This window comes from Bacteroides intestinalis (assembly GCF_003464595.1).
In the GTDB taxonomy this organism is placed as follows: Bacteria; Bacteroidota; Bacteroidia; order Bacteroidales; family Bacteroidaceae; genus Bacteroides; species Bacteroides intestinalis_A.
Map to the genome: position 1 here is coordinate 1 of NZ_QRZF01000003.1, position 115,343 is coordinate 115,343.

A 115,343-nucleotide genomic window follows, 5' to 3' on the forward strand; every position below is an offset into this window, starting at 1 on the left:
ACTGTCGCTTTTTAATTATTAATTTTTAATTATTAATTTGCGCAGTCACAATACTTTTACAATGAAGAGTTTGATCCTGGCTCAGGATGAACGCTAGCTACAGGCTTAACACATGCAAGTCGAGGGGCAGCATGACCTAGCAATAGGTTGATGGCGACCGGCGCACGGGTGAGTAACACGTATCCAACCTGCCGATTATTCCGGGATAGCCTTTCGAAAGAAAGATTAATACTGGATAGCATAACGAAAAGGCATCTTTTTGTTATTAAAGAATTTCGATAATCGATGGGGATGCGTTCCATTAGCTTGTTGGCGGGGTAACGGCCCACCAAGGCATCGATGGATAGGGGTTCTGAGAGGAAGGTCCCCCACATTGGAACTGAGACACGGTCCAAACTCCTACGGGAGGCAGCAGTGAGGAATATTGGTCAATGGACGAGAGTCTGAACCAGCCAAGTAGCGTGAAGGATGACTGCCCTATGGGTTGTAAACTTCTTTTATATGGGAATAAAGTGAGCCACGTGTGGCTTTTTGTATGTACCATACGAATAAGGATCGGCTAACTCCGTGCCAGCAGCCGCGGTAATACGGAGGATCCAAGCGTTATCCGGATTTATTGGGTTTAAAGGGAGCGTAGGCGGAAGCTTAAGTCAGTTGTGAAAGTTTGCGGCTCAACCGTAAAATTGCAGTTGATACTGGGTTTCTTGAGTGCAGTAGAGGTAGGCGGAATTCGTGGTGTAGCGGTGAAATGCTTAGATATCACGAAGAACTCCGATTGCGAAGGCAGCTTACTGGACTGTAACTGACGCTGATGCTCGAAAGTGTGGGTATCAAACAGGATTAGATACCCTGGTAGTCCACACAGTAAACGATGAATACTCGCTGTTTGCGATATACAGCAAGCGGCCAAGCGAAAGCATTAAGTATTCCACCTGGGGAGTACGCCGGCAACGGTGAAACTCAAAGGAATTGACGGGGGCCCGCACAAGCGGAGGAACATGTGGTTTAATTCGATGATACGCGAGGAACCTTACCCGGGCTTAAATTGCATTTGAATATAGTTGAAAGATTATAGCCGTAAGGCAAATGTGAAGGTGCTGCATGGTTGTCGTCAGCTCGTGCCGTGAGGTGTCGGCTTAAGTGCCATAACGAGCGCAACCCTTATCTTTAGTTACTAACAGGTGATGCTGAGGACTCTAGAGAGACTGCCGTCGTAAGATGTGAGGAAGGTGGGGATGACGTCAAATCAGCACGGCCCTTACGTCCGGGGCTACACACGTGTTACAATGGGGGGTACAGAAGGCAGCTACACAGCGATGTGATGCTAATCCCAAAAGCCTCTCTCAGTTCGGATTGGAGTCTGCAACCCGACTCCATGAAGCTGGATTCGCTAGTAATCGCGCATCAGCCACGGCGCGGTGAATACGTTCCCGGGCCTTGTACACACCGCCCGTCAAGCCATGAAAGCCGGGGGTACCTGAAGTACGTAACCGCAAGGAGCGTCCTAGGGTAAAACTGGTAATTGGGGCTAAGTCGTAACAAGGTAGCCGTACCGGAAGGTGCGGCTGGAACACCTCCTTTCTGGAGCGACGCTCGATTCAAAATCGGAGATTTTGAAATTAATAATTAAAAATTAATAATTAAAAACTCTCTGCAATAACAAATTAAAGGTTGGTTCTTTTTGCATGCTACATCAGAACCTCTTGGACTACGCGTAATTGTTTATTAAAATATAAGAGAAAGTAGAAGCCGAGCCGCAAGGCTAGGGTTTGACTGACAGTCCTATAGCTCAGTTGGTTAGAGCGCTACACTGATAATGTAGAGGTCGGCAGTTCAACTCTGCCTGGGACTACTTCTTAAATTAGAAATTAAAAATTAAAAATTAAATTTACGACATCGCATTTTAATTTATAATTTATAATTTTTAATTAATGAAGGGGGATTAGCTCAGCTGGCTAGAGCACCTGCCTTGCACGCAGGGGGTCAACGGTTCGAATCCGTTATTCTCCACTCTGATGACAAATTTAATTTTTAATTTTTAATTATTAATTTGTTTATCAACCGTTCTTTGACATGATGTACAAAAAAAAGTAAAGTTATAACAAGCTGAAAGTATATATCGAGCCATACGGCTAGGTAAGACTAAAAGTAAGAAAGGGCGCATGGCGGATGCCTTGGCTCTCGGAGGCGATGAAGGACGTGATAAGCTGCGATAAGCTATGGGGAGGTGCAAATGACCTTTGATCCATGGATTTCCGAATGGGACAACCCAATATCTTGAAGAGATATTATCCATCTTTTGATGGAGGCAAACGCAGGGAACTGAAACATCTTAGTACCTGTAGGAATAGAAAATAAATAATGATTCCCCTAGTAGTGGCGAGCGAACGGGGAATAGCCCAAACCATATGTGTTACGGCATGTATGGGGTTGTAGGACCACGTCGTGGGACGAAAGTTAGTGAGTAGAATGATCTGGAAAGTTCAGTCATAGACGGTGATAACCCGGTATACGAAGCTAATTGAACCCTAGTGGTATCCTGAGTAGCGCGGGACACGAGGAATCTTGCGTGAATCTGCCGGGACCATCCGGTAAGGCTAAATACTCCCGAGAGACCGATAGCGAACCAGTACTGTGAAGGAAAGGTGAAAAGCACTTCGAATAGAAGAGTGAAATAGTCCCTGAAACCATGCGCCTACAAGCGGTCGGAGCAGCTTTTAGCTGTGACGGCGTGCCTTTTGCATAATGAACCTACGAGTTACTTTTTCCGGCAAGGTTAAGGATCTTGAGATCTGCAGCCGAAGCGAAAGCGAGTCTGAACAGGGCGGATAGTCGGAAGGAGTAGACGCGAAACCAAGTGATCTACCCTTGGCCAGGTTGAAGGACAGGTAACACTGTCTGGAGGACCGAACCGATAAGCGTTGAAAAGCTTCCGGATGAGCTGAGGGTGGGGGTGAAAGGCTAATCAAACTTGGAGATAGCTCGTACTCCCCGAAATGCATTTAGGTGCAGCCTTGATTTATACTAATATGAGGTAGAGCGACTGATAAGATGCGAGGGCTTCGCCGCCTATCAAGTCTTGACAAACTCCGAATGCGTATTAGTTCTATATCAGGAGTGAGGGCATGGGTGCTAAGGTCCATGTCCTAAAGGAGAACAATCCGGACCATCAGCTAAGGTCCCCAAATAACCACTAAGTTGATCTAACGAAGTCAGATTGCTAAGACAGCTAGGATGTTGGCTTGGAAGCAGCCATTCATTTAAAGAGTGCGTAACAGCTCACTAGTCGAGGAGTTTGGCGTGGATAATAATCGGGCATAAGTGGTTTACCGAAGCTATGGGATGTTTAAACATCGGTAGGGGAGCATTCTACTCTGCGTCGAAGGTGAAGCGTAAGCTTTGCTGGAGCGTGTAGAAAAGCAAATGTAGGTATAAGTAACGATAAAGGGGGTGAGAAACCCCCTCGCCGAAAGACTAAGGTTTCCTGATCAACGCTAATCGGATCAGGGTTAGTCGGGTCCTAAGGCTCAGCCGAACGGTGAGGCCGATGGCAGAACAGGTTAATATTCCTGTACTACCTTTAAGAGTGACGTGGAGACGGAGGCGTGACAGTGCCGCGAACTGACGGAATAGTTCGTTGAAGGGTGTAGATGTTGATCAAGGTAGGCAAATCCGCCTTGAGAGTCGAACCTGATAGTATGGAGCGTTCTTCGGAACAATCCAATAGTGCATGTAAACATACTCCCAAGAAAATCCGCTAAACATAATCTTTCAGGTACCCGTACCGTAAACGGACACACGTAGTCGGGTTGAATATACTAAGGCGCTTGAGTGATTCACGGTTAAGGAACTAGGCAAATTGACCCTGTAACTTCGGGATAAAGGGTCCCCACTGCGAGGTGGGGCGCAGAGAATCGGTCCAGGCAACTGTTTAACAAAAACACAGGGCTATGCCAAATTGAAAGATGAAGTATATAGCCTGACACCTGCCCGGTGCTGGAAGGTTAAGAGGAGATGTCATCGCAAGAGAAGCATTGAATTGAAGCCCCAGTAAACGGCGGCCGTAACTATAACGGTCCTAAGGTAGCGAAATTCCTTGTCGGGTAAGTTCCGACCTGCACGAATGGTGTAATGATCTGGACACTGTCTCAACCGTGAGCTCAGTGAAATTGTAGTATCGGTGAAGATGCCGATTACCCGCGATGGGACGAAAAGACCCCGTGAACCTTTACTATAGCTTAACATTGAATTTGGGTAATTGATGTGTAGGATAGGCCGGAGGCTTTGAAGCAGGTACGCCAGTATTTGTGGAGCCGCTGTTGAAATACGGCCCTTTGGTTATTTGAGTTCTAACTCGTTGTTTCGAGGACACTGTTTGGTGGGTAGTTTGACTGGGGTGGTCGCCTCCAAAAATGTAACGGAGGCTTCTAAAGGTGCCCTCACGCCGATTGGTAACCGGCGGCAGAGTGTAATGGCATAAGGGCGCTTGACTGGGAGACTTACAAGTCGATCAGGTAGGAAACTAGAGCATAGTGATCCGGTGTTTCTGTATGGAAAGGACATCGCTCAAAGGATAAAAGGTACTCCGGGGATAACAGGCTGATCCCTCCCAAGAGCTCATATCGACGGAGGGGTTTGGCACCTCGATGTCGGCTCGTCACATCCTGGGGCTGGAGAAGGTCCCAAGGGTTGGGCTGTTCGCCCATTAAAGTGGCACGCGAGCTGGGTTCAGAACGTCGTGAGACAGTTCGGTCTCTATCTATCGTGGGCGTATGAAATTTGCGTGGCTCTGACACTAGTACGAGAGGACCGTGTTGGACTGACCTCTGGTTTACCAGTTGTGCCGCCAGGTGCATTGCTGGGTATCTAAGTCGGGATTGGATAAGTGCTGAAAGCATCTAAGTACGAAGCCAGCCACAAGATTAGATTTCTTAGGGTCGTTGAAGACTACAACGTTGATAGGATGCAGGTGTACAGGTGGTAACATCATAGCCGAGCATTACTAATTGCCCGTTCACTTTTGGTCTTTGCCTTGTATGGCGGATATATACGTTCAGTTTTTATCTTTACTTTTTACATCGTGTCTAACTTATTTAGGTGACTATAGCATCAGGGTTCCACCTCTTCCCATTCCGAACAGAGAAGTTAAGCCTGATCACGCCGATGGTACTGCGTCAAGTGGGAGAGTAGGTAGTTGCCGTTTTTTAGAGGAAAGCCTCCATATCTAACGATATGGGGGCTTTTTGTATTTATACCCTCTACTGTTCCGTTCAATTCTCCTCCTCATGGAGGAAGAGTACTTGCAGGAAGATGTGGTAGGTAAACAATATTACCTATTAATAATAAGAATAGGGAACCTTTTTCTCACTTACTCCCCTGGCTTTTATTTGCTGATAGAAAGGGTATTTAAATACTGAAACTGCATTTAAATTGCATACTTATAATAGAATGTGCATTGTTGTATTATCTATGTAATAGCACCTGATGATAGTTCGAAATCAATGATTAAAACTACTTAAAATCAAGAAATTATATCTTATCTTCGCTTTCGTATTTGGTGTTTTATTCGTACCTTTACTTCGTCTTAAAAGGTACTATAAATCCTTTATTTACTGAACATTATTTTTTTTATTAAAAGAAAATTCGATTTTAATAAAACAAAAAACAGTCATTAGCTGTTGTTACTAATAGAATTGAAAGCGACATGAGAACAACTGTAAAGACATTTTTGGTATTTGTGCTACTTATGGTGACCTATAGTCTCAGTAGCAGAGCCGTCAACTTTACGGGGATGGTTGATAAAGCAGCATCTACATGTGAGGTGAGTGCTTCTTCATCATCATTAAAGAACGCTTCTTCAGATAATGTCGCTAATAATACACGAAGCTTATTTACTAATTCCAAGTTTATGTGGACTACGGATGCAGAACTTGGAAACAAACCTATCTCTGAAAGATATTCTTTTAATCCCTATCGTTTTCGCAGAGCTGTTGAAACTGCATCTTTTATGAAGGGGATTCTGCTAATTTCATCTCACCACAACTTGTTGGTACACGATCAGTCTAAATTATACTATTCAGATAAAGATCCGCATTACACTTCTTTTAGTAGTGAATACTACATCTATACTTTGCGACGGATTGTGATTTAAACTTCCTTTTATTAGTTTTTCCTTTTTCCCTTTACTCCTTTCCCTAAATATGGCTGAAAGTAGGTGACCTTTTAGAACCCTATGTCTTAGGGTTAGGTTATACGGGTGTTAGCGGCGTGTTCATGCTGTGAAGGGGAGAACTATATCCATGCGCATAATTTTAAAAAATCAATTTTAATACAAACCCATTTAAATTTTTCATCATGGAAACTATTCAAAAGAAATCTGCCTCTTTTAAAGGCATCAAATCCGCCGGTTGGGTAATCGTAATTTGCTTTATCATTGCCGTGCTTATTTTTCACTTTGTGTTGGGAAGTCCCTCTAACTTTATGAACAATGACCCGAACAATCATCCGCTGCCAGGGAATTTCCTCGGTACTATCTATAAAGGTGGATTCATCGTTCCGGTTATTCAGACTCTCTTGTTGACTGTTATTGCACTGAGTATTGAACGTTACATTGCAATTGGTGCTGCTTTCGGTAAAGGTTCATTGGCTAAATTCGTAGCTAACATTAAAGCTGCTCTGGCTGCTGGCGATATGAAGAAGGCTCAGGAACTTTGCGACAATCAACGTGGTTCTGTTGCTAATGTAGTAAATGCTACTCTGAAGAAGTATGCTGAAATGGAAAATGATACGACTCTTGCCAAAGACCAGAAGTTGCTTGCTATCCAGAAAGAGCTGGAAGAAGCTACTGCGCTGGAATTGCCAATGATGGAGCAGAATTTACCTATTATCGGTACTATCACTACTCTGGGTACATTGATGGGATTGCTTGGTACGGTTATCGGTATGATCCGTTCGTTTGCCGCTTTGGCTGCCGGAGGTTCTGCTGACTCAATGGCATTGTCACAAGGTATTTCCGAGGCTTTGATTAATACTGCTTTCGGTATCTTGACTGGTGCACTGGCTGTTATCTCCTATAACTATTATACCAATAAGATTGATAAGTTAACTTACAGCCTTGACGAGGTTGGTTTCTCTATCGTGCAGACATTTGCAGCTACGCATAAATAAATCGGTCGAACCCTTTTAAAATACTACAATTATGGGTAGAGCGAAAATAAAAAAGAAAAGTACGTTCATCGACATGACGGCGATGAGTGACGTAACTGTATTGCTGCTGACATTCTTCATGCTGACGTCTACGTTCGTGAAGAAAGAGCCGGTACAAGTTACCACTCCGGCCTCCGTATCCGAGATTAAGATCCCGGAAACGAATATCCTGCAGATATTGGTCGATCCGGACGGAAAAGTGTTTATGAGTCTGGACAAACAGTCTGACTTGCGCGAGGTGCTGGAAGCAATGGGGCAAGAATATGGGGTGACTTTCACTCCGGAGGAAACTAAGAAATTCTCACTGGCATCTACTTTCGGAGTGCCGATGAAGAGTATGAAGAAGTACCTTGATTTGCCACAGGATCAGCAAGACGCTGTGTTAAAGAATGAGGGGATACCTACCGACAGTATCGATAATCAGTTTAAAGCTTGGGTACGTAATGCCCGTGCTACGAACAAAGATTTACGTATCGCCATCAAGGCGGATGCCAATACTCCTTATTCCGTAATCAAGAATGTGATGAACTCACTTCAGGACCTCAGAGAGAACCGGTATAACCTGATTACTTCTCTGAAGACTACTTCTGAAGACTAACAGAAAGGAAATATTATGGCTGAAATACAAGAAAGCGGCAATAAGAAAAAAGGCGGAAAAAATAAGCAAAAGAAAATGACCGTCAGGGTGGACTTTACACCGATGGTGGACATGAATATGTTGCTGATTACCTTCTTTATGCTTTGTACTTCACTGAGTAAACCTCAGACTATGGAGATAAGCATGCCGAGTAATGATAAGAACGTCACAGAAGAACAGCAGTCGAAAGTGAAGGCTTCACAAGCTATCACATTACTGTTGGGAGGTGACAATAAATTGTATTATTACGATGGAGAGCCCAACTATAAGGACTACAGTTCGCTGAAGGAAACAACCTATCAAGCAGACGGTTTGAGAGCAATGCTTTTGCAACGTAATAGAGCTGCTGTAAATGAAGTGAATGAACTGAAACAGCAGAAACTGGATCTTAAGATATCAGAGGAAGAATTTGCGAAGAAACTGGGTGAAATTAAGAGCGGAAAGGATACCCCGACCGTAATTATCAAAGCCACCGATGATGCTTCGTATATGAATCTGATTGATGCACTCGATGAAATGCAGATATGTAATATAGGTAAGTATGTGATTACGGATATCGCCGAAGCCGATGAGTTCCTGATAAAGAACTATGATAGCAAGGGAGAATTGTCGCAGAACATTGCCGAATAATGTGTAACACCTAAAAAAGTAAGAATATGGCTAAAGTAGATTTAAGTTCTTCGGAGTGGTGTGACCTGATATTCAATGGCAAGAATAAGGCTTATGGTGCTTATCAGTTAAGAGAGAAATCTCCGAAGCGTCATAACATTGCTGTGATACTGGTGATTGTCATCGCATTGGTAGGATTCAGTATCCCTACCTTGATTAAGATGGCTACGCCGAAACAGAAAGAAGTGATGACTGAGGTGACTACCTTATCTCAATTGGAAGAACCGGAAATTAAGCAGGAAGAAATGAAAAGAGTGGAGCCGGTTGCTCCCCCGCCTCCTGCACTGAAGAGTTCTATCAAATTTACCGCTCCTGTCATCAAGAAAGATGAAGAAGTGAGAGATGAGGATGAAATTAAGAGTCAGCAAGAATTGACAGAAACAAAGGTAGCTATCTCTATTGCTGACGTGAAAGGTAACGACGAGGCAAACGGTAAGGATATTGCCGACTTGAAGCAAGTGGTAACACAGGCTGAACCAGAACCTGAAAAGGTTTTCGATATGGTAGAGCAAATGCCTCAGTTCCCCGGTGGTCAGACAGAGATGATGCAGTTCATCAGCAAGAACATGAAGTATCCGACTATCGCTCAGGAAAACGGAACACAAGGCCGTGTAACTTGCCAGTTTGTGGTAGGTGCCGACGGACGTGTACGTGATGTGAATGTACTGAGAGGTGTAGACCCTTATCTGGACAAAGAAGCTGTCCGCGTGATCATGTCTATGCCGAAGTGGATTCCCGGTAAGCAGAATGGTAAAGCTGTGTCGGTGAAATATACGATACCTGTTGTGTTCAAGCTACAATAATGTGTGTGTTATGAAAACGGTGAAACAACTTCAACTTTTAGGTTTGGCGGTGATACTGGTTTTGGTGTCTGCCTGCCAAAGTAAGCCTAAGGACGGACTGACGGATACGTACACTTCCGGCGTGATAGCAATTGCTGCGGACGAAAGTTTCCAGCCTATCGTGCAGGAAGAAGTGGATGTATTTGAAGGTGTATTTCCTTTGGCAGGAATTGTGCCCCGTTATGTGACGGAAGTAGAAGCCGTCAATCTATTGCTCAAGGACAGTCTGCGGTTGGCAATCACCAGCCGCAGGCTGACACCGGAGGAGATGAACTCTTTCAACAGCCGGAAGTTCTTCCCGCAGGAGATAAAGATTGCTACGGATGGGTTAGCGTTGATTACCAATAAAGATAATCCTGATACGCTGATTACCGTGAATGATATTCGCGACATCCTGACGGGAAAGACCACACAATGGAGAGAAATTTATCCGGCATCCCAGCTGAAGGATATTCGTCTGGTATTTGATAATAAGAATTCCAGTACCGTTCGTTTTGCTGTAGATTCCATTTGTAAGGGTGCTCCATTGTCAGATCAGATAAAGGCGTTGAAGACCAATAGAGAGGTCATCGACTTTGTGTCAAAGACTCCTGATGCTATCGGTATTATCGGCGTGAATTGGCTGAGCGACCGCAATGACAGTACTGGACTCTCCTTCAGCAAAGAAGTACGGGTGATGTCCGTCAGCGCTGCCGACAAGGCAACGCCGGAAAACAGTTTCAAACCCTATCAGGCATATTTGTTTTACGGTGATTATCCGTTGACACGCAGCATCTATGCCCTGTTGAACGATCCTCGGAGTGCACTTCCGTGGGGATTTGCTTCTTTCCTCGCATCCGACCGGGGACAGCGGATTATTTTAAAGTCGGGGTTAGTACCCGCTACCCAACCGGTACGGGTGGTGAATATAAAAGATAAATAACTAAAATGAATGCTATTATGAAAACGATGTTAGTTCTTAGTATGGGAGCGTTGCTGTTGGCCGGCACACTTTCCGCACAAACGCCTGTACCTGAATGGCAGGCTGGGGTAGATAAAATGAAAAGCCTGATTCAGACAAATCCTGCACAAGCTTCTGAAGAAGTAGGGGAATTGCTGAAAGGGAAAAACAAAAAGAATGTGGATCTTGTAACTTCCGTAGCCCATGTTTATCTGGATGCCGGAAAGCTTACCGAAGCTCAGGAATACCTGGCAATGGCGAAGAAAGCCAATAATAAAGATCCCAAGGTATCTGTGTTGGAGGGTGATATTGCTCTTGCACAAAAAAATATAGGGCAAGCTTGCCAGCTTTATGAGCAAGCCATCTATTTTGATCCGAATTGTAAGGAGGCTTATCTGAAGTATGCACAGGCTTATAAGTCTGCCAGTCCTGCACTGGCTATTGAGAAGTTGGAACAACTCAAAGCTGTAGATCCGAATTGCCTGGAAGCCGATAGGGAACTGGCGGAGGTATACTATTCCAGCAATCGTTTCGGCAAGGCTGCTGAAATGTATGCTAAGTTCATCGATACGCCTCTTGCTACGGAAGATGATATGCTGAAATATGCTTTTGCACTGTTCCTGAATCATGATTTTGAGAAGTCATTACAGGTTGCTCAGAAAGGCTTGCAGAAGAATGCCCGTCACGCTGCTTTCAACCGTCTTGTCATGTATAACAATACGGATCTGAAACGCTATGAAGATGCGGAGAAGGCTGCTCATGCTTTCTTTAATGCTTCGGACCATGCAGATTACTCTTACTTGGATTACCGTTATTATGGTGCTCTGCTGAGTGCATTGAAGAAATACGATGAAGCTATTATAGAATATGGTAAGGCATTAGAGAAAGATGGTACGCAAGTAGACTTGTGGCGTGAAATCTCCGATGCCCATGAAATGAATAATAATTATGCAGAGGCTATTGCTGCGTACCATAAATACTACGATGCATTAGCCAAAGACAAGAAGACTCCTGAAACATTATTCCAGTTAGGACGTCTTTATTACGGACAGGGCACGTCTTCGGACTCGCTCGCCGTGCAGCCTGCCGACCGTAAACTGGCATTGCAGTCTGCTGACTCTGTGTTCACCCTTGTTTCCGAACAAGCTCCCGACAGTTATCTGGGAGAAATGTGGCGTGCCCGGACCAATTCTGCCATGGACCCCGAAACTACTGACGGGCTGGCGAAACCTTATTACGAAAAGGTAATGGACATGCTGCTGAGTAAAAATGAACCGAAGTATAACTCTGCGTTGATAGAGTGCTACAGTTATCTGGGCTACTACTATCTGTTAAAGAGCGACTATCCTACTTCGAAAGAGTTCTGGAATAAAATTTTGGCTATAGACCCCACCAATGCTACTGCCAAAAAGGCGTTGGAAGGCATCAAATAGCAACAATTTTAGTTGTTTGTCGTGTCGGGAGGAGTGGAGAGTGATTCTTAGCTCCTCCTTTTTTTATGTTTTTTTCTGTAAATGTTTGGATTATTAAAAAGATTGTCTACCTTTGCGGTGTACTAATAAACTAATACACTAATATTGAAATTAACAAGGTATCAGATACCAGTTGACAAGGCCTTCTCCTTGTATCTTGTTTCCTTGCCACCTATAAAAACATATAAGTATGCTACAGGTAGAAAACATTTCGTTCAGTTATCGTCGGGGCAAAAAAGAAGTCCTGCACGATTTTTCGCTCTCGTTAGAGAGAGGTAGGGTATACGGGTTACTGGGAAAGAACGGTGCCGGCAAATCTACACTGCTTTATCTGATGAGCGGTTTGCTTACTCCTAAGAGTGGGAAAATAATGTATCATGATACCGATGTACGCCGTCGGTTGCCTATCACACTACAGGATATGTTCCTGGTTCCCGAAGAATTTGAATTACCTTCTATATCTTTAGTCAGTTACGTGGAGCTGAATAGTCAGTTCTATCCCCGTTTCAGTAAGGAAGACATGGTGAAATACCTGCATTACTTCGAAATGGAGCAGGATATTGATTTGGGAGCCTTGTCTATGGGGCAGAAGAAGAAAGTCTTTATGAGCTTTGCATTAGCTACCCACACCTCACTGCTGATTATGGATGAACCGACCAATGGTCTTGATATTCCGGGTAAGAGCCAGTTCCGTAAGTTTATTGCTTCGGGCATGTCGGACGACAGAACTATTATTATCTCTACCCACCAGGTGCGGGATATTGATAAGATACTGGATCATGTGGTGATTATGGATAACAGTCATGTTTTGCTCGACGCATCCACTGCTAATATCTGTAGTAAGTTTCTTTTCGTTGAAAGCGATGACCGCGAATTGGCAGAAGCAGCAATTTACACACTTCCTTCCATACAGGGTAATTTCCTGATGTTGCCGAATACGGATGATGAAGAGTCGGAGATCAATCTTGAATTGCTATTCGGTGCTGCGCTTACCGACCCTGAGAAGATAAAAGGAATGTTTCACCCTAAACAGAATGAACAATGATACGCGATACCTTTTTTAGTGCACCCCGTTTTGTGAACTTATGTCGCAAAGAAATGGTGGAGAGTTGGAAGGCAAATTTGCTACGCTTCGTAATGATGTACGGTATAATGGCGATTGCTTTCGTATGGAACGGATATTTCCAGTACAATCATCTACAGGCAAATGGGAGAGTGAGCCAAGATCCTATCTGGAATTTCGAGTTAGGAGCTTTCGTCTGGGCACTTGTTATCATGGGGCTTTTGAGTGCTTCGTTTATAATGGAGCGTATGAAGACTAAAACGAATCGGATAGCTATGTTGATGATTCCTGCCACAATGTTCGAAAAGTTTTTCTCACGTTGGCTGGTATTCACTTTCGGTTTCCTTATCGTATTTCTAATAGCTTTCAAACTGGCGGACTGGACACGTGTAACAGTTTATATGATTAGTTATCCCGAGTTGAAAGGCATAATTGCTTCTACTCCACTTTCCCATCTGGTGGGAAGAGAACAATTCTGGACGGTTTTCGATGATTGCAATTATTTCATGTTGGGAGTAAGTGCTTATTTCTTTGCACAGTCCCTGTTTGTTTTGGGTAGCTCCATTTGGCCAAAGAATTCATTTGTGAAGACTTTTTCAGCTATTGTTGTGATTGCTATAGTTTATATAGCGATAGGCTCAGTATTAGCGAAAATGCTATTTGAAGGCCGTAGCGGTGGAGTAAATCAGACCGTATCGGATGAAACGATGACACTCTCATCTACGGTAATCTTTTTCGTAATAGCCGTCTTCAACTGGGTAGTTGCCTATTTCCGTTTTAAAGAATCTGAAATCATTAGCCGCTGGTAAGTATGAATTTTAAAGAAAGTAAAGCCATCTATCTTCAAATAGCAGATCGCATTTGTGACGAGGTGCTTCTTGGGCAATACCAGGAAGATGAACGCATACCATCCGTCAGAGAATATGCAGCTGTGGTAGAGGTGAACGCCAATACGGTGATGCGTTCGTATGATTATCTGCAATCGCAGGAGGTTATCTATAACAAACGTGGTATCGGTTATTTCGTCGCTTCCGGTGCTCGCGCGTTAATCCTTTCATTGCGCAAAGAGTATTTTCTTAAAGAAGAAGTAGATTATTTCTTCAAGCAGATGTATACCCTCGGTATTTCAGCAGAAGACATGTCAGCTATGTACCGGGAATTTAGTAAGAAACAAAAATAAAGAAGAAGATTATGAAACGAACTACTTATATAATATTTGGAATGTTGCTTGCCGGATTGGTTGTGGTGTGCGGTAGCATATTCTATGCCTCTATGCAAGTTACGGATTGGAATAATATATTCCTGGATGTTAAAGGAGAAAAGAAGACAGTTCAACTGCCAGAGTGCAAAGTTATACAGATGGTGGCGATTAGAAATATCATCACTACGAGTGAGGGTGAAGAAAAAGGAATAAGAATGCCGACATTTGGAGAGCTCCCTTTGAAGATTACTCCTGCCGAAGCTGGACAGGGAACTTTCACTTATGCTTCCGGTATGGATGAATTCATGACGATGAATTCAGTAGGAGATACATTACGTATCGTATTTGATTTTCCTAATGATAAGCTTGAACAGAAATACCAGGACCTGTATTGGCTTAATTTGCGCTCTGAGGAGATGAATATAGCTTTACCAGATCATGTTCAGTGCTTGCAGACCAGTCTTGAAGCCCAGAAAATGACTGTTGAAGGTTTGACCCGCGATTCATTATCTCTGGTGGTGCAAGATTATGCTACCATAAATGATTGCAACTTTAAAGCTTTGACCATTCAAAATGGTGCATGGCTATTTAATACAGGCAAAGCAGACAACCTGCATCTGCACCTGAACGGGATACGCAGTTGGAATGTGAATGCAAGTTCGTTCCACGTTGATACGGAATATCTATATGCTCATGGCAATCAAAAATGTACTTTGGAGAAAGGCGAATGTCGACAGGTAGTTTGGATGCCTCAGTCGGAAGGTGCCTCATTGAATATAAAACTGAAAGAAGCAGCGACAGTAGTTGTGAAATAACGATAGGTATTGTCAGGATACGAAAAAAGACCGTTGAAAAACGGTCTTTTTTATTTAGTTGCGGAGATCCGACTCGAACGAATGACCTTTGGGTTATGAGCCCAACGAGCTACCAACTGCTCCACTCCGCGATGTTTAACGGGTGCAAAGGTACGGCTTTTTGTGGAATAAACAAATAAAATCCATCTTATTTTTGCTAAAAGATGTAATGTATAGCCTAACTGATTGATAAGTAGCCCTCTAGTAAATAGACTTTTTTTATCCTCTTCCTGTGACCGAATGTTAATAAAATCTGCGTTTTCTTGTGTGGTATACAGAAAAGTTTTACTTTTGCTCAAATTATTAAGCAATGTGCAATTATTAATATATGGCCGTATCGAAGACAAAAGCTAAATTAGTGGATGTAGCCCGTCAGCTATTTGCAAAGATGGGTGTTGAGAATACCACGATGAACGATATCGCCCTTGCTTCAAAGAAAGGTAGAAGAACGCTCTATACCTATTTTAAAAGTAAGGAAGAGATCTATATGGCTGTTGTCGAATCGGAGCTGGACATCCTTTCGGATATAATGAAGCGGGTGGTAGAGAAAGACATCTCGCCCGATCAGAAGATAATCGAAATGATTTATACCCGCCTGGATGCCGTGAAAGAGGTGGTGTACCGGAATGGAACACTCCGTGCTACCTTTTTCCGTGATATATGGCGGGTAGAGAAGGTGCGAAAACGTTTTGATGCCAAAGAAATACAGCTTTTCAAGGATGTTCTCCGTGAGGGCGTGGAGAAAGGGGTGTTTCAGGTTGACGATATCGACATGACTGCCGAATTGGTGCATTACAGTGTGAAAGGTATTGAAGTGCCTTACATACGTGGGCATATAGGTGCTAAACTGACCGATGAAACACGTGGACAATACGTTGAGAACATCGTGTTCGGGGCACTGCATAGAAAAGAATAACTTTAATCAATAATTAAAAAAGTATGGGATTATTAGATGGAAAAACAGCCATTGTAACTGGTGCTGCACGCGGTATCGGTAAGGCTATCGCATTAAAGTTCGCTTCTGAAGGAGCAAATATCGCATTCACTGACCTGGTGATTGATGAAAATGCAGAGAATACGGCAAAGGAAATTGAAGCAATGGGCGTGAAAGCTAAAGGTTATGCTTCAAACGCTGCTAATTTTGAAGATACTGCCAAGGTGGTAGAAGCTATTCATGCAGACTTTGGCCGCATCGATATTTTGGTAAACAATGCAGGTATCACCCGTGACGGTCTGATGATGCGTATGAGCGAGCAACAATGGGATATGGTTATCAACGTTAACCTGAAATCTGCTTTCAATTTCGTTCATGCTTGTACTCCGATTATGATGCGCCAGAAAGCTGGTAGCATTATCAATATGGCTTCTGTAGTAGGTGTTCACGGTAATGCCGGACAAGCCAACTATGCAGCTTCCAAAGCAGGTATGATTGCCCTGGCTAAATCTATCGCACAGGAATTAGGTTCTCGCGGTATCCGTGCCAACGCTATCGCTCCGGGCTTTATCCTGACCGATATGACTGCTGCATTGTCTGACGAGGTAAGAGCCGAGTGGGCAAAGAAGATTCCTTTGCGTCGCGGCGGTACTCCCGAAGACGTGGCAAACATTGCTACCTTCCTGGCTTCTGATATGTCTGCTTATGTATCAGGACAGGTGATCCAGGTAGATGGTGGTATGAATATGTAGTTTAAATTAAGAATGAAGAATGATGAATGAAGAATTTTGCTGCGCTATGCAAGTATGCCGCAAAGTAATTCATCATTCTTCATTCATCATTCTTAATAAAAAAAATGACTGTCGTATACGAGGACAATCATATCATTATAGTCAACAAGACCGCTTCCGAGATCGTTCAGGGAGACAAGACGGGGGATACGCCGCTTTCGGAAACCGTAAAGCAGTATCTGAAGGAGAAATACCAGAAACCCGGTAATGTCTTCATCGGTGTTACCCACCGGCTGGACCGCCCCGTGAGCGGTCTTGTTGTATTTGCCAAGACCAGCAAGGCGTTGTCCCGCCTCAATGAAATGTTTAAAACCAGTGAGGTGAAGAAGACTTACTGGGCTATCGTAAAGAATGCCCCGAAGGAGCCGGAAGGAGAATTGGTGAACTATCTGGTGCGCAATGAGAAGCAGAACAAGAGTTATGCTTATGATAAGGAAGTGCCGAAGAGTAAAAAGGCTATCCTGCACTATCGGTTGATAGGTAAGTCGGATAATTACTTTTTGCTGGAAGTAGATCTGAAGACAGGGCGGCATCATCAGATACGATGCCAGTTGGCAAAGATGGGATGTCCTATCAAGGGAGATTTGAAGTATGGCTTTGCCCGTTCCAATCCGGATGGAAGTATTTGCCTGCATGCACGTCGTGTCAGTTTTGTGCATCCGGTATCTAAAGAAATGATTGAAGTGGAGGCATCTGTGCCGCCGACGAATCTTTGGCAAGGCTTTCAGATGATATAAGAAAGAGCTTACTGTGAAATAGAAATGCGTCAAAAGACTATCCTGTCTTTTGACGCATTTCTATTTATGGCTTTACCCTCTTATCAGAAGCGTGGCTTCACATATTTATCCTGAGAGGAAGTAAAACGTAATCCCGGTATGCTGTTACTCTTTCTTGGGAAGCTGATGGACTTGATAAGCGAATAATCATCCGCATCCAGTGCATAATATTCGTCCGCATCGGCTGTTTTCACGCAAACCGTCCAGTCGAACATATTTCCGAAGATAGACAGGGCATCCTCTTCAGGGTTGAAGGAAGGAACTCCGGTCTTGATCACATCATAAGTCTTATTGTTCAGTACATAGAAGTTGTTATCCATATCCGTCAGGAAACCCAGCGTCTTGCGGTCCTTGAACTCCGTGATGAAAAGATGCTTTGCATTTAAGCCTTCCGGCAGGGAAATGGCACGTACATACGGGCGTCCTTTCGTCTGTTTCAGATGGAAAAGTTTTCCCTCATTATCCAGAATCAGATAACCTTCATCGTACTCCTTGCGAGTGGTGGGATTACCGGCCAACCGGCGGGCAGGGAATTTAAACCCTTTCTTCACCATAGCCTCTGTGAACAGTTGGCTTTTGTCTGTATCTACCGTATTGGTTTTCATACCGATAAATTCAAGACCTTTCGAGGTGACGCGGAATACATCATCGGGCATACTCAGGTCCACACGTCCCGACATACTTTCCAACAAAGGATAAAGCTCTATCTTGGAGGCATTGATATCCGAAGCTGCCGAGCGGAAGCTGAAATTCGTAAGCTGCACCTCGCGCGGAGTGACGGCAACACCATTGATGCTGTCCGGGAACCGCTCATCCGCCATAAGCTGGCGCATGTAGAAGAACGGGAGAATACTGTCCGTCTGCTCCTGTGTATATACATTGCCGGACTGGTCGCGTCGTACCACGCCTTTACCATCTTCATTGCCCATGGAGAGGAAGTCGCCGAGGACACTACTGTACATGGAGAAAGGAATCTTCGATGGCTTTGCCGCAAAGAAAGAATAACACCAAGGCAACTGCCAGATAATGAGCAATGCAATGGTGATGTATAAGAATATTTGACTAAAACGTTTCATTGTCTTTTTCGTTCTTAATAGTGAATGTATAACCTGTTAATCTTGTTCTCCTGCTTTGAACCGTGCAATGGAAAGCCATGAGAGACTTGCCGTGAGCAGGGTGTAGATTGCCAGCCAGGGCAGGAAAGCGTTGTAGGCTTCCGGTGCCGGAGCCAGGAAGAAGATACGCAACAGCAATACAGAGATTACCAGATTGAGGACGCGGCGTTTCCAGGTCGGTTCCAGGCATATCCATGAAATCAGAAGATAAGCGGCAATACCTGCCAGATACCAGGGGAGGGCTGTCAGCAGAATCCGTGAATAAAGTTCCGGAGCCAGGACGCCTTGCATGTAAACCGTCATCAGCACGTAGTTGGCGGCAAAGCAGATCAGTAACACTACCAGTCCGTAGAGCAGCATCAGGTTAATCATCCGCAGTTGCGGGTAGGGCAGATGCAATGTCAGTTTCAGGCATTTATGGTGCATTTCGGGTACGAATTGTACCAGGGCAAGCAGTATTCCGACTAATAGAGGAATAAATTCCAGTAAATCTACGAATACGGTATCCCGTGACAGCATAACTTCCCAAACGTGTTCCACGCCTTTCATGCTGGCAACACGATTGATGCGCAACATCGAGTATCCGGCAAAACCGAGCGTTACAAGCAGTGCAAGCAACAGATACCAGCGGGTTTTAATCCATTCTTTATAAAATATAGCGTTCATGTTAGTTAATTATGAATTATGAGTTATTAATTATGAATTATGGGTTATGAGTTATGAATCGTGAAGTAGAAACAGACTTCCTGCTCTGCATAGTAATTCATAATTCATAATTTATAATTCATCATTTAATCAGTATTTTCCCGTCAGTCCGATAAAAGCATCTTCCAGGTTTACAGTCTCGCATTTCAAATCGCTGTAAGGCATTTGCAGGGCTCTGAAACGTGTTTCTACTTCTTGTTGAGGCAGGAACGAGAAGGTTTCCAGCGTATTTCTGATAAGAGACGGATGGTAGAAGTCTTTATCTTCCGGCATCTTGTAACCCTCGGGCAACGTGCAGGTATAGCGGCGTATCGTGTCCAACAGTTCCTTTACGGGCTGCTGGATGAGGATACGTCCGTAATCCATGATGATGCAGTCGTCTACCAGGCGTTCCATATCCTGAATGATGTGCGAGGTCAGGAAAACAGTTTTGTTTTCCGAGCGGGCATAGTCACGCAGATAGTCCACGAAGAGGCGGCGGTAGCCGGGGTCCAGACCGAGAGAGAAATCGTCCAGTACCAGCAATTCCGGATTTTGCGCCAGGATAAGTCCCAGTGCCACTTGCGAACGTTGTCCGCACGACATACGCGAGATACGCTGTCCGGGAGCTACTTTCAGTTTGTCCATCAGGTCGTAGTACGCTTCTTTGCGCCACTGTCCCGGATAGAAAGCAGAATAAAACTTCTCAATCTCCCGGATGGTCATGAACTGATATTGCACGTGTCCTTCGATGAGCAGACCGATATTACGGCGTGTTGAGGGGTGCATCGTCTGAATGTCCTGTCCGAAGATGGAGCATTGGCCGGAGCGGGGTTTCAGGTAACCGCTCAATATATTGATCGTTGTGGTTTTTCCTGTACCATTCTTCCCCAGCAGTCCCAGGATGCGCCCTTTAGGCACGCTGAAGCTGAGGTTTTCGTAAATTAACCGTTTGCCATAATAGTGCGTCAGGTTATTGCATTCAATGATATTCTCCATTGATATCTTTTGTTTTTAGTATTGAACCTATTTTAATTACTCGTTAGCTGCATGGATTGATCTCGGAGCTCCTGTAGGTAATTCTGTTTACCCCAAATGGTAACTCCATTTACACGCCGGGGTAAAGACCGTTACATACCGAGGTAAAGAGCGTTACAATACGGGGTAAAGGTCGTTACATCCTGCGGTAAATGCTTTTACCTCTTGTGGTAAATGCTCGGTAAATGCAATGCTTTGATAATTAGATTGCTAACCAATGTTTATACCTCAGGCTATATGCGAAGCTTGAGTCGTTTATAGAAATAGAAAAAGTAGCGGAATCAGTATACCTGCCGCAAGTTCTATACCTCCTCGTCCCCACAAGCCTTTTGGTCCTTTCAGCATCGCCATTCCCGTGACGGTAATAATGATGAGTCCTACGGCAAACACATCTGCGAAGTGAGTCCACCATCTTCCGGGATTGTAATGCAGCTTGGTCAGGGCGCTTATCAACGGACGACGTGTCAGCTTCTCGTAAACGGCTTGCTTGGTTTGCAGATTGACCATCAGGTTGGAACCGCCTTTCAGGAATACCTTCATCTGGTTTTCCTTCGGGAAGTAATGTTTGGTATAGTTCTTTTCTTCACCGAGTGGTGCCAGCAGCTTCAGGACATCATCCTTTTTCATTCCGGCTTGCGACGGCATCACTTCGGTAATGGTATATTCCTGTCGTTCTACCGAGTAATTGGGATTGATCGTATTCCGGTGGTTCATCACAATTCCGGAGATGGCATATATCAATACCATCCCCGAGAAGAAGAATGAGAGGTCCCGGTGGATTGTCCGGCTCCATTTCCGAAATGCGGTTCCCGCCTTACTGAATTTCATAGTTGGCGGCTTCCATATAATAGAACGACAGATAGGGCTTTCCTGATTCGGCCTGACGCTTGGCTATTTTGGCGCGGAAGTCGGCGATACGTGCTTCGGGTGTATTGGCTGTTTCGCCGCGTGCTTTCTTCTCTGTGCTGCATCCGGCTTCGCCTTCACCGTGCTTTTCGGCAGCGGCAGCTTTCAAGCGTGATTCCCATTGTTGCAGATAAGCTTCGTCCACACGTTGTTCTTTCAGGGTTCCGGTGACGCGAACGATGCTGTTGACACACTTCGTATCGAAAGAACCCAGTTTGGCTGCTTCTACACGGATGGTCTGTGTGTCGTCGCTACCCATCAGGAAGATTTTGGTGGCGCCGTGCTTGCAGGCATGTGTACATACACCTTCGATGGTAACTTCCTGGTCGGTCAGTGACTCGGCATTAGCCAGAAGATCGTCTATTTCCATTGCACCGGTGGTCTGTTCGGTGGTTGCGGTTTCTTCGGTATTCTTCTGCTTGTTGCTGCAAGAAGTTCCGATAAAGAATAACGCCATGATGGCGGCTGCGATTGATAATGTTTTAGTTCTCATTGTTGTTTTTTGTTTTATTGTTAATCATTATTGTTGTTAAAAAGTAACTCCCAAAGTCCACGTCAGTTCATGGCGTTGACTCCCTTTCAAATATTCCACGTCGAATGCTTTAGTCATGGCGTAGCGGATAGAAGTATATCCTTTCATACCTTTTGCACCTATTGCATGCGCGTATTTGAAGCCGATTTCCCCTTTTAGTCGTTTGCTGGTAAGGTATTCGAATTCTTGGTACAGAAACGTATCCATACTTTTGGGGGCGGACTGGCTCTCTGACGGGGTGGCATAGGTTCCGTCTTTTAGGGCGTTTCCATTACCCGAAGCGTATGTTCCGCCTAAATATAGACTATACATATCTTTTGAGCGACATATGTTGCGTTCACCTGACAAATGAAATGTTGTGGAGGTGATATCTTGTTTCCGGTAATACGGATACATAGAAGCTGTAAGTTCTCTGTTGAAATAAGAAAAGCTGCCTTTTGCCACCCATGCAGGACATCCGTCTGTTACCAAAAAGTTACCCGTATATTCAGCATTCAGATTCAAAGTGGTCTTGTCTGTGGTATCCAGCGTTCCGTAATAATCTACATTATTGATACCTCCACCTTCATTGTTATACCGATAAATATTCTCGAAATTGTTCAATGTTTCTTGTTGGAAATCAATGTGCAGGCAATGCAGATTTTTCCGTTCTTGTAAAGTTAATGTTCCGTTATACGACAGTATATCAGACTCATGTTCGCTATAAACTACCGTGGCAGGAGATTTCTTACCATAATATCCACTACGTGATTTATAGGCAAATTCATTAAAGAATTGAAGTTTTGGAAGAATGTGCCATTTCAATTGTAAAGCTCCTCCATGATATTCATTGAACAATGGTTTTTCTTCACCTTCTTTTGTATATCCGTTTTCTCCGAATTGTTCCATAACCCCGAAGAAACCACCGTAACTGATCAGTGAATTATATATCTGGTCAGTAGTGCCATACATGTCCAGTAACAGTCCCTCCGTACTTCGGCGATAATAATAGTTTGCCCCCAACTCAATTTGTTTGTTGAGTAGATAACTTACTCCGACAGTCACATTCATATCAAGTAGTTTGTTGACATGACGCAAGTCCTTTTGCTTGGCATAATTGGCAGCAGTGTAATCTACCTTTCCTCCGATCGTTATCTTTTTTGAGAGGTCGACACTGACGGCTCCTACCAGATGATAGTTTTCCAGCTTTTTATCTCCCCGATTTTCATCGGTGTATTCTACGATGTCGAAAGGAGTATTCTTCGGATTGATAAAATATGAACCACTCATGTTTTTGCCCGTAAAGTTACGGTAGTCTACTTTCCCATAGAATACAACTTTGGAATTGAGACGATAGAATGACTCCACCTGGGCACCGAATTCCAAGCTATTGTCCGACTGGAAATAATCAACAAATCCTCCGTTCTGTTTATCTACGTACACCTCTGCTGTAGTGATACGAGGGATAGACAGTGTATGTAGTCCGGCGGCATTCTCGCTATTAAGCCAGGCTTCCGATTGCTTGATATACGGAAGATTCTTCCAGCCAATAGAGTCGGAATATTGCACTGCAAAGGCGGAGCAGATAGCTCCGCTAAGCAGTGTGAATAGGAGTATTCTTTTATTTATAAGCATCAATACTGGGCTGTTTTCGTAGTTTAATTGTTCAAGAGAGGCAGCTATTAATCTCTCAAAGAAGCTTGTTTACGCTGGTGGAAATCATTTGTCGAATTATTCGTATCCTGGTAAATGATACGTGCTCCATTCTTCAGAGATGCCTCAGCGTCTATACCACTTGGATCAGTGCTTCCATCTGTTCCATAATTATAGCTGTAAACCAGTTTACCACTATTTCCTTCCACTGCTTCGGTAGCTTGTTTGTCTACGTTACGGTATGAAGTGTAGCCCTGTGCATTGGTCAGGACTGTATATCCAGCATCAATAGCAGGCGTCAGGCGCTTTTGACTCTTGGCCAGTTGTGCCTGGCTGAAAACTTCCACTGCATCCAGTATCCAGTCTGTAGGAACTTTTGCGCAACGGTAAACAGCATTACCTTCTTTATCGGCTGTATAATGATAATCTGTGTTGCTGGCGAAGGCCTCAGGAGTGACATCGTGAGTCGAGAAGATGAAGAATGCAGGAGACTGGTTACTCAATACCCATGCTGTTCCTTGCCCATATTTATAAGCTGTAAAATAGTTGGCGGTAGGAATACTTTCCGAAGGAGTGGGGTAATAGTTTGTCAGACTAAAGTCTTCAATATCATATGTACAATAATCTGCAGTGCTTAAATTCACAGAGTTAGAGTAAGTCAATGTGTGGTTGATGGCTCCGTTCAGAGCTATAACTACTTGTTTTCCGGCTTCGATGGTTAAGTTTCTGGGTAAATACCAGATTCCACATCCAGCAGGAATATAGTTGTCGTTGGCATAGGATAGTACTCCGTCTTTATAATCGTTGATTGTAGAGTTTGCGTTGTATGGGTTGACCATTCCTAAGCAGAAGTTCTCCAACGTGGCAGCCTGCTCTGAATTGTTATATAGTATAACATACTTGTCATATTGATAATTTCCGGAACCGTCATCTTTCTGACATCCGCCTACATACAACTCTTTGATAATAACTTGTCCTGATTTGGATTCTGTTAAGGCCACTTCTACGACACTGTCACCAGTCCACGTTTCTGTTACCGTGATGCCGCTTTTAACTCCGTTCAGTATAAAGGAGTAACCGTTTGAAGCGCGTTTTTCGGAGGCAGAAGCTTCATAGATGCCTGCCGGTACAGTGAAAGCAGCTTTACCATTGGCATCGGTGTTAGCATCATAAGTAGTACCTGTACTTCCGGTCAACTTTACCGGAACTCCTTCTGCTGCACTTAATTCACTTCCTGACGGATAAGCCAGTTGTACAGTCACCTGGTAGGTTTTGTAGGCATCATTCTCATCATCGCTGCACGCTGCGCAAAAGAGTAATACACTAAGAATTAGAAAAGCATACTTTTTCATTTTCATTTCTATTTTAATTAAACACTTATAATTTTAGTCTGATTGACAATCCGTAGTAGAACTGCGGAATGTATGAACTGTTGTAGAGTGATGATTCCTGATTGTTTTGTGATGATTTCACCCGTCCCATGTGGTTGAAGAAATTATTTGCATAGAATGAAATGGAGGCAAAATCTCCGATCTCTTTTGTCAGGTTAATGTTGGCGGAGAAATACGAGGAAATCTTGTTGGGGTTAAAATAGTAAGATGTACTCGATTTAGTTACGAGTTTTGCCAGCTCATTATATAACGCTGTGTCATTCTCCTTTGCCCATGCAAATTTCTCTGCAAAAGGTATCCGGGTATCCGGATCTTCCCACGTAGAGTAATAGAGCGGGTAAACAGCTACATATTTGTTTTTTCCGTAGATATCATAATCAGTACTAAAGTAATCTCCGGCATTCTCCAGGGCAAAGCCTCTACTTTCTCCGTTGCTGTATTCCGACAAATTCTTCTTATAATTATAGAAGGAACCTTCTATTCTCATAGAGAGAATCATTCGTATTTTGGGAATATGCGTTGTGATAGTCAGATTCATATTTAGCTGTTTAGACAAGCTGCCGTTAGAAACGGAAGCAGAAGCAGAAGAGGAAGTAGAGGTTATGGAGGAACCTCCATAATAACCCACATACTTATATGGGTTGCCATCAGCCATATTCGATGCTGAGCTTGGCATCCATGCAATCAGGTTTTCTTCTATACCTTTATAATAGTAATAATTTCCATCCAGGCGGACTGATGTTCTCAGTGCGGGGATTTGTGCGAAATCAATAATCCAGTCGAGTCCCATTCTTTCTACCGGTGAACCGTTTCTATATTGGATGTTCGATTTGAATGTATTGCGGGTATTATAAGATAATTCTTGGCTTGGGTATGCACCTGTTTTATCTGTAACAGTAACGATACCTGTCTGCTGGTCAATGCTGTAAACCCTGTTTGCCGAAGGAATTTCGCAATTATTCAGATGCTCTTGAGTAGTCAGATTATAAGAATAAGGTGTGTATACATTTGTACGCATGTATGGATTATATGTTTTGTTCCGGAAAGCTGATACTGAAATCCTTGTTCCTTTGATGGTGGCTTCCATACCTATCTCTGCTTGTCGGGTATATTGCCACTTCAGATCGGGATTATAGATGGCTTTTGAGGGAATCGTGCTGTAAGCATAGAAGGTGGTTCCGTCACTCATGGTTCCTGGAGCAAAGGCCAGTTTGTCCGAGTAAGAGGGTGATGGGTAAAGGACTTCAAATGAAGGTAGTTTTACGGATTTACCTACACCGCCATATACATTTAAATCGCTGACCCATTTATCTGCATTCTTCCATAATGTATATTGCGCATTGAAACGTGGAGAGAAACTATTTGCTGTTCCGTATTCGGAATTCTTGATATAGGTGATATCCGAACGTACTCCTGCTGTCAATTCCAGGGAAGAAGAGTTCCCTCCGAGAGGAAGTGTTATTCTATCTTCCAGATAGCCTGCTATATTATTAAGGAATGGTAATTCATCATAGCGATATTCACGCCAGGTAGGTGCATAGCGCATATCATCGTAATAGAGTCCCCGGCCTTTGTTACCGCTACTATTCAGTTCCGCCCCAAGCATGATTCTGTTGGAAATCTTTCCCCAACGTTTTGCCCAGTCGGCTTTTAGTTTCACTGCATAGCTGACAGGTTTGTTATCGGTATATGCCAGTTGATACCAGTATCCGGTAGGACTGAGGATAATTTCAGCATTTGGATTCTCATCATAGTTACTTGCTATGAAATATCCTTCCTGCGTACTATGAATAAGGGGCTGTGTGGATGCGCTACTTTTATTGGTGTTTACTTTAGACAGCTTGTCTGAGTATGACATGGAGGCTGTCAGTGAGAGGTTGGTTATCCATGGTCTGTTCAACAGCCAGTTCAGGCCGATGTTTCCGCGAAAAGTGTAATCGCGTGTTTTTGTATAAGTATCTTTAAAAGCATCCGGGTCGGCTTCAGAATTGTAACCACCTATGTTTCCGGTAAAGCCCGCATTCAGTGAAAGTGGACGCTGGGCTTTCCGGTTCAGGGTATTAGAGTAAGTCAATGTTAAAGAATTGCGATCATAGGCAGTATGTGGAGAGGCCAAGTCAGAGGTTGACTTTGTGCGTTCCAAACTGGTATTAATTGTACCTGCTCTGTCTCCAAGCAAAAAGCCTTTACTTATGGCAATTTGTTTTGTTTTAGGTTGGGTGGCCAATTCGATGATAAACGGTGTTTTCCCTTTCCGCGTATTTATTTTTACGATTCCGTTTGATAAATCTCCATATTCCACAGATGGAATTCCAGTAATAATTTCTACCGATTCAATGTTTGAAGAACTGATATTACGCAAGCCTGCACCTTTTGTTTCGCTCATTTCCGAGTTGTTTTGCAGGCGCACACCGTCTACTGTGACAGCAGTACCGAAAGAAGCATTTCCCATTTCGCTGCTTCCGCTTCGTAGAGCGATACGTTCGTCAGAGCTTGCCAGATTCTGGTCACCGGTTGATTTACCGCCCGGTAATAGAGTGCTGAGACTGCTGACATTTAATATTTGTGCATGATCCAGAGTGGCACGATCTATTGTATATGAAGTTGTTGGGTCACTTATTTTTTTCTGTGCTGTAACCACCACTTCATTTAGCGTCAGATTGCTTTCCTGTAGTGTGATTAGTAGGTCTTCGATGTTTTTCTGTACATCTATATCCAATGTCTGCGTAACGTATCCCAAATATTGTGCAGTGATTTTTACTTTGCCGGCTGGTACTTGATTGATAGTGAACGCTCCTTTTTCATTAGTAATGGCCCACAATTCGTATCCGGGCAAATATACTGTAACGAACTCCATTGGAGACTTGTTCTTGTTATCAACAACCCGTCCCTTAATTGTATAATGCTGGCAGAATCCTGATTGTATAAAGCCTAAAGTGAAAAGAAAGAATAATATATATCTGTTAGCCATCGGGGATGTTATATTAAAACGGTAGTGCTACTACTATTTTTTTTGCAAAGGTAAAGAGATGGCGACAGGTAGGAAATCGCTATTTGTTGGTAATTTAAGGATGTCGTTGGGGGATGAAGTACTTATAAGTAGGTATTTGAGTTTCTGCAAGAAGATAGATGATAGGGTTGGGACTAGAAACGACAAAAGCCGTTCCCCAGAATAGACAAGGAGGGAACGGCTTTTGTGGCAGTGTGCTTACTATTATTCAGCAGGCTGTGCAGGTGTTTCCGTTGCAGGAGTACCGTTGGCGGGAGCGTTGGCTGCGGGTTGTTCAGCTTTCGGTTCCTCTGCCTTTGGTTCTTCTGTTTTGGGTTCTTCCTTGGCAGGCTCAGCGGTTTTGGGCTCTTCAGTGTTTCCCGTTGCCGGTTGTTGCTGTTGAGTTTTTACCGGGTCCTGAGCGTTTGCCACGAAAGAACCACCACAAACAAACATAAACAGGGCTGCTACTAATACTAACTTTTTCATAATCATTTGCTTTTTTAGTTATACTAAATATATATTTTATAGTTAAGAGTTTAGGTTTCCTTTTTTCAATTTAGGAAGCTTGACGCTTACGTAAAATATAGTTGCAAAGCTCGTGCCAGTGAGAAGGCTGATTGAGCAAGTTGTTGATTATTAGTGTTATTGAAGATTTTGGAATATGTGGCACAGTGTGGAATTGTGTGGAAAGTGTGGAATCAGGTGTGGAAAAATTCCACACTAAGGTACTCTGTTGCATACCAAGTCCGTGTCAAGCCCGTACCAACGCCGTACCAACTCCGTGTCAAGTCCGTACCTATTCTAACTGTATAGATACGGAGCAGATATGGACTTGATGCGGTTGGGATACGCTGCAAAGAGCCTCTTTAGCTCTCTATTTCGTAAAGTTTCAGCTTATTATACAGGGTTTTGCGGTCTATACCCAATAGTTGAGCTGCCCGGCTTTTGTTATTTCCCGTTTGCCGTAATGCTTCGATTATCTGATGTTTTTCTGCTTCTTCATTACGCAATGGCAGACCTACGTGAGGATGAGTGATTTGTTGCAACTCGGTCAATTCTTTCAACGTGATAAGTTGGTCCTGCGCTAATAGGGTGGCACGGCGTACCACATTCTTCATCTGTCGCAGATTTCCCGGCCAGTGGTATTCCAGCAATGCCCGGGATGCTGCATCATCAAACCCGATCAACTGTTTATCCAGTTCCCGATTGGCTTGGTCGAGGAAGAAGTTGGCAAAGAGAAGGATGTCTTCTCTCCGGTCCTTGAGCTCGGGCATGCGTAGGGTGAACTCATTGATGCGGTGGAACAGGTCCTGGCGGAAAGTTCCTTTCTCGATGGCCTGTTCCAAATCTTCATTCGTAGCGGAAACCAGGCGCACATCTACTGTGATTTCTTTATTGGAACCTACCGGACGGATTTTCCGTTCCTGCAAGGCACGTAACAGTTGTATCTGGACTTCGTAACTGAGATTGCCTATTTCATCGAGGAAGATGGTTCCTCCGTTGGCTGCAACAAAGGCTCCTGTCTTGTCTGTCAATGCTCCGGTGAATGAGCCTTTTACGTGTCCGAAGAACTCCGATGCGGCAAGTTCTTTTGGGATGGAGCCACAGTCGATGGCAACGAAAGGCTGACCGGCACGCTTGCTGAGTTGATGGATACGGTGGGCTACATATTCCTTACCCGTTCCACTGGCACCGTTGATCAGTACAGACATCGTGGTGGGGGCAACCAGTCTTACATAATTATAGAGTTGTTTGGCTGCATCACTCTCTCCTTCCAGATAGTCGGAAGACGGAGTGTCGCCTGCATTTTTTTGATGGGTACTTTCTCCTTTCCCGGAACCAGGGGCTTGTCTGGGAGAAGCAGCGGGTTGTTTCACAGCCTCACTTATTTTCTTTAGAAGTTCGTCCGGATTTACAGGCTTGGCAACGTAGTCGCTGGCACCTAATTTCATAGCTTGCACCGCCGATTGTATATCGGCATAGCTTGTCATCATGATGAGCGGAATGGACAGACCTTGCTCTCCCAACCACTTCAACAGGTCGATGCCGTCCTTGTCGGGCAGACGCAGGTCGGACAAAATCAAGTCGGCACCCTCTGTTTCCAAATGTTTCTGGGCGCGGGCGATACTGCTGACGGAAGCTACCTGAAAGCCTTTTTTGCCTAACCAGGTCTTCAGCATCATACCGTAAGTAATGTCGTCTTCAACGATGAGTATAGATTTCATTGCCTTATCTTTTGTCTCTTTTAAGACACAAAGGTAAACCGATTTGTCTGAAAATCGTATATTTGCAAACTTAATTTAAATAAAAAGCGTTATGAAGAGGAATTTCATCGTATTATTAACCATACTGATTTGCAGCGTTACAGCCTGCCAATCGGGACAAAAGAAAGATAGAAACATGGATCAGGAAACTAAATTGAAGATCGAAACAACTGCGGGTGACATTATCGTGAAACTGTATAATGAGACGCCGCAACATCGTGATAACTTCATCAAACTGGCGGAAGAGGGTACATACGAAGGTACATTGTTCCACCGTGTCATCAAGGATTTTATGATACAGGCAGGTGACCCGGAGTCAAAGAACGCTCCGAAAGGAAAGATGCTGGGCTCGGGGGATGTAGGTTATACAATTCCGGCTGAGTTTGTTTATCCGAAGTATTTCCATAAGAAAGGTGCGTTGTCCGCTGCACGTCAGGGTGACAACGTGAATCCGAAGAAGGAATCATCCAGTTGCCAGTTCTACATTGTGACGGGTAAGGTGTATAATGACACTACGTTGCTGGGTATGGAGAATCAGATGAATCAGAACCGCTTGACGACGGTGTTCAATGCTTTGGCGCAGAAGCACATGAAGGAAATCTACAAGATGCGTAAGGAGAACGACCAGGACGGCTTGATGAACTTGCAGGATTCACTGTTTGCACAGGCTGAGGCGGAAGTTGCCAAGCAACCGGAATTCCACTTTACACCGGAGCAGGTGAAGGCTTACACGACGGTGGGGGGGACTCCACACTTGGATGGTGAGTATACTGTATTCGGCGAGGTGATTGAAGGTATGGATATAGTGGATAAGATACAGCAGGTGAAGACTGATCGTAGCGACCGCCCGGAAGAGGATGTGAAGATTATTAAGGTTGAGGTTCTGGACTAAAGTTTTCTCCGTTCAAATTGGTGGTAATGAACTAAATGCTAATAATGATTTAGGCGCGGATTACGCGGATTACACGGATTAAAGGCTGCGCTATTACACTGTATTACAGAAAAAATCCGTGTAATCCGCGTAATCCGCGCCTAAAATTATATTCATAACCCGCTAGAAATGAATTAATTCCTCTATCAGTCTACAACTCCCAATCTTATGAAGATAAATAAACTAACCCTTAATAACGGTCTGCGACTGGTGCATCATGAAGATCTCAGCACTCAGATGGTAGCACTGAACATCGTTTATGATGTAGGTGCCCGGGACGAACATCCCGAACATACCGGCTTTGCCCATCTGTTCGAACATCTGATGTTTGGCGGTTCTGTGAATATACCTGACTATGATGCCCCTTTGCAGTCGGCAGGTGGCGAAAACAATGCCTGGACGAACAATGACATTACAAACTATTACCTCACCGTTCCCAAGTCGAATGTAGAGATTGGCTTCTGGCTGGAGTCCGACCGTATGATGGAACTGGCATTCAGTGAACAAAGCCTTGAAGTGCAGCGCGGTGTGGTCATGGAGGAGTTCAAACAACGTTGTCTGAACCAGCCTTACGGAGATGTGGGACATCTTATCCGTCCGTTGGCTTACGAGGTGCATCCGTACCGCTGGCCTACCATCGGAAAGGATTTATCGCACATCGAACAAGCTACACTGGAGGAAGTGAAGTCATTCTTCTACCGCTTTTATGCACCTAATAATGCTGTGCTTGCCATTACCGGAAATATATCGTGGGAAGAAGCTATCCGATTGACAGAAAAGTGGTTTGGCCCGATTCCCCGCAGGGATGTGCCTGTGCGACAATTGCCGCAGGAACCCGTACAGATGAAGGAACGCAGGCAGGTAGTGAAACGTCCTGTTCCCTTGGATGCGCTGTTTATGGCTTTTCATATGTGTAGTCGCGAGCATCCTGATTATTACGCTTTTGACATCCTTTCAGATATCCTTAGCAACGGACGCTCCAGTCGCTTGAACCGTCGGTTGGTGCAGGAACAGAAATTGTTCTCCGGCATAGATGCTTATGTTTCGGGAACGCGTGACGCGGGATTGTTGCATATCAGCGGAAAACCGTCAGCCGGAGTGCCACTGGAACAGGCTGAGGCCGCTGTACGTAAAGAGTTGCAGGAGTTACAGCAAGTGGCGATAGAAGAACAGGAATTGGAGAAAGTAAAGAATAAGTTTGAATCCACCCAGATATTCGGGAATATCAATTACCTGAATGTAGCCACAAATCTGGCATGGTTCGAATTGACCGGACAGGCAGAGGATATAGACCGTGAGGTAGAACGGTATCGCGCAGTGACGGCAGAACGTCTGAAGACAGTTGCACAAGAGACTTTTCGTGAGGAAAACTCGGTGGTATTATATTATGAGAAAGATAAATGAATAGATTAATTGCTACATACAAGGGGCATTATAAAGCCCTCTTTTACTTAGGACTTCCCATCGTTATCGGCCAGATGGGTGTCATTGTTCTCGGATTTGCCGATACTCTGATGGTGGGACACCACAGCACGGCCGAGTTGGCTGCTGCTTCTTTCACCAACAATCTTTTTACACTTTGCATTATTTTCAGTACCGGTTTCTCTTATGGACTGACGCCTGTAGTGGGTGAGTTCTACGGAAACCGTCGTTTCATGGAGGCCGGACAAGCTTTGCGCTCAAGTCTGCTTGCCAATGTGTTGGTAGCGCTGTTACTGACACTTATTATGACTGTCGTCTATTTCTGTGTGGAATATATGGGGCAACCCGAAGAACTGATCCCCTTGATAAAACCCTATTTCCTGATTCTACTCGCATCCTTGGTGTTCGTCATGTTGTTCAATGGCTTTAAGCAGTTTACGGATGGCATTACTCAAACACAGACTGCTATGTGGGTGCTTCTTGGTGGAAATGCGCTGAATATTATCGGTAACTATGTATTGATTTACGGAAAGTTTGGTTTCCCGGAGTTGGGATTGTTAGGTGCGGGTATCAGTACCCTGTTTTCACGTATTGTTATGGTCATTGTTTTTGCATTGATTGTCTTTCGTAGTAGGAGGTTCCTGAGATATAAGGTCGGATTCTTCCGCCTGGGATGGTCGAAGCAAATGTTCAGGAGACTGAATGGACTTGGCTGGCCCGTCGGTTTGCAGATGGGCATGGAGACGGCTTCATTCAGCCTTAGCACAATCATGGTCGGTTGGCTGGGAACTATTGCTTTGGCGTCGCATCAGATTATGCTCACTATTTCTCAGTTCACCTTTATGATGTTCTACGGGATGGGGGCGGCGATTGCCGTTCGTGTCAGTAACTTCAAGGGACAGAACGATATGGTGAATGTCCGCCGTTCGGCATACGCCGGTTATCACCTCATCTTGGCAATGGCGGTGGTGCTTCTGAGTATCGTGTTTCTGTTGCGCAATCAGGTGGGGAGCTGGTTCACGGATAGTGTGGAAGTTTCTGCTATGGTGTCCTCTCTGTTCCTGCCATTCCTGGTTTATCAGTTTGGCGATGGCCTGCAAATCAGCTTTGCTAACGCCCTGCGTGGTATCGCAGACGTAAAACCAATGATGTTCATTGCATTTATTTCCTATTTTGTTATATCTTTGCCTGTAGGATACCTATGCGGTTTCGTGCTGGGTTGGGGTACGGTCGGCGTATGGATGGCTTTCCCATTCGGACTGACGAGTGCAGGTATTATGCTTTGGCTGCGTTTCCGTTATAAAACGAGATGAAAGAAAGTGATACTATCACCCTATCACTATAATATATAAATATGAATAATGTCTCCAAGAAGAAGATAGCTGCCGGTTATGTGGTACTGTTGGCAGTCTTGCTTTATTCCCTGTTCTTCGTGCACCGGGAAATGGAGAACCTTATGAGTTCGGATAATAGCGATATCCTGCGTACGGATAGCCTGATAGGGCTTTTGCGAGAAAAAGATGCTAATACGGTCCGCTTGCTGCGTACGTTGAGCGAAGCCAATGATAGCATGATTTCCGCTCGCGAGGTGGAGCAGATTATAGCTGAACAGGATACCATTATCACCCAACAACGTGTGCAACGTCGTGTTACTGCCCGTCGTGATACGGTTGTGACACAACCTAAGAAGAAAGGTTTCTTCCGTCGTCTGGGAGAAGTCTTCGTTCCACCACGCAAAGATTCTGCCGTTCAGGTACAAACTACCCTTGAAGTTGCTACGGATACTGTGCTTGATGCTTATAATCCTGTTGATTCACTGCACGCAAAATTACGTACCGTTGCCCAGCAAAAGAAAGCAACTAATAGTGTGATACAGCGCCGTAAGCGGACTTTGCAACGCCTTGATCATGCGCTGAGTGCCCGTATTGATAGTCTTTTGAAGGGATATGAACAGGAAACCCTATTGCGTGCCCGCGAAGAGGCTGAATATCAGAAAGCGGTACGCCATCGCTCTGCAACGATCATCTCAGGCATTGCTGCCGGTGCCGTTGTGCTATCCGTTATCTTTCTTGTCATGATCTGGCGGGATGTTACTCGTAGTAACCGCTATCGGCGCCAGTTGGAAGAAGCTAACCGCTTTGCCGAAGAGTTGCTTGCCTCTCGCGAAAAGCTGATGCTTGCCATTACCCACGATTTCAAAGCTCCCTTAGGTTCTATCATGGGGTATGCCGATTTGCTTTCCCGGCTCACTGTTGATGGTCGGCAACGCTTCTATCTCGACAACATGAAAACCTCCTCAGAGCATCTGCTGAAACTGGTTACCGATTTGCTCGATTTTCATCGCCTCGACTTGCATAAAGCTGAGATAAACCGTGTTACTTTCCATCCTGCACGCCTGCTGGAAGAAATATACGTCAGCTTTGAACCGCTGACTTCTGCCAAAGGATTGTCTTTGAAATGTGAGATAGATCCCGAACTGAAAGGAACTTTCATCAGTGACCCTTTACGCTTGCGTCAGATTGTGAATAACTTGCTTTCCAATGCAGTGAAGTTTACTTCGGAGGGGGGCATTACGCTGACTGCCAGTTTTGTGCCGAAAGGTGATCCGGCTTTCTCCGGAAATCACTTGAAGCTTTCTGTTATCGATACGGGAAAGGGAATGGAACCCGGTGATCGTGAACGTATCTTCCAGGAATTTACCCGTTTGCCGGGAGCACAGGGAGAGGAAGGATTCGGCTTGGGATTATCTATTGTCCGTATGCTGGTGCAACTGCTGGAAGGGCATATCGAAGTGGATAGTGTGCTCGGAAAGGGGAGTACGTTTACGTTGCGGGTACCTTTGTATCCGGTGGCTTTGAATGACATTTCCGAAGTGAATGAACAGAAGAATGAGAATTCATCCTCTTCATCTGTTCAAACTACTGCTTTGCACATCCTCTTGATTGATGACGACCGTATCCAGCTCACTCTCACTTCTGCTATGCTTGCACAGAGTGGCATCACTTCTGTTGCTTGTCTGCAATTGGATGAATTATTGGAAGCCCTCCGTACCGATACTTTCGATGTATTGCTTACCGATGTGCAAATGCCCGCCATGAATGGTTTCGACTTGCTGAACCTGTTGCGTGCTTCGAATATTCCGCAAGCTAAGACTATACCCGTGATTGCTGTGACTGCCCGTAGTGATATGCAACGTGAAGAGTTTCTGAAACATGGTTTTGCCGGAAGCTTGCACAAACCATTTATGGTGAATGAACTGTTTGCTGAATTGGATATTGAAAAAAGAGAAACAGGTCTTGTTACTCCGCAGAATCATGTAGAAGCGGATGCTGTACAGACGGATAGGATTGCAACTGAAGCAGTTTCTGTTTCTGCATTAAACTTCGCTGCTCTCACTGCTTTCTCAGGTGATGATTCTGATGCGGCAAAATCTATCCTGGAAAGTTTTGTCACAGAAACACGCCTGAATGCTGATCGTTTGCGGCAGGCATTAGATGCTGAAGATACAGATGGCATAGCTGCCATGGGGCATAAGATGCTTCCTCTGTTTACTTTACTGGGAGCCAATGAGCTTGTTGCTTTATTGAAAGAGCTTGAAGACTCACGCGGGCAAGTATTCAGTGAAAAGATAAAAGAGAAATCCTTTTCAGCACTTGCTCAGATTGAAGATGTCGTGGCACAGGTAGAGGAATAAATAGCCTTTTTCTCTTCTGCATCAACCAAATGTCGTTAGAATTTGTTTACTTTGTAACGATTTAAACACTGACTATCGATTGACGTCCTAATGAGAAGAAAATGGTTGAAATGGGTGGTGTGGATACTGCTCACCCCTATCATATTGTTTGTAATACTGATGGTATTGCTTTATATCCCTCCCGTACAGAACCTGATACGGAAGCAAGCCACTGCCATCGCATCCGAGGCAACGGGTATGGATATATCTGTTGAACGCATCGACCTCCGCTTTCCGCTGAACCTGCTGGTACGCGGTGTGCAGGTCATTCAGCCTATACAGGCAGATAAACAAATTTCCTCTGCTCCCGGCGACTCCCTTGCCGTGAAACAGGTTTCCGACACCCTGCTGACACTGGAAAGCCTGAACGTGCGCGTGCAGGCATGGCCGCTGATACGCGGAAAAGTAGAACTGGACGAGGTGACCGTAAACGGAGTTTTCCTGAATTCTGCCGATTTGATAGAGGGCATCCGCATACGTGGCGTGTTGGGGTGTTTTTTCCTTGAAAGTCACGGTATAGACCTGAAAAAAGAAGATGCTGTCATCAACCGTGTGGAACTGAGTGATACTCATATGCTCGTTGTGATGAACGACACTACCACTGCCGAACCGGATACCACGACTACCGCCCTTAACTGGAAAGTAGCTTTACACAAGTTGGCACTGAAAAATGTTTCCGTTGATTTGCAAATGCCGCTGGATTCCATGCGTCTTGCTGCCCGTCTGGGTGATGCAGAGGTGGATGATGCGGTTGCTGACCTGGGCGGACAGATGTACGGTCTGAAGAAATTTGAGTTGAGTAGTACTACAGTAAACTATGATACGGGTAGCCAATTGCTCAGTGCCATTAATAGCCTGATAGATACCGGTAGTCTTGCAGCTACCGATAGTACCGGTGTGAAACCTGCCCCGGGCTTCGATGCTTCGCACATCGCCTTGCGGGATATTCGCATTGGAGTGGACTCCGTGCTTTATCATGGACGGAACATAAATGCCGTTATCCGGGAATTCTCCATGAACGAGCGTTCCGGCCTGAGCATCACTTCACTGACGGGACGGGTATTTGCTGATTCCACTGTTATTCAGGTGCCTTCTTTAAAATTGCTTACCCCACACAGTGAAATGGATTTCACCGCCCAGACTTATTGGGAATTGGTAGAAATTCCCACTTCCGGACGACTCTCCGCCCGTTTCAATGCCCGTATCGGCAAGCAGGATGTAATGCTCTTTGCAGGTGACTTGCCTGATACATTCAAGGATGCATATCCTTTCCGCCCTCTTACCATCCGTGCCGGTACGGAAGGTAACTTCAAGCAGATGCAGATTTCCCGTTTCAATATCGACCTGCCGGGTGCTTTCACCTTGAATGGTGGTGGTGAGATTTGGAACCTCACCGACAGTTTGACGCGCAACGGAAGCATTGACTTTGATATCCGGACACAGAATCTGAATTTCCTTACCGGATTGACAGGTGTCACCCCCGACGGCTCTATTGTAGTGCCGGACAGTATGCACCTTGCTGCGCGACTTGGTTTGGATGGCTCCAATTATGATGCCAGCCTGAAGTTGAAAGAACGCGAAGGGCTGTTGAATCTGCTGGCTCGTTACAATACTTCTACCGAAGCCTATCAGGCAGACCTTCATGTGGATGCCTTGCAAGTGCACCACTTCCTGCCTAAAGATTCTATCTATACACTTTCGGCTAAGGTTGCCGCCAAAGGAAAAGGATTCGATCCCGCCAACCACCGTACTGTGGCTGCTGTACAAGCTTCTCTCGGTGAATTACAATACGGACACTGGAATATCTCCGGCATCGACCTGACAGCCGGATTGAAATCCGCTCTTGCCACTGTACACATGACGAGCGACAATGCCCTGCTGAAGATGCAGGCGGATGCCGATATGCGTCTTGACCGTAAATACCTGGATGGCAAGGTGGCTATGAATGTGGAGAATATCGGTCTGCATGAGTTAGGAATTTCTCCCAAACCATTGAAGCATCCTTTTGCTTTCACTCTTGGTGCCGAGGCACGCCACGACTCTATCAAGATGAGCATGGATGCAGGCGACCTCGACTTCCAGTTCCGTGCCCGCAGCACCTTGAAGAAACTGATGGATCAGGGTACTGTCTTTGCTGCACTGCTCACCCGGCAGATAGAACAGAAACAACTCGATCATGCTGAACTACGGAAAGCACTGCCCTCAGCCGGTATGCAACTGAAAGCCGGTAAGCAGAACCCTGTCAGCTATTTCCTGGCAACCAAGGATATTTCTTTTGATGACTTTATATTGCGTTTCGGCACCACGCCCCGACGTGGTATCAACGGACGAACTGCTATACATGGTCTGCGTATGGACTCCTTACAACTGGATACCATTTTCTTTGCTATCAGCCAGGACACTGCACGCATGAAGTTGCAGGGTGGTGTTATAAATGGTCCGAAGAACCCGCAGTTTGTCTTCCGCAGTACACTGACGGGAGAAATTCGTAACGAAGATGCCGAACTGACCCTGAATTATGTGGATGCGAAGGGAGATACCGGACTCGATCTGGGTATCAATGCCCGTCCTTTGATAGAAGGGCGGGGAAGGGGCAATGGCATTGCTTTCCGTCTGACACCTGCCGAGCCTATCATTGCTTTCCAGAAGTTCCACTTTGTAGATAACAGCGATTGGATTTATCTGCATAAGAATATGCGCGTCTACGCTAATGTCGATATGGACAGTGAGGACGGACTCTGCTTCCGTATGCAGTCCGACCGGTCTGATACCGTTTCTTTACAGAATATCAATCTGGAATTAATCCGTTTCCGCCTGGATAAACTAAGTGGCATTCTGCCTTATATGCCCCGTATCACGGGACTTTTCTCTGCGGAAGCAAACTATATACAAACAGCAACCTCCCTGCAAGTTTCCGCTGAAGCCGGTGTGGAAAAGCTGACTTACGAACGCCAGCCGGTAGGTAACATCGGACTGGGTGCCACATGGCTTCCGGGTGATAAAGGCACGCACTATCTGAACGCCTATTTCCGGTCGGGAGACCAGGAGGTACTGACTGCCGATGCCGTATTAACTCAGAAGAATGGACGTGATTCGCTTGAAGTCAACACCACTTTCGAGCATTTCCCGCTTTCTCTTGCCAATGCCTTTATGCCCGATCAAGTCGTTACTTTCACAGGTGATATTGACGGTGGACTTTATATCAATGGAGATATGGAGAAACCGAAGATGAGCGGCGATCTTTCATTAGACAGTGTTTCTGTCTACGCCCGTCAGGCAGGTGCTCGCTACTGGTTCGACAATCGTCCGTTGAAGATAGAGAATAACCAGCTTATATTTAATAAGTTTGCTATATATACCACCAGTCGTAACCCCTTCACGATAGACGGAAACGTGGACTTCCGGAATATGGACCGACCGACAGCAAATCTGACCTTGCGTGCACAAAACTATACTCTGCTCGATGCACCCCGTACACGCGAGAGTATGCTTTACGGTAAAATCTTCGTGGATTTGAATGCTACCGTACGTGGTCCGCTGGATGGACTGACCATGCGCGGAAACATGAATCTGCTGGGTAACACAGATGTGACCTATGTGTTGACTGACTCTCCTCTGACTGTAGAAGACCGTTTGGGTGAACTCGTTACGTTCACTTCCTTTACGGATACTACTTCGGTACAGGCAACGGAAGTTCCCACTATGTCGCTTGGCGGTATGGACATGTTGATGTCTGTGCATATTGATGATGCCGTACGCTTACGTGCCGATCTCAGTCCCGACCGCAGCAGCCGTGTGGAACTGGAAGGTGGAGGTGATCTGAATCTTCAATATACTCCGCAAGGCGATCTCACATTGTCCGGTCGCTATACGTTGATCGGTGGTATGATGAAATATGCCCTGCCCGTTATTCCTCTGAAAGAGTTCCAGTTTGTCAATGGAAGTTATGTGGACTGGACGGGTAATCCGATGAACCCTTCACTCAACCTGACTGCTACGGAACGCGTCCGCGCTTCCGTATCCGATGGCGATGACGGTGGTTCGCGTATGGTGAACTTCGACGTTTCCATCAGCATCAAGAACCGTTTGGAGAACCCAGATTTGAGTTTTAATCTGAGTGCTCCCGATGATGCCACCGTGCAGGGAGAGTTGGCAGGAATGAGCGCCGATGAACGAAGCAAGCAGGCCATCACTATGCTTGCCACCGGTATGTATCTTTATAACAGCGGAAAAGGTGGTGGTTTAACCATGGGTTCCGCACTGAACAGTGTGTTGCAAAGCCAGATTAATTCACTGACCGGAAACCTGAAGAATGCTTCCCTCAGCGTGGGTATTGAAGACCGTACCGCTGCCGAAACGGGCGATAAACAGACCGACTACAGTTTCCGTTACTCGCAGCGTTTCTTTAATGATCGTGTACAGATCATTATCGGTGGAAAAGTGTCCAGTGGTGCCAATGCAACGAATGACGTAGAATCGTTCATCGATAATATTTCTTTGGAGTATCGTCTGGATAATAGTGGTACACGCTATGTCCGCGTATTCCACAACAAGAACTATGAAAGTGTGCTCGACGGTGAGATAACCGAGACAGGTGTCGGCCTTGTGCTTCGCCGGAAGATGGACCGCCTGAGTGAGCTGTTCATATTCAAGAGAAAGAAGAAAGTAGAACCTGTAAGCGAATAGTGTAAAAGAAATAGCAATAGTATGATGCCTCTCGAATCATTCTCAGTTCTCCTCCTCCCGGGAGGAGGAGTACCCGAAGGGGGAGGTGGTAGGCACATACATAAATTCTTAATACATAGAAGAATAAAATGAAGAAACTTGTATATATACTCCTTGCAACCCTGCTTCTGGCAGCCTGCTCCACTACTAAGCACCTGCCTGAAGGCGAAGTGCTCTACACCGGTCAGAAGACGATGATTGTAGAGAACCGCTCCGATACCAAGGTAGGCGAGACCGCTATGGAAGAAGTGGAAGCCGCCCTTGCCAAAGCTCCCAATAACTCCCTGCTCGGTAGCTCCGAATACCGCATTCCTTTCCCTTTCGGACTGTGGGTGTACAATGGTTTTGGAAAGTACAAGAAAGGTTTCGGAAAGTGGATATTCAACCGCTTTGCCGCTACTCCCGTGCTCATATCCTCCGTTAATCCGGACATCCGACAGAAAGTAGCGACAAATATCCTGCACGATTATGGGTACTTCAATGGCACGGTAAGTTATCAAACTTTCGTTAATCCTAAGGACAGTCTGAAAGCCAAGTTGCAATACACGGTCAATATGCGCAACCCGTACTTTATTGATACCGTTTATTATAGGGGATTCAACAGTACCACCATGCAGATTATCAACCTCGGCCGCCGTCGTTCCCTGATCAGCCCGGGTGAACAGTTCAATGTTACCGATCTTGATGGTGAGCGTACCCGCATCAGCGGCCTGCTGCGTAATATGGGGTATTACTATTTCCGCCCTGACTATCTGACCTACCAAGCCGACACCACTCTCGTTCCCGGTGGGCACGTCAGCCTGCGCATGATCCCCGTTCCGGGTATGCCGAAGGATGCTGAACGCCCTTTCTTCGTAGGTAAAACCAATTTTTACCTCCAAGGTCCGCAAGGGCAAACGCCGAATGACAGTCTCTACTACAAGACTTTCTGGATACATTATTATGATAAACTGAAAATACGTCCCAATATGCTTCACCGTTGGCTGAATTATCAAGGCTATCAACGGAAACGGCAGGAACTGGACAAGGGAGGTATGCGCCGTCGTCCGGAAAAGTTATATAGCCAGTATCGGCAAACCCGTATCCAGGAGCGTCTGGCAAGTGTAGGTATTTTCCGTTATCTGGAGATGCAGTACACGCCTCGTGATACGGCACTCGTTTCCGATACGTTGGATGTGAATATTCGTGCCATGCTGGATAAACCGTATGATGCCGAACTGGACTTTAATATCACCATGAAGAGCAATAACCAGACCGGTCCCGGTGCCGCCTTTACCGTGACGAAGAACAACGTCTTCGGCGGTGGTGAAACCTGGAATGTGAAAGTGAACGGCTCTTATGAATGGCAGACAGGCAAGAACAGCAGCTCGCTGATGAATAGTTACGAGTTGGGCTTATCTTCTGCACTTACCTTCCCGCGTATCGTCTTTCCCCGGATGGGTACCAAGGAATATGACTTCCCGGCTTCCACCACCTTCCGTGTCTATATAGACCAGATGAACCGTGCCAAGTACTATAAACTGCTTGCTTTCGGTGGAAACGTCACGTATGACTTTCAGCCTGTGCCTACCCGGAAACACAGTATCACGCCCTTCCAACTGACATTTAACGTGTTGCGTAATCCGACTGCGGCTTTTGAGGAAATACAAGCTCAGAATCCGGCCCTTTACATCAGCCTCCGTAATCAGTTTATTCCCAAAATGGAATATACATACACCTATGATAACGCTTCTCTCCGCAGTATCCGTAACCCCATCTGGTGGCAGACTACATTCGGTTCTGCCGGTAACCTGACCTCTTTGGTTTACAAGGCATTCGGACAGTCGTTCAGCAAAGAAGACAAGAAGCTGCTGGGAGTGCCTTTCGCGCAATTCCTGAAGCTAAATTCGGAGTTTCGCTATCATTACCGGATAGATAAGAACCAGATGATTGCTTCCCGTATTGCAGGAGGATTTATATGGTCCTATGGAAATGCGACGACTGCACCATATACCGAACAGTTCTACATAGGTGGTGCCAACAGTATCCGTGCCTATTCTGCACGCAGTATCGGCCCCGGTGGCTATCCACCTGATAAAGAGAAAAAGTATTCCTATATCAACCATGTGGGCGATATCCGTATGGAAGCAAACGTGGAATATCGTTTCCGTATTCTCGGCGATCTGCACGGAGCTGTCTTCCTCGATGCAGGTAATGTCTGGTTGATGCGTAAGGATGAAAACCGTCCCAATGGGCAGCTGACGTTGAAGAATTTCCCGAAACAAGTTGCTTTGGGCACAGGTGCCGGTCTGCGCTACGACCTGGACTTCCTCGTATTCCGTTTCGACTGGGGTGTGGCACTGCATGATCCGTATGATACAGGAAAGAAGGGATATTATAATATTCCGAAGTTTAAAGATGGTATGGCATGGCATTTTGCTATCGGCTATCCGTTCTAACGGTGAGTTTTGTACGATAGAGCTAAAATATGAACCAATTGTCTACCTTTCTTGACTTTATTTTTTGTAATTTTGCCCCCGTAATCAAAACAAGGATACACTAACCTTTTTAAATAATAACTAAGTATGAAACCAACTTTATTCTTATTGGCAGCCGGAATGGGCAGCCGTTACGGTGGCTTGAAGCAATTGGACGGACTGGGTCCGAATGGCGAAACTATTATGGACTATTCAATTTATGACGCCATTAACGCCGGATTTGGTAAGCTCGTTTTCGTAATCCGTAAGGATTTTGAGAAAGACTTCCGTGATAAAATTATTTCAAAATATGAAGGTCATATCCCGTGTGAACTGGTGTTCCAGTCTATCGACGATCTGCCCGAAGGCTTCACTTGTCCCGAAGGTCGTACGAAACCCTGGGGAACCAACCATGCCGTAATGATGGGTGCTGATGTAATTCAGGAACCGTTTGCTGTTATCAATTGCGACGACTTCTATGGTCGCGACTCTTTCCAGGTAATGGGTAAATTCCTTTCTGCACTGCCCGAAGGTTCAAAGAATGTATATTCAATGGTAGGTTTCCGCATTGGCAATACATTGAGCGATAGCGGTACTGTATCTCGCGGCCTTTGCGGTACGGATGTCAACAACCTGCTGACTTCTGTTGTAGAACGCACTAAGATCCAGCGTATGGATGGCGAAGTGAAATACATTGACGATAATGGCGAATGGGCAGCTACTCCCGAAACAACTCCGGTAAGTATGAACTTCTGGGGCTTTACTCCCGATTACTTCGCATACAGCTGCGATTTCTTCAAGAGCTTCCTGAGCGATCCGAAGAATATGGAGAACTTGAAGAGTGAATTCTTCATTCCGTTGATGGTAGATAAATTGATTCAGGACGGTGTCGCTACATGCGAAGTCCTCGATACTACAAGCAAATGGTTTGGCGTGACTTATCCTGAAGATCGCCAAAGCGTTGTAGATAAAATCCAGGCTTTAGTGGATGCAGGCGAATATCCTGCCAAGCTGTTCTAAGTTTGGAGAACTTTGCGAAAGCAAATTTAAAATTAGGAATGAAAGGGAGTCATCGTGAGATGGTTCCCTTTTTAATTTCACGGCAATGCATCTTTTAAAGTTGTATCGTAGCTTCGCAAGCCTCGGCTACTGCCAGATGATGTGTGATGAAGATGAATGTCTTGCCTGTGCAGTCTCTGCGCAGGTTTTTAATTAATTGTCGTTCTGTTTCGGGATCAAGGGCAGAGGTGGCTTCGTCCAGCAGCAGGATGTGTCCGGGACGGAGGAGGGCGCGGGCGATGGCGATACGCTGGGCTTGTCCTTCGCTGAGGCCGCCACCTTGTTCATTGAGATTGGCATCTATTCCATCCGGTAGAGAGAGGATGAAGTCGGCACAGGCGGTGCGGAGAGCCTGGAGCATTTCGGTTTCAGTGGCATGGGGATTACCCATTAGTAGGTTGTCACGAATGGTACCGCTGAAAAGAGTGTTTCCCTGGGGGACATAGACGAAGTTGGAACGGGTTTGAGGGGAAACTTCAAGAGTTGAGAGTGAAGATTGTGTTATGTTTGCAGGTGAAAGGGTAATACTTCCTTCTTGCGGGTCAGCGAGTGCGAGAAGCAACCGGATCAGGGTGGTTTTTCCGGCGCCAGTTTCACCCAATACGGCAGTACAGCTTCCGGCGGGGAAGTTGCAGGAGAAGTGATTTAGTATAGGTCGGTCACCTGTTGAATAACTGAATGTGACATCTTTCAATTGTAAATCCGGGGTTTGGGGGAATAGTTGTGATGCTCCGCTTGCTTCAGCGGGAAGTTCTTCCAGTTCCATCAATCGTTCTACAGCGGTGAGGGCATTGATAAAGGAAGGTAGCAGGCGTGAAAGATCGAGTGCAGGCCGTTGTACTTTTCCTACCAGTTGCAGGAAGGCGGTCATTGTTCCGAAGGTGATACTGCCTGTGCTGAGGCGCATAGCACCCCAAAGGAATGCTGTAAGATAGCCGCCGGAGAACGCAAATGCCACCAGCATACGTGCAGAGAGTGAAAAGCGGGTACGACCGAATATCTGACTACGGAGTGCATCTTGCAGATCATCCAGTTTTCCGATATGCCGGTCGCCTTGTTCTAGGGTTTTAATGACGGTGCGGTGTTGTAGGCTTTCTTGTATAACGGATTGGATGCGGCTGTCGCTCTGCCGGATTTCACGGGTGTAGCGGCGCATTCGTTTCATATAGAAGCGGCTACCTAATAGGAAGATAGGCAGAATACCTACCACTACCCAGGGCAGGGACGGATCGAGAAAGCAGAAGAATACAAATGCGGCTATCAACTGAACGATGGTAACTATGAAAGCAGGGATCGTGCTGGTCAGTAACTCCACGATGGAAGCAGTATCCTGTTCCACCCGGTTTACGATGTCGCCGGTGTGAAAGCGTTCCAATTCGTTCCAGCGGCTTTGCAATAGACGGGAGAAGAGGCGATGGCGCAGTGCATTTTCTGTTTCCACTTGCATACGGGCACTGAGCCAGGTATCGACGGCTCCACACAGAAGTTGGGCGATTAACAAAGCAATGGTAAGGATGGCGGCATTGGTCAGGCTTCCGATGGCGGCGCCTGTGGCAATGTCGATGACGACCTTGGAGGCATAAATAAAGGCAAGAGAGACCGCTACCCCAATGATACCTGTGAGGCAGGAGAGGAGAATACGTCCCCGTTGCCCACGAGATACTTCCCAGATGTACTTTATTTGCTTTGTCTTCATAATGAGTTAGTAACTCGTAGCTTATTTACTTTATGATTCCGGCTTCCAGCCAATTCTTTATCAGTTGTTCTGCATCCCGCTTTGCGGTTTCAGAGTCTACTTCATAATTTTCCATAAGGAAGTCGGTAAGGGTGTAGGCATTGAAATCCATTCCTTCCACATGTTTCCAAAGATAGGCTGCTGTAGAGTTCAGACTAATGATATTATTGAAATCCACATTTTGAGTGCCGTTGTACATGATGATGTATTCGTCACTAATCTGATGTAAAGTAAATCCGTCCTTGATTTTCATTATTCGTACTTATTGGGTTGTTACTCTTCTGATTCTTCTGAATATCGCCAGTAGCCATCGCCTTACAGAGGTTAGTTTCAGCCACCAGAAAGAATAGCGCTGCCAGACACGGCCATTGCACGGATATTCTTTTTCTTTACGGATGGCGGCAATCATTATTCCCATGACATCGTCTACATTCGTTTGTTCGGTTATCCGTATATTACCGTCGCCCTGCAGTGTTAGCTCTTTGCCGTTACGACGGGTGATGCGGTGGAAAACGATACGTCCGTTCGTATCTCTGGCGAGTACGACCGTATTCAGTTGCAGATCGTTATCGGTAAAAGGACCTAAGACAATGCGGTCGCGACGATCCACAAGAAACGGGTTCATACTATTTCCTCTGACTGTCAGGGTTACGGTATGTCCTTCGCTGATGAGGCGTGCTACTTCGGGCAACAGTACCTCGTTGGGGATGATTCTTTTTCGTCCGTTATCTATCATAATGTTGGTTTAGCTTGTAGCTTGTTGCTTAATTGTATTAAAACAAACCTCCGCCGCCTCCTTGTCCGGCAAGCATTTCAGAAAATACACCGGAGTATGGGCCGCAAGATATTTCACTGTCTCGATGACACCATTATTCAATTCTCTCACTTCTTTCAGATTAGAGCACGATGGCAATAGCGATGCGAATGCCCGTGCCGGACTCTCCCGCTGAATCTCATTCACCGGCGCCTGTTCCAATCGTACAAATGCCCCTACAGGAACAGAGTCATTCTTGTAGCAAGGCGTCTTTCCGCTCCAGGGTGAACCGTAAACTGTGGCTTCTTCTGTTTCCTGGTTGAAGTGCACGATGGGATTATCATCGTTCAGCAGTTCGCAGCCGGGGATATGTTTTAGCCACAATCCGCTGTGTGTACTCTTTCCCGTTCCGCTTTTGCCTTGGAAGAGATATCCCTTTCCATCTTTTTTTATAACGGAAGCGTGCATTAATACAGTATCGGAACAAGCCGTATTGAAAGCATAACTCATCATCAGGATATTGTTGAGCACGAATGCGTCCGCCTCCGTCTCGTGCAGGAACAGGACGCCCGAAGCGAATCCATAGTAGAAATAGGTCAGGTACTCCTTCGGATCGTTGGGGGCGAGGATGGTGATGAGGTGCGAGGTCGTGTTCGGTATCATACTGATCTTGCACTTGGCTCCTTCCCATTCGAACTCGACGAGTGGATGGTATTTAGTGTTGTCTTCCCGCTCTTCTTCGGTGATTTTGCTTTCCTGCTCGACGGTAAGTGTGAACATCATCTTGGGTGCTTTCTTCTTTAACTCTTCAAGAGTCAACAGGAATGGTTTCAAGGAGGGAAGCAGTGTTTCTATGCTCCAGTTCGGAATGGTGGAGACGATGTCAAAGAAATGAGGCCCTACTTGACAGGCCTGTATGTTACGTTCTTCTTTCATGCTCTGTAATGAGTTTTTGGGTTGATATTTATAGTATCGGTGTAAAGGTAAAGGTATTCTTCTGATTGGACAACTGAATTTTACACAATATTACAGGTATCGGTTCATTTCTCCAGTCTTTTCCGTTTCGGTATGTTCCGGAGATGCTATATCTTTGTAGGCAATGAAATCATTAATCTTGAATAAATCATGAAAACTGTACTTATCTGGTTGGCTTTGTGCTTCGGTACCCTGATGACCACCTGTGCCAATGGAACGGCTTACCTTTTTTCCTATTTCATCAACGACAGCAGAGACGGACTGCATCTGGCTTATAGCTACGATGGCCTGAACTGGACCGCCCTGAATGGTGGCAAGTCTTACCTGACCCCTGCCGTGGGTAAAGATAAACTGATGCGTGATCCGAGTATCTGCCAGGCACCCGACGGCACCTTTCACATGGTCTGGACTTCCAGTTGGACCGACCGGATTATCGGCTATGCCTCTTCCCGCGACCTTATTCATTGGAGTGAGCAGCGAGCCATCCCCGTCATGATGCACGAACCGACTGCTCACAATTGCTGGGCGCCCGAACTTTTCTACGATGAGCCGTCGCAGACATATTATATCTTCTGGGCAACCACTATTCCCGGCCGTCATAAAGAAGTGGCAACCAGTGAGAGTGAGAAAGGGTTGAACCATCGCATGTACTACGTAACCACGAAAGATTTCCAGACCTTTTCAAAGACCAAGATGTTTTTCAATCCCGATTTCAGCGTCATTGATGCTGCCATCGTGAAAGACCCGAAGAACGAGGAGCTGATTATGGTGGTGAAGAATGAAAACTCCAATCCTCCGGAGAAGAATCTCCGCATTACCCGTACCAGAAATCTGGCGAAAGGATTCCCTACTAAAGTTTCCCCTTCTATCACTGGAAACTACTGGGCTGAAGGACCTGCCCCCTTGTTTGTAGGTGATACGCTCTATGTTTATTTCGATAAATACCGCGACCACCGTTACGGCGCAGTCCGTTCGCTGGATCATGGTGAGACTTGGGAAGACGTGTCCGACCTGGTTTCATTCCCTCGTGGCATCCGTCACGGGACGGCTTTTGCTGTGGATGCCTCCGTTGTGGAAGCTTTGATAGCAAATCGTAATTATAATCCTCTGATTCCCGATAATCTGGCTGACCCTTCACTTTCTAAGTTTGGCGATACCTACTACCTCTATGCTACCACTGACCTGGACTATGGTCTCGGTCGTGCCGGAACACCGGTAGTGTGGAAGTCGAAAGATTTTGTGAACTGGAGCTTTGAAGGCTCGCACATCCAGGGCTTCGACTGGGCGAAAGGTTATGATTGGGTGAATGACAAAGGAGAGAAGAAAACTGGCTATTTCCGTTATTGGGCTCCCGGAAAGGTGATTGAGCAGAACGGTACTTACTACCTCTACGTCACCTTTGTGAAACCGGATGAGAAGATGGGTACGTATGTCATGATAGCTGATCGTCCGGATGGTCCTTTCCGTTTTGCTGAAGGTAACGGGCTTTTTGCTCCGGGAACGGAAGGTGTGGATAGTCCGTTTATCGTAAATGACATTGACGGGGAACCTTTTATTGATGACGATGGCAACGGTTATCTCTTCTGGCGCCGTCGGTTGGCTGCCCGTCTTTCTGCTGACAGGCTTCATATAGAAGGTGAGCCGCTGACTATGCAGACTGCCCGTCAGGGATATTCCGAGGGCCCATTGATGTTTAAGCGGAAAGGTATCTATTATTATGTATATACGTTGAGTGGAAATCAGAACTATGTCAATGCTTATATGATGAGCCGTGAATCTCCGCTTAGTGGTTTCGTCAAGCCGGAAGGTAATGATATCTTCCTCTTCTCCGCTCCCGAAAACCAAGTCTGGGGCCCCGGCCATGGTAATATCTTCTATGATGAAAAGACGGATGAGTACATTTTTCTCTATTTGGAATATGGCGACGGTGGAACTACCCGCCAAGTATATGCCAACCGGATGGAATTTAATGAAGATGGAACCATCAAGACCTTAGTGCCCGATATGCATGGCGTAGGCTATCTGTCCGCTCCTCAGGAGGCACGCCGGAACCTGGCGTTGCAGGCTGACTTCCGGGCTTCCAGTGAGAAAGCTCCCCGTACGGTGGTGGTAGACATTGAGACACAACCGAATGATCCTTTGCCGGAGAAAGCCTCGGTGAAGAAATATACCCGTACACATACCTATCAGGCTACCTATGTAGGCGATGAATCGAACGGAACCCGTTGGATGGCTGCCATCACGGATAGCAGTCCGTACATTACGGTGGATTTGAAAGAGATGCGCAACGTTGGTGAATGCCAGTTCTATTTCACCAAGCCCACAGAAGGGCATACGTGGAGGCTGGAGAAATCTGTCGATGGTAAGCATTGGCAGGCGTGTGCCGAAGAAAAGAAACTTCAGGCACGGTCTCCCCATGTGGCTGTGGGTATCGGTGGGGCACGTTATCTCCGCTTACATATTCTGCGGGGAGATGCGGGGTTGTGGGAATGGAAAATATATGAGTAAGGCAATGGTGATGCCTCTCCATCAATATTTATAAGTCAGCATAATACGCCCTTCCGAAGTATTGGAAAAGACATTGGCGTGATACCTGTATTTGGTATCGCGGGTGTAGTTCATAAATGTGCCGGTGAGGTACAGTTGCTTCCGCAATTTCAGGTCCAGCCGGAGGCCGACTGCATGGAGAATGGCCCTCGAACGGTCGCCCTGTGCATTGAGCGTCTTCGGTTCCACTTCGTCCCAGTTGATGTCTTGGGGATACCCTTTCCAGGTGAACATGTGGTAGACTTCGTAGATGGTGGATATGGCAAGACGGTCCTTGTAGGTAAAGTTAAAGTTGAGCTTGCTGCTGTAGCCGCTGGCCAGGTTGTAGATGCGCTCGTCCACTTGATAATAGTCGCTGAGGGCACCTCCCAGAAGGATGGCGTTGAGGTAGGCGTAACCGTCTATTCCCCAGTTTCGTTTGAGGTTTCTTTTGTAGATGAGGCCGCCGCCCACGGAAGCGGGTGTACAGAATTTATAAGGTACTTTTGCCGATACTGCCGATATCGTGTCCGAATCGTAGTAATCGAAGTGCTGGTACAGCCCAAGGCTGAGATAGTGCTTCTCATTGTTCACCAACTCTTTGGCTACCAGTCGGCCAACAATGTTTATCTGTCCCAGGACCGGTTGATCTTTCTGCCAGTTCAGGTTCGCCTGGATGGAGAAATAGTCGTAGGGTTTGGTATCTTCCGCATCGAAGCGGTCGCCGTATTCGACGTTGATTTCGGAGGCCAGCCCCACACCTTTGTCCAGAATCTCGTCTTTCAGTTCCAGGGTACGTATGCCCAGAGATACATCCACACTTACATCGGGTACCCCGAATTGCTTGCCCGAAGTGGAACGTCGCTTCCAGGCGTCTCCGTTGATGATACGGGTTAGCCCGCGCATGGGGGATACCAGGAGCCCGGCAAACTCCAGTCCGAAGCGTGACCAACCGGTTTTCCGGTCGTCGAGGATGAGGTCGGAAACCCTGTAAGTCACTTCACCCAGGGCCATACCGCCGATGGGGGTGGCAATGATGTCGTTGGTAGAGGGATATTCGTTTTCCATAAACATCTCCCACATGAAGCTGCCGCCAAAGGCGAAGAGGCCGGACTGCCAGAAATTGTATCCGTTGGACCGGGCAGAGTTGAAGTACAGACTGCCGTGGTAGGGGTGCATGAACATATTGGTGCCCATGGCGTCATTGTCCCACACGAAACCATGCTTGAGGTTGTCCTTGATAGTACGCCCGTTGATGTAGGCAAAGTCGGCCTTGCGGATGTAGCGGTCGAAGGCCCAGACTCCCATATTGATACCGAAGACCATGGTGCCCGCCTGAAGCCCCCTTTTTCGGGAGTAATAGTCTATATCGAGCGAGTCGGCAGGTCGGGGAGTGGCTAAACGGTGGCGGATGGCGAGTTGCGGATAAGCCACATCAATGGCTATCAGGAAGGTGAGCAGAGTCAGCAGTAACTTTTTCATGACGCAAACATAGGGGTTTTTATCAAATGCACGTAGTTGTATTTTTCGTAAAAAGTCTCTAGTACTTCTTATTTAACTCGTTTGCAGCATAAAAGGTTCGCGAAAGGGACACTTTTCTATAACCTCACTCTCTTTCCGAATTCCGAAACATCTGCGGCGTTACCCCCGCATGTCTCTTAAAGAACTTATTGAAGAAAGCGGCATTATTGAACCCCAAATTCAGCGCAATATCCTTCACCGGCGTATTCTCTGTACGCAGTTGCGTCTTGGCATCCATGATGAGCGTCCTGTTGATAATCTCCATTGCCGTATGCCCCGACTCTTTCTTGACAAGCCGGCAAAGGGCGGACGGCTGCATATTCATCTTCTTGGCATAATACGCCACTTGGTGCTCACGGGCATATTCCTCATGTACCATCCGGACGAAAATCCGGTACTGATGGAAATGCCTGCTGCCCGGCGTTTCTTTCAGCTTCGTCTGTTCTGGGCAAAGTTCGGATATCCCCTGCAACATCAGACTTAGGAACGACTGCAGCACAGCTTCGCTCAACTTCTCCCCAACCTCCTTATGAAGATGCGACAGAAATGTAAACATCTCCAAGTAAAGTTGCGAAACTACTTCCGACAACGAGAAAACATAATGCTTGCCGATGATATGAAACTTATCCATCATATTCTTACCCATTCCGGCATGCTGTATCAGCTGCTGCGAGAACATGACAGCATGTATTTCCACATCATCTGATGCGGTCAGCAGCTGGACGAAAGTCTCGGGAGGAACGGCTATCAGTTCATTCGCTCCAATCCGATATTCAGTATGATTAATAATTGTTTTCAAGTAACCCTTACTGCAAAGGGCGAAAATGCCTCCTTCCGTCTTATAAGCCTGTCCCAACAGATGGCTCAGCCCGCCTGCCGTGATATGCTGATATGCAATGAAGTCTGCATGTATATTGAATTTAGTTATACCCATGTCTTGCCTTTTAGGTCTGCAAAATTGAATGATATTGATATATAATCCACAGGAATAACCGTTAAATTCGACTCTTCATCTCTTTTTGTCCCGTTAAAAGATGTAAAGGTGTGAATGATGGAATATTTCTGCGTCTAAATGGAATATTAAATTCTTTCGGTTTGTTTGCCACCTACCCGTTTAAGCCCGACCTTTGCTGCCTACACGATAAACATAACCCTTTATGAACGCTGATATACCCCAAGAAGTACGGATAGTGAACGCCATTGCCGAACAATTGTTCGATGTATGGCCCGTCAGTATTGTCATGATCGACCTCGAAGACCGCATCTGGCGCGTGAACAAACAGATGAGTGATGAACTTCAATTGGATACGGACATCATCGGAAAGTCTGTCTTCGATCTGTTGGAAGTAGTGCAGGATAAACAGAATGTCCTACCCCGTTATTTACAGGAACTGCACGGAGGTTGCCAGCGTGTCATTCCCTTGTCTTCCAACTGTTTCATCTATGAACAGAAACGGCATATCAGTTTCCTGATACAAGGCGCTCTGATGGGCGTGTATGAAGAAGACCGGCTGGTAAGAATCGTACTCTACTACCGCAATGTGCTGGAAGAAAGAACCCAGAAACACCTGTTAAACATCGCCCTGAGCCGCACGCAGATATTCCAGTGGTCATTCGACCTGGAACGCAACCTCATGATTATCGATCCCCGCTACTTCGAATACCTGGGCATCCCCAACCGAGACAACGCCCTCACTTCCGAAGAATTTGCCTATCTGGTGCATCCCGATGACCGGCAATCTGTGTTTGACGCTCTGATCTCACAACTGGATGGCAACCTTAATGAAGAACCTGTAGAATACCGTCTCCGCCGTGACGACGGCAGTTGGGAGTGGTTCGAAGCCCAGTCCACCTACGTTGGGCAGTTGAAAGAAACCCCTTTCCGTGTCGTTGGCATCTGCATGAGTACCCAGAAGTATAAGGATACTGAAGACCGTTTGAACGAAGCCCTGCGTAAAGCCCGGCACAGTGATGAACTGAAAAGTATCTTCCTTGCCAATATGAGTCACGAAATACGCACCCCGCTCAATGCCATCGTTGGCTTTTCCTCGCTGCTGGCCTACGGAGACTCAGACCTGACCAAGGACGACATCGTCGAGTTCACCTCCCTGATTGAAAAGAACAGCCAACTGTTGATGGTCCTGATTTCCGATATTCTGGACCTTTCCAAGATAGAGTCGAACACCATGGAATTCAATTTTTGCAGCATCTCTCTCCATCGGGTGCTGAATGAGATAGGCAGTGCGCAAAGAATGAATATGCGGAAAGGTGTGGAACTACTGTTGGATCTTCCCGGACAGGAGGTTACCATTTATACTGATCCTACCCGCATGAGCCAGGTTATCAACAATCTGGTGAACAATGCGATAAAGTTCACCTCTGAAGGAAATATCCGTATAGGCTACCGGCCCGTTTCCTCCGAGTCTGTAAGGATATTTGTGGAAGATACCGGAACAGGTATGGCAAAAGAAGTAATTGAACATATCTTCGACCGTTTTTACAAAGGAGACGCCTTCAAACAAGGCACAGGATTGGGACTTGCTATCTGCCGGACAATCATCGAACGCTTCAAGGGGAAGATCAAAGTAGTGTCTACACCCGGAAAGGGTACACGTTTTACAATCATCCTGCCGCTGAAAGTAGAAGAATAAAGTGCTCTTTTATGTAGATTTGATGCAATAATATAGGCTTACGATGTCATATCCCGCTGGAAATCGTTACCTTTGCAGCCCTGAACGATAAATTCATTGACACTATGATATCAGTAGAAGGACTGAAGGTAGAATTTAATGCAACCCCTCTGTTCGAAGACGTCTCTTACGTAATCAACAAAAAAGACCGCATCGCCCTGGTGGGCAAGAATGGTGCGGGTAAGTCTACCATGCTCAAGATATTGGCCGGACTACAGCAGCCCACTTCCGGCGTCGTTGCCATTCCCCGAGAATGTACTATCGGTTACCTGCCGCAGGTGATGATTCTCAGTGATAAGCGTACCGTGATGCAAGAGGCGGAACTTGCCTTCGAACACATCTTCGAAATGCAGGCGGACATCGAACGCATGAACCAGCAACTTGCCGAACGCACCGATTATGACAGTGAAGAATACCATAAACTCATCGACCGTTTCACTCATGAAAACGAACGTTTCCTGATGATGGGCGGCACCAACTTCCGTGCTGAAATAGAACGAACCCTGCAAGGTTTAGGTTTCAGCCGCGAAGACTTCGACCGCTCCACCAGTGAGTTCTCCGGTGGTTGGCGTATGCGTATCGAGCTTGCCAAACTCCTGCTTCGCCGTCCCGATGTGCTGTTGCTCGACGAACCTACCAACCACTTGGATATTGAGAGTATCCAATGGCTTGAAAACTTCCTTTCCACACGTGCCAATGCCGTGGTATTGGTGAGTCACGACCGTGCATTTCTCAATAACGTCACCACGCGCACCATCGAAATCACTTGCGGACAGATTTACGACTACAAAGTGAAGTATGACGAATTCGTTGTACTCCGCAAGGAACGTCGTGAACAGCAACTCCGTGCCTACGAGAATCAACAGAAACAGATAGAAGATACGGAAGCCTTTATCGAGCGCTTCCGCTATAAAGCCACGAAAGCCGTACAGGTGCAGAGCCGCATCAAACAACTGGAAAAGATAGAACGCATTGAGGTAGATGAGGAAGACAACTCTGCATTGCGCCTGAAGTTTGCTTGCAGCAGCCGTAGCGGAAGTTACCCTGTCATCTGTGAGGATGTCCGGAAGGCCTATGGCGACCATGTCATCTACCACGATGTCAACCTGACCATAAACCGTGGTGAGAAAGTGGCGTTCGTAGGTAAGAACGGTGAAGGTAAATCCACCCTGGTAAAATGTATCATGGGAGAAATCACCGACTATACCGGTAAGCTCACCCTCGGTCATAATGTACAGATCGGTTACTTCGCCCAGAACCAGGCACAACTCCTGGATGAAAGCCTGACAGTATTCGATACCATCGACCGCGTAGCCGTAGGCGACATCCGCACGAAGATACGTGATATCCTCGGTGCCTTCATGTTCGGAGGTGAAGCTTCTGATAAGAAGGTGAAAGTGTTGTCCGGTGGAGAGCGTACCCGTCTCGCAATGATCAAACTTCTGCTGGAACCCGTGAACTTCCTGATACTGGACGAACCGACCAACCACCTCGATATGCGTTCGAAGGATGTACTGAAAGATGCCATCCGCGAATTTGACGGTACAGTCATTTTAGTAAGCCACGACCGTGATTTCCTGGACGGACTTGCGACTAAAGTATATGAGTTCGGTGGTGGAATTGTGAAAGAACACCTCGGTGGCATCTACGACTTCCTGCAAAAGAAGCAGATAGAAAGCCTGAACGAATTGCAGAAAGCACCCGCACTTTCTACCTCACCCTCCGGTGGAAAAGAGAATACGGATACTGCCACTCAGTCTTCTGGTGCCAAGCTTTCCTATGAAGAACAGAAGGAACTGAACAAGAAACTCAAAAAGCTGGAACGTCGCGTTGCCGACTGTGAATCAGAGATAGAACAGACCGAGTCTGCCATCGCCATTCTCGAAGCCCGGATGGCAACTCCCGAGGGAGCTTCGGATATGGCCCTTTACGAGCAGCATCAGAAACTGAAGCAACAACTCGACTCTGTGATGGAAGAGTGGGATGCCGTCTCTACCGAACTGGAAGCAGTTCGGAAAGAACAATAAAACTTATAACATTATTTTATATCTTATGAAAGTAACTCATTATTTACCTTTAGCCGCAGCTTGCCTTATGATGGTGGGATGTGGTACGGGCAAGCAGAAAGCTGAAATGACAGCCGGTATCCAGCTTGCCAATCTTGACACAACTGCCCTTCCGGGGAGTAGTTTCTATCAGTACGCCTGTGGCGGTTGGATTGAAAGTCATCCACTTTCACCTGAGTATTCACAGTACGGTTCTTTTACAGAACTTGCCGAGAATAATCGTAAGCAGATACAAGGCCTGATTGAAGAACTGGCTGCCACTCAGCACGAAGCTGGTAGTGTAGCGCAAAAGGTAGGCGACCTCTACAAGATTGTTATGGACAGCGTGAAGCTGAACAAGGAAGGTGTTGCTCCTATCAAAGCCGACTTGGAACAGATTGCTTCCCTGAAAGATAAAGAAGCTGTTTATGCTTTGCTCGCCGATCTGCGCAAACAGGGCATCGGTGCTTACCTCGGCCTCTATGTAGCTGCCGACGAAATGAACAGTAACGAGAACGCCGTGCAGCTCTATCAAAGCGGCTTGAGCATGGGCGAACGCGATTACTATCTGGCTACTGATCCTTCTACTACCGCTATCCGTGATGCCTTCCGTGCTCATGTACAGAAAATGTATCAGTTGGCAGGTTTCGATGAGGCTACTGCCAAGAAAGGTATGGAAGTGGTTATGGACGTAGAAACCCGTCTTGCCAAAGCTTTCCGTTCTCGTACCGAACTGCGTGACCCGCATGCCAACTACAATAAGATGAGCATGGAAGAGGTGAAGAAGAATTATCCTACTTTCAACTGGGACGCATATCTTTCAGGTCTTGGCCTGACGGATGTGAAGGAAATCATTGTCGGCCAGCCCGCTTCGGTAGCTGAAGCTGCCAACATCCTGAATACCTTACCTGTTGATCAGCAAGCCCTTTACCTGCAATGGAAGCTGATTGATTCTGCTGCCAGCTTCCTGAATGACGAGATGGCTCAACAGAACTTCGACTTCTACGAACGCACCATGTCTGGAACGCAGGAAATGCAACCCCGCTGGAAGACTGCCGTTTCTGTAGTAAGCTCCGCACTGGGTGAAGCTGTAGGACAGATGTATGTAGAGAAATACTTCCCTGCCGCTGCCAAGGAACGTATGGTATCTTTGGTGAAGAACCTTCAAACCAGCCTGGGCGAACGCATCAACAACCTTGCCTGGATGAGCGATGAAACCAAGCTGAAAGCACAGGAGAAACTGGCTACTTTCCACGTGAAGATCGGTTATCCTGATAAGTGGAAAGACTACTCTACGTTGGAAATCAAAGACGATTCTTACTGGAACAACTTCAAACGTGCCAGCCTGTGGAACTATGCTGAAATGATTGCCAAAGCCGGCAAACCGGTAGACAAGGACGAGTGGTTGATGACTCCGCAAACCGTAAACGCTTATTACAACCCGACAACGAACGAAATCTGTTTCCCTGCCGGTATCCTGCAATATCCGTTCTTCGATATGAATGCTGACGATGCCTTCAATTACGGTGCAATCGGTGTTGTAATCGGTCATGAGATGACACACGGCTTCGATGACCAAGGTCGTCAGTACGACAAAGACGGTAATCTGAAAGACTGGTGGACAGAAGAAGATGCTAAGAACTTCGAGAAACGTGCCGATGTAATGGTTGCTTTCTTTGACAGTATCGAAGTTGCACCGGGGGTACATGCCAACGGTCGTATGACGCTGGGTGAGAACATTGCCGACCACGGAGGTTTGCAAGTATCTTACCAGGCATTCAAGAAGGCTACCGCTGCCGCTCCGCTGGAGGTAAAAGACGGTTTCACTCCCGAACAACGCTTCTTCCTGGCTTATGCCAATGTTTGGGCTAACAATACTCGTCCCGAAGCCATCCTGCAATTGACGAAGATCGACGTGCATTCTTTGGGCAAATGGCGTGTAGACGCTGCATTGCCGCACATTGCTGCATGGTATGATGCATTTGGCATTACGGAGAAAGATCCGATGTATGTACCGGTAGAAGAACGTATCTCTATCTGGTAAGTCTTGCCATCGCTTTGGCACAGTTGTGCCATAGGCATGGCATAATCTTGCCAAGGTGATGGCAAAACTGTGCCAAGGCTGTGGCACAACTCTGGCACAGTGGGGCGGTATCCTCTCCGTTTAGCAAAAAAGATAAAGGCAGTAATTCCTAACCGGGATTGCTGCCTTTTTTAATTATACCTAATTTATTGTGTTTGAGTATGTGTGCAAATAAACATTTTTAGTACCTTTGCGCATCAAATACTTATATACGCAATTCCATGTCTGAAACAAAAAGAATTAAAACCGCTTTAGTATCGGTTTATCATAAGGAAGGTTTGGACGAAATCATTACCAAACTGCATGAAGAAGGAGTTGAGTTTCTGTCCACAGGCGGAACTCGTCAGTTTATAGAATCACTGGGGTATCCCTGCAAAGCAGTGGAAGACTTGACCACGTATCCCTCTATCCTGGGTGGACGTGTAAAGACCCTGCATCCGAAAGTGTTCGGTGGTATTCTCTGCCGTCGCGGACTGGAACAGGATATGCAACAGATAGAAAAATATGAAATTCCCGAAATAGACCTCGTTATCGTCGATTTGTATCCGTTTGAAGCTACCGTAGCTTCCGGTGCCGACGAGCCGACTATCATCGAGAAAATAGATATAGGCGGTATTTCACTGATCCGTGCTGCTGCCAAGAATTACAATGACGTGGTTATCATTGCTTCTCAGGCACAATACCAGCCGTTCCGCGATATGCTGATGGAACATGGAGCTACCACTTCGCTGGAAGAACGCCGTTGGTTTGCCAAAGAGGCGTTTTCCGTTTCTTCCCATTACGATTCAGCCATCTTCAACTACTTCGATGGCGAAGAAGGTTCCGCATTCCGTTGCTCTGCCAATAATCAGAAGACTTTGCGCTACGGCGAGAACCCGCACCAGAAGGGTTACTTTTACGGAAATCTGGAAGCTATGTTCGACCAGATTCACGGAAAGGAAATCTCTTACAACAACCTGCTCGACATCAATGCAGCCGTCGACCTGATCGATGAATTTGAAGAGACTACGTTTGCCGTATTGAAGCATAACAATGCTTGCGGTCTGGCTTCACGCCCCACGGTGCTCGAAGCATGGAACGATGCATTGGCCGGTGACCCGGTTTCCGCTTTCGGTGGTGTACTCATCACAAACGGAGTGATCGATAAGGACGCTGCTGAGGAAATCAATAAAATCTTCTTCGAAGTAATTATCGCCCCTGATTACGATGTAGACGCATTGGAAATCCTGGGACAGAAGAAAAACCGTATTATTCTGGTTCGCAAGCCTGCCACACTGCCTAAGAAGCAGTTCCGTTCTCTCTTGAATGGTGTGTTGGTACAGGACCGCGACCTGAACATCGAGAAGCCTGAAGATTTGAAAACTGCAACCACGAAAGCACCTACCGCACAGGAAATAGAAGACATGCTCTTTGCTAACAAGATTGTGAAGAACAGCAAGTCCAACGCTATCGTACTGGCTAAAGGCAAGCAATTGCTGGCAAGCGGTGTGGGACAGACTTCACGTGTGGATGCTTTGAAGCAGGCCATCGAAAAAGCCAAGAACTTCGGCTTCGACCTGAAAGGTGCCGTGATGGCATCCGACGCTTTCTTCCCCTTCCCCGACTGTGTGGAGATTGCTGGAAATGAAGGTGTGACCGCAGTTATTCAACCGGGTGGTTCCATCAAGGATCAGCTTTCGTTCGACTATTGCAACGAACATGGCATCGCGATGGTGACCACAGGAATTCGTCATTTCAAACACTAATATTAATGATGAATTATGAATGATGAATGATGAGTTAGCTGCGCCGAGCATGCTGTCATCTTCATAATTCATAATTTATAATTCATAATTAACAACATGGGATTATTCTCTTTTACGCAAGAAATAGCGATGGACCTTGGTACCGCCAATACCATTATCACAACCAATGGTAAGATTGTGGTGGATGAGCCTTCGGTGGTAGCTCTCGACCGTCGCACCGATAAGATGATTGCCGTGGGTGACAAGGCAAAGATGATGCACGAAAAGACCCACGAAAACATACGTACCATCCGTCCGCTTCGCGACGGTGTAATTGCCGACTTCTATGCTTGCGAGCAGATGATACGCGGTTTGATAAAGATGGTGAATAATCGCAACCGTCTGTTCTCTCCTTCACTCCGTATGGTTATCGGTGTCCCCTCAGGTAGTACTGAAGTGGAGCTGCGTGCCGTGCGTGACTCTGCCGAACATGCCGGCGGACGTGACGTCTACCTGATTTTTGAACCCATGGCTGCCGCTATCGGTATTGGTATCGATGTAGAAGCTCCGGAAGGAAACATGATTGTAGATATAGGTGGTGGTTCTACGGAAATTGCCGTTATCTCCTTGGGTGGTATCGTAGCCAACAACTCCATCCGCATTGCGGGTGATGACTTGACTGCTGATATCCAGGAATATATGAGCCGTCAACACAATGTGAAGGTCAGCGAACGTATGGCCGAGCGTATTAAAATCAATGTAGGTGCAGCCTTGACCGAACTGGGTGAGGATGCTCCGGAAGATTATATCGTTCATGGTCCGAACCGTATCACGGCTCTGCCTATGGAAGTGCCTGTATGCTACCAGGAAGTAGCGCACTGTCTGGAGAAATCAATTTCAAAGATTGAAACAGCTATCTTGAACGCATTGGAAAATACACCTCCCGAATTGTATGCCGATATCGTGCACAACGGTATTTATCTGGCAGGTGGTGGTGCATTGCTCCGTGGACTCGATAAGCGTTTGACTGATAAGATAAACATTCCGTTCCACATTGCCGAAGATCCCCTGCACGCTGTTGCCAAAGGTACGGGTGTGGCGCTGAAGAATGTGGATCGTTTCTCATTCCTGATGAGATGACAAGCAAGTTAATAATGAAAGAATTAATAATGAAAGCCGTGCGACTTAAGAGTGGCATGGGGCGTTCTCTTTAATTCTTTAATTTTTCATTCTTTCATTTGCTCGTCAATATGCGAAATTTACTGAACTTTCTTATTAAATACAACTACTGGTTCCTCTTTCTACTGTTAGAGGCAGCCAGTTTTGTTTTATTGTTCCGCTTCAATTACTATCAGCAGAGTGTGTTTTTCACATCGGCCAATAGTGTGGCGGGGAAAGTTTACGATGTTTCGGGAACTATAACTTCTTATTTCCATCTGAAATCTGTCAATGAGGACTTGCTCGACCGTAATATGTGGCTGGAGCAACGAGTGGCATTCCTGGAGAAAACATTGAATAATAAAGGAATGGACTCTGTCCGGCTCTATAGTCTGGAACGGCTTGAACCGGAAGAATACCAGATATTCAAGGCGAATGTCATCAAAAATAGTTTGAACCGGGTGGATAACTATATTACTCTTGATGAAGGTTCGTCTGCAGGTATCCGTCCGGAAATGGGCGTGGTAGATGCTAATGGAGTAGTGGGCATTGTCTATAAAACTTCTCCGCATTACTCTACCGTTATTCCGTTGCTGAACAGTAAATCGAGCATCAGTTGTAAGATTGTAGGCAGCGAGTATTTTGGTTATTTGAAGTGGGAATATGGAGATTCTCGCTTTGCATATCTGAAGGATTTACCTCGCCATGCAGAGTTCAACTTAGGTGATACGGTGGTGACAAGTGGTTATTCTACAGTATTCCCAGCAGGAGTCATGGTGGGAACGGTGGATGATATGTCCGACTCTCACGACGGTCTCTCTTATCTGTTGAAGATAAAACTGGCTACGGACTTTGGTAAGGTGAGCAATGTGCGGGTAATTGCCCGTACCGGACAAGAGGAGCAGAAGATGCTGGAGAAGGAAGAAGGGAAGTGATGGAGTGATAAGGTGATAGAGTGATAGGAGTGATAAATGGTAGGGGAGTAGCCCCAATTGTAAATCGTAAATTGTAAATTGTAAATCGAATTGGTTCTCAATTATCTGCATAAAATAGGTTGGTTTATCGGTTTGGTACTATTGCAGGTACTGATACTGAATAATGTGCATATTGCCGGATATGCCACTCCTTTTCTATATATCTATCTCATACTGAAATTCGAGTCGGAAACGCCGCGGAATGCTTTGATGCTGTGGGCGTTTTTCCTGGGACTGACGGTGGATATCTTTTCGGACACACCGGGTATGAATGCTGCGGCAACGGTGGCTTTGGCTTTTTTACGCCCTACTTTCCTGCGTCTGTTCGTACCGCGAGATACGTTCGAAAATATAGTTCCTTCGATCAAATCGATGGGGATTGTTCCTTTCCTGAAGTATTTGGTTGTTAGCGTTTTTATTCATCATGCAATATTACTTACCATAGAATTCTTTTCGTTCGCACATATCGGAACGTTGCTGCTGAGAATTGTGGCAAGTACGTTGCTGACTGTAACCTGTATCATGGCTATAGAAGGAGTGAAGAAGAAGTAAGATGGCAAAAGATTATACACTCGAAAAGCGGAAATTAGTGATAGGTGGGGTAGCAATTGTGATTGTTATCATTTATATCATGCGTCTTTTTGTGTTGCAGATCATGACTGATACTTACAAGAAGAACGCAGATAGTAACGCTTTTCTCAATAAAATCCAGTATCCTTCACGCGGTGCGATTTATGACCGTAATGGAAAGTTGCTGGTGTTCAATCAACCTGCTTATGACATCACATTCGTGCCGCGAGAGGTGACGGAACTAGATACTCTCGATTTTTGCCGCACACTGAATATTACGAAAGAGCAGTTGCTGAAGCGAATGAAAGATGTGAAGAATCGTTGGATGAATCCCGGTTATTCCAGATATACGCATCAGGTGTTTATGACGCAGCTCTCAGCGGAAGAGTGCGGTGTATTCCAGGAAAAGCTTTTCAAATTTCCAGGCTTTTATATTCAGAGGCGTACTATCCGGCAATATTCCTATAACGCTGCCGGACATGCTTTGGGGGATATCGGTGAGGTCTCAATGAGAGATATTGAGGCTGATGATTATTACATCCGCGGTGACTATGTAGGTAAGCAAGGTATAGAGAAGTCTTATGAAAAGTACCTGCGTGGTGAAAAAGGAGTGGAGGTTTTGCTTCGTGATGCGCATGGACGTATTCAGGGGCACTATATGGATGGCAAACTGGATCGGCCATCGATACCGGGCAAGAATCTGAAATTAGGATTGGATATTGATTTGCAGATGTTGGGTGAGCGTCTGATGAAGAATAAAATCGGTGCAATTGTGGCTATTGAGCCGGAAACGGGAGAGATTTTATGTCTGGTATCGGCACCTAATTTTGATCCGCATCTGATGATCGGACGTCAGCGTGGGAAAAACCATAATATGTTGCAGAAAGATAAACAGAAACCGCTGCTGAACCGTGCGATTATGGGTGTTTATCCTCCGGGATCTACTTTTAAAACAGCCCAGGCACTGACATTCTTACAAGAAGGTATCATACAGCCGTCCACATCGTTTCCTTGTTCTCATGGATTTATTTATGGAGGTTTGCGTGTGGGATGTCACGGACACGGATCACCACTTCCGTTGATACCGGCTATTGCCACTTCATGTAATGCTTATTTCTGTTGGGGGCTTTATCGCATGTTTGGTGATAAGAAATACGGTTCGCCGCAGAATGCACTTACTGTATGGAAAGATCACATGGTTTCTCAAGGATTTGGTTATAAGCTGGGAACGGACTTGCCGGGTGAGAAACGTGGATTTATCCCTAATGCAGGTGTTTATGATAAAGCCTATCGTGGATCATGGAATGGATTGACGGTAATCAGTATCTCTATCGGTCAGGGTGAAGTTTTAAGTACACCTTTGCAAATGGCAAACTTAGCGGCTACCATCGCCAATCGTGGTTATTTTGTGACTCCGCATATTGTGAAGGATATTCAGGATGCAGAATTGGATAGTACCTACCGGGAGCGTCGTTACACTTCTATTGATCGCTCTTATTATGAAGAAATTGTAGAAGGTATGCGGGCTGCCGTTACGGGAGTTACCGGAAGTGCTACTTGCCGTATAGCCGGAACTATCCTGCCGGGTGTAGAAGTCTGTGGAAAGACAGGTACGGCACAGAATCGAGGACATGACCACTCTGCATTTATAGGTTTTGCCCCGATGGACAAGCCGAAGATCGCTATTGCCGTTTATGTGGAGAATGGGGGTTGGGGTGCAACCTATGGAGTACCTTATGGTGCTTTAATGATGGAACAGTATTTGAATGGAAAACTTTCGCCTGCCAGTGAGGAAAGAGCGGAAGAAATGAGTAATCGTGTGATAATGTATGGTGACGAGGAGAGATAGTATATGGAAATCACTGGATTGGGTAACGATCTGTGTTTACTTGATTCTGATTGCATTCGGTTGGTTCAGCGTTTGCGGGGCAAGCTATGATTATGGCGACCGTGACTTCTGGGATTTCTCCACTCGTGCAGGTAAGCAACTGGTTTGGATCATTTGCTCTTTTGGATTGGGGTTTGTGCTGTTGATGCTTGAAGATAGCGTTTATGATATGTTTGCCTATCTTATTTATATAGCACTTGCCATATTACTTGTGGTCACTATCTTTATAGCACCTGATACGAAGGGGTCGAGGTCGTGGCTGGTCATGGGACCGGTAAGTTTGCAGCCGGCGGAATTTGCCAAGTTTGCTACGGCACTGGCGCTTGCCAAGTATATGAATTCCTATTCGTTCACCATGAAGAACTGGAAGAATATCCTGATGATGGTTTTTCTTATTCTGTTCCCGATGATACTTATTATCTTGCAGCGGGAGACGGGCTCAGCGTTGGTATATACTGCTTTCTTTTTGGTTCTGTATCGGGAGGGGATGCCGGGGGTAGTTCTGTTTTCCGGGTTGTGCGCGGTAGTTTACTTTGTGGTAGGTATTCGGTTTGATCAGGTGTTTATTGCCGATACGCCGACGCCGATAGGGGAGTTTGCTGTGCTCTCGATGGTCTTGCTGTCTGCGGCAGGAATGGTGTGGGTTTATAAGAAGAAATGGGAACCGGTACGCAATATATTGTTAGTTACCATTGGAGTGTTGTTAATCGCTTATTTTATATCGGAATATGTGACTCCGTTTAATTTGGTTTGGGTGCAATGGGGACTGTGTGTGCTGGTAGTTGGATACCTTATTTTCCTTTCGTTGAGTGAGCGTCATCTTAGTTATTTCCTGATAGGTATGTTTGCTATTGGTTCTATCGGTTTCTTATATTCCAGTGATTACTTCTTTAATAAAGTATTGGAGCCTCACCAGCAGATACGTATCAAGGTGGTATTAGGCATGGAAGAAGATTTGGCTGGTGCCGGATACAATGTCAACCAGTCGAAGATAGCTATCGGCTCCGGTGGTCTGACAGGAAAGGGATTTCTGAATGGTACTCAGACTAAGCTGAAATATGTACCCGAACAAGATACGGACTTTATTTTCTGCACAGTGGGTGAAGAAGAAGGATTTATAGGTTCTACTGCCGTGCTGCTCTTATTCCTTATATTAATACTCCGTCTGATTGCTGTGGCGGAACGGCAACCGTCTACTTTTGGTCGAGTCTATGGGTATTCGGTTGTTAGTATATTCCTGTTCCACCTATTTGTTAATGTAGGTATGGTGCTGGGATTGACACCTGTGATTGGTATTCCGCTGCCATTCTTTAGTTATGGTGGTTCTTCGCTTTGGGGATTCACTATCTTGCTGTTCATCTTCCTGCGGATTGATGCAGGACGTAAAAAGAGACTGTCAGCGTTTTAATTTGATTCCTACATCATTGATACCGGGAAGAACTTCGTCCGGTAGAAGGTGTATGATTTTGAAGCGGTATTCCCCGGCTTTTCCAATACGGATGAAGCCTGCTGGGAGAGTTGATTGATATAACCCACCCCAGCCATCTCCTAACCAAATACCTGCATTGTCAGCAAGTCGTAGTTCCAATGTATCCCGCTTGATATTTGGAGCTTCCGGACTGTCGTAGTAGACGAGTAAAGGTAGATTCTGATACGGATAATTGTTCCGGTTTCTTACTTCTACGGATACATTGTAGAGTGTAGCAGAGTCTGCAACCGAAACATTGAAGAATAGTGTGTCATTCCGCTGCCAGCCTTCCGTTGGCAGGGATTGAAAAGAATGATATACAGTCTGTTCATCGCAGGCTGTGTAGAAGCTTGCGATGAACAGCAGTATTAAACTCTTCAGAAGAGATGTTTTATTCTTGAGCAGGTTTTTCATTTCCGGCTGGTTTCTCTCCTTGTGGTCTGGGTGGATTGTTAGGGCGTTTGGGTTTGTTGCGCCTGGGTTGTTCTCCCCGTCGCTGATCGCCTTGTGGTTTGGGCTTATCACCTTGCGGTCTGGGCTCACCTTGTGGGCGTGGTCTGGATTGCTGATCTCCGGGTTGATTCGGATTTCCTTTTTTCTTTTTCTTGCGGTTGTTATTACCGCCGTTTCCATTTCCACCACCGTTATTTTCTCCACCGTTTTTACCTTTACGGCTACGATCAAAGCGGGTTAAGCTTTCCTGTTCCAACAAATCTATTGGTTTCTTGGGTTCCACTTGGCGTGCTTCTTCTACAAGACTTTCTGGTTTAGTACCCCGTTTGTTCATACCGATGATTTCAAATGCACGCTTTCCACTGATTGTTACCAGATTGGCAGGAATGTTCTTGTCGGTAGAGTAGGTTATCTGATTGCTCAGAATATCTGCCTTAAAGAAATAGAAAGTACCGTCTTTGGTTTCCAACTCGATCTCCCTGGAAGGAAGACGTTTCTGAGCTTCCACATAGCAGTCCACTTCATAGTTGAGACAGCATTTTAGTTTGGCACATTGTCCTGCCAGTTTTTGCGGATTGAGAGAAATATCCTGATAACGGGCGGCGCTTGTGGATACTGACACGAAAGAAGTCATCCAGGTGGCACAGCAGAGCTCGCGTCCACAAGGACCAATACCACCGATTCGTCCGGCCTCCTGGCGTGCACCAATCTGCTTCATTTCAATGCGGACATGGAAAGCATCTGCCAATACCTTAATCAGCTGACGGAAGTCTACACGCTCGTCGGCAATATAATAGAAAATAGCTTTGTTGCCGTCTCCCTGATATTCCACATCACCGATTTTCATGTTGAGATTCAGGTTGAGTGCAATCTGTCGGGCGCGTATCATGGTGCTATGTTCGCGTCCTTTGGCCTCATTATATTTGTCCATATCTACCTGTTTGGCTTTACGGTAGATACGCTTGATATCAGCCTCAGACTTGATGTTAGCTTTTCGCATTTGCAGCGGAACAAGACGTCCGGTTAGGGTTACTACACCGATGTCATGCCCCGGTGTTGCTTCTACGGCCACGATGTCGCCCTTTTCAAGAGGTATATGGTTGCTATTGCGGAAATATCCTTTGCGGGTATTCTTGAACTGAACTTCTACCAGGTCGCTTTCTTCTCCGTTTCCGGGAATGTCGGCCAGCCAGTCGTAGGTATTCAGTTGCTTGTCTTGCCTGCCGCAACTTTTGCAGCAGAGACCTCCGCTTCCGTTATGTAGTTTAAAATCCATTTTTTTATTTATGATTGAGATTACTACTATATATCTGATTTCTACTGTTTCAGTAGAACTATCATTTTCAATGAAAAATCAAAGAAGACCATCCTTGCATTTACATTTTGCTCAATATGTATCTGCGCTTCGCTCAATTCATCCATCATTCCCATTACATTCCGTTCGTTGATAAAAGGGGCGAAGCGGGTCGCAAAGTTTTGTTCGGGTAAAGTCATGTAACTCATCTCTTTGCAATGCAGGTTATAGATGAAATTCTCGCGTATCATACGCTGGGCGTATGTCAGGAAGTTCTTCTGTCGTTCTCGTCCCATGCCTGCCAGTTGCTCACTCCATTGCTTCATTTCACGTATCTTCCGTTGATAGGAAAGACGCATGAGACTGACAAAGAGTTCAAAGAACAGTTCATTTTCTTCGTTCAGATGAATGGTTTCCAATGCTTTGATAAAGTCACCGTTGGCAAGATGCGCCAAGGTGAAACTATCATTAGGACGTACACCATATTTCTGTTGCAAGGCGTTGGCAATATCCGTTTCTTCTATTTTACGGATGTTGAAGCGTTGCGTACGGCTCAGGATTGTCGGCAGTATCATGTCCGGAGTTTCGGATATCAATAGGAATACTGTCTTTTCGGGAGGCTCTTCCAGAAGTTTCAATAACTTATTGGCACAAACTACGTGCATTTTCTCCGGTAGCCAGACGATAGTAACCTTGTAGCCACCCTCGCTCGATTTCAGACTGAGCTTACGTACTATCTCGTCACTCTCCTTTGCATAGATGATGGCTTGTCCGTTTTCAGCATCCATCTCATTCAGCCAGTGGTTTAGACTGAAATAAGGGCTGTTTAGCACCAGATGGCGCCAGTCAGCTATGTAATCGTCGCACACTTCTTTCTTTCCTTTTTTTACGATGGGAAAGACGAAATGTACATCGGGATGTACCAGCTTATTCCACTTTACGCAGGAGGGACAAGTGCCACAGGCGTCTGTATCTGTACGGTTCGGGCAACAGATGTAACGGGCATAAGCCATTGCCAACGGAAGTTTTCCCACTCCCGATGGACCGCAGAAGAGCTGAGCATGAGGAATACGCCCCTCTTGCACTTCCTGCCGGAGTCGCTGTTTGGCTGCTTCTTGTCCTATTACCTCTTTGAAAAACACGATATTATATATGGTTTTATAATTTACAACTAATGTTACTTGATTTCGGCCTTAGTATACCAGCTTTGCAACTTCTTTTATACTGTCCACTGCACCGATGGAGTAGAAGTGAATACTGGGTACTCCATGTTCCACTAATTCCTTACATTGCTTAACACACCATTCGATGCCTACTTGTTTGGCTTCTTCATCCGTTTTGCATTTCATCGCTTCGCATGTCAGTTCTTCGGGCAAGTCCACTTTGAACGTCTTGGGTATCATGCTGATTTGAGATATCTTCTTGAACGGTTTGATACCTGGAATGATGGGAATGGTAACTCCGGCTTTCCGGGCACGTTCTACAAAGTCGAAGTATTTCTGGTTATCATAGAAAAGCTGTGTAACAGCATATTCTGCACCGGCTTCCATTTTCTTTTTCAGCCAGTAGATATCAGTGTCAATATTGGGAGCTTCTTCGTGTTTTTCGGGATAACACGCCACACCATAGGAAAATGGTGTATTGGTCACTTTCATTTCCGAGCCATCTACGAAGATACCTTTATTGAAGTTATTGATTTGTTCTTGCAATTCAGTGGCATGATGGTAGCCATCGCCTTCGGGAGTGAAGACGGACTCATGTTTTGCTTTATCTCCACGTAATACCAGTAAGTCGGTAATACCCAGGAATTGCAGATCGAGCAGTACATATTCCGTCTCTTCGCGGGTGAAACCACTACAAAGAAGATGCGGAACTACAGTAATATTATATCTGTTTTGGATAGCGGCAGCTACGGCAACAGTTCCGGGACGGCGGCGCAAGCGATTGCGCTGAAATAAACCGTTTCCCAGATCTTTGTACACATATTCGCTGCGATGTGTGGTGATATTGATGTATTTCGGGTCAAATTCCCGCAAAGTATCTATGGTGTCGTACAGCTTTTCGATGCCTGTGCCTTTCAGCGGTGGCAGTATTTCAAAAGAGAAAGCTGTCTTCTCGTTGCTGTGTATCAGGTCGATAATTCTCATTTCTTTTTCGTTGTCTTTGTTCGATGAACAAAACTTATTTGTACATTGGGAACAAAAATACGAAAAAGAAATGAGATATGCTTTTTTTTATTGGGCTATTCTTTTAGACAGCGTATGGAAAAGGCCTTATAGTAAGTTCCATTTTTAACATGAGTTGCGGCGACAGAAAACTTGGCGCTGCTTCCGGTGAAACTTATTGATTGTTCTGGTATGCTATTTTCTGTCTCATTTAGTGTCCAGTAGCATACTAATTGTTTTTGGGATATATTTTTTCCTGCTCCCCAAATCCCTACGGGATATGCTGAGAAACCAGTTAGATTAGAACCTGAATCAATCGTGTCACCCTCTTTTAAGACTTCCCATTCTCCGGATTTTAGTATCGAAGCGTCATCTTTGATGTATTCTTTTAAGGTTTGCCAATCATCACTATCTGGAATTTTCCATCCTGCAGGTGCCAATTCTCCCTCAAGTACAGCTTCTCCATTATAGAAATATGTTTCTGTATTCTGAGGTCTGAAATAGCCAGGGCCTTCTCCCAACTGAGTTTTTTTATTCAATGTAGTTCCATTCCTGTACGCTGTTGCACATAAATCTTCTCTCATCCAATATTGAGTGCCTATTTTTACGATTGGATACTCATAAGTATTTCCCTTTCGTATATCCCTGATGGTATAGCTGGCAATATCTATGCTGATTGGATCTTCTGCTTCTTCCAGTAAGATTTCACCCTTTTCATTAAGATAGAATTTGTCAACAGACTGGAGATTCCCTTCTGTATAAGCAAAGGAACTATCGTCTGTATTCCAGTTTATGCTTCCTCCGCTTATCGCTCTTTCATCATCCAGTAGTTTTAGAACAACGCCTTTGCTCAGATTGCTCGTTTCATCTTCTTTCACCGGGTATGCAACAATTGCTCTTGAAGTTATTTGATCAGATTTTAGATACTCTTTACAAACTTCTGCCATCGGCTTGCCGTCATGGTAGATTCTGTATATGTTCGATTGAGAGAAAGTGAGTGCCGCCAAATGAATAGCTGTAATGCCGCCACTGTTATTAGTATCTTTGCTATCTCCGGGCAGCCAGTCTTCAACTGTACTGGTTATTCCGGTAAGAGAATGGCTGGTTGTCTGCATAGCCTCGATATCGATTTGGCATTGTGTACTTCCTGTCATATTCAGTTTTGGCATTGGGCAAGTATATACTTTCCCGTTCCATTCCATTATAAAAGATTGAGCGTTAGCATCAGCATCTTGTGGTATGATGATGAATTCTTTTCCTGTTAAAGTCCCTTTTACTATGTTCCATTCACCATATGGGATGATGTCTGCTTCCTCTGTCAGGTTTATAAACTTGTCCGTATCAGTATTATATTCTGCTTTGGTCTTGAAGCCTACTGCGATAATCTGAGGATTTGCTTTATATATCTTTGTTATATCTTCCCCAGTACCGGCTGTGATTGTGATTTTTATCTTGGTCAACTTATGCTTGTAATGAAGTACGACTGCATCTTCGCTGCTTTCTACATTTTTTTCGGAGGCTATCATGAAATCGGATGTGGAGAGAGCTTTTGCGTTGCTTTGGTCGGTTTGTACAGATACAGGAATGGTAGATTGGCCTGTTTTTATTCCGGTTGACTGATAGGGATAATAACTGATAAAATTGAGTGTGGCATCTCCTGCCGGATAGAAAACTGTCTTTTCAGGGATGAATGCATTCTTTTCCCCACATTCCAGTTGTAAATTGTCAATGTAGCGCTTTTCTGTAATTGGAGTAGATGGAAGCATTGCATATAAACCTACTTTATCTCCTTTTTCAAAGGCAGTATTAGTCACACGTGTATCGGCTTTGCTGACTTTTGTAGTGAAATTGATGGGAATAGTGCCGGGAACAGCATCGGGAGAAGTTTCTGAGTCTAATTCATTGACACAAGAACTGAATAAGAAAATGATACAGAATGAGAATAAGGTCAGTCTGTTGTTTTTGATAGTTGTTTTGTTCATAATAGTATGGTTTTTTGTGAAACACGACTGTCGCATTTCAAATTAATGTGTTAATTAAAGCATCGGAATATCTGGGGTGGGTAAGGACCATAATTGGTATAGGAAAGTCTGTGGCTTTGGGATGCTAATTAAGTGAATTCACGCTTGAACTCCGGCTCTGTTCCATCTTAATGTTTTTCAATGTTCATTAACTTTACGGGCGGCAAAGGTAGAATAATATTTTAAATACATGAAAGGAAAGATGTCTTTTTGTTGATAATTTTATCTATAATGCTTTGTATGAAGAAGATAAATAACTTGAAATAGCTCTACATTTTCATTCTTTCGCGGGAGATTTCAAAATTATCACGTACCTTTGTACTCTAAATTAAAGATAATCTGATAACTTATGCCATTAAATTTACCTGATAAGCTACCGGCGATAGAGTTGCTGAAAGAAGAGAATATATTTGTTATTGACAACTCCCGCGCCACGCAACAGGACATCCGTCCGTTGCGCATCGTTATCCTGAACTTGATGCCTTTGAAGATTACCACGGAGACAGATCTTGTGCGTTTGCTCTCCAATACACCGCTTCAGGTGGAAATCTCGTTCATGAAAATCAAGAGTCATACATCCAAGAATACGCCTGTAGAACATATGCAGACGTTCTATACTGACTTTGAAAAGATGCGTGGCGAGAAGTACGACGGTATGATTATCACTGGTGCCCCTGTAGAGCAACTGGATTTCGAAGAAGTGACTTACTGGGATGAAATAATGGAAATATTCGATTGGGCCCGTACGCATGTCACGTCCACCCTTTATATCTGTTGGGCTGCACAGGCCGGACTTTATCATCATTACGGAGTACCCAAGTATGCGTTGGATAAGAAAATGTTCGGCATATTCGAGCATCGTCCTTTAGATCCGTTGCATGCTATTTTCCGTGGTTTCGATGATATGTTCTATGTACCTCATAGCCGCCATACCGAAGTACGGAAAGAAGATATCTTGAAAATACCTGAACTTACTTTACTTTCGGAATCGGAAGATGCAGGCGTACACCTGGTGGTAGCACGTGGTGGACGTGAGTTCTTTGTTACCGGACATTCGGAATACTCTCCACTAACGCTGGATACGGAATATCGCAGGGATGTGGATAAAGGTCTGCCCATTGAAGTACCTCGTAATTATTATGTGGATAATGATCCGGACAAAGGTGTGATGGTACGTTGGCGTGCCCATGCCAATCTGCTGTTCTCTAATTGGTTGAACTATTTCGTTTATCAGGAAACTCCGTACAATATTAACGATATAGAATGATAAAGCAACGAAAGATAGAGTTACTGGCTCCTGCCAAAAACATGGAATGCGGCATTGAAGCTATTAACCACGGTGCGGATGCGGTCTACATCGGTGCGCCTAAGTTTGGCGCACGTGCAGCAGCCGGCAATTCGTTGGAAGATATAGCTGCTTTGGTGGCTCATGCCCATTTATATAATGCCCGGATTTATGTGACTGTCAATACCATCTTAAAGGAAGAAGAACTGGAAGAGACAGAGAAAATGATTTGGGATTTGTATCGTGCGGGAGTGGATGCGCTTATTGTGCAGGATATGGGAATCACTCGCTTAAACCTGCCACCTATTCCCTTGCACGCCAGTACGCAAATGGATAACCGTACACCGGAGAAAGTACGTTTCCTTGCAGAAGCCGGTTTCCGACAAGTAGTATTGGCACGTGAGCTTTCCCTTCAGGAAATCAGCCATATTCATAAAGTCTGTCCGGAAGTGCCGTTGGAAGTGTTTGTGCATGGGGCACTTTGCGTTAGCTATAGCGGGCAATGTTATGTCAGCCAGGCTTGTTTTGGACGTAGCGCTAACCGGGGAGAATGTGCACAATTCTGTCGTTTGCCTTTCAGTCTGGTGGATGCCGACGGAAAAGTAATTGTACGTGATAAGCATTTGCTATCTCTTAAAGACTTGAATCAGAGTGATATCTTGGAAGAGTTACTTGATGCAGGTGCCACTTCACTCAAGATAGAAGGTCGTCTGAAAGATGTTTCTTACGTGAAGAATGTTACAGCTGCTTACCGCCAAAAGCTGGATGCTATCTTTACACGCCGTAAAGAATACGCCCGGGCTTCTTCCGGTACTTGTAATTATACATTCCGTCCCCAGTTAGATAAAAGTTTTAGTCGTGGATTTACGCATTACTTCCTGCACGGACGCAGTGAAGATATTTTCTCTTTCGATACTCCGAAATCCCTCGGCGAAGAGATGGGAACCATGAAGGAACAACGCGGAAACTACCTCACAGTAGCCGGATTGAAATCATTCAATAACGGTGACGGTGTTTGTTATATCGATGAGCAAGGACGTCTGCAAGGATTCCGTATCAACCGTGTGGACGGGAATAAACTCTATCCGGCAGGTGAGATGCCCCGTATCCGTCCGCGTACTGTGCTTTACCGTAACTACGATCAGGAATTTGAGAAGTTGCTGGCACGTAAGTCTTCCGAACGAAAAATTTCCGTATCCTTGCTTTTGGCAGATACCGCCTTCGGCTTTGCTCTGACTATCACGGATGAGGATGATAATAGCGTTACACTTTCTTTCCCTTATCAGAAAGAACCTGCCCGTACCTCGCAGACAGATAACCTGCGTACCCAACTCAGTAAATTGGGAAATACTCCTTTTGAAGCCGGAATATTAGCGGATAATCGTTCGTCCGAAACAAATTCCGCCATAGAAATCCGTTTTTCAGATAATTGGTTCCTTCCTGCTTCCGTGGTAGCCGACTGGCGTCGTCAGGTTGTAGAGCAACTGATTACTGTTCGTCGCATCAACTACCGACAGGAACTGGCAGTTTGGAAACCTACAACTCACGCTTTCCCTTTGCCGGGGACTTCTTCTAAAACAACAGTTTCCGGTACTTCATTAACGTACCTCGGGAATGTAATGAATACCCGTGCCGCCTCTTTCTATACTGACCACGGCATTGCCTCTGTGGCTCCGGCTTATGAGAAACAATCTGTTCCGGGTGCTGTCCTAATGTTCTGTAAGCATTGCCTGCGATATAGTATGGGTTGGTGCCCTACTTACCAGAAGGGGCGTTCATCTTATCGGGAACCTTATTATCTGTCGGGAACAGATGGTAAGCGTTTCCGTCTGGAGTTTGATTGTAAGAATTGTCAGATGAAAGTATATGCGGAATAAGGAAGTGAAATATGGTTCAGAAATGCGAATCAGCATAGGACTACGCAAAGTATATGGTTTCTTTTCTCTGCGCAGGTCTGCACTTATTTGTATTTCTTTATTCTTGTGTTTCTGTTTTTTTTCTTGCCATTATTCCCGTCCCAACTTGGATGATGAAGGGATGAGTGTCGGGACCCGCGATTCCTTGACTTATCTTTATGACCGACACTATACGCTGAACACCAACCTGGAAGTGGTGCAAGACTCTGTTGTGCTTGCCTGCCTGCCTGTGAAAGATTGCTATAATACCCTTTACAAAGGAGATCGTGTGGTCGTGGCCGAATTTGCTATCCATCCGGCGGATAGTGTGGATAGTGTCTGGGTGAAACTGGCCCATTCTCAGGAAATACAGGGCTGGATTGGTGAGCGGGAGATGATGCAGGCTTTTGTGCCGACGGATAGTATTTCCCAATTTATTTACCTGTTCAGTGATACGCATGCTTCCTATTTCGTTATTATTTTTGCTTTGTTTGTGGGTGCCTGGATGCTTCGCCTGTTCCGTCGCAAACAGTTGAAGATGGTTTATTTCAATGATATAGATAGTGTGTATCCGTTGTTGCTTTGTTTACTGATGGCGTTTAGTGCCACGGTGTACGAGTCTATGCAGGTTTTTGTACCCGAAACGTGGGAACACTTCTATTTTAATCCTACGCTTTCACCTTTTAAGGTTCCGTTTATCCTTTCGGTCTTTTTGCTGAGTATCTGGTTATTCATCATAGTGTTGTTGGCAGTGCTCGATGATTTATTTCGTCAGCTTTCGCCTGCTGCCGCTATGTTCTATTTATTAGGCTTGGCATCTTGCTGCATCTTCTGCTATTTCTTCTTTATATTGACTACGCAGATATATATCGGCTACGTCTTCCTTGTCGCTTTCATCTGGATTTTCCTGAAAAAGGTGTACACCACGCTTGTTGTTTATCGTTATCGTTGTGGCAATTGCGGACAGAAGCTCAGAGAAAAAGGACGTTGTCTGAGCTGCGGTGCGATTAATGAGTAAGAGAAAAGAATAACGATCCTCGGTTTTGAAACGATACAATAGATGTTTTACCTCAGTTTTGAAACAAAATAGTTGATGTTTTGCCTCGGTTTTGAAACAAAAGTGTATCTTTGTCGTTGAAAACCAATATCTTTTAATTATGTTTAAAAGAACGATACTTTTTCATTTGGAACAATGGAAAACGGATATGCATCGTAAACCGCTTGTTTTGCGCGGAGCAAGACAGGTAGGAAAGACTACGATAGTCAATGAGTTCGGACAACAGTTTGATAACTACCTGCCACTCAATTTAGAGAAAAAAGAATCAACTGCTCTGTTTGATTTGGAAATACCATTGAAAGATTTGATGCCGTTCCTCTTCGCTCATTGTGGAGTTATGCGAAAGGAAGGAACAACTTTACTTTTTATTGATGAGATTCAAAATTCACCAAAAGCAATAGGATTGTTGCGTTATTTTTATGAGGAACTTCCTGGAATATATGTCATTGCTGCAGGTTCCTTACTGGAAAATCTGGTGGATGTAAATGTTTCGTTTCCCGTAGGAAGAGTGCAGTATATGGCTTTACGTCCTTGTTCGTTTCGTGAATTCTTGGGAGCTATCGGTGAGGAAGTTTTATTACCGGTGCTGGAACAGCCGGAAATAACGATTGCATTTCATGATCGGTTGATGACGTTATTCAATTTATATACGCTGATTGGTGGCATGCCGGAGGCTGTCCAGCTTTATGCTGAAAGGAGGGATATTCTTGCCTTAAGCGATGTGTATGAGACTCTTTTACAGGGGTATCGGGATGATGTGGAGAAGTATGCCAGGCGTGGATTGTTGATAGAAGTAATACGGTTCATTCTGAAAGAAGGTTGGGGCAAAGCTGCACAGATTGTAACACTTGGAGGTTTTGCATCATCGAATTATAATGCCCGTGAAGTTGGAGAGGCTTTTCGTTTATTGGAAAAAGCTATGATAATGGAGTTGGTTTATCCGACAACGGCAACGGAAGTTCCTGCCATATCGGAAACTAAGCGTATGCCTAAACTGGTATGGCTGGATACGGGTTTGGTAAATTATGCAGCTCAAGTGCAGAAAGAAGTATTCGGTGCAAAAGACATTATGGATGCTTGGCGAGGAATGATAGCCGAGCATATTGTGGCACAAGAACTGTTGACGCTGACCGATAAAGTCAGCCAAAAACGTAACTTTTGGGTGCGTGGTAAGAGTGAGTCTGCGGCAGAGGTTGATTTCATCTGGGTGCAAGATTCCAAAATCTATCCTATTGAGGTAAAGGCAGGACATAATGCACATCTTCGTTCGTTACATTCGTTTATGAACCGTTCTTCGCAAACGGTTGCTGTGCGTGTATGGTCACAGCCTTATTCAATAGATGAAGTCACCACGATTGAAGGAAAAACATTTCAGCTTGTTAATCTTCCGTTCTATCTGGTTGGCGGGCTGGGAGAAATTTTAAAAGAAACGAGCGTTTCCTTTGATGGAAGCGCTCATGACTCTTTATAAGAATTTTAAAATCTGCATCGCAATTCGATTCCCGCCTGTATGGGGCGGCCTTTCTGCATAAATCCGTTGCCCATACTTTCGAAGTAGAAAGCAGCGTAATCTTTATCCAGTACATTGCGAACCCAGAAGTCAATCTGTCCGTTGCCTTTTTGCAGGCTGAGGCGTCCGTTCAGTGTGCCGTAGAAAGCTTGACTGACATCATTTTGTTCGGTCCAATAGATACGTCCTGCACCGGTGTAGTCGGCGTTAACCTGAATACGGTCCAACCAATGTCCCGGGTTGATGCGGAAAATGTATTGTCCGCCCAGGCTCAGGGTGTGCTTCGGGACAAAGGGAACATAGTTTCCATTATAATCTACAGGTTGTGTTTCTCCGTCTATCTTTGTATTGGTTGCGTACTCTTTGAAAGTAGCATATGTATATCCATAAGAAGCGTTGACGGTAAATGCAGTAGTAAGAGCGGCACGCAGACTTGCTTCGGCACCATAACTATGACTCTTTCCTGCATTTACAGTGATACGTCCCAAACCATTTTCTGCGAATTTAGCAATCTGTTGGTTGCGTGTATCCATATAGAACGCAGAAAGGTCAGCAAGTAAACGTCCTTCCCAAAGTGTGAGGTGGCTTCCAACTTCGTAGTTCCAAGTGTATTCCGGTTTATATCGGGTAGCCTCACTAACTTCCGGCAATTCCTTCTTCATCTTTTTAATCATGGCGGAGAAGTTGCTGAATTTAGGATCCGCCATAATGGCGTCCATCATCGAGTTACTGAGCACTCCTGTTACAAGATCGGAGAACATCTGAATGTTATATCCTCCTGACCGGTATCCACGGGCCGCAGTTGCATAAATGTTATTTCCTTTTTTCCATTCATATTGCAAGGCAAACTTTGGCAATAGTTGAACGTAGTCAGTCGATTCTTTACCCAGATAGATTGCATTTCCTTCCAAACCTTGGCTTTCGAGTATCTGAGGATTTGCAGGATTTCCCATTTTCATGGAGAAGTTAAAGTTGGTGGTTGCGGCGGCTGAATTATATTCCATCTTTATTTTCTCGTAGTCCATTCGCAGACCAACGGTTGCTGAGAGACCTTTGACAAATAAGTCATTGAAGGTGGATTGATGGAAAAGAGCACCGCTTAAAGTTGGTGTGTCGAAGCTGCCGCTGACAGGTAGGCTTTCATTGTTGATTCCCAAGTGCATGACAGGAATGCCCGGTATACCCATAGATGCGAGACCATCGAAAACACTATTTACATTGTTTTCAATAACCGATGTAATACCATCCCGGTGAAATAATACCGGTCCGTCCGTGTGCAGTGCCTGATAAAATCCGAAAGCTCCTGTAGTCCATAACCAACGGCGGTTAGGCTTTGATTTCAGAACGATTTCTTCCGAGAAAGTATTTATTTTCTGTTTCTGTTCTATATTAAAAATATTGGCAGCAGAAAAATCCTGGTCCATGAACATACGGTCGCGAAGCCACTGGTATCCGGTGACAGCACTCAAAATGAAATTTTGTGCTTGATATTCCAGATTCAGTCCGGCATTCAGCAAGTTACGATAGTAGCTGCTTTCTTCATCGTAAGCAGTCTTGGCAACTTCTCCGCTTTCCTTATTATAAAGTCCGTATGGATAGCCGCCCTGATCACTATATTCATAACTCACATTAAAGTCGAGTTTCCAGTTGTCACTGGGCAGATAGATGGCACGCATACGGCCACCGGCAGATTGTCCTTTGTCTATCTTATCGTTATTGCGTGCCGCATTGCGGAAGAATCCGCCATCATAATCATAAAATCCTCCAGCCGAGAATGCAAAGCGTTCATTCATCCGGTGATAGTGAGTGACGGAAGTATTGTATTGATTGTGTGTACCTGCTCCTATACGGAAATCAGTACCTTGATAAGAGAAAGGAGATTTGGTATGTACTTTGATGATTCCGCCCATCGCATTTCGTCCGTACAGTGTACCCTGCGGACCGCGCAGCACATCAATACGCTCGATGTCGGAGTAATTGAAATCGAATGCGGATTTATCTATATAAGGTATATTGTCAACATAGAGTCCTACGGAAGGAGTATTGATACGAGAACCGATACCACGAATGTAAACGGCAGATGTCAGTCGCGAACCGTAATCAGGAATAAAGATATTCGGAACCAGTGCTGTCAGGTTCTTTATGGAGTTCACTTGTGCAGCTTGCATGTCTTGTTGTGAAAGTAAGGTGACGGCATTGGGCAGCTCACGCAACTTACGGTTTTCTTTAGGTGCTGCAATGATGAGAACCTCTTCAACGTCCACTATTTTCAGGGTATCCACTTCTTCTGCCGCAATGTTTCCTATAGGTAGGAGTGCCAGGGCAAAAATCAACAATTTACTCTTATTCATATCAACTCGTTTTATTTCGGTTGCAAAGTAAGAGCATTTCCCCTGTCTCCGCAATCCTCATTTATTAGGATTTAGATACGGTCTGCTTCAACGTACCCATGCATTACAGCATAAATCGTCAGTCCGGCCACTGATTTAATGCCCAGCTTCTCCGTGATATTCTTTCGGTGGGAGATGACGGTAGTCAGGCTGATATTCAGTTTATCGGCTATTTCTTTATTGATAAGTCCTTTGGTTATCAGTACCAGTACTTCTATTTCGCGGGGAGAAAGATCATGTTCGCTGTCGGCGTGAGGATTACCGCACGGATGCGCTGTTGCACCGTGGGGGTGGCTATGAGGATGCCCGCCTTTGTGTCCGAACTGATGCAGTTGCAGGATGTTCCTTATTAGTGTTTTTTCGTCTTGATAAATATTCAAGGTCGGTATTCCTGCCAGTTGAGGCTGATTGTCACCGTTTGCCAATACAATGGTCTTGGGCTTGCGCGGCAGGAAAAAAGCGGTATGTTCAAAATAAATCTGTGCTGAAACAAAATAATGCGCATACATATCGGGGGTATCGTCCATCAGTTCCTCGAACGAACTGAATACACGGATGACGGCCATCGGGATAATTTCTTCCAGAAGGCTTTGCAATCCCATACATGATAAGGTGTTGGAGTCAGCAATTGCTATTTCGGGAGCTACCATAGTATTTCTTAAATTTCTGCAAAAGTACAGATAAATTTTAGGATGTAGGCTATTGTGAATGAAAAACAGTAACTTTCCTTAATAGGTTGTCATAGAACTTTGCGCTCTTCTCTTTTGTTGTTAAGTATATAATTTACTTAATACTACTGATTTATGAAATATGATATAGCTATCATCGGCGGTGGCCCTGCCGGATATACGGCAGCCGAAAGAGCGGCTGCAAACGGGCTGCAAACTGTTTTGTTTGAAAAGAAAGCTATTGGCGGTGTTTGTCTCAATGAGGGGTGTATCCCTACCAAAACTCTGCTCTATTCCGCCAAGTTGTGGGACAATATGAAAGGCGCGTCCAAGTATGGCATCTCTGTGCCCGATGGTTCGTCATTCGATATGAAAAAGATTATCGACCGTAAAGATAAGATTGTGAAAAAGTTGACCGGTGGTGTGAAGATGACGGTCAGTTCTTACGGTGCTGTTATTGTACCGCAGGAAGCCGTTATTGTGGGGGAGGCGGACGGACGTTTCCAGCTTTCGGCTGCCGGCGAAGTATATGAAGTAACCTATCTGTTGGTATGTACAGGTTCCGATACATTGATCCCTCCCATTAAAGGATTATCTGAAATTGATTATTGGACATCAAAGGAAGCATTGGAGATCACAACTTTGCCCCGTTCACTTGTCATTATCGGCGGTGGTGTTATCGGGATGGAATTCGCTTCTTTTTTCAATAGCATGGGTGTGCAGGTGCATGTTGTTGAAATGATGCCCGAAGTATTGGGCGCCATGGATAAGGAAACCAGTGGCATGCTGCGTTCGGAATATCAGAAGCGTGGGGTTAATTTCCATCTGAATGCCAAAGTAATTGAAGTCGGCAAAGAGGGTGTCACTATTGAAAAGGAAGGTAAGACTGCACTTATTGAAGCTGAAAAGGTACTCGTCAGTGTGGGTAGGAAAGCTAACTTGTCCCAAGTCGGTTTGGATAAACTGAACATTGAACTGCTGCGCAACGGTGTGAAGGTGGATGAGCATATGCAGACTTCCCATCCTCGTGTTTATGCCTGTGGTGATATTACCGGACACTCTATGCTGGCACATACTGCCATTCGTGAAAGTGAAGTTGCTGTCAATCATATCCTGAGAGTAGAAGACCGTATGAATTACGATTGTGTACCCGGTGTGGTGTATACCAATCCCGAAGTAGCGGGAGTAGGTAAGACTGAGGAAGAACTGAAAGCATCCGGTATCAGTTATCATGTACAAAAGCTACCGATGGCCTATTCCGGTCGTTTTGTAGCCGAGAATGAATTGGTGAACGGGCTTTGTAAGTTGATATTGGACGATGATGATCGGGTGATAGGTTGTCATATGCTGGGAAACCCAGTTTCCGAATTGATTGTTCTTGCCGGACTTGCCGTGCAGCACGGATATACGGTGGAAGAGTTTCAAAAGACTGTTTTTCCGCATCCGACGGTCGGTGAAATCTTCCATGAAACTTTGTTTGCATAATGTTCTGTATTGATAATCGCTGTACGGATATCTATTTTAATCTGGCAGCAGAAGAGTATTTGTTGAAGCAGAAGCGAGGTAACTTCTTTATGCTTTGGCAGTCGGAGCCATCCGTAGTGATAGGGAAGCATCAGAGTGTGGCGGCGGAAGCGGACGAGAGGTTTCTGGATGAAAAGGGAATAACCCTGGCACGCCGTTTCTCCGGTGGAGGTGCTGTATATCATGACAGGGGAAATATTAACCTGAGTTTTATTGAAACCGTAAAACAGCCGGACTTTGGATATTACCTGCAACAGGTCGTCGATTTCCTTGAAAAGGTAGGCATCTCAGCTTATGCTGACCAGCGTCTGGGTATTTATGTGGACGAACGGAAAATATCAGGTAGTGCGCAGTGTATACACAAAGACCGTGTGATGTATCATTGTACTTTGTTGTTTTCCACTGATCTGGATGCGTTGAACGCGGCATTGAATGGCGATCCGGGTGTGGAAAGCCGTTTACCGGGCTCTCGTACTATGCGTGCAGTACCTTCCGTACGGAGTGAAGTTGCGAATATAAAAGAGTTTTTGTCTGAGCCTATGGACATCAAGCGTTTCATGCATTTGCTCTTTCACTCCTTTGTGGATGATGACGATAACCGGATTTACCGCTTCTCTGCCGGAGATATGGAAGCCATCGAACGGTTGAAAGCGGAAAAGTATGCTTGCAAAGAGTGGATATATCATAAATCCGCATTAACTTTTACTTAAGTTAAAAACTTACTACTCAGTTGTTTGTTGTATATATAATAAACCGAGAACCTAAAACTTAACTATATGTCAAGATTTGAAATAAAGATGCCCAAATTGGGTGAAAGTATAACCGAAGGTACCATCATCTCATGGTCGGTACAAGTAGGAGACATCATCAAGGAGGATGATGTGTTGTTTGAAGTAAATACCGCTAAGGTTAGTGCCGAAATACCATCTCCGGTAGAAGGAAAAGTCGTGGAAATTTTATTTAAGGAAGGAGATACCGTAGCTGTGGGTACGGTGGTGGCTATTGTCGATATCGGAGGTGAGAACTCCGAGGACGAGGTCTCTGAGGAAACTCCTCAAGTCAAAGCTGTAAAACCGGAAGAAGAACGTTGGTACTCGCCTGTAGTTCTTCAGTTGGCTCGTGAGGCCGGCATTCAGCCTAAAGAACTGGATACTATTCTGGGTACCGGATATCAGGGACGGGTGAGCAAGAAGGATATCAAGAGTTACATTGTACGGAAACAAAGTGGTGGTACCACCATGGCGCAACCTGCTGCTAAACCAAGTCCGCAACCTGTTGCAAGCGTTGCACCGCAATCGGTAACTACAGCACCTGCCCAGTCGTCTGCTAAACCTGCTGTAACTCCTGACGTACAACGTACTACACCTGCTTCCGGTACATTCTCAGCAGAAGGTGTTGAAGTTAAAGAGATGGATCGTGTACGTAAGGTGATAGCCGACCACATGGTAATGTCTAAACATACTTCCCCGCACGTAACCAATGTTGTGGAAGTGGATGTAACGAAACTTGTAAAGTGGCGTGATAAGAATAAAGATGCTTTCTTCCGTCGTGAGGGAGTGAAACTTACGTATATGCCTGCCATCACAGAAGCTGTGGCGAAGGCGCTGGCTGCTTACCCGCAAGTGAATGTATCGGTAGAGGGATATAATATCCTGTTCAAGAAACATATCAATGTCGGTATTGCCGTTTCTCTGAATGATGGCAATCTGATTGTTCCGGTGGTTCGTGATGCCGATCGTCTGAATCTGAACGGACTTGCCGTAGCCATTGATTCACTGGCACTCAAGGCGCGTGATAATAAGCTGATGCCCGATGATATTTCCGGTGGCACTTTTACGATTACGAACTTCGGTACATTCAAGTCTTTGTTCGGTACACCTATCATCAATCAGCCTCAGGTAGCTATCCTGGGAGTAGGATACATTGAGAAGAAGCCTGCTGTAATAGAGACTCCGGAAGGGGATGTGATTGCCATCCGTCATAAGATGTATCTGTCCCTCTCTTATGACCATAGAGTCGTGGATGGTTCATTAGGTGGCAACTTCCTCTATTTTATTAAAGATTATCTGGAAAACTGGAAAGAATAACTTAATACCTTGATAAGTATGAAAAAGTACAATATAAAAACCACAGATGTGGAATTACTGAAGAAATGGTATTACCTGATGACGCTGGGGCGTGCGCTTGATGAAAAGGCGCCCGCTTACCTGTTGCAGTCCCTTGGCTGGTCCTTTCACGCTCCGTATGCCGGACATGACGGAATACAGTTGGCCATCGGACAGGTATTTACCAAAGGAGAAGACTTTCTTTTCCCTTACTACCGTGATATGCTGACTGCCCTTTCCGCCGGAATGACGGCAGAAGAACTTATACTGAATGGTATCTCCAAAGCTACCGATCCGGGAAGTGGCGGACGCCATATGTCCAATCACTTTGCCAAACCCGAATGGTATATCGAGAATATATCCTCGGCTACGGGTACGCATGATCTTCATGCAGCCGGCGTGGCACGTGCTATGGTATATTATGACCATAAAGGAGTCGTTATTACTTCACACGGCGAATCTGCCTCATCCGAGGGCTTTGTCTACGAAGCTGTCAATGGTGCCAGCCTTGAACGCCTGCCCGTTATTTTTGTATGGCAGGATAATGGATATGGTATATCTGTTCCGAAGAAAGACCAGACGGCAGCCCGTAAAGTGGCGGATAACTTCTCCGGATTCAAGAATCTGAAGATTATCCATTGTAATGGAAAAGATGTGTTCGACTCCATGAATGCCATGACTGAGGCCCGTGAGTATGCATTGCTGGACCGGAATCCGGTAATCGTACATGCCAATTGTGTCCGTATCGGTTCACATTCCAACTCTGACAAAGATACTTTGTACAGGGATGAAAATGAACTGGCTTATGTGAAAGAAGCTGATCCGTTGCTGAAGTTCCGCCGGATGCTGTTGCGTTACAAGCGTCTCACCGAAGAAGAGCTGAAAGAAATAGAGGAGAAAGCAAAGAAAGACCTGGCTGCTGCCAATCGTAAGGCGCTGACAGCTCCCGATCCTGATCCTAAAACCATTTTCAACTATGTATTGCCGGAACCTTACGAACCGGAAAAATATAAAGATGGAACACATCGTGAGACAGAAGGAGAGAAGAAATTCTTTGTAACTGCTATCAATGAAACGCTGAAAGCAGAGTTTCGCCATAATCCTAATACCTTCATCTGGGGGCAGGATGTTGCCAATCGGGATAAAGGGGGCGTGTTCAATGTAACCAAAGGAATGCAACAGGAATTCGGTGAAGCTCGTGTATTCAGTGCACCTATTGCCGAAGATTATATTGTCGGCACAGCAAATGGTATGAGCCGTTTTGATCCTAAAATCCGGGTAGTGATAGAAGGTGCGGAGTTTGCCGACTATTTCTGGCCTGCCGTAGAACAATATGTGGAATGTACCCATGAATATTGGCGCAGCAACGGACAGTTCGTTCCTAATGTAACTTTGCGTCTGGCTTCCGGTGGTTATATCGGTGGTGGACTCTATCACTCGCAAAATCTGGAGGGCGCTTTGGCTACTTTGCCCGGAGCGCGGATTGTTTGTCCATCCTTTGCTGATGATGCTGCCGGACTGCTCCGTACAAGTATACGTTCCCGTGGATTTACGCTGTTTATTGAACCGAAATCATTGTATAATTCCGTAGAAGCAGCCACCATTGTCCCTGATGATTTTGAAGTTCCTTTTGGGAAAGCACGCATTCGTCGTGAGGGCAGTGATCTGAGTATTATCACCTATGGTAACACAACGCATTTCTGCTTGAATGTTGCCGAACGTTTGGAAAAAGAAGGCGGCTGGAGTGTGGAAGTGATCGATATCCGTTCTTTGATACCGTTGGATAAAGAAACCATTTATGAGTCTGTGAAGAAGACCAGTAAAGCCCTGATTGTTCATGAAGATAAAGTCTTTGGTGGCTTCGGTGGTGAGATAGCAGCCAGTATTGGTACAGACTTGTTCCGTTACCTGGATGCACCGGTACAGCGTGTAGGCTCTACCTTTACTCCTGTAGGTTTTAATCCGATACTGGAACGTGCCATTCTGCCGGGTACAGATAGAATTTATGAAGCAGCCAAGAAGCTGTTGGAATATTAATTTAATAATAAGTTATTATGAAAGAGATAGGATTATTTTATGCAATGAATGCTGCCAAGACTTCTCATATCGCAGAGAAAATACGCGAGAAGCTTGGGCATAAAGAAGTAGAAATGATTATGATAGAAAAAGCCTGGCAGAATGATTTCCAGGCTTATGATAATCTGATAGTAGGTGCTTCCACCTGGTTCGACGGTGAATTGCCTACCTATTGGGATGAAATGATACCGGAGATAGAAAGCCTCGATCTGAAAGACAAGAAAGTTGCTCTCTTCGGACTTGGTGACCAAATCGGTTATCCCGATAATTTTGTTGACGGCCTGGGAATACTGGCTGATGCCTTTGAAAAGGCAGGGGCTATCCTTGTCGGATTTACGTCTGCCGAGGGTTATTCATTTAACCATTCAAGAGCTTTGAGGGATGCTAAATGGTGTGGACTGGTGATTGATATAGAGAACCAGTCGAAGCTGACAGATAAACGGATAGCGGACTGGTGTGAACAGTTGAAGAAGGAATTCTGATAAAAAATAAGGGGACTTCATACAAGTCCCCTTATTCATGCTTTTATTTAATTGTTATACCATCGGGGGCATTAATCGTTGAAGTTATTTTTCCATTAAGTCCTTTTACATGTTTGATATATACCACGCCTAACGGGGTTGGGAAAGTACCTTCCGCCCACTCTAAATCACCTAAGTGAGGGGTTATGCGAAGAGTCTTGCAACCGGCATCCAGTATTTCAACTCCCAAGATATGCTGTGTCATCCAAGGGGTAGGCCCTGATGCCCAGCCGTGGCAAAAGCTGTGTCGGAAACTGGGATAGCAATAATCACCGAAGTCTCCATGAATATCATCTTTACCCTCGGGTACGAAATCATCTAATCTGCCGGCGTTATGTGTCCAGTCCAGATTGAAATCTTCCCAGAAAGTGGTTGCTCCCAAATCAAGCATTCCTCCCCAATATTGGCGAATGATGTCTACTGCCTGTTGATATTCACCGGCTTGTGCAAGTGCCTGTAACATGTAGTAACCATAAAAGGTTGAGAAGTTCTTTGCACCGCCTACTGAAATCACTTCGCTACATGCTTTCTCCGGTTTCATTAATCCGGCTATGGACATCAATGCAGCTGCCTGTTTCAGATTATTAGGTTGTTTTATCTGCTTCTTCAAACGTTTGGATATGTTACCGCACTTTTCAACATATTCTTTTTCTCCAAGTTGTTCACAAAGCTTTCCGGCATCTTCCATAGCCCAGCAAAGTAAAGCTCTGCATCCAGCCTCAACTCCTGCTTTATTAGGACTTGAGGGCCAATCCAGAAAACGCTGTTTAGCCAGGGTTTCATTTCCATTTTCATCCACACACTCGTCGATGCGGTCAATTACTCCGGTTATGTAGTTGCGGTGACGTTGTAGGAAACTGATATTTCCATTATGCATATACCATTCATGATGAATAATCAGATACCACATAGAATATGTACTGATTCCGTTTAACCACTGGGGAAGGGGAAATTGCTCACAGGCCAGATCAATGCTCTTATTCACTACTTCGTTATATCCGAATACACTCATTATCGTAGCAACCTCGGGATGCATATCTCCCAACCAAATAAGTCGGTCACGTTTTATGCCATCCCATAAGTATTCCTGCATGTTCAGGTGTACAGTATAAGCTCCTGTCATCCATATTTCATTCAAGCGCTCGTCATTGCAACGGAATGAACCCAGGTAAGGGATATTACGGTAACGCAGAATGGCGGGAGCTTCTTTCAGGTGTATAGTGAAGTCGGAACTTAACAGGTCGATACGTACAAAGCGGAATCCGGTGTTGCCTATTTCTATTTGTCCGTCGCTGGGGATTTGTAGGACTATATCACGCATTGCATGGTCGTTGGTGGAATACCCTTTTCTTCGCTTACCGCCATCGTGCTGACTGCAAGCCTCACTTACAGATTCTCCAAAACGAATGCGCACCGAAGAAGGTTTCCAGGGTTTGGACGAACCCAGTACCAGTTTTAATCCTCCGTGTAGTTCACGTCCATAATCCAACAAGATGGAAGCTGTGTCGCTTTCTGTTGTGTGTAGGGAACACATATTTCTTTTACCCAATTCCGTCTGTCCTGTACCGGGAAGAAGTAAGACCTTCGCGTCTTTAACTAAAGAGTCATTACTGATCCACATTATTTTTTTAGGAGGTATATACAGGCGAGCTATTTCATCCAAGCGGGTACTCAAGCTGTCTGTACCAAAGACAGGGGGTACGTGGAGCTGGGCTTTCGCTGCTCCTGTAATTAATAGCGCAATGGCCGTTATTGCAATTCTTATTTTTATCCTATTATTTTTCATTGCTACCACGTTTATTCAATTTAAAACAATCGATGTCCGGTGCCCATCCAAAGCTGCTTCCCATACGGATAACATTGTTTCCCGCTAATAAAGTTACAGGAATGGTCACTGATTCTATTTTCTCCTGATCACCGCTATTCAGGTCTTTTATTTCTGTCTTTATTCCATTTACGGATATTTCTAATTTTCTGTTCTTCTCGCAACTATAGTAAACGGTCATATTATATTCTCCTCCTTTTTCACTGTACACTTCTTGCCATTCGGCTATGTTTTCTTGACTGCCTCCAATATTCGAAACCTTCATTTTGCCGGAACAATTAGGAGAGGCTGCGTAGAAAATCTGTTTGGGATTTTTGCCCAAGTCATCATAGCAGGGCAGATAAGCCCATTCGGCTTCATAAAGAACCGGTTCCAGACGTTTTTCAGCCTCCAGTCTCCATATTGCGACACTGTGTGGCGGCAATGATACTTGTATGCTATCTGCCATGTCTTCCAGGTCTCTACACTTTATGACATCCCGAACCTTAACTTTACCTCCTAATTCAAGAGCTTCAAAAGAGACATTAAAATCACATATTGTATCTGATGGATTATACAAAGCAACAGCGCGCACAAGTCCCCGTCTCTTTTCGATATCTTTCACAAGGACATACTCTTCATTATTATGCCGTACCACGTATGCTTGTAGGCCCAATGTGTCCTGGTTTAACGCAATCAACTCCTTGTTTTTAAGTAATGCTAAGGAAGGCTCAGGAATTGTTGTCATATCACAACCGATAAGTAGCGGCGAACTCATAATACACCACATTCCAAAATGTACCTCTTCTTCTTCCGGTTTCAAACCACGGCCGACTTCCAACATATCCATATCATTATAGTGTCCTTTACCGACATAAGCCGATAGATAGAGATTCTTTTGGATAATGTTTTTTACAGAACTCCAACGAGGGCGAATATCCGGACTGATACGCCAGGAGCGTGCCATTTTTTTAGCCCATGTGCCGGGAAATGCCCATCGGCAGATATTTATGGAAACGTTGGTACGTCCCGTGTTCTTAATTGCCTCACAAATGGCGGCATAACGTTTTTCTTCGTCAAGCCCCAGTTCCTTGGCACCACAATAGTCTATCTTGATGAAATCATAATTCCATTCTTTCAGGTAGAGATCCATGTCTTGCTGTTCATGTCCGTAAAGTCCTGAGCCTACACCATTGGCATCATTATCATAGATAGAACCACACGTGTTATCACCTGCATCCGAATAAATTCCTGCCCTTAATCCTAATGAGTGGATATAGTCAGATATAGGTCTCATTCCATTAGGGAAGCGTTCCGGATGTGCATGCATCTTTCCGGTTTCATCCCTCCAACCAAAGAAACCATCATCTACGTTTATATAGAGATAGCCTACATCTTTCAGCCCATGTGTAATTAAAGCATCAGCTTGCTTTTTTATCAGTTCTTCATTGATATCTACATGGTAGGTATTCCAGGAACTCCATCCCATTAAGGGAGGTGAAAAAGGCGCTGATTCCGTCTTCTTATTGATAGGTGTACAAGAACTTGTAGCTAACATCAGTGCTAAAATTCCTCCTGCTATTAAATGTCTTTTCATGGTTAATCTTTTATTCGTAATTTTCGGTTAATAAAGTTGTTTGGTACAAATTTATTGAATTTACTCATTCGTAATTGTTTTCAGCTTAATATTTCCTTTCAAATTAGCTGAAACTATTTTTAATTTTACATCGCCAGCCTCCCGATTACTTCGAAGGATAATTTGCATACGTCCCTGGTACATCTGTTTGGTAGTGACGCCTTGGAAGAGGTCGGATGTATAGTGATCGCCATTATCCAACGCTACAAATTGGGCGGAACCATCTATTTGCAAAGTGAGCGGTTCATTGTAAGTCCATACGGGACGGCCTTTTTTGTCTACAGCTGTGACATTGATATATTGTAAGTCCATACCATCAGCTTTCCAGTCTGTTGGTGTTTCCGCTTCTATCTTCAGTGCTACAGCTTTTCCTGAGCTTTCTATGCGGTGATGGGCTACTTCATTTCCATTCTTATCGCGGGCAATAGCCTCCAGTGAGCCACCATTACCATATGGAATATCTTGCCAATAGATCATATTACGCAGATTGATCTCTGTCGTATCATTTAGCTGAGTGCCTATACTTTTACCATTTACCAGCAGTTCTACTGAATGGGCATTGGTGTAGGTGAAGAGTGATTGTTTGCTGCCCGGCTCATAGTTCCAACGTTCATTGAGTACCATGCGGCCCACTATTACATCATTCCAACTGACGCTCTCAGCACCGGCTGCATCTACTACGCCAATGTGCACTTCCGGAACTTCAGGCATGAAGGCGGATTTGATAAGATAAGCCTGGGGGTGGGGATGCATAGTATGATCGAAGAACGAATAATTCCACCCCTTTTTGGGCCATTTATTGGATTCTCCCCAGTATTCGGCAGATCCCCAATAAGCTATACCTACCGTACGTTTTCTATCCATATTATAGAAAGGCTCCAGTAGTTTGTAGGTTTCGGCTTCAGCCTGAAATAGAATGAGGTCCGGCTTATACTGGAGATAAGCAGCATATTTGTCAGATTGGTAATTGAATGAAGCAACCTCTGTGGCACAAGCCAGTTCGGGTGGTACAAGATAATTGTTGAAGTCCTTGTCATGACGAGTGATAGCACCGGCACGTGCGGGGAACATGGCGACTGTTGTCAGGCGGCTGTCATCAAAGCGTTTCACTAATTGGTTGAAGATGCGATAGGTAGTGATCCCCCAATCATTAATTCCTCCAAAACCTGCCCATCCTTCACGAATTTGTAATTCGTTACCCAAACTCCAGAGGATGATTGATGGACGGTTACGATCACGTTTTATCCATTCTATAATCAGATCAGACCAAATGTGAGTAAACGGACGACGCCCGCCCCAATAATCGTTATCGCTCCATTTGTCTGTCAATTCATCTACAATGAGCATACCCACGCGGTCTGCAATACGGGCAAAGCTGTCACTGTAAGGGTTATGTGAGCAGCGAATTGTATTATAGCCGAAAGCTTTGAGTTGTAACATCATACGTTCAATAGCTCTATCGTAGGATGCGGCTCCTAATGCGCCGAGATCATGATGATTAGCATTACCTTGCAGGAATATCTTTTCTCCATTGAGTTTGAATCCAAATTCAGGTGAAAATTCCAGTTTACGGATACCGAACTGTTCCGTAATACTGTCTACCACTATATTATCTGCTATCACGACCACATCTGCGCTATAAAGTTGTGGTGTATTGCACGACCAGAGTTGTGGATCCTTCAAAGTTATTGCGGGTAATTTTAACTCAGTACAAGTTTGGTGGGTATGTTCAGGCATGGTGTTTTGGGTAGAGCCTACTACTTTCCCTTCCGGATTACGGACTGTGGTGCGAACCGATACATTATGTTTTTGCCAACCATCTACTTCCACCTGTATGGCAACTATTGCTTCATCAGATGTGACTTCGGGAGTAGTAATATAAATCCCGTGTCGCGCTATGTGTGTGGGATTTTGAACTTGCAGATAAACATCACGGAACAATCCGCCGCCTGTATACCAGCGGGAGCCTTTTTTAGGACCGGTAGAAGTATATACAGCCACCACATTTTCTTTGTCAAAATGCAGATAAGGAGTAAGGTCTGCTTCAATGCCTACGTATCCGTAGTCTGTTGAGGCTATTTTGTATCCATTCAGGTAGACATCACCTAAGTAGATGATTCCCCCGAAATCCATCACCACCCGTTTTCCTTTCCATAATGGATCTGCCTGGAAAGTTTTGCGATACCATCCCTCACACATAGGCTTAAAGCCACGGGCACCACCACCAGCTTCAGTCCAGGGTTGTTCAAACTGGAAATCATGTGGTAGGTCGAGTGTACGCCAAGAGGAGTCATTTAGTGTAGGAGAGGCGAAATCTGTATTTTTATTTTTTTCTGTAACTAACTGGAATTTCCAATTGAAATTGAAAAGCGTTTTTTGTTGTGATACAAATTTTTCTAAAGGTACATTCACCAAAGGGGCTTTTTCCGGCACATTTTGATATTGTGCCATGGTTACACTGCTTGGGATAATTACTAAAAGTAAGGAAAAGAAAATGTTTTTCATTAGATACATAATATATTAAAAAGTTAGGTGAATTCAATTAGTTATTATTTCGATTGATATTTATATCATGCAAATATCAGGATTTCGAGGTTATTAAAGAATGGATTTTAGTTCAAAGAACTGCATTTTCGTACAAAGGTAAAAGTATGTGAAGTTTGATTTTATATCAATTATCAATCTTTCATTTTTACTTTAACAGTACATTTGGAGTGTTAATTGCATTTTTACCTTTGGCATTAAGTTTTAGACAAATAAATCCCTCTCTTAATAATAGGAGAGGGATTTAGATAGGACCACGGATTTAAGGCTTATGTTGATTTAGACAGATTCTTAACGAAATATTGGTGTTTTATTTTGATGGTGAAGTCAAATGAACGCGCATCTCCACTTGTTGCAGATTAGGATTTACCTCTTCGTAGGGCGCCATATCAATGACAGGTGAACCATCGAAACGGAAATGAACGGGACATACACTGGTATGGCGCGGTCGATGACCACTATGATAGACATTGTATAAATCTCCATACTCATCTCTGACAAAAGAATTATGCCCAGGACCAACTTGGGAAACTGGTGAACCGTTGTTCATCCAAGGGCGTGGTGAGTTACTCCAAGATGCTGGGTCCAGTAGGTTACTGCCTTTGCGGGCTGTAAGCATGCCTACTTCGTAATTACCTCCGGTAACACCTCCGCCGGAATATACCATATAGATAGTGTCGTCTTTACTTTCCAGTACAAAAGGACCCTCAGCAAGCTGTAAGGGCCTAATACAGAATGACCAACTGTAAGCTTCTGAACCGATGACAGACGGGGCGCTTGTCAACTTCCAGGGTTCTTTCGGGTCAACTGTAGCAATGCGTAGGACAGGTCCTGGGTCTATATCCTTTCCGTTCACGAAGCACTTTTTCCGGTCCGACCAGCAGACATAAGACTTTCCTCCATCCTCAATGTAGGTCATATCCAGTGATAATCCTTCTGTCTTTCCATCAGTATAGATAGGTTGCCCATCGGATTTTACCACACGGATAGGAGCACTCCAGTCCTCTGGCTTCATCGGATCACCATTCTTTTTTAATTGCATCATATAGGCCTGAACACCTTTGTCTCCTTTGATAATAGCAAACAACATATAAAGACGCGAACCGATGACATGCAGTTCCGGCGCCCAATGAGCTCCTTCCCCTTGGATCAGCACAGTTTCTTGCCAACGATGGTTAGCATCCGTCAGACCGTCTAAAGTGTCCGAACAGCGGATAGGGATACGGTTCCATTCTACATCGTAAGTAGACACCAAATAGTATTTACCTTGATAGTACAGGATATTTGGGTCGGCACGATTCGACATCGATATCGGATAGTTGAATGAGTATTGGAATATCTTTCCACGGACGGTATAGATGCCAGGAGTTGCCGAATCAAGACGTTTCAGATCCTCTTCATTCCATGTTACCCGTTTCTCTGCTTGGCTCCCGTCACTATAGAGTAGGGTTGCCCGTTTCTTCCGAATATCAGAAATAATGGATGATGAGATAGGAATGGACATCTTAAGCGGTAAAACTCCCACATTGATAATTCTTCCCAATTTATTTTTCAGATACTTGCCTTCTTCAGCAGTCAATGCAAGTGAATTGCCGAAACGGGCGTTGAGGAAGTTGCATTGGTTTCCGGAAATCTTTTCTTGTACTCCGTCTAGCTTTGAGACCACTATCATCGGAGAGAAATAAGAAAAATCTGTCGTATGACTCTGAAAGGTTTTTCCTTTTGTCATCCATCGTACGCGATATTTTCCCACTGGCTCATCATATTCGCAGGAGACTGCCTCCAGTTTTTCATTAACAGGCAAGCGGCATAAGCGCTCCGGCTCGTAATGTACTAGGTCCCGGCTCTTGATGAAGAGGAAAGAACCGGTAGCTGAAGGATCAGACATACCGTTTTTATCGGTACGGAGTGCCACCACACCAAATCCTCCCTCTTTCATTCGGAACAAATAGGGAGCCGTAAGGGTCTTCATTACCCCTGGAATCTTTTGTTCCTCAGAAAGTCCGGGTTCATTATCTACCTTACGAAGAGCCATAACACAGGCATCGTTGTTCAATGCCACGTAATGCTGCCCATCCTCACTGTAGCCCAAATGAAGTGCATTGCCCAACTTTGTGGCTATTTCTGTGCGTGTATAGCAAACGACCCTAGGTTTTCCACTAACGTTTGCTTGCGCACCATTTTCTTGTGCAACTATTCCTTCCGGAAGAATAATGGAAAGGAATAGAAAAAATGAAATATAATATATTTTTTTCATACGAAATAATTTGCGTTCTCTATCTATAGATAACTTGTTTAAACATTAATAATTTGATTTTAGGAGAAGCTTATTCCATAAATACTTTTCTTATACGTAAGTTTGAGATTATTTCACTAATGTTGGGCGAGGACCTAAATAACTACGTTTCATGCCCCCAAAATCAATTATCACTTTCTGAATAACCATACCCGGATCAGCGCACAATAATTTCAATGTATGCTTGCCTGGTTTCTCTATGTTCAGGTTCATGATACCAATAGCATTATTGCGCACTACGTTCTGTTTCCACTGACCGGAATATTCTTTGGTAGCTGTTGATACCCAATGCACTACACCGTTATCAATCATTACACCGTAACGCGTATCTCTTTGAGTATTGATGGGAAACAGTGGTAAAGCGTAAGTGTAAATCGTTACCGTTCCGGCGCTGAACGTATAGAAATCATATTCCACTTTTGGTGTTTCGGTGAGTTTCCAAGTGTTCTGAGAAGGTTTATCAGCTTCACCTAACTGGATACATTCGTTTTCATAACCTAATCCTTTAATAGTATGGATTGTAATATCTTTATTTTCTTGTTTACGATGATATAATCCGGGATTGATAGATACACAACCGTTGTCTTCCACATACATACCTTTCAGCTCATTTACGCTTGGCGAAACCGGATTGAATATCGGCAAGTAAACTGTTTCTATTTTTTGTCCGCAAGTAATGACAATCTCTCCCGTAATATTTGCTCCATGTGGAACTTTTGTCCAGTCTACTGAGAGAATGATGCGATCTTGCAGTAGTGTTTCACCTGATGTCTTATCTAGATTTATCCATTCTTGTTTGGCTGAAGCCTTCCATTGAAAAGCTTTATTCCCCCGATTGTATAGCTCAATAAATGAATTTTGTTTAGTATAGGGATTCAGACAAGGTAATACGTTCAGAGAGGTCACTCCATAATCGCTGTCTTTGCCTGGAATAAAAATCTGCATATTGGCTTCTGAAGAAATGGTACTAGTGTTTACTGGGGGCATATTCTGATAAGTAGCAACCCATCCTGGAGCCAATGACATCATGTGGTTCCATTTGCCATTCAGCATCTGATTGTAATGAACTGTATAACTATCGATGCTATCGTGATAACTTCGGGCTTTATTAGCATATAGTTCTGTAGAAGCACGTCCCTGGAGTGCATACCAGCGATTCTGTTGTGCGGTGAGCATTTTCTTATTCATCAATGTTGCACCTTTTACTGGATAGAATACTAGTTCATAAAAGGCTGCTTTGTACTTGTCTGGTAACTCTTCAAGGATTCTTTCACTCTTATTGGCAATACGGTCATACTCTGCCATCCGGTTTTCTGCTTCATTATAATTGATAAATGAGAAATCGGTATTTACAATCCGTTCGCGGCTATCAGAACTGTTCCATTCTATACCCCATCCCATTGCTTCGGGTTTACGTTGGAAACCCAGCTGATAGTACGTACTCATAATGTCTTGCAAATCGTCTTTATACTTGTCACCGAAGATAGAGGACAGGTAGTTTGCATCGAATTTATAGGCATTATCGTAGTTGAATAAATCAATATCCCATGCCAAATCCAAGAAGAACTTCATACCCAGCTCACCCGGTTTAATATCGCCTACATTAAGTAACCAATACCGATTAGCGCCTGTATCATATGCTTTTTTCATTTCTTCATATATCAGAGCGGGTGGTGTAGTATTGAGCCAAAGATAATCGTGCGGTTCACCTAAATAAGATATATGATAGTACACACCCGATGCACCACTGCGCTTCTGCTCTTTTGCATCACTTAGCTTTTTGATATAACCGAAATTGTCGTCTGGCCATACTATTGTAACATCGTCAGGTAATTTCATTCCTTTTTCATAGATATCGAGTACTTCTTTGTAAGGCACAAACACTTGTTGTATTTCCTCGGCGGGTCTGCCGATATATTTGCTGAGTATGTTGCGTTGATCCTGCAAAGCTGCTTCAGTTATCTCCGCTTTGCGGTCTTCTGGTACACCAATCAATCCAGCATCATGAATGCCACGCATAGCAATGACGTAAGCATTTTCGAAAGGAGCCGTTTGGGAGGTTCTTTTATCCAATACCTTCAATATGCCTTCTTTATTTGTCAGATAATTCCATTCACCATTAATTTTATTATCCCATTCAGTTGTATTATTGTATAACAAGGGTTCGCAATGTGCAGAGGTCATTACGATGCCGTATTTGTCGGCTACTTTTCTGTTATCGGGTATCAGGTTAAAAGCTGTTGTTCGGGGATGCATGGCCGGGGCCATCATATTTCCTTTCATACGGAGAATGAGTTCGCAAACTTTGGCGTATGTTTTGGGACCCATGTTTCCTAACTCTTTGTCGAAAGTGTTGGTTGCCCAAGGTTGTATGCCCCATCCTTCGTCATTGATGAAAATCCCCCGATACTTTACGCTGGGAGCTTTAGACACATATCGGGTAATATGTACATATAGGGTATTTTTTTGTTTTACAGGAACATCTGCCCACCAGTAAAGTGGATCAACGCCCATGACTTCAGATAAGGCAAATACACCATAGGCTGTTCCGCGTCGGTCACATCCGGCAATAACGAGAGCTTTTCTGATATTTTTATCCGGATTGTCCAGCGTTTGGATGATGTATTGTTCCCAGCCATTATGAATGGGGGATATGTCTAACTTGCCTTCGCTGACAAATCGATCTATAGTTCTGTTTTGGCCTACAGTTCCTATAATAACCATGTATGCAGAGGTTTTCTGTTTGCCGGATAAAGTAAGTTTTTTCCCGGTCACACTGCGGATATCCTCAACAAACAAATGAGCAGCTTCCTTTACAACCTCAAAATCGTTTTCATCGTAACTTATCAAAGTCTTACTATTGGAGGAAACGAGCGGAAAGGTTTGTTTCCCATCGGTCTCTTTCACAATGATTTGTCCCTGTGCAATTAATTCGAAACACAGGAAGAATAAGAAAATAAAATATCTCATACCAGTCTTGTTTTCAGTAAAAACCGGTCAGGTAAGTTGTCCCGACCGGTCTTGTTTTTTAATTATATCCGGGATTTTGATCTAATTTGGCACCAATGTTCGCCTCGATGGCAGATTGGGGAATGGGCCATAAATTGTATTTTTCTAACATTCCTATACCATCTCCACAAGTTTCCGGATTGGCGTAAAAGGGATTGTGTTTCATTACGCGTTCATATAATTTACCGGTACGCATTAAAGTGATTCTCCGCTTCTCCTCTACCCCCAGCTCACGCATACGTTCATCCAAGATGTAATCAAGGTCCACGCGCGATGCTTCCACGGGCTTAGCATGTGCACGACCTCTTACTTCGTTGATGTCTGTTGCAGCCAATTCTTTGTTATTTAGATTAAGATAGGCCTCGGCACGTAACAAATAAGTTTCTGCTAAACGGAACATATACTGATCGGTATAAGTAGTACCAGCAATGGCCTTTAATTCAAAAGTCGCTTTGTTAGCATACAATTCCTCTGGATGATTATAGGGGGTGGTCACTTTGCTCTGATAGGCATAGAGATACCGTCCTGGAATGGTCATGCTTCCACCTTGTCCTACTATCAAGTTTACTGGCGGATTGTCTACATCAATCGTATCAATTCCAAATTTTTGCTTGAAGTCTTCTTTAGTTACAGCGAATTTCCGAACAAAGTTATGATTAGCATTACGGATGTCACCTGTAAAATCATCTTCCCAAATAGTGTTTGTAAAGTAGGTTGTGGAAATTCCCCAACCAATCCCTCTTCCGCCTGTATAGTCGCTAACAGGCCAGCGGAAAGGAGTATAATCTTTAGTCACCTCTTTCCCGTCAATAACTTCTTTGACACGCAGTTTTACATCTCTTACCATAGGAGCACAATGTCTTTCGAGCATATAATTTCCGCCATTCTTCAAATCAGCAGTAGAACTTCCTCCACCTGGTAAGTTTGTTTCATACTGAATAACCCACAAACATTCTGTATTTCCTGTTGCCCGATTTTGATTATTTACTTGATAGAGATCCCAATAAACGTCTCCGGGAGTTTCATTGGCACGTGAGCCGAATCGTTGCTTCATCAAAGCAAGTGCCGGATTATTGATCACTTTACTGGCTGCATCAACTGCTTCTTGATTTTTTCCGACAGCAATATATATTTCACTCAATAGATGATAGGCGGCTGGAGAAGATATTTCACCATCTTTCACAGCTGTGATGTCTGGTAAATTCTCCGCTGCTTTTTTTACATCATCAATAGCTTGCTGAAGTGTCTCTTCACGTGTATTTCTCACAAAGTCTGTTTTGGGAGTTTCCAGTTCTTCTAATACAATGGGAACACCTCCATATAAATAGGCTAACGTACGATAAGACATACCTCTGAAGAATAACGCCTTTGCCTCGATAGTCCGTTTACTATCGTCAGTTATATCAGCAGTAGCCAAACGTGACAAAATAGTATTTGCTTCTGATATTATCTTATACAAGTTATCCCAGTGCACTTTAGGGATACTAGCTGTAGGATTAAAAGCAGCGTTCATATTGGCACTACGATTGGTGGTACCAGGTTCTCCATCATAAATCAAATCTGTACCATAAATATAATCGAAGGGGGTATTCTCATCCACGCCATAATATTCTAAACGAATCAGATTATACAGGTTGTTGAGTGACATGTTGAAATCTGTTTCTGTTATGAAAGAGTTTCCCGTACTATTGAAATCTTTTGGAGTTTCTTTCAAAAAACTGCTTTCATTGCATGATACCAAAAGTAATCCTGCCAACATGCATCCTATGATATATTTCTTTTTCATAATCATTCCGTTTTAATTAAAGTGTTATGTTTAAACCAAATGTGAAACTACGCATAACGGGGGTACTGAAATATCCGCCGTTCGTTTCAGGATCCCAGCCTTTCCAATTAGTGAAAGTGAGCAGATTCTTACCGTTAACATATAGATTAAGGTTCTGTAACCCGATAGTGCGTACCCACTTCTGAGGTAGATTATATCCCAACGTGACATCTTGTAATCGAATGAAACTACGGTCCTGATAGGCAGTGGGAGAAATGGCACCGGCATTGATGGAACGTGAATAAGTACCATCTGGATTGTTGGGTGACCAATAGTCTTTAGCTAGCTCGCTAATACGGTTCCAACGGCGACTATTGGCATCACCACGTACCAATGTTTCCGTATTCTTGCCTAAATAACCATGCTTTCCTCCTTGTACAGAGTTGATAAAGAAACTAAAGGTAAAGTCTTTCCAACGGAAAGTATTCAACAAACTGAAGCGATAGGCAGGGTCTTCCTTACCCAAAATGACACGATCGTCTACTGTAATCTTTCCTTCGCCCGTCACATCGCGAATCTTGTAGTTTCCTGGATTATAACCTGCCGGAATATCATCGTGCAGTTGGTAGATACCATCGATGATATATCCGTATATTGCCGATGTAGACTCGCCGATAAACAAATTGCTCGCTGTCAAGTCGTCTTCCCGACCGTCTCCGTCTTGGTCTCTACCAAGCAAAGAAAGAATTTTGTTGGAATTGGAAGATATGTTGAAAGTTGTACTCCACTCAAAGTCTTTCTGTACAAAGTTGCGAGAGGTCAAGGTCAGTTCCACACCCCGGTTCCGTATCTTTCCGATATTGGTACTGATAGATGAGAAGCCTGTCATAGAGGGAATAGTCATGTCATATAGCAGATCACGAGTAATAGTGCGATACGCTTCTAACGAACCGGTCAAACGGTTGTTGAAGAGATTGAAATCCAAGCCAAAGTTGAATCCTTCCGTCTTTTCCCATTTAAGGTCTGGATTTCCCATGGAATTCACTTTTTGTAAAATTTCTGTAGTACCTCCATCTCCAAACACATAACCGGAATTACTCTCCATACGTGCCAGCGATTTATAACGTGAAGTTTGGTTACCACTGATACCCCAACCGGCACGCAGTTTCAGTTGGTCTACCCAGGATAGTTTGAAGAATTTCTCTTCTGAAATAATCCATCCCACTGCTACTGAGGGGAAAATTGCAAATTTATTGTTTTCTGCAAATCCAGAAAAACCATCTCGGCGTGCAGTAGCCGTCAGTAGGTAGCGATCAAGATACTTGTAGTTGACACGTAGCATCTGATAAAGTAATGCCTCATCCCATGCTTCAGACTTTGTGAATTGTTCCTTTCCTAATTGCAGATTGTTATAACCCAATGTCATACGGGAGAAATTCTGTGCTTTTGCCTCTGTATAATTTTGCTTCCGTTCACTGGCACCGTAGAGGAAAGTGGCAGCTATATCATGTTTGCCAAAGGTGCCGGCATAATTTACTATATTGTCTACCGTATAATCATAATAGGAGGTATGCTGCTTATAAGCTTCACCCGTCAAGCTGGCACCATAGGGGTTGGCTTGGGAGTGTTCGTCTGTGCGGTAATTGTTACCATAATTCAGACGGTAGGTTAGTCCCTTAACTGGCAGTTTTATTTCTGCGTAAAAGTTGGCGAAGAAGTAGTTATGGCGTTCTTTGTCGTCCGTGAACAGGGCAGCAAGGGGTGTCAAGCCGATTCCTTGAAACGGATAAGGGATTAACTCGCCTTCCTTATCAAAGGCAGGTGTCAATGGATTGGAAGTGATAATATCCCATACTCCTGGCTGTGCTCCATCCTGATTAACGAAAGAGGCGAAAGTTTGCATGCCTAAATTCAACCATTTATAGGGTTTGGTATCCAGATTGATGCGGACACTATTTCGCTTGAAGTCATCATTCACCATAAAACCTTTCTGATTGGTGTTGGCGTAGGAAATCAGGTAAGAAACAGCCTCTGTACCTCCAGTGATACTCAGCTTGTTCTCAAAGATAGAAGCTGTCTGTGTTCCTTCATCCCACCAGTCCCAGTTGTAGACGGAAAGCCCGTCGGGTTGGGTGCTGTCCAGCATCGGAGCATCCACCATATAGTCTGCTACACGAAAATCGGGATTAGGCGTGGTGTAATCAGGACCTGTGTAGGCTTTATCATACCAATAATCTTTAGTGAATTCGATAAACTCCTCGCGGTTCATCGGACGGAGATTCTTGGTAGGATTAGACGTTGTATAAGCTGTGGAGAAGTTGATGCGAGTCTGCCCCACCTTGCCTTTCTTAGTAGTTATGAGCAATACACCATTGGCAGCCTGCGCACCATAAACTGCGGTTGCGCTGGCATCTTTCAGAACGTCAATCGAAGCAATATCATTCGGATTGATAGAGGAGAGGGAACTGGTGTAGATAATGCCATCTAAAATAATCAGCACATCTTTGTTGCCGGAAAGCGTGTTGGTACCGCGAATTGAAATGGAGGGCGTAGCACCGGCTGAAGTAACTTGTCCCACATTTAAGCCTGGTACTGTACCTTGTAACGATTGAACCACATTGGTATTGGGAGATTTCTCAAAATCTTTCAGGTTAGCACTGACTACAGCACCGGTCAGATCTGATTTTTTCATACTACCATAACCTACCACAACTACTTCATCCAGCATTTTGGAGTCTTCTTTCAGAGTGATATATAATTCTTTTTTGTTTCCTACATTCGTTTCTTGAGAAATATATCCGATATAAGTAATTTGTAAAACGGCATTTACTGGGGCATTTAATACAAAACGCCCATCTATATCTGTAATTGTACCTATTGATTGACCTTTTACTGTTACATTGGCTCCGATAATTGGTTCACCATTTGCATCTTTTACGATCCCTGTTGTTTTGTTTTCTTGTTGTGTTATTTCTTCTTTTTCTCTTTTGCTCATCAGCATGATATTTTTGCCTTCCATAGCATAATAAATATCAGTACCTGCGAATACTTTATTCAGAACTTCCGCTACTGATTTTTTCTTTGCATTTACTTTTACAGTGCGTTTCAGATTCACTTCATTTACATTGTATACAAACAGGTAATCTGTCTGCTTTTCAATTTCATTGATAACTTTGCCTGCTGAAATGTTATCTGCCATAATTGTCACTTTCATCACCTGGGAATAAGATTCCGTGGCAAAAGCCGTCCCGGCAAATATGAACAGGGCTAGGGCTGTGATTCTCATAATATGGAATAAATGTTTAATTTCTACAATAGATTCCTGATACAAAATATTTTTCATATATTTGCATTACTAATTTTAGGTTTTTACTTAAGATTGTTAGAAAAAACTGTCAATGCGTAATTGACTATCCATGGGATGGTGTTGCAGCACTGTCCCATTTCTTTTTTATTCGAATGTGTTACTTCATAGGCAAAACAATTTTAAAAGATTAATTAATAGTGATTACATTTTTCTCGTCATCCTTTTTGTAGGTGAATTTATTATTCAGTCTGAGAACTCTTAGTACATGTTCTATCCCATCTCTCGTCCTAAATTTACCTGTATAACGATTGTCTAATATTTTTGTATTGTTTACAATAATATTCACCCCATAATATAACTTTAGCTTTTCCAGCATGTCTTTGACAGATACGTTATTGAAGCAAATTAAGCCTTCACGCCACAAAAAGTGATCAGGTTCTTTAATTTGTCTTTTTATCAGTTTGTTTCCTTTTAGACTTGCCATTGTATTGGGTTCCAGTTTCATCCTGTTCAGTGTAGTACCGGGACTTAAGATTTCTACCGCTCCTTCCAGTAAGGCCGTTTCCCATATGCTATCCGTTGCGTAGGCCATGACATTGAATTCCGTACCCAATACTTTGACATTACATTTATTTGTTTCTACAATAAAAGGCTGTTTGGCATTTTTAGTTACTGCAAAGTAACCTTCACCATCCAGCTTTACATTCCGGATATCACCAGTAAAATGTCCCGGAAAGGTTAACGTACTTAGCGAATTCAGCCATACTTTAGTGCCGTCTGCCAACATTAGTTCGGCTCGTTGTCCGGCAGGTACATGTATGGATTGTAGTGATTCATTTTGTTCTGTCTGGTGTTTTTCGGACCAATAGTGTGTACCTAGCAGAATCACTGCGAATATTGCCGCAATTTTTGCAGTCTCTATCCAAAGTGTACGCAATGTAAAGTTCTTTTTTAATTGCTTATTTTCTGTTTTTACAGGTTCTGTGCGCCATAGGGCAATATCATGTAGCTTGCGCTGTGCCATATATTCGCGCATGTTTTCCGGACTTTCTTGCATCCACTCGGTAACACGTTGTTTTTCGGTTTCAGTGGCATTGCCGGATATATATTTTTGAAGTAATTCGGAATTCATTCTTTATTGTGTTTTATATAGTAACGACTAAAGTGAAAACAACCCTAAAAGAAAATTGGAAAAAATGAAAAAAAAAGATTTCTGCTCTCAAAAAGGTAGAGATACATGGCTGAATTTAATAATAGAAGAAGAAATAAAATAGAGGAAGATAATCTTTTAAGGTTATCCGTAATGCCTTTAATGCTTTTGATATATGATATTCTACTCCTTTTATGGAAATTCCCATCTGTTCGGCAATCTCTTTATTGGACTTGTTTTCGAATCGGCTTAGTAGAAATATCCGTCGGGTTTGTTCAGGGAGTAATTTTAATGTTTCCCGGATGATACTTTCTACTTCATCCGAGAATATTTCATTGGGATCGCATGACTCTAAAGTTGAAATACGAATAGAAAGTTCCTGTTGATGCCAATCGGCCATAGATTCAAAAGCCGTGCGTTTGACTTCTTCGTGCTTCAGATAGTCCAAAGCTTTATTCTTTAATATGGTAAGTAGGAGCGGCTCTATATAATCTATTTTCTCTGTTTTTAATTTTTCCCATAATTTAATCAACGACTCGGAAGCAATATCTTCTGCTGCCAAATCATCATGAACATATGATTTGGCAAAGAAGAATGACTTCTTGTAATAAGAAGTGTATATCTCATTAAAAGAATTTACGATAGCATTGCTCATTGGTATGTCAGTTGTGCTTCTCATTATGTACATTAAAAAGGTATAGCAAAGTTAGCAATAAACATCCATATAACTTTATGCACTGTTGGAAAATCATTTGCTTTGATAATGATATTTTGTTAATGTGTTAGTTATCAATGAGATGTGTTTACCGACAAGTTACCCCTTTATGTAAAAGCATTTACCGCCGGATGTAACGACCTTTACCCCTTATTGTAACGCTCTTTACCTCGGCATGTAACGGCTTTTACTCCGGCATGTAAATGAAGTTACCATTTGGGGTAAACGATGTTACTGTGAAAGGAAAACAATTGTTATAACTTGAAGTAGTTAGCTACTGCTTCTGCACATCGTTCCCCATCAATGCCGGCAGAAACAATGCCACCTGCATATCCTGCTCCTTCTCCGCATGGAAACAATCCTTTGATTCTTACATGCTGCAATGTTTCCCTGTCTCTTATAATACGTACAGGTGCAGAGGTTCGTGTTTCCACACCAATCATTACCGCTTCATTAGTCAGGAAGCCACGACTGTATTGTCCGAACTGCTGGAATCCTTTGCTGAGCCGTTCTGTAATGAACGATGGCATCCAGAAGTGTAGGGGAGAAGATATTAATCCCGGAGCGTAGGAACTTTCCGGTAAGTCATAACTCAGCTTCTTGCGTGTAAAATCCAACATTCGTTGTGCAGGAGCTGTCTGACGCATATTGCCTTGTTGCCAACAATTATATTCTAATGCCTCTTGGAAATACATCATATTGAGTTGGGGATAGGCAACACTATCATCCTGTGTAGCTGTTCTTCCATTTTCTATCTTCAATCCTTCGTTCTCCAAATCTTCCGGCCTCAATTCAACTACCATCCCTGAGTTGCTCCAACGCGATCCACGGTTACTGGGACTCATTCCGTTGACTACAATCTGTTGCGGACCACTGGCGGCGGGTACAATAAAACCACCCGGGCACATACAGAAACTGTATACTCCTCGTCCATCTACCTGATTTACAAAGCTGTATTCGGCGGCAGGCAGATACTTTCCCCGTCCGTTTCTGTTATGATATTGTATCTGGTCGATCAATTCCGAAGGATGTTCCAAACGTACACCGACTGCAATACCTTTAGCTTCAATCTCTACTTGATTGGCAGCCAACCAACGGTACACATCCCGTGCCGAATGCCCTGTTGCCAGGATCACCGGACCCAGAATCGTTTGTCCTGTATGGGTTTCGATACCTTTTATCTCATCTCCTTCGATAATTAAAGCCTCCATGCGCGTCTCAAAGTGCACTTCTCCGCCACATTCGAGAATCGTATTCCGCATATTCTCTATTACACGTGGTAGTTTATCCGTTCCAATATGCGGATGTGCGTCTACTAATATAGCTGTAGAAGCACCATGCTGACAGAATACGTTTAATATCTTATCTACATTTCCACGTTTCTTGCTGCGGGTATAGAGTTTCCCGTCCGAATAAGCACCTGCGCCTCCCTCACCGAAACTATAATTAGATTCCGGATTCACTGTGTGCTCCCGGCTGATCTGAGCCAGGTCTTTCTTCCGGTCACGTACATTTTTTCCGCGCTCTACGATGATGGGGCGAAGTCCCAGTTCTATCAGTCTCAGCGCGGCGAACAGTCCACCGGGACCTGCACCCACGACGATGACCTGTGGCTTTCCTTCTACATTCTTATATATAGTAGGTTGATATTCATTATCTTTGGGCATTTCATTCAGATATACCCGTACATTCAAATTGACGAAAATAGTCCGTTGCCGGGCGTCAATACTGCGTTTCAGGATTCGTGTTGCGTTGATGTCCCGTACATTCAATCCTTTTTCCTGTACGAGGTACTCCTTCAATCGTTGCTCATTGGCGGCTACTTCGGGCAGCACGCGTAGTTGGTATTCTTGTATCATTTCATTTTAAAATAAGTGACAATGCCTGCGCTGACACGTAGTCCGCTCCAGTTTGCGTCATAAGAACTCTTTTGTTTTCTATCTCCTTTCAGGTGCAAATTACCGACGGGGTCCCATTCGTAACCGACGCTTGCGATAATGGCTGCAAAGGTAGTGATTTTATAGCGCACTCCTATGGCAGGTTGAAAGAAGACATTGACACCGGTCAAAGTTACATTTTCTTCCTGTACTTGTGAGTCTACACGTACGTATTCTTCCATCTTGCAAGTATTGAAAACGAGCCCTGTGGACAATTCAAAGAATGGACTGAATCTTTCTTTCAGGAGGTGGAACCGGTAGAATGCTCCCAACTGGTTACCACTGTTCTTTACTTTTAGCCTGTATTCTCCGGTAGCATCGGCCAGATGATTCTGTCCGCTTGTATTCTGGTGGCTGAAAGTGATACCTACCTGATGCTGCTGTATCTGTACACCAGCCCGAAAGTTATGTGTAAAGTTCCCCGGAAACTTATCGGTGGTTTTTACTCCTTTCAGGCTACTGCCGGCTGCATTACTCAGAAAATCTTTCATCTCGGACATATTGTATAACCCATACCCGATATTATATTCCAGTGTAAATTCCTGTGCTTGCATGCTGGTTATTCCCAGTAACATGCAAGCTAATGCTATTATAATCTTTTTCATGGTTTCTTTAGATAAGGTTCTACGTTTATGGCTGCTCCTGCCCAACAAGTCAGAATATTGTTTGCCAGATATGGACTGGTATCTTCACTTCTCATCCGGAACAGTTCATCTCCATTCTCGTTCGTAATGAGAGCATAATAAGAATTTCTGAACAAGTAGTTTCCGGTTACCGGATCAATGTTGCAGAAAGCGTATTCTTTCCCTTTTGAAATGGTACGAACAATCTCTCCACTTAGGCAATTAAGGATAGAAACCTTGTTGTTCTCAGTGCTTACTATAATAAGTTCATGTGGGTGGGTTGGGTGAAAAAAGTAGTTGCTGTAACCTTGTGGGTAGAAAATGGTTTTTCCTTTTTCAAAATTCTTCAAAGGGGTAAGGTAGAAGCCGTAATGTTGCACAGGCTCGCACAGGTAGTTCTCGCTTATCTGATAATACCAGGTTGCCGCAGAGTGTTCTTCTGGGAAATTGGTTTCCGGCAGAAATATACTTTTCTCAAGTTGTCCGTTATCTGTATTATAAATATAGACCTTGGAGAGGTAATTATAGTATAGCACTAATTTATGATCTGATGTAAATAGTATATCTTTGGGTGCATAAGGCACTTCAGGATAGTTTATTGTGGTAATAAGTTTTAATTCTTTTCCGGAGAAGATACATATTTGGTCAGAATAATCCACCGCTATCTTGTCTGAATTGGGTGCTGCGGCAATAGGGGTTCCATTGCCTTTGCCATTTTTATATTCACTGATTGTGGTAAGTGAAGGAATAGCATAAGAAGTCACCTCATTGTATGAACTGGCATACAGCGTATTAGAGTATGAGTTATATAGACTTTTCATCTGGTTTCCTTTTAATGAGACGCCAGGTCCCAAATACGTGTATCCTCCCGTTATGGAATGGAAAGGTTCATTACCGGCTTCATCTACTATCCGTACTTCTATATAGTTCTGTTTACCAAAGCTGGGAGTTGGCAAAGTGATACTGGTTTTTTTAGTCTTTGCAACTACAACCTCTCCTTTGTCTATAACTTTAAAGTAAAAGTTATCCAAGTTGAATGTCCAATGAATGATAACATTTTCCAAAGAACTTTCTTCGGGAATCTGATAAACTGTTAATTTTGGAGTGGTGAAGCGTGCCGGCCAACTCATTTCGCCCATATATGTTTGTCCTCCATAGGCTTGATCACGTATGCTTTCGCCTTGCTTCAGTGATTTTGTGGTAATCTCGCATTTCACCTGATTGTTTCCCGTCAAGTTATTATTGTAGACATCAAAACTGCCTTGTGGACTGTTCGTTTCGCAGACCAGATTATTACCAATGTAAAAAGAGGCAGAGATTAGCCGGGATTCCGGTGTGTTTATCTGAAATCCTACTTTAAAGCCTTCTATTAATAGAAGTTCTCCGCTGCTGTTTTGCTCTGCGTCCAGCTTTATTTCTATAGGGGTTTCCAGTGGCAACGGTTCCGTTTCCACGTAGTTGTCGTGCAATGTTACCTCGCAGCCGCAGAGCGACAGCAGGATTAAAAGTGATAGATAATGTAATTGTCTTTTCATAGTAGTATTATTGATTGTTTCTATTTCTCTTTATCCGAATAGTGCTCTGAATGCTTCCTCTACCTTTCTTACCGGTATTAGTTCTATCTTGAGTTTCTTCGTATCAATTCCTTGTAAATTGTATTTCGGCAGTACAAACCGTCTGAATCCCAGCTTCTCCGCCTCACCGATTCTTTGCTCAATTCGGTTCACCGGACGGATTTCGCCGGACAAACCTATTTCCCCCGCCATGCAGACTTCCGGTTCGATAGCCGTATCCATATTGCTGGACAGTATGGCACTGATGACAGCTAGGTCTATCGCCGGATCATTCACTTTCAATCCTCCGGCAATATTAAGGAACACATCCTTCTGAGCCAGTTTGAAGCCTACCCGTTTTTCCAGTACTGCCAATAACATATTCATTCTTCGGATATCAAATCCCGTGGCCGAACGTTGCGGATTACCATATACCGCACTGCTCACCAATGCCTGAGTTTCAATCAGGAACGGACGTATTCCCTCTATGGCTGAGGCTATGGCTATACCGCTCATACCTTCGTGATCCTGGCTTAACAATAACTCCGACGGATTGCTGACTTGGCGTAAACCATCCTGTCGCATTTCATAAATACCCAGTTCAGCCGTGCTGCCAAAACGATTCTTGATACTACGCAGGATGCGATACATATAATGCTGATCACCTTCAAACTGCAACACCGTGTCTACGATATGTTCCAGGACTTTTGGTCCGGCAATGCTGCCTTCCTTATTAATATGTCCGATGAGCAATACCGGTGTATGTGTTTCTTTGGCAAAGCGCAGGATGCTTGCTGAGCATTCGCGTACTTGTGCAATGCTTCCAGGCGATGATTCAATGCTCTCTGTAGAAATGGTCTGTATAGAGTCAATGATTACCAGTTCCGGACGGGTGTTCTTGATATGTACGAATATCTGCTCTAATGATGTTTCGCAAACAATAAGGCAATCGCTGGAATTGTGCGATAACCGGTCGGCACGCAATTTTAATTGGCGGGCACTTTCTTCACCCGATACATAGAGAACGCGCTTTTCGGGTATATGGAGCACAGTTTGTAGCACCAAAGTTGATTTACCGATTCCCGGTTCACCGCCAATCAGTACCAGGGAGCCCGGAACCAATCCACCTCCCAATACCCGGTTCAGTTCTTCATCGTGCAGGTCGATACGTGGTTCGTCATCCGCCTCTATTTCACTAAGAACAATAGGTTTTGGCTTTTCTGTTTCTATTCCGGAGACCGGGCGTTTATTGACGACTTCCTTTCGTATCACTTCTTCCACATATGTGTTCCATTCTCCGCACGACGGACATTTGCCTACCCATTTCGGGGAGTCTTGTCCGCAGTTACTGCACACATAAACCGTTTTTTCTTTTGCCATAAGGGAATTTACTTGCTGAATGATTGGTCAAAGATACAAATTTAGCTGTTTATTTATCTGATTCAGGGATTATTTATTCGGATGGTATATATAGGTTTGCAAGAATTTTCTTTTAGATAGTCGTAATTTCTCCTGCCATCGGAGTACGCATTCTTTTTCGTACCTCATCAGGCGTATAACCGTGGCCCAGTAGAAACATCAGTTTAGTTACGGCAGACTCCGTTGTACTGTCATATCCGCAAACTACTCCCGCCTGCATTAGCTGATAGCCCGTTTCATAACGTTCCATCTCTACGGTTCCGGCACTGCACTGGGTGACGTTGACGATGACTATCCCTTGCTCGCAAGCATTCCGCAAGCGGCGTATGAACCACTCTTTGCGGGGAGCATTTCCCGAACCGTAAGTTTCGAGCACGACAGCCTTCAATCCCTCAATGCCCAGTATACTCGATACTACATTCTCCTGAATACCCGGAAAGAGTTTTAGGACAGCGACATTGGTATCTAATAGATAATGTGGCTTCAGTTCCCGTTCAACTTCCTTAAAGCGGATTTGCACATTATTATATTTAATATGAATACCTGCTTCTGCCAATACGGGATAGTTGAATGAACGGAATGCATTGAAGTTCTCTGCGTTCATCTTGATGGTACGATTGCCGCGCATCAGGTGATTCTCAAAAAAGATGCAGACTTCGGGTACAAGCGGATTACCTTTTGCATCACGTGCACTGGCTATTTCAAGACTGGTAAGAAGGTTTTCTTTTCCGTCCGTGCGGAGTACTCCGATAGGGAGTTGTGAGCCGGTGAGGATGACAGGTTTGCTCAATCCTTCCAACATAAAGCTAAGGGCAGATGCGGTATATGCCATCGTATCCGTGCCGTGCAGAATTACAAAGCCTGTGTATCTATCGTAATGGTCACTAATGATATGTACCAGTTTGCGCCAGGCTTCCGGGTCCATATCCGAAGAGTCCATCGGAGGATCGAACTGGTAAGTATCGATATGGAATGTGAAATTTTGCAGCTCCGGTACGTGCTTTTTCAGCTGCTCGAGATTAAAATTCTCTAAAGCACCCGTTTCGGGGTTTTCTATCATTCCGATGGTTCCACCGGTATAGATTAGCAAAATGGAAGTTATATTTGGACTCATATGCATTCTCTTACGATAATTTAGTGCAAATATAATGATATATCTTGGATTTAATATCAAAATGTTATAAAACTATGCCGCTGGTAACGGAATATTGTATGGTTATGTGTGAAAATGACACTTCGCTCTTTTGCATATTTCTGCCTCTTTTGAGGCCTTTCTATATTTTTATTACAAAAAAACCACAAAATGTGATAGATTGAATGTTTTTATTATTACTTTTGCGACACTTATCAATAATGAAAGAAACAGAGAGTATGAACAAGTACTATCAACATACAGTCACATCCATGTGCATGACCATGACCCTTAGGGGTTAATGGATAGTATTTGTGTTTCTACGTGTTACACTATTTTTCAGCAGTTTTTCTTATTTAATTCAAGTCAATACAGGCATATACGTCCTGTTTCCGACACATTGTATCAACCTTATCAATAGTAATAAAGGATATGAAAGTAATAAAATTCGGCGGAACGTCCGTAGGTTCCGCGAACAGTATTTTGAGCGTAAAGAGAATTGTAGAAGCAGTAGAAGAACCGGTAATTGTGGTGGTTTCCGCACTGGGGGGCATCACAGACAAGCTGATAAACACGTCGAAAATGGCGGCTGCCGGTGATGCTGCTTACGAAAATGAGTTCCGCGAAATTGTTTACCGCCATGTGGAAATGATTAAAGAAGTGATTCCCGCAGGTGAGGGGCAAGTGGAACTGCAACGCCAGATTGGTGAATTGCTCAATGAACTGAAAGATATTTTCCAGGGTATTTATCTGATAAAGGACCTTTCGCAAAAAACTTCCGATACGATTGTTAGCTATGGCGAGCGTTTATCGTCCATTATCGTTGCAGAGTTGACGGGAGCCGAATGGTTTGATTCACGCAAGTTTATCAAAACAGAAAAGAAGCACTCCAAGTATGTATTGGATACCGAGTTGACGAATGAATTGATTCGTAAAACATTCAGTACTTTGCCGAAGCGTGCGCTGGTACCGGGCTTCATCTCTACTGATAAGGTGACGGGAGATGTTACGAACCTGGGTCGTGGTGGTTCCGATTATACAGCTTCGGTTATTGCGGCGGCATTGGATGCCGACCAATTGGAAATCTGGACGGATGTGGATGGTTTCATGACTGCAGATCCGCGTGTGATTTCTACCGCTTATACCATTAACGAACTGAGTTATGTAGAGGCAACGGAGCTTTGTAACTTCGGTGCCAAGGTAGTATATCCACCGACTATTTATCCGGTTTGCCACAAGAATATTCCTATTTTAATAAAGAATACATTCAATCCCGAAGGAAAGGGAACGATTATCAGACAGGAAGTATCTGATCCGCGTACGAAAGCGATTAAGGGTATTTCTTCTATCAATGATACCAGTCTGATTACTGTGCAGGGTTTGGGTATGGTAGGTGTGATTGGTGTGAACTACCGCATCTTTAAGGCACTGGCAAAGAATGGTATCAGTGTGTTCCTTGTATCTCAGGCATCTTCGGAGAACTCTACGTCTATCGGTGTGCGTAATGCGGATGCTGACCTGGCATGTGAAGTGCTGAACGAGGAGTTTGCCAAAGAGATTGAAATGGGTGAGATTTCTCCGATACAGGCGGAGAAGAACCTGGCTACGGTAGCTATTGTAGGTGAAAATATGAAGCATACGCCGGGTATTGCCGGAAAGCTGTTCGGTACGTTGGGACGTAACGGTATCAATGTGATAGCTTGTGCTCAGGGTGCCTCGGAAACAAATATTTCATTTGTAGTGGATTCCAAATCATTGCGTAAATCATTGAACGTTATCCACGATTCATTCTTCCTGTCGGAATACCAGGTACTGAACCTCTTTATTTGCGGTATCGGTACGGTAGGCGGTAGCCTGGTGGAACAAATCCGCTGCCAACAGCAGAAGCTGATGATGGAGAATGGATTGAAGCTACATATTGTGGGTATCGCTGATGCTGACCGGGCTATGTTTAGCCGTGAAGGCTTCGATCTGACAGATTTCCGTGCAGAACTGGCAGAGAAGGGCAAACCGAGCACGCTGGAAACTTTACGTGACGAGATTATCGGCATGAATATCTTCAACTCGGTATTTGTAGACTGTACGGCAAGTGCGGCAGTTGCTTCCTTGTACAAAGATTTGTTGTTGCACAACGTTTCTGTAGTGGCTGCCAATAAGATTGCCGCTTCTTCGGAATATGAGAACTACCGTGAACTGAAACAGATTGCCCGTCAGCGTGGTGTGAAGTACCTCTTTGAAACGAATGTAGGTGCGGGACTTCCGATTATCAATACGATCAATGACCTTATCCATAGCGGTGACAAGATATTGAAGATTGAAGCTGTACTGAGTGGTACACTGAATTATATCTTTAATAAGATCAGTGCGGATATTCCTTTCAGCAAGACCATTAAGATGGCGCAGGAAGAGCGTTACTCTGAACCGGACCCGCGTATCGACCTAAGTGGCAAGGACGTTATCCGTAAACTGGTGATCCTGGCACGTGAAGCCGGTTACAGACTGGAACAGTCGGATGTAGAAAAGAACCTGTTCGTGCCCGATGATTTCTTTGAAGGTTCGCTGGATGATTTCTGGAAGAAAGTGCCGAGTCTGGATGCGGACTTCGAAGCCCGTCGCAAGGTACTGGAAGCAGAGAACAAGCACTGGCGTTTTGTTGCTAAACTGGAGAATGGCAAAGCATCAGTCGGCCTGCAGGAAGTGGGTGTAAATCATCCGTTCTATGGTCTGGAAGGTAGTAACAATATTATTCTGCTGACTACAGAACGTTATAAAGAATATCCGATGATGATACAAGGATACGGTGCCGGTGCCGGAGTAACGGCGGCAGGTGTATTTGCGGATATCATGAGTATTGCAAATGTTTAATAAAATGAAACATATAATCATATTAGGCGATGGAATGGCGGATTGGCCTGTGGAGTCATTGGGCGGTAAGACGCTGATGCAATATGCCAAGACGCCTTATATGGATAAACTGGCGAGCATGGGGCGTACGGGACGGTTGAAGACTGTTGCCGATGGTTTCCATCCCGGTAGTGAAGTAGCGAATATGTCCGTTCTAGGCTATGACCTGCCGAAAGTTTATGAAGGACGAGGACCTCTGGAAGCTGCCA

General features: G+C 44.6%; 79 protein-coding genes, 3 tRNA genes and 3 rRNA genes (1 of these 85 running past the window's edge). 47 read left to right on the plus strand and 38 right to left on the minus strand.

Going from position 1 to position 115,343, the window contains the following annotated elements:
• Nucleotides 1-58: 58 nt before the first annotated feature.
• The 16 genes from DWW10_RS04880 (at nucleotide 59) to DWW10_RS04955 (ending at nucleotide 14,845) form a co-directional block, all read left to right on the plus strand.
• Nucleotides 59-1,581 (plus strand): 16S ribosomal RNA (locus DWW10_RS04880).
• Nucleotides 1,582-1,778: 197 nt separating this feature from the next.
• A tRNA-Ile gene (locus DWW10_RS04885) sits at nucleotides 1,779-1,852 on the plus strand.
• Nucleotides 1,853-1,936: 84 nt separating this feature from the next.
• Nucleotides 1,937-2,010, plus strand: a tRNA-Ala gene (locus DWW10_RS04890).
• A gap of 132 nt (nucleotides 2,011-2,142) precedes the next feature.
• Nucleotides 2,143-5,026, plus strand: a 23S ribosomal RNA gene (locus DWW10_RS04895).
• A gap of 67 nt (nucleotides 5,027-5,093) precedes the next feature.
• Nucleotides 5,094-5,203: ribosomal RNA gene (gene rrf, locus DWW10_RS04900) — 5S ribosomal RNA — on the plus strand.
• Together the 16S, 23S and 5S rRNA genes with 2 tRNA genes alongside form the textbook arrangement of a ribosomal RNA operon.
• A 501-nt stretch (nucleotides 5,204-5,704) precedes the next feature.
• Entirely contained in the window at nucleotides 5,705-6,151 is a 447-nt protein-coding gene (locus tag DWW10_RS04905) for a hypothetical protein (protein WP_022392318.1), read from the plus strand.
• Nucleotides 6,152-6,354: 203 nt separating this feature from the next.
• On the plus strand, nucleotides 6,355-7,167 hold the full coding sequence (locus tag DWW10_RS04910) for a MotA/TolQ/ExbB proton channel family protein (protein WP_022392319.1): 813 nt from the start codon (nucleotides 6,355-6,357) through the stop codon (nucleotides 7,165-7,167).
• 31 nt (nucleotides 7,168-7,198) lie between these two features.
• A complete protein-coding gene (locus tag DWW10_RS04915; protein ID WP_007667672.1) occupies nucleotides 7,199-7,804 on the plus strand; it encodes an ExbD/TolR family protein in 606 nt (201 codons plus the stop codon).
• 15 nt (nucleotides 7,805-7,819) lie between these two features.
• On the plus strand, nucleotides 7,820-8,473 hold the full coding sequence (locus tag DWW10_RS04920) for an ExbD/TolR family protein (RefSeq protein WP_022392320.1): 654 nt from the start codon (nucleotides 7,820-7,822) through the stop codon (nucleotides 8,471-8,473).
• Nucleotides 8,474-8,499: 26 nt separating this feature from the next.
• Nucleotides 8,500-9,315 carry an energy transducer TonB gene (locus DWW10_RS04925; RefSeq protein WP_022392321.1) on the plus strand — a complete coding sequence of 272 codons (816 nt, stop codon included), beginning with the start codon at nucleotides 8,500-8,502 and terminating at the stop codon, nucleotides 9,313-9,315.
• A gap of 10 nt (nucleotides 9,316-9,325) precedes the next feature.
• Nucleotides 9,326-10,276 (plus strand): PstS family phosphate ABC transporter substrate-binding protein, encoded by a 951-nt coding sequence (locus DWW10_RS04930; RefSeq protein ID WP_118222943.1) that lies wholly within the window; start codon nucleotides 9,326-9,328, stop codon nucleotides 10,274-10,276.
• Nucleotides 10,277-10,281: 5 nt separating this feature from the next.
• Entirely contained in the window at nucleotides 10,282-11,727 is a 1,446-nt protein-coding gene (locus tag DWW10_RS04935) for a tetratricopeptide repeat protein (protein ID WP_118421422.1), read from the plus strand.
• A gap of 229 nt (nucleotides 11,728-11,956) precedes the next feature.
• Entirely contained in the window at nucleotides 11,957-12,811 is an 855-nt protein-coding gene (locus tag DWW10_RS04940) for an ABC transporter ATP-binding protein (protein ID WP_118421423.1), read from the plus strand.
• Complete coding sequence (locus DWW10_RS04945) at nucleotides 12,808-13,638, plus strand: hypothetical protein (RefSeq protein WP_118421424.1); 831 nt, start codon at nucleotides 12,808-12,810, stop codon at nucleotides 13,636-13,638. Before DWW10_RS04940 ends, DWW10_RS04945 begins: the two co-directional genes overlap by 4 nt.
• Before the next feature lie 2 nt (nucleotides 13,639-13,640).
• Entirely contained in the window at nucleotides 13,641-14,009 is a 369-nt protein-coding gene (locus DWW10_RS04950; RefSeq protein ID WP_118222931.1) for a GntR family transcriptional regulator, read from the plus strand.
• Nucleotides 14,010-14,020: 11 nt separating this feature from the next.
• Entirely contained in the window at nucleotides 14,021-14,845 is an 825-nt protein-coding gene (locus DWW10_RS04955) for a PX domain-containing protein (protein ID WP_118421425.1), read from the plus strand.
• 58 nt (nucleotides 14,846-14,903) lie between these two features.
• Here the strand turns inward: DWW10_RS04955 and DWW10_RS04960 are convergent.
• Nucleotides 14,904-14,976 (minus strand) — tRNA-Met (locus DWW10_RS04960).
• Between the two features lie 236 nt (nucleotides 14,977-15,212).
• Here DWW10_RS04960 and DWW10_RS04965 point away from each other — a divergent pair.
• From DWW10_RS04965 to DWW10_RS04975, 3 genes are all read left to right on the plus strand, one after another.
• Nucleotides 15,213-15,800 carry a TetR/AcrR family transcriptional regulator gene (locus tag DWW10_RS04965; RefSeq protein WP_118421426.1) on the plus strand — a complete coding sequence of 196 codons (588 nt, stop codon included), beginning with the start codon at nucleotides 15,213-15,215 and terminating at the stop codon, nucleotides 15,798-15,800.
• Between the two features lie 23 nt (nucleotides 15,801-15,823).
• A complete protein-coding gene (gene fabG / locus DWW10_RS04970) occupies nucleotides 15,824-16,570 on the plus strand; it encodes a 3-oxoacyl-[acyl-carrier-protein] reductase (protein WP_118421427.1) in 747 nt (248 codons plus the stop codon).
• Nucleotides 16,571-16,674: 104 nt separating this feature from the next.
• Nucleotides 16,675-17,346, plus strand: coding sequence for an RluA family pseudouridine synthase (locus DWW10_RS04975; protein ID WP_118421428.1), 672 nt, complete (start codon nucleotides 16,675-16,677; stop codon nucleotides 17,344-17,346).
• Between the two features lie 83 nt (nucleotides 17,347-17,429).
• Here the strand turns inward: DWW10_RS04975 and DWW10_RS04980 are convergent, their stop codons facing one another.
• The 10 genes from DWW10_RS04980 to DWW10_RS05025 form a co-directional block, all read right to left on the minus strand.
• Nucleotides 17,430-18,461: a DUF4857 domain-containing protein gene (locus DWW10_RS04980; RefSeq protein ID WP_118421429.1), complete on the minus strand. Its 1,032-nt coding sequence runs from the start codon at nucleotides 18,459-18,461 to the stop codon at nucleotides 17,430-17,432.
• A gap of 36 nt (nucleotides 18,462-18,497) precedes the next feature.
• A complete protein-coding gene (locus DWW10_RS04985; protein ID WP_061437718.1) occupies nucleotides 18,498-19,166 on the minus strand; it encodes a hypothetical protein in 669 nt (222 codons plus the stop codon).
• A gap of 129 nt (nucleotides 19,167-19,295) precedes the next feature.
• Entirely contained in the window at nucleotides 19,296-20,183 is an 888-nt protein-coding gene (locus DWW10_RS04990; RefSeq protein ID WP_118421430.1) for an ABC transporter ATP-binding protein, read from the minus strand.
• A 294-nt stretch (nucleotides 20,184-20,477) separates the two neighbouring features.
• A complete protein-coding gene (locus tag DWW10_RS04995; protein ID WP_022391871.1) occupies nucleotides 20,478-21,050 on the minus strand; it encodes a PepSY-associated TM helix domain-containing protein in 573 nt (190 codons plus the stop codon).
• On the minus strand, nucleotides 21,037-21,621 hold the full coding sequence (locus DWW10_RS05000) for a hypothetical protein (protein ID WP_061437721.1): 585 nt from the start codon (nucleotides 21,619-21,621) through the stop codon (nucleotides 21,037-21,039). The genes DWW10_RS04995 and DWW10_RS05000 overlap by 14 nt, the downstream gene beginning before the upstream one ends.
• Before the next feature lie 36 nt (nucleotides 21,622-21,657).
• On the minus strand, nucleotides 21,658-23,274 hold the full coding sequence (locus DWW10_RS05005) for a DUF6850 family outer membrane beta-barrel protein (protein WP_022391869.1): 1,617 nt from the start codon (nucleotides 23,272-23,274) through the stop codon (nucleotides 21,658-21,660).
• Between the two features lie 47 nt (nucleotides 23,275-23,321).
• Nucleotides 23,322-24,644 carry a DUF4876 domain-containing protein gene (locus DWW10_RS05010; RefSeq protein ID WP_022391868.1) on the minus strand — a complete coding sequence of 441 codons (1,323 nt, stop codon included), beginning with the start codon at nucleotides 24,642-24,644 and terminating at the stop codon, nucleotides 23,322-23,324.
• Between the two features lie 25 nt (nucleotides 24,645-24,669).
• The gene (locus DWW10_RS05015; RefSeq protein WP_118421432.1) at nucleotides 24,670-27,654 is read right to left on the minus strand and encodes a TonB-dependent receptor; all 2,985 of its coding nucleotides are present in this window, start codon (nucleotides 27,652-27,654) and stop codon (nucleotides 24,670-24,672) included.
• A 243-nt stretch (nucleotides 27,655-27,897) separates the two neighbouring features.
• Complete coding sequence (locus DWW10_RS05020) at nucleotides 27,898-28,161, minus strand: hypothetical protein (protein WP_021967645.1); 264 nt, start codon at nucleotides 28,159-28,161, stop codon at nucleotides 27,898-27,900.
• 380 nt (nucleotides 28,162-28,541) lie between these two features.
• Complete coding sequence (locus tag DWW10_RS05025; protein ID WP_022391866.1) at nucleotides 28,542-29,900, minus strand: sigma-54-dependent transcriptional regulator; 1,359 nt, start codon at nucleotides 29,898-29,900, stop codon at nucleotides 28,542-28,544.
• Nucleotides 29,901-29,991: 91 nt separating this feature from the next.
• Here DWW10_RS05025 and DWW10_RS05030 point away from each other — a divergent pair, with 91 nt between their 5' ends.
• The 7 genes from DWW10_RS05030 to DWW10_RS05060 all read left to right on the plus strand — a co-directional run bounded on the left by DWW10_RS05030 (nucleotide 29,992) and on the right by DWW10_RS05060 (nucleotide 44,226).
• Complete coding sequence (locus DWW10_RS05030; RefSeq protein WP_118421433.1) at nucleotides 29,992-30,831, plus strand: peptidylprolyl isomerase; 840 nt, start codon at nucleotides 29,992-29,994, stop codon at nucleotides 30,829-30,831.
• Between the two features lie 207 nt (nucleotides 30,832-31,038).
• On the plus strand, nucleotides 31,039-32,274 hold the full coding sequence (locus DWW10_RS05035; protein WP_118421434.1) for a M16 family metallopeptidase: 1,236 nt from the start codon (nucleotides 31,039-31,041) through the stop codon (nucleotides 32,272-32,274).
• Nucleotides 32,271-33,605, plus strand: a complete 1,335-nt coding sequence (locus DWW10_RS05040; RefSeq protein ID WP_118421435.1) for an MATE family efflux transporter — start codon at nucleotides 32,271-32,273, stop codon at nucleotides 33,603-33,605. The genes DWW10_RS05035 and DWW10_RS05040 overlap by 4 nt, the downstream gene beginning before the upstream one ends.
• Before the next feature lie 41 nt (nucleotides 33,606-33,646).
• Entirely contained in the window at nucleotides 33,647-35,986 is a 2,340-nt protein-coding gene (locus DWW10_RS05045) for a hybrid sensor histidine kinase/response regulator (protein ID WP_118421436.1), read from the plus strand.
• A 90-nt stretch (nucleotides 35,987-36,076) separates the two neighbouring features.
• Nucleotides 36,077-40,711: a translocation/assembly module TamB domain-containing protein gene (locus tag DWW10_RS05050; protein ID WP_118421437.1), complete on the plus strand. Its 4,635-nt coding sequence runs from the start codon at nucleotides 36,077-36,079 to the stop codon at nucleotides 40,709-40,711.
• 128 nt (nucleotides 40,712-40,839) lie between these two features.
• Nucleotides 40,840-43,188, plus strand: coding sequence for a translocation and assembly module lipoprotein TamL (gene tamL, locus DWW10_RS05055; protein ID WP_118421438.1), 2,349 nt, complete (start codon nucleotides 40,840-40,842; stop codon nucleotides 43,186-43,188).
• Nucleotides 43,189-43,314: 126 nt separating this feature from the next.
• Entirely contained in the window at nucleotides 43,315-44,226 is a 912-nt protein-coding gene (locus DWW10_RS05060) for a nucleotidyltransferase family protein (protein WP_022391701.1), read from the plus strand.
• A 94-nt stretch (nucleotides 44,227-44,320) separates the two neighbouring features.
• Here DWW10_RS05060 and DWW10_RS05065 read toward each other — a convergent pair whose 3' ends face one another.
• The 4 genes from DWW10_RS05065 to DWW10_RS05080 are packed head-to-tail and all read right to left on the minus strand — an operon-like array spanning nucleotide 44,321 to nucleotide 47,690.
• Nucleotides 44,321-45,961, minus strand: coding sequence for an ABC transporter ATP-binding protein (locus tag DWW10_RS05065; protein ID WP_022391702.1), 1,641 nt, complete (start codon nucleotides 45,959-45,961; stop codon nucleotides 44,321-44,323).
• 25 nt (nucleotides 45,962-45,986) lie between these two features.
• Nucleotides 45,987-46,253, minus strand: coding sequence for a PqqD family protein (locus DWW10_RS05070; RefSeq protein WP_022391703.1), 267 nt, complete (start codon nucleotides 46,251-46,253; stop codon nucleotides 45,987-45,989).
• A gap of 9 nt (nucleotides 46,254-46,262) precedes the next feature.
• Nucleotides 46,263-46,736, minus strand: a complete 474-nt coding sequence (locus DWW10_RS05075; protein WP_022391704.1) for a S24/S26 family peptidase — start codon at nucleotides 46,734-46,736, stop codon at nucleotides 46,263-46,265.
• A gap of 9 nt (nucleotides 46,737-46,745) precedes the next feature.
• The gene (locus tag DWW10_RS05080) at nucleotides 46,746-47,690 is read right to left on the minus strand and encodes a hypothetical protein (RefSeq protein ID WP_118421439.1); all 945 of its coding nucleotides are present in this window, start codon (nucleotides 47,688-47,690) and stop codon (nucleotides 46,746-46,748) included.
• A gap of 189 nt (nucleotides 47,691-47,879) precedes the next feature.
• On the opposite strand from DWW10_RS05080, the gene DWW10_RS05085 reads away from it, so the two are divergent.
• Nucleotides 47,880-50,237: a family 43 glycosylhydrolase gene (locus DWW10_RS05085; protein ID WP_182021352.1), complete on the plus strand. Its 2,358-nt coding sequence runs from the start codon at nucleotides 47,880-47,882 to the stop codon at nucleotides 50,235-50,237.
• 21 nt (nucleotides 50,238-50,258) lie between these two features.
• On the opposite strand, the gene DWW10_RS05090 is transcribed toward DWW10_RS05085, so the two are convergent.
• Both DWW10_RS05090 and DWW10_RS05095 read right to left on the minus strand, forming a co-directional pair.
• Nucleotides 50,259-51,737 (minus strand): DUF3943 domain-containing protein, encoded by a 1,479-nt coding sequence (locus DWW10_RS05090; protein WP_118421440.1) that lies wholly within the window; start codon nucleotides 51,735-51,737, stop codon nucleotides 50,259-50,261.
• A gap of 124 nt (nucleotides 51,738-51,861) precedes the next feature.
• The gene (locus tag DWW10_RS05095; RefSeq protein WP_118421441.1) at nucleotides 51,862-52,710 is read right to left on the minus strand and encodes a helix-turn-helix domain-containing protein; all 849 of its coding nucleotides are present in this window, start codon (nucleotides 52,708-52,710) and stop codon (nucleotides 51,862-51,864) included.
• A 223-nt stretch (nucleotides 52,711-52,933) separates the two neighbouring features.
• On the opposite strand from DWW10_RS05095, the gene DWW10_RS05100 reads away from it, so the two are divergent.
• From DWW10_RS05100 to rodA, 9 genes are all read left to right on the plus strand, one after another.
• The gene (locus tag DWW10_RS05100; protein ID WP_118421442.1) at nucleotides 52,934-54,427 is read left to right on the plus strand and encodes a sensor histidine kinase; all 1,494 of its coding nucleotides are present in this window, start codon (nucleotides 52,934-52,936) and stop codon (nucleotides 54,425-54,427) included.
• Between the two features lie 104 nt (nucleotides 54,428-54,531).
• Entirely contained in the window at nucleotides 54,532-56,493 is a 1,962-nt protein-coding gene (locus DWW10_RS05105) for an ABC-F family ATP-binding cassette domain-containing protein (protein ID WP_118421443.1), read from the plus strand.
• A 25-nt stretch (nucleotides 56,494-56,518) separates the two neighbouring features.
• On the plus strand, nucleotides 56,519-58,555 hold the full coding sequence (locus DWW10_RS05110) for a M13 family metallopeptidase (RefSeq protein ID WP_118421549.1): 2,037 nt from the start codon (nucleotides 56,519-56,521) through the stop codon (nucleotides 58,553-58,555).
• Between the two features lie 260 nt (nucleotides 58,556-58,815).
• Nucleotides 58,816-60,339 (plus strand): bifunctional phosphoribosylaminoimidazolecarboxamide formyltransferase/IMP cyclohydrolase, encoded by a 1,524-nt coding sequence (gene purH / locus DWW10_RS05115; protein WP_118421444.1) that lies wholly within the window; start codon nucleotides 58,816-58,818, stop codon nucleotides 60,337-60,339.
• A gap of 96 nt (nucleotides 60,340-60,435) precedes the next feature.
• On the plus strand, nucleotides 60,436-61,458 hold the full coding sequence (locus tag DWW10_RS05120; RefSeq protein WP_007667579.1) for a rod shape-determining protein: 1,023 nt from the start codon (nucleotides 60,436-60,438) through the stop codon (nucleotides 61,456-61,458).
• A 110-nt stretch (nucleotides 61,459-61,568) separates the two neighbouring features.
• Nucleotides 61,569-62,411 (plus strand): rod shape-determining protein MreC, encoded by an 843-nt coding sequence (mreC, locus tag DWW10_RS05125; protein WP_061437742.1) that lies wholly within the window; start codon nucleotides 61,569-61,571, stop codon nucleotides 62,409-62,411.
• Nucleotides 62,412-62,501: 90 nt separating this feature from the next.
• Nucleotides 62,502-63,002, plus strand: coding sequence for a rod shape-determining protein MreD (mreD, locus tag DWW10_RS05130; RefSeq protein ID WP_118421445.1), 501 nt, complete (start codon nucleotides 62,502-62,504; stop codon nucleotides 63,000-63,002).
• 1 nt (nucleotide 63,003) lies between these two features.
• Nucleotides 63,004-64,869 (plus strand): penicillin-binding protein 2, encoded by a 1,866-nt coding sequence (gene mrdA, locus DWW10_RS05135; protein ID WP_061437744.1) that lies wholly within the window; start codon nucleotides 63,004-63,006, stop codon nucleotides 64,867-64,869.
• Entirely contained in the window at nucleotides 64,850-66,316 is a 1,467-nt protein-coding gene (gene rodA / locus DWW10_RS05140; RefSeq protein WP_118421446.1) for a rod shape-determining protein RodA, read from the plus strand. Before mrdA ends, rodA begins: the two co-directional genes overlap by 20 nt.
• Here the strand turns inward: rodA and DWW10_RS05145 are convergent.
• The 5 genes from DWW10_RS05145 to DWW10_RS05165 all read right to left on the minus strand — a co-directional run bounded on the left by DWW10_RS05145 (nucleotide 66,305) and on the right by DWW10_RS05165 (nucleotide 72,270).
• Entirely contained in the window at nucleotides 66,305-66,790 is a 486-nt protein-coding gene (locus DWW10_RS05145) for a gliding motility lipoprotein GldH (RefSeq protein WP_118421447.1), read from the minus strand. The genes rodA and DWW10_RS05145 overlap by 12 nt on opposite strands.
• On the minus strand, nucleotides 66,768-68,105 hold the full coding sequence (locus tag DWW10_RS05150) for a PSP1 domain-containing protein (RefSeq protein WP_118421448.1): 1,338 nt from the start codon (nucleotides 68,103-68,105) through the stop codon (nucleotides 66,768-66,770). Before DWW10_RS05150 ends, DWW10_RS05145 begins: the two co-directional genes overlap by 23 nt.
• Before the next feature lie 41 nt (nucleotides 68,106-68,146).
• Nucleotides 68,147-69,265: a DNA polymerase III subunit gene (locus DWW10_RS05155; protein WP_007667553.1), complete on the minus strand. Its 1,119-nt coding sequence runs from the start codon at nucleotides 69,263-69,265 to the stop codon at nucleotides 68,147-68,149.
• 51 nt (nucleotides 69,266-69,316) lie between these two features.
• On the minus strand, nucleotides 69,317-70,270 hold the full coding sequence (gene metF / locus DWW10_RS05160) for a methylenetetrahydrofolate reductase [NAD(P)H] (RefSeq protein WP_022392246.1): 954 nt from the start codon (nucleotides 70,268-70,270) through the stop codon (nucleotides 69,317-69,319).
• A gap of 95 nt (nucleotides 70,271-70,365) precedes the next feature.
• Nucleotides 70,366-72,270 carry a fimbrillin family protein gene (locus tag DWW10_RS05165; RefSeq protein ID WP_118421449.1) on the minus strand — a complete coding sequence of 635 codons (1,905 nt, stop codon included), beginning with the start codon at nucleotides 72,268-72,270 and terminating at the stop codon, nucleotides 70,366-70,368.
• A 388-nt stretch (nucleotides 72,271-72,658) separates the two neighbouring features.
• On the opposite strand from DWW10_RS05165, the gene metA reads away from it, so the two are divergent.
• The 4 genes from metA (at nucleotide 72,659) to DWW10_RS05185 (ending at nucleotide 78,017) form a co-directional block, all read left to right on the plus strand.
• Nucleotides 72,659-73,576 (plus strand): homoserine O-acetyltransferase MetA, encoded by a 918-nt coding sequence (gene metA, locus DWW10_RS05170; RefSeq protein WP_022392245.1) that lies wholly within the window; start codon nucleotides 72,659-72,661, stop codon nucleotides 73,574-73,576.
• Nucleotides 73,573-75,471 carry a peptidase U32 family protein gene (locus tag DWW10_RS05175; protein WP_118421450.1) on the plus strand — a complete coding sequence of 633 codons (1,899 nt, stop codon included), beginning with the start codon at nucleotides 73,573-73,575 and terminating at the stop codon, nucleotides 75,469-75,471. Before metA ends, DWW10_RS05175 begins: the two co-directional genes overlap by 4 nt.
• 22 nt (nucleotides 75,472-75,493) lie before the next feature.
• Nucleotides 75,494-76,507: a hypothetical protein gene (locus DWW10_RS05180; protein WP_230372639.1), complete on the plus strand. Its 1,014-nt coding sequence runs from the start codon at nucleotides 75,494-75,496 to the stop codon at nucleotides 76,505-76,507.
• A 139-nt stretch (nucleotides 76,508-76,646) separates the two neighbouring features.
• Nucleotides 76,647-78,017, plus strand: a complete 1,371-nt coding sequence (locus DWW10_RS05185) for an ATP-binding protein (protein ID WP_118421452.1) — start codon at nucleotides 76,647-76,649, stop codon at nucleotides 78,015-78,017.
• A gap of 5 nt (nucleotides 78,018-78,022) precedes the next feature.
• On the opposite strand, the gene DWW10_RS05190 is transcribed toward DWW10_RS05185, so the two are convergent.
• Together DWW10_RS05190 and DWW10_RS05195 are read right to left on the minus strand one after the other, a co-directional pair.
• The gene (locus DWW10_RS05190; protein WP_118421453.1) at nucleotides 78,023-80,407 is read right to left on the minus strand and encodes a TonB-dependent receptor; all 2,385 of its coding nucleotides are present in this window, start codon (nucleotides 80,405-80,407) and stop codon (nucleotides 78,023-78,025) included.
• 71 nt (nucleotides 80,408-80,478) lie between these two features.
• Nucleotides 80,479-81,096, minus strand: coding sequence for a helix-turn-helix transcriptional regulator (locus tag DWW10_RS05195; protein ID WP_022392083.1), 618 nt, complete (start codon nucleotides 81,094-81,096; stop codon nucleotides 80,479-80,481).
• 153 nt (nucleotides 81,097-81,249) lie between these two features.
• Here DWW10_RS05195 and lpdA point away from each other — a divergent pair, with 153 nt between their 5' ends.
• The 5 genes from lpdA to DWW10_RS05220 all read left to right on the plus strand — a co-directional run bounded on the left by lpdA (nucleotide 81,250) and on the right by DWW10_RS05220 (nucleotide 87,301).
• The gene (gene lpdA, locus DWW10_RS05200) at nucleotides 81,250-82,599 is read left to right on the plus strand and encodes a dihydrolipoyl dehydrogenase (RefSeq protein ID WP_118421454.1); all 1,350 of its coding nucleotides are present in this window, start codon (nucleotides 81,250-81,252) and stop codon (nucleotides 82,597-82,599) included.
• Nucleotides 82,599-83,348, plus strand: a complete 750-nt coding sequence (locus tag DWW10_RS05205) for a lipoate--protein ligase family protein (protein ID WP_118421455.1) — start codon at nucleotides 82,599-82,601, stop codon at nucleotides 83,346-83,348. Before lpdA ends, DWW10_RS05205 begins: the two co-directional genes overlap by 1 nt.
• A gap of 66 nt (nucleotides 83,349-83,414) precedes the next feature.
• A complete protein-coding gene (locus DWW10_RS05210) occupies nucleotides 83,415-84,725 on the plus strand; it encodes a dihydrolipoamide acetyltransferase family protein (protein ID WP_118421456.1) in 1,311 nt (436 codons plus the stop codon).
• A gap of 18 nt (nucleotides 84,726-84,743) precedes the next feature.
• Nucleotides 84,744-86,780 carry an alpha-ketoacid dehydrogenase subunit alpha/beta gene (locus tag DWW10_RS05215; protein WP_118421457.1) on the plus strand — a complete coding sequence of 679 codons (2,037 nt, stop codon included), beginning with the start codon at nucleotides 84,744-84,746 and terminating at the stop codon, nucleotides 86,778-86,780.
• 17 nt (nucleotides 86,781-86,797) lie between these two features.
• Complete coding sequence (locus DWW10_RS05220; RefSeq protein WP_022391721.1) at nucleotides 86,798-87,301, plus strand: flavodoxin; 504 nt, start codon at nucleotides 86,798-86,800, stop codon at nucleotides 87,299-87,301.
• 43 nt (nucleotides 87,302-87,344) lie between these two features.
• Here DWW10_RS05220 and DWW10_RS05225 read toward each other — a convergent pair whose 3' ends face one another.
• The 14 genes from DWW10_RS05225 to DWW10_RS05290 form a co-directional block, all read right to left on the minus strand.
• Nucleotides 87,345-89,126 (minus strand): alpha-L-rhamnosidase-related protein, encoded by a 1,782-nt coding sequence (locus tag DWW10_RS05225; protein ID WP_118421458.1) that lies wholly within the window; start codon nucleotides 89,124-89,126, stop codon nucleotides 87,345-87,347.
• Complete coding sequence (locus DWW10_RS05230; RefSeq protein WP_118421459.1) at nucleotides 89,116-90,741, minus strand: alpha-galactosidase D; 1,626 nt, start codon at nucleotides 90,739-90,741, stop codon at nucleotides 89,116-89,118. The genes DWW10_RS05225 and DWW10_RS05230 overlap by 11 nt, the downstream gene beginning before the upstream one ends.
• A 60-nt stretch (nucleotides 90,742-90,801) precedes the next feature.
• Nucleotides 90,802-93,285: a glycoside hydrolase family 2 TIM barrel-domain containing protein gene (locus tag DWW10_RS05235; protein ID WP_118421550.1), complete on the minus strand. Its 2,484-nt coding sequence runs from the start codon at nucleotides 93,283-93,285 to the stop codon at nucleotides 90,802-90,804.
• Nucleotides 93,286-93,634: 349 nt separating this feature from the next.
• Nucleotides 93,635-95,581, minus strand: coding sequence for a family 43 glycosylhydrolase (locus DWW10_RS05240; RefSeq protein ID WP_259320415.1), 1,947 nt, complete (start codon nucleotides 95,579-95,581; stop codon nucleotides 93,635-93,637).
• A 108-nt stretch (nucleotides 95,582-95,689) separates the two neighbouring features.
• Nucleotides 95,690-98,590: a glycosyl hydrolase 115 family protein gene (locus DWW10_RS05245; protein ID WP_118421460.1), complete on the minus strand. Its 2,901-nt coding sequence runs from the start codon at nucleotides 98,588-98,590 to the stop codon at nucleotides 95,690-95,692.
• Between the two features lie 58 nt (nucleotides 98,591-98,648).
• A complete protein-coding gene (locus tag DWW10_RS05250; protein WP_118421552.1) occupies nucleotides 98,649-100,415 on the minus strand; it encodes a RagB/SusD family nutrient uptake outer membrane protein in 1,767 nt (588 codons plus the stop codon).
• 16 nt (nucleotides 100,416-100,431) lie between these two features.
• Nucleotides 100,432-103,737, minus strand: a complete 3,306-nt coding sequence (locus tag DWW10_RS05255; protein WP_118421461.1) for a TonB-dependent receptor — start codon at nucleotides 103,735-103,737, stop codon at nucleotides 100,432-100,434.
• 151 nt (nucleotides 103,738-103,888) lie between these two features.
• Nucleotides 103,889-104,833 carry a FecR family protein gene (locus DWW10_RS05260; protein ID WP_118421462.1) on the minus strand — a complete coding sequence of 315 codons (945 nt, stop codon included), beginning with the start codon at nucleotides 104,831-104,833 and terminating at the stop codon, nucleotides 103,889-103,891.
• A gap of 115 nt (nucleotides 104,834-104,948) precedes the next feature.
• Entirely contained in the window at nucleotides 104,949-105,530 is a 582-nt protein-coding gene (locus DWW10_RS05265) for an RNA polymerase sigma-70 factor (RefSeq protein WP_022393369.1), read from the minus strand.
• Nucleotides 105,531-105,820: 290 nt separating this feature from the next.
• Complete coding sequence (locus DWW10_RS05270) at nucleotides 105,821-107,425, minus strand: NAD(P)/FAD-dependent oxidoreductase (RefSeq protein WP_022393370.1); 1,605 nt, start codon at nucleotides 107,423-107,425, stop codon at nucleotides 105,821-105,823.
• Nucleotides 107,422-108,108 (minus strand): hypothetical protein, encoded by a 687-nt coding sequence (locus DWW10_RS05275; protein WP_118486999.1) that lies wholly within the window; start codon nucleotides 108,106-108,108, stop codon nucleotides 107,422-107,424. Before DWW10_RS05275 ends, DWW10_RS05270 begins: the two co-directional genes overlap by 4 nt.
• Nucleotides 108,105-109,661: a hypothetical protein gene (locus DWW10_RS05280; protein WP_118421464.1), complete on the minus strand. Its 1,557-nt coding sequence runs from the start codon at nucleotides 109,659-109,661 to the stop codon at nucleotides 108,105-108,107. The genes DWW10_RS05275 and DWW10_RS05280 overlap by 4 nt, the downstream gene beginning before the upstream one ends.
• Before the next feature lie 30 nt (nucleotides 109,662-109,691).
• On the minus strand, nucleotides 109,692-111,059 hold the full coding sequence (gene radA, locus DWW10_RS05285; protein WP_022393373.1) for a DNA repair protein RadA: 1,368 nt from the start codon (nucleotides 111,057-111,059) through the stop codon (nucleotides 109,692-109,694).
• Between the two features lie 112 nt (nucleotides 111,060-111,171).
• Nucleotides 111,172-112,212, minus strand: coding sequence for an asparaginase (locus DWW10_RS05290; protein WP_118222940.1), 1,041 nt, complete (start codon nucleotides 112,210-112,212; stop codon nucleotides 111,172-111,174).
• A 450-nt stretch (nucleotides 112,213-112,662) separates the two neighbouring features.
• On the opposite strand from DWW10_RS05290, the gene thrA reads away from it, so the two are divergent.
• Both thrA and DWW10_RS05305 read left to right on the plus strand, forming a co-directional pair.
• Complete coding sequence (thrA, locus tag DWW10_RS05300; RefSeq protein WP_118421465.1) at nucleotides 112,663-115,095, plus strand: bifunctional aspartate kinase/homoserine dehydrogenase I; 2,433 nt, start codon at nucleotides 112,663-112,665, stop codon at nucleotides 115,093-115,095.
• A gap of 4 nt (nucleotides 115,096-115,099) precedes the next feature.
• A protein-coding gene (locus tag DWW10_RS05305; RefSeq protein ID WP_118421553.1) for a cofactor-independent phosphoglycerate mutase crosses the window boundary here: on the plus strand, nucleotides 115,100-115,343 show its beginning. Its footprint extends 1,052 nt past the window's final position; 244 of the gene's 1,296 nt are visible here — the first part of the coding sequence; it begins with the start codon at nucleotides 115,100-115,102; its stop codon lies beyond the right edge, outside the window.

Bases quoted from the DNA above. Each gene is read 5' to 3' on its own strand.
- DWW10_RS05120 (WP_007667579.1), top strand. From the start codon at position 60,436: ATGGGATTATTCTCTTTTACGCAAGAAATAGCGATGGACCTTGGTACC.
- thrA (WP_118421465.1), top strand. From the start codon at position 112,663: ATGAAAGTAATAAAATTCGGCGGAACGTCCGTAGGTTCCGCGAACAGT.
- DWW10_RS05060 (WP_022391701.1), top strand. From the start codon at position 43,315: ATGAAACCAACTTTATTCTTATTGGCAGCCGGAATGGGCAGCCGTTAC.
- DWW10_RS05090 (WP_118421440.1), bottom strand. From the start codon at position 51,737: ATGAAAAAGTTACTGCTGACTCTGCTCACCTTCCTGATAGCCATTGAT.
- DWW10_RS04975 (WP_118421428.1), top strand. From the start codon at position 16,675: ATGACTGTCGTATACGAGGACAATCATATCATTATAGTCAACAAGACC.
- DWW10_RS04905 (WP_022392318.1), top strand. From the start codon at position 5,705: ATGAGAACAACTGTAAAGACATTTTTGGTATTTGTGCTACTTATGGTG.
- DWW10_RS05220 (WP_022391721.1), top strand. From the start codon at position 86,798: ATGAAAGAGATAGGATTATTTTATGCAATGAATGCTGCCAAGACTTCT.
- DWW10_RS04915 (WP_007667672.1), top strand. From the start codon at position 7,199: ATGGGTAGAGCGAAAATAAAAAAGAAAAGTACGTTCATCGACATGACG.
- DWW10_RS05270 (WP_022393370.1), bottom strand. From the start codon at position 107,425: ATGATACAAGAATACCAACTACGCGTGCTGCCCGAAGTAGCCGCCAAT.
- metF (WP_022392246.1), bottom strand. From the start codon at position 70,270: ATGAGAATTATCGACCTGATACACAGCAACGAGAAGACAGCTTTCTCT.
- DWW10_RS05025 (WP_022391866.1), bottom strand. From the start codon at position 29,900: ATGAAATCTATACTCATCGTTGAAGACGACATTACTTACGGTATGATG.
- DWW10_RS04930 (WP_118222943.1), top strand. From the start codon at position 9,326: ATGAAAACGGTGAAACAACTTCAACTTTTAGGTTTGGCGGTGATACTG.
- DWW10_RS05165 (WP_118421449.1), bottom strand. From the start codon at position 72,270: ATGAACAAAACAACTATCAAAAACAACAGACTGACCTTATTCTCATTC.
- DWW10_RS05290 (WP_118222940.1), bottom strand. From the start codon at position 112,212: ATGAGTCCAAATATAACTTCCATTTTGCTAATCTATACCGGTGGAACC.
- purH (WP_118421444.1), top strand. From the start codon at position 58,816: ATGTCTGAAACAAAAAGAATTAAAACCGCTTTAGTATCGGTTTATCAT.
- DWW10_RS04910 (WP_022392319.1), top strand. From the start codon at position 6,355: ATGGAAACTATTCAAAAGAAATCTGCCTCTTTTAAAGGCATCAAATCC.
- metA (WP_022392245.1), top strand. From the start codon at position 72,659: ATGCCATTAAATTTACCTGATAAGCTACCGGCGATAGAGTTGCTGAAA.
- DWW10_RS05180 (WP_230372639.1), top strand. From the start codon at position 75,494: ATGCGAATCAGCATAGGACTACGCAAAGTATATGGTTTCTTTTCTCTG.
- DWW10_RS05005 (WP_022391869.1), bottom strand. From the start codon at position 23,274: ATGCTTATAAATAAAAGAATACTCCTATTCACACTGCTTAGCGGAGCT.
- DWW10_RS04925 (WP_022392321.1), top strand. From the start codon at position 8,500: ATGGCTAAAGTAGATTTAAGTTCTTCGGAGTGGTGTGACCTGATATTC.
- DWW10_RS05235 (WP_118421550.1), bottom strand. From the start codon at position 93,285: ATGAAAAACATTTTCTTTTCCTTACTTTTAGTAATTATCCCAAGCAGT.
- DWW10_RS05145 (WP_118421447.1), bottom strand. From the start codon at position 66,790: ATGAAAAACCTGCTCAAGAATAAAACATCTCTTCTGAAGAGTTTAATA.
- DWW10_RS05065 (WP_022391702.1), bottom strand. From the start codon at position 45,961: ATGAAGACAAAGCAAATAAAGTACATCTGGGAAGTATCTCGTGGGCAA.
- DWW10_RS04940 (WP_118421423.1), top strand. From the start codon at position 11,957: ATGCTACAGGTAGAAAACATTTCGTTCAGTTATCGTCGGGGCAAAAAA.
- DWW10_RS05105 (WP_118421443.1), top strand. From the start codon at position 54,532: ATGATATCAGTAGAAGGACTGAAGGTAGAATTTAATGCAACCCCTCTG.
- DWW10_RS05110 (WP_118421549.1), top strand. From the start codon at position 56,519: ATGAAAGTAACTCATTATTTACCTTTAGCCGCAGCTTGCCTTATGATG.
- DWW10_RS04935 (WP_118421422.1), top strand. From the start codon at position 10,282: ATGAATGCTATTATGAAAACGATGTTAGTTCTTAGTATGGGAGCGTTG.
- DWW10_RS05190 (WP_118421453.1), bottom strand. From the start codon at position 80,407: ATGAATAAGAGTAAATTGTTGATTTTTGCCCTGGCACTCCTACCTATA.
- DWW10_RS05000 (WP_061437721.1), bottom strand. From the start codon at position 21,621: ATGAGAACTAAAACATTATCAATCGCAGCCGCCATCATGGCGTTATTC.
- DWW10_RS05205 (WP_118421455.1), top strand. From the start codon at position 82,599: ATGTTCTGTATTGATAATCGCTGTACGGATATCTATTTTAATCTGGCA.
- DWW10_RS05100 (WP_118421442.1), top strand. From the start codon at position 52,934: ATGAACGCTGATATACCCCAAGAAGTACGGATAGTGAACGCCATTGCC.
- DWW10_RS05030 (WP_118421433.1), top strand. From the start codon at position 29,992: ATGAAGAGGAATTTCATCGTATTATTAACCATACTGATTTGCAGCGTT.
- DWW10_RS05275 (WP_118486999.1), bottom strand. From the start codon at position 108,108: ATGAAAAAGATTATAATAGCATTAGCTTGCATGTTACTGGGAATAACC.
- DWW10_RS05010 (WP_022391868.1), bottom strand. From the start codon at position 24,644: ATGAAAAAGTATGCTTTTCTAATTCTTAGTGTATTACTCTTTTGCGCA.
- rodA (WP_118421446.1), top strand. From the start codon at position 64,850: ATGGTGACGAGGAGAGATAGTATATGGAAATCACTGGATTGGGTAACG.
- DWW10_RS04955 (WP_118421425.1), top strand. From the start codon at position 14,021: ATGAAACGAACTACTTATATAATATTTGGAATGTTGCTTGCCGGATTG.
- DWW10_RS04965 (WP_118421426.1), top strand. From the start codon at position 15,213: ATGGCCGTATCGAAGACAAAAGCTAAATTAGTGGATGTAGCCCGTCAG.
- DWW10_RS05195 (WP_022392083.1), bottom strand. From the start codon at position 81,096: ATGGTAGCTCCCGAAATAGCAATTGCTGACTCCAACACCTTATCATGT.
- DWW10_RS04945 (WP_118421424.1), top strand. From the start codon at position 12,808: ATGATACGCGATACCTTTTTTAGTGCACCCCGTTTTGTGAACTTATGT.
- DWW10_RS05040 (WP_118421435.1), top strand. From the start codon at position 32,271: ATGAATAGATTAATTGCTACATACAAGGGGCATTATAAAGCCCTCTTT.
- DWW10_RS05070 (WP_022391703.1), bottom strand. From the start codon at position 46,253: ATGAAAATCAAGGACGGATTTACTTTACATCAGATTAGTGACGAATAC.
- DWW10_RS05015 (WP_118421432.1), bottom strand. From the start codon at position 27,654: ATGGCTAACAGATATATATTATTCTTTCTTTTCACTTTAGGCTTTATA.
- mrdA (WP_061437744.1), top strand. From the start codon at position 63,004: ATGGCAAAAGATTATACACTCGAAAAGCGGAAATTAGTGATAGGTGGG.
- DWW10_RS04985 (WP_061437718.1), bottom strand. From the start codon at position 19,166: ATGAACGCTATATTTTATAAAGAATGGATTAAAACCCGCTGGTATCTG.
- DWW10_RS05280 (WP_118421464.1), bottom strand. From the start codon at position 109,661: ATGAAAAGACAATTACATTATCTATCACTTTTAATCCTGCTGTCGCTC.
- DWW10_RS05260 (WP_118421462.1), bottom strand. From the start codon at position 104,833: ATGAATTCCGAATTACTTCAAAAATATATATCCGGCAATGCCACTGAA.
- DWW10_RS05080 (WP_118421439.1), bottom strand. From the start codon at position 47,690: ATGAAAGAAGAACGTAACATACAGGCCTGTCAAGTAGGGCCTCATTTC.
- tamL (WP_118421438.1), top strand. From the start codon at position 40,840: ATGAAGAAACTTGTATATATACTCCTTGCAACCCTGCTTCTGGCAGCC.
- DWW10_RS04920 (WP_022392320.1), top strand. From the start codon at position 7,820: ATGGCTGAAATACAAGAAAGCGGCAATAAGAAAAAAGGCGGAAAAAAT.
- DWW10_RS05240 (WP_259320415.1), bottom strand. From the start codon at position 95,581: ATGAAAAAAATATATTATATTTCATTTTTTCTATTCCTTTCCATTATT.
- DWW10_RS05045 (WP_118421436.1), top strand. From the start codon at position 33,647: ATGAATAATGTCTCCAAGAAGAAGATAGCTGCCGGTTATGTGGTACTG.
- lpdA (WP_118421454.1), top strand. From the start codon at position 81,250: ATGAAATATGATATAGCTATCATCGGCGGTGGCCCTGCCGGATATACG.
- DWW10_RS05150 (WP_118421448.1), bottom strand. From the start codon at position 68,105: ATGGATTTTAAACTACATAACGGAAGCGGAGGTCTCTGCTGCAAAAGT.
- DWW10_RS05035 (WP_118421434.1), top strand. From the start codon at position 31,039: ATGAAGATAAATAAACTAACCCTTAATAACGGTCTGCGACTGGTGCAT.
- DWW10_RS05225 (WP_118421458.1), bottom strand. From the start codon at position 89,126: ATGAAAAATAATAGGATAAAAATAAGAATTGCAATAACGGCCATTGCG.
- DWW10_RS05175 (WP_118421450.1), top strand. From the start codon at position 73,573: ATGATAAAGCAACGAAAGATAGAGTTACTGGCTCCTGCCAAAAACATG.
- DWW10_RS05255 (WP_118421461.1), bottom strand. From the start codon at position 103,737: ATGAAAAATATTTTGTATCAGGAATCTATTGTAGAAATTAAACATTTA.
- DWW10_RS05095 (WP_118421441.1), bottom strand. From the start codon at position 52,710: ATGGGTATAACTAAATTCAATATACATGCAGACTTCATTGCATATCAG.
- radA (WP_022393373.1), bottom strand. From the start codon at position 111,059: ATGGCAAAAGAAAAAACGGTTTATGTGTGCAGTAACTGCGGACAAGAC.
- DWW10_RS04995 (WP_022391871.1), bottom strand. From the start codon at position 21,050: ATGAAATTCAGTAAGGCGGGAACCGCATTTCGGAAATGGAGCCGGACA.
- DWW10_RS04990 (WP_118421430.1), bottom strand. From the start codon at position 20,183: ATGGAGAATATCATTGAATGCAATAACCTGACGCACTATTATGGCAAA.
- DWW10_RS05250 (WP_118421552.1), bottom strand. From the start codon at position 100,415: ATGAAAAAGAAATATATCATAGGATGCATGTTGGCAGGATTACTTTTG.
- DWW10_RS05185 (WP_118421452.1), top strand. From the start codon at position 76,647: ATGTTTAAAAGAACGATACTTTTTCATTTGGAACAATGGAAAACGGAT.
- DWW10_RS05265 (WP_022393369.1), bottom strand. From the start codon at position 105,530: ATGAGAAGCACAACTGACATACCAATGAGCAATGCTATCGTAAATTCT.
- DWW10_RS05075 (WP_022391704.1), bottom strand. From the start codon at position 46,736: ATGATAGATAACGGACGAAAAAGAATCATCCCCAACGAGGTACTGTTG.
- fabG (WP_118421427.1), top strand. From the start codon at position 15,824: ATGGGATTATTAGATGGAAAAACAGCCATTGTAACTGGTGCTGCACGC.
- DWW10_RS04950 (WP_118222931.1), top strand. From the start codon at position 13,641: ATGAATTTTAAAGAAAGTAAAGCCATCTATCTTCAAATAGCAGATCGC.
- mreC (WP_061437742.1), top strand. From the start codon at position 61,569: ATGCGAAATTTACTGAACTTTCTTATTAAATACAACTACTGGTTCCTC.
- DWW10_RS05215 (WP_118421457.1), top strand. From the start codon at position 84,744: ATGAAAAAGTACAATATAAAAACCACAGATGTGGAATTACTGAAGAAA.
- DWW10_RS05210 (WP_118421456.1), top strand. From the start codon at position 83,415: ATGTCAAGATTTGAAATAAAGATGCCCAAATTGGGTGAAAGTATAACC.
- DWW10_RS04980 (WP_118421429.1), bottom strand. From the start codon at position 18,461: ATGAAACGTTTTAGTCAAATATTCTTATACATCACCATTGCATTGCTC.
- DWW10_RS05050 (WP_118421437.1), top strand. From the start codon at position 36,077: ATGAGAAGAAAATGGTTGAAATGGGTGGTGTGGATACTGCTCACCCCT.
- DWW10_RS05230 (WP_118421459.1), bottom strand. From the start codon at position 90,741: ATGAAAAGACATTTAATAGCAGGAGGAATTTTAGCACTGATGTTAGCT.
- DWW10_RS05085 (WP_182021352.1), top strand. From the start codon at position 47,880: ATGAAAACTGTACTTATCTGGTTGGCTTTGTGCTTCGGTACCCTGATG.
- DWW10_RS05245 (WP_118421460.1), bottom strand. From the start codon at position 98,590: ATGAGATATTTTATTTTCTTATTCTTCCTGTGTTTCGAATTAATTGCA.
- DWW10_RS05020 (WP_021967645.1), bottom strand. From the start codon at position 28,161: ATGAAAAAGTTAGTATTAGTAGCAGCCCTGTTTATGTTTGTTTGTGGT.